96 protein-coding genes and 2 pseudogenes (1 of these 98 cut by a window edge) are annotated in these 114223 nt (G+C 61.0%); 44 read left to right on the top strand and 54 right to left on the bottom strand.

Going from position 1 to position 114223, the window contains the following annotated elements:
* From AC0Z2B_RS03955 to AC0Z2B_RS03945, 3 genes are all read left to right on the top strand, one after another.
* Positions 1 to 1237: the 3' portion of a cytosine permease gene (locus AC0Z2B_RS03955; RefSeq protein ID WP_476295230.1), read on the top strand. 239 nt of this gene lie to the left of the window's left edge; the window shows 1237 of its 1476 coding nt (coding positions 240-1476); its start codon lies off the left edge, out of view; the stop codon is at positions 1235 to 1237.
* Positions 1238 to 1362: 125 nt separating this feature from the next.
* On the top strand, positions 1363 to 1692 hold the full coding sequence (locus tag AC0Z2B_RS03950) for a hypothetical protein (protein WP_476295229.1): 330 nt from the start codon (positions 1363 to 1365) through the stop codon (positions 1690 to 1692).
* Positions 1693 to 1716: 24 nt separating this feature from the next.
* Positions 1717 to 1932 (top strand): hypothetical protein, encoded by a 216-nt coding sequence (locus AC0Z2B_RS03945; RefSeq protein WP_476295228.1) that lies wholly within the window; start codon positions 1717 to 1719, stop codon positions 1930 to 1932.
* A gap of 73 nt (positions 1933 to 2005) precedes the next feature.
* Here AC0Z2B_RS03945 and AC0Z2B_RS03940 read toward each other — a convergent pair whose 3' ends face one another.
* A complete protein-coding gene (locus AC0Z2B_RS03940; protein WP_476295227.1) occupies positions 2006 to 3034 on the bottom strand; it encodes a helix-turn-helix domain-containing protein in 1029 nt (342 codons plus the stop codon).
* Positions 3035 to 3386: 352 nt separating this feature from the next.
* Between AC0Z2B_RS03940 and AC0Z2B_RS03935 the strand changes: the two genes are divergently transcribed.
* The 6 genes from AC0Z2B_RS03935 to AC0Z2B_RS03910 all read left to right on the top strand — a co-directional run bounded on the left by AC0Z2B_RS03935 (position 3387) and on the right by AC0Z2B_RS03910 (position 8218).
* Entirely contained in the window at positions 3387 to 4028 is a 642-nt protein-coding gene (locus AC0Z2B_RS03935; protein ID WP_476295225.1) for a TetR/AcrR family transcriptional regulator, read from the top strand.
* Between the two features lie 101 nt (positions 4029 to 4129).
* Positions 4130 to 5158 (top strand): AraC family transcriptional regulator, encoded by a 1029-nt coding sequence (locus AC0Z2B_RS03930; RefSeq protein WP_475505574.1) that lies wholly within the window; start codon positions 4130 to 4132, stop codon positions 5156 to 5158.
* Positions 5159 to 5423: 265 nt separating this feature from the next.
* Positions 5424 to 6689 (top strand): alginate export family protein, encoded by a 1266-nt coding sequence (locus AC0Z2B_RS03925; protein WP_476295223.1) that lies wholly within the window; start codon positions 5424 to 5426, stop codon positions 6687 to 6689.
* A gap of 100 nt (positions 6690 to 6789) precedes the next feature.
* Positions 6790 to 7269, top strand: coding sequence for a phytanoyl-CoA dioxygenase family protein (locus tag AC0Z2B_RS03920; RefSeq protein WP_476295222.1), 480 nt, complete (start codon positions 6790 to 6792; stop codon positions 7267 to 7269).
* Positions 7188 to 7547, top strand: coding sequence for a phytanoyl-CoA dioxygenase family protein (locus AC0Z2B_RS03915; RefSeq protein WP_476295221.1), 360 nt, complete (start codon positions 7188 to 7190; stop codon positions 7545 to 7547). Before AC0Z2B_RS03920 ends, AC0Z2B_RS03915 begins: the two co-directional genes overlap by 82 nt.
* A gap of 326 nt (positions 7548 to 7873) precedes the next feature.
* Complete coding sequence (locus tag AC0Z2B_RS03910; RefSeq protein ID WP_476295361.1) at positions 7874 to 8218, top strand: SDR family oxidoreductase; 345 nt, start codon at positions 7874 to 7876, stop codon at positions 8216 to 8218.
* Here the strand turns inward: AC0Z2B_RS03910 and AC0Z2B_RS03905 are convergent.
* Positions 8167 to 9126: a LysR family transcriptional regulator gene (locus AC0Z2B_RS03905; protein WP_476295220.1), complete on the bottom strand. Its 960-nt coding sequence runs from the start codon at positions 9124 to 9126 to the stop codon at positions 8167 to 8169. The genes AC0Z2B_RS03910 and AC0Z2B_RS03905 overlap by 52 nt on opposite strands.
* A 103-nt stretch (positions 9127 to 9229) precedes the next feature.
* Between AC0Z2B_RS03905 and ilvD the strand changes: the two genes are divergently transcribed.
* From ilvD to AC0Z2B_RS03890, 3 genes are all read left to right on the top strand, one after another.
* The gene (gene ilvD / locus AC0Z2B_RS03900; RefSeq protein WP_476295219.1) at positions 9230 to 11089 is read left to right on the top strand and encodes a dihydroxy-acid dehydratase; all 1860 of its coding nucleotides are present in this window, start codon (positions 9230 to 9232) and stop codon (positions 11087 to 11089) included.
* 235 nt (positions 11090 to 11324) lie between these two features.
* A complete protein-coding gene (locus AC0Z2B_RS03895; protein WP_476295218.1) occupies positions 11325 to 11459 on the top strand; it encodes a hypothetical protein in 135 nt (44 codons plus the stop codon).
* Positions 11460 to 11906: 447 nt separating this feature from the next.
* Entirely contained in the window at positions 11907 to 12206 is a 300-nt protein-coding gene (locus tag AC0Z2B_RS03890) for a cupin domain-containing protein (RefSeq protein WP_476295217.1), read from the top strand.
* A gap of 44 nt (positions 12207 to 12250) precedes the next feature.
* On the opposite strand, the pseudogene AC0Z2B_RS03885 reads toward AC0Z2B_RS03890, so the two are convergent.
* From AC0Z2B_RS03885 to AC0Z2B_RS03875, 3 genes and pseudogenes are all read right to left on the bottom strand, one after another.
* Positions 12251 to 12371: pseudogene (locus AC0Z2B_RS03885) on the bottom strand (hypothetical protein); the annotation flags it as partial.
* A 113-nt stretch (positions 12372 to 12484) separates the two neighbouring features.
* The gene (locus AC0Z2B_RS03880) at positions 12485 to 13099 is read right to left on the bottom strand and encodes a LysE family translocator (protein ID WP_476295216.1); all 615 of its coding nucleotides are present in this window, start codon (positions 13097 to 13099) and stop codon (positions 12485 to 12487) included.
* A gap of 439 nt (positions 13100 to 13538) precedes the next feature.
* Positions 13539 to 14558 carry an AraC family transcriptional regulator gene (locus AC0Z2B_RS03875; RefSeq protein WP_476295215.1) on the bottom strand — a complete coding sequence of 340 codons (1020 nt, stop codon included), beginning with the start codon at positions 14556 to 14558 and terminating at the stop codon, positions 13539 to 13541.
* Positions 14559 to 14696: 138 nt separating this feature from the next.
* Between AC0Z2B_RS03875 and AC0Z2B_RS03870 the strand changes: the two genes are divergently transcribed.
* Positions 14697 to 15866 (top strand): acyl-CoA dehydrogenase family protein, encoded by a 1170-nt coding sequence (locus tag AC0Z2B_RS03870; RefSeq protein ID WP_475505568.1) that lies wholly within the window; start codon positions 14697 to 14699, stop codon positions 15864 to 15866.
* Positions 15867 to 15875: 9 nt separating this feature from the next.
* Positions 15876 to 16985, top strand: coding sequence for an acyl-CoA dehydrogenase family protein (locus tag AC0Z2B_RS03865; RefSeq protein WP_476295213.1), 1110 nt, complete (start codon positions 15876 to 15878; stop codon positions 16983 to 16985).
* Between the two features lie 25 nt (positions 16986 to 17010).
* Here the strand turns inward: AC0Z2B_RS03865 and AC0Z2B_RS03860 are convergent, their stop codons facing one another.
* Genes AC0Z2B_RS03860 through AC0Z2B_RS03845 form a run of 4 tightly spaced genes read right to left on the bottom strand, consistent with a single transcriptional unit; the run spans position 17011 to position 21610 of the window.
* On the bottom strand, positions 17011 to 18171 hold the full coding sequence (locus AC0Z2B_RS03860) for an alpha-hydroxy acid oxidase (RefSeq protein ID WP_476295212.1): 1161 nt from the start codon (positions 18169 to 18171) through the stop codon (positions 17011 to 17013).
* A gap of 1 nt (position 18172) precedes the next feature.
* Positions 18173 to 18961 carry an SDR family oxidoreductase gene (locus AC0Z2B_RS03855; protein ID WP_476295211.1) on the bottom strand — a complete coding sequence of 263 codons (789 nt, stop codon included), beginning with the start codon at positions 18959 to 18961 and terminating at the stop codon, positions 18173 to 18175.
* Positions 18951 to 20360 carry an FAD-binding oxidoreductase gene (locus AC0Z2B_RS03850; RefSeq protein ID WP_476295210.1) on the bottom strand — a complete coding sequence of 470 codons (1410 nt, stop codon included), beginning with the start codon at positions 20358 to 20360 and terminating at the stop codon, positions 18951 to 18953. The genes AC0Z2B_RS03855 and AC0Z2B_RS03850 overlap by 11 nt, the downstream gene beginning before the upstream one ends.
* On the bottom strand, positions 20360 to 21610 hold the full coding sequence (locus AC0Z2B_RS03845; protein ID WP_476295209.1) for an amidohydrolase family protein: 1251 nt from the start codon (positions 21608 to 21610) through the stop codon (positions 20360 to 20362). Before AC0Z2B_RS03845 ends, AC0Z2B_RS03850 begins: the two co-directional genes overlap by 1 nt.
* A gap of 189 nt (positions 21611 to 21799) precedes the next feature.
* Here AC0Z2B_RS03845 and AC0Z2B_RS03840 point away from each other — a divergent pair, with 189 nt between their 5' ends.
* From AC0Z2B_RS03840 to AC0Z2B_RS03825, 4 genes are all read left to right on the top strand, one after another.
* The gene (locus AC0Z2B_RS03840) at positions 21800 to 22552 is read left to right on the top strand and encodes a TetR/AcrR family transcriptional regulator (protein ID WP_476295208.1); all 753 of its coding nucleotides are present in this window, start codon (positions 21800 to 21802) and stop codon (positions 22550 to 22552) included.
* A 71-nt stretch (positions 22553 to 22623) separates the two neighbouring features.
* Entirely contained in the window at positions 22624 to 24291 is a 1668-nt protein-coding gene (locus tag AC0Z2B_RS03835) for a flavin-containing monooxygenase (protein ID WP_476295207.1), read from the top strand.
* Complete coding sequence (locus tag AC0Z2B_RS03830; RefSeq protein WP_475505560.1) at positions 24288 to 25103, top strand: SDR family oxidoreductase; 816 nt, start codon at positions 24288 to 24290, stop codon at positions 25101 to 25103. The genes AC0Z2B_RS03835 and AC0Z2B_RS03830 overlap by 4 nt, the downstream gene beginning before the upstream one ends.
* Before the next feature lie 59 nt (positions 25104 to 25162).
* On the top strand, positions 25163 to 26188 hold the full coding sequence (locus AC0Z2B_RS03825) for a zinc-dependent alcohol dehydrogenase (protein ID WP_475505559.1): 1026 nt from the start codon (positions 25163 to 25165) through the stop codon (positions 26186 to 26188).
* A 147-nt stretch (positions 26189 to 26335) separates the two neighbouring features.
* Here the strand turns inward: AC0Z2B_RS03825 and AC0Z2B_RS03820 are convergent, their stop codons facing one another.
* The 8 genes from AC0Z2B_RS03820 to AC0Z2B_RS03785 all read right to left on the bottom strand — a co-directional run bounded on the left by AC0Z2B_RS03820 (position 26336) and on the right by AC0Z2B_RS03785 (position 38414).
* On the bottom strand, positions 26336 to 28717 hold the full coding sequence (locus AC0Z2B_RS03820) for an enoyl-CoA hydratase-related protein (protein ID WP_475505558.1): 2382 nt from the start codon (positions 28715 to 28717) through the stop codon (positions 26336 to 26338).
* Positions 28718 to 28745: 28 nt separating this feature from the next.
* Complete coding sequence (locus AC0Z2B_RS03815) at positions 28746 to 31142, bottom strand: CaiB/BaiF CoA transferase family protein (protein WP_475505557.1); 2397 nt, start codon at positions 31140 to 31142, stop codon at positions 28746 to 28748.
* 154 nt (positions 31143 to 31296) lie between these two features.
* Complete coding sequence (locus AC0Z2B_RS03810; RefSeq protein WP_475505556.1) at positions 31297 to 32439, bottom strand: amidohydrolase family protein; 1143 nt, start codon at positions 32437 to 32439, stop codon at positions 31297 to 31299.
* Positions 32440 to 32485: 46 nt separating this feature from the next.
* Positions 32486 to 33562, bottom strand: coding sequence for an acyl-CoA dehydrogenase family protein (locus AC0Z2B_RS03805; protein WP_476295205.1), 1077 nt, complete (start codon positions 33560 to 33562; stop codon positions 32486 to 32488).
* Between the two features lie 13 nt (positions 33563 to 33575).
* Positions 33576 to 34751 (bottom strand): acyl-CoA dehydrogenase family protein, encoded by a 1176-nt coding sequence (locus AC0Z2B_RS03800; protein ID WP_475505554.1) that lies wholly within the window; start codon positions 34749 to 34751, stop codon positions 33576 to 33578.
* Positions 34748 to 36034 (bottom strand): FAS1-like dehydratase domain-containing protein, encoded by a 1287-nt coding sequence (locus AC0Z2B_RS03795; protein ID WP_476295204.1) that lies wholly within the window; start codon positions 36032 to 36034, stop codon positions 34748 to 34750. The genes AC0Z2B_RS03800 and AC0Z2B_RS03795 overlap by 4 nt, the downstream gene beginning before the upstream one ends.
* A 32-nt stretch (positions 36035 to 36066) precedes the next feature.
* Complete coding sequence (locus AC0Z2B_RS03790; protein WP_475505552.1) at positions 36067 to 36888, bottom strand: enoyl-CoA hydratase; 822 nt, start codon at positions 36886 to 36888, stop codon at positions 36067 to 36069.
* On the bottom strand, positions 36885 to 38414 hold the full coding sequence (locus tag AC0Z2B_RS03785; protein ID WP_475505551.1) for a class I adenylate-forming enzyme family protein: 1530 nt from the start codon (positions 38412 to 38414) through the stop codon (positions 36885 to 36887). Before AC0Z2B_RS03785 ends, AC0Z2B_RS03790 begins: the two co-directional genes overlap by 4 nt.
* A 402-nt stretch (positions 38415 to 38816) precedes the next feature.
* Here AC0Z2B_RS03785 and AC0Z2B_RS03780 point away from each other — a divergent pair, with 402 nt between their 5' ends.
* The 7 genes from AC0Z2B_RS03780 (at position 38817) to AC0Z2B_RS03750 (ending at position 48378) form a co-directional block, all read left to right on the top strand.
* Positions 38817 to 39902 (top strand): amidohydrolase family protein, encoded by a 1086-nt coding sequence (locus AC0Z2B_RS03780; protein WP_475505550.1) that lies wholly within the window; start codon positions 38817 to 38819, stop codon positions 39900 to 39902.
* A gap of 45 nt (positions 39903 to 39947) precedes the next feature.
* A complete protein-coding gene (locus AC0Z2B_RS03775; RefSeq protein WP_476295203.1) occupies positions 39948 to 41261 on the top strand; it encodes a phenylacetate--CoA ligase family protein in 1314 nt (437 codons plus the stop codon).
* Entirely contained in the window at positions 41258 to 41947 is a 690-nt protein-coding gene (locus AC0Z2B_RS03770) for a phenylacetate--CoA ligase family protein (protein ID WP_475505548.1), read from the top strand. The genes AC0Z2B_RS03775 and AC0Z2B_RS03770 overlap by 4 nt, the downstream gene beginning before the upstream one ends.
* Before the next feature lie 15 nt (positions 41948 to 41962).
* Complete coding sequence (locus tag AC0Z2B_RS03765) at positions 41963 to 43516, top strand: AMP-binding protein (protein ID WP_475505547.1); 1554 nt, start codon at positions 41963 to 41965, stop codon at positions 43514 to 43516.
* Between the two features lie 307 nt (positions 43517 to 43823).
* A complete protein-coding gene (locus tag AC0Z2B_RS03760; RefSeq protein WP_475505546.1) occupies positions 43824 to 45467 on the top strand; it encodes a DUF1302 domain-containing protein in 1644 nt (547 codons plus the stop codon).
* A gap of 14 nt (positions 45468 to 45481) precedes the next feature.
* On the top strand, positions 45482 to 46861 hold the full coding sequence (locus AC0Z2B_RS03755) for a DUF1329 domain-containing protein (protein WP_475505545.1): 1380 nt from the start codon (positions 45482 to 45484) through the stop codon (positions 46859 to 46861).
* Positions 46862 to 46935: 74 nt separating this feature from the next.
* Positions 46936 to 48378, top strand: coding sequence for an MFS transporter (locus AC0Z2B_RS03750; protein WP_475505544.1), 1443 nt, complete (start codon positions 46936 to 46938; stop codon positions 48376 to 48378).
* Positions 48379 to 48412: 34 nt separating this feature from the next.
* On the opposite strand, the gene AC0Z2B_RS03745 is transcribed toward AC0Z2B_RS03750, so the two are convergent.
* The 5 genes from AC0Z2B_RS03745 to AC0Z2B_RS03725 form a co-directional block, all read right to left on the bottom strand.
* Positions 48413 to 49345 carry an alpha/beta hydrolase gene (locus AC0Z2B_RS03745; RefSeq protein WP_475505543.1) on the bottom strand — a complete coding sequence of 311 codons (933 nt, stop codon included), beginning with the start codon at positions 49343 to 49345 and terminating at the stop codon, positions 48413 to 48415.
* Positions 49346 to 49409: 64 nt separating this feature from the next.
* Positions 49410 to 49730, bottom strand: coding sequence for a 2Fe-2S iron-sulfur cluster-binding protein (locus tag AC0Z2B_RS03740; protein WP_475505542.1), 321 nt, complete (start codon positions 49728 to 49730; stop codon positions 49410 to 49412).
* 13 nt (positions 49731 to 49743) lie between these two features.
* Positions 49744 to 50460: a TetR/AcrR family transcriptional regulator gene (locus AC0Z2B_RS03735; protein ID WP_476295201.1), complete on the bottom strand. Its 717-nt coding sequence runs from the start codon at positions 50458 to 50460 to the stop codon at positions 49744 to 49746.
* Positions 50461 to 50463: 3 nt separating this feature from the next.
* Positions 50464 to 50886 carry a DUF3237 domain-containing protein gene (locus tag AC0Z2B_RS03730; RefSeq protein WP_475505540.1) on the bottom strand — a complete coding sequence of 141 codons (423 nt, stop codon included), beginning with the start codon at positions 50884 to 50886 and terminating at the stop codon, positions 50464 to 50466.
* Between the two features lie 12 nt (positions 50887 to 50898).
* The gene (locus AC0Z2B_RS03725; RefSeq protein ID WP_475505539.1) at positions 50899 to 52197 is read right to left on the bottom strand and encodes a cytochrome P450; all 1299 of its coding nucleotides are present in this window, start codon (positions 52195 to 52197) and stop codon (positions 50899 to 50901) included.
* Between the two features lie 146 nt (positions 52198 to 52343).
* Between AC0Z2B_RS03725 and AC0Z2B_RS03720 the strand changes: the two genes are divergently transcribed.
* On the top strand, positions 52344 to 53573 hold the full coding sequence (locus AC0Z2B_RS03720) for an NAD(P)/FAD-dependent oxidoreductase (RefSeq protein ID WP_475505538.1): 1230 nt from the start codon (positions 52344 to 52346) through the stop codon (positions 53571 to 53573).
* Positions 53574 to 53618: 45 nt separating this feature from the next.
* Here the strand turns inward: AC0Z2B_RS03720 and AC0Z2B_RS03715 are convergent, their stop codons facing one another.
* On the bottom strand, positions 53619 to 54971 hold the full coding sequence (locus AC0Z2B_RS03715) for an aldehyde dehydrogenase family protein (RefSeq protein WP_475505537.1): 1353 nt from the start codon (positions 54969 to 54971) through the stop codon (positions 53619 to 53621).
* Between the two features lie 3 nt (positions 54972 to 54974).
* Positions 54975 to 56090, bottom strand: coding sequence for an NAD(P)-dependent alcohol dehydrogenase (locus AC0Z2B_RS03710; RefSeq protein WP_475505536.1), 1116 nt, complete (start codon positions 56088 to 56090; stop codon positions 54975 to 54977).
* 146 nt (positions 56091 to 56236) lie between these two features.
* Here AC0Z2B_RS03710 and AC0Z2B_RS03705 point away from each other — a divergent pair, with 146 nt between their 5' ends.
* From AC0Z2B_RS03705 to AC0Z2B_RS03695, 3 genes are read left to right on the top strand one after another with little or no spacing between them, the layout of a single operon-like run.
* Positions 56237 to 57433, top strand: coding sequence for a WD40/YVTN/BNR-like repeat-containing protein (locus tag AC0Z2B_RS03705; protein WP_476295199.1), 1197 nt, complete (start codon positions 56237 to 56239; stop codon positions 57431 to 57433).
* Positions 57434 to 57465: 32 nt separating this feature from the next.
* Positions 57466 to 59997 (top strand): efflux RND transporter permease subunit, encoded by a 2532-nt coding sequence (locus AC0Z2B_RS03700; RefSeq protein WP_476295198.1) that lies wholly within the window; start codon positions 57466 to 57468, stop codon positions 59995 to 59997.
* Positions 59990 to 61018, top strand: coding sequence for a flavin reductase (locus AC0Z2B_RS03695; protein WP_476295196.1), 1029 nt, complete (start codon positions 59990 to 59992; stop codon positions 61016 to 61018). Before AC0Z2B_RS03700 ends, AC0Z2B_RS03695 begins: the two co-directional genes overlap by 8 nt.
* A gap of 10 nt (positions 61019 to 61028) precedes the next feature.
* Here the strand turns inward: AC0Z2B_RS03695 and AC0Z2B_RS03690 are convergent, their stop codons facing one another.
* A complete protein-coding gene (locus AC0Z2B_RS03690) occupies positions 61029 to 61892 on the bottom strand; it encodes an acyl-CoA thioesterase (RefSeq protein WP_476295195.1) in 864 nt (287 codons plus the stop codon).
* Between the two features lie 118 nt (positions 61893 to 62010).
* On the opposite strand from AC0Z2B_RS03690, the gene AC0Z2B_RS03685 reads away from it, so the two are divergent.
* The 4 genes from AC0Z2B_RS03685 to AC0Z2B_RS03670 all read left to right on the top strand — a co-directional run bounded on the left by AC0Z2B_RS03685 (position 62011) and on the right by AC0Z2B_RS03670 (position 64458).
* Entirely contained in the window at positions 62011 to 62778 is a 768-nt protein-coding gene (locus AC0Z2B_RS03685; RefSeq protein ID WP_476295193.1) for an SDR family NAD(P)-dependent oxidoreductase, read from the top strand.
* Positions 62779 to 62789: 11 nt separating this feature from the next.
* On the top strand, positions 62790 to 63806 hold the full coding sequence (locus AC0Z2B_RS03680) for a phosphotransferase family protein (protein ID WP_476295192.1): 1017 nt from the start codon (positions 62790 to 62792) through the stop codon (positions 63804 to 63806).
* A complete protein-coding gene (locus tag AC0Z2B_RS03675; protein ID WP_476295190.1) occupies positions 63806 to 64165 on the top strand; it encodes a DUF6285 domain-containing protein in 360 nt (119 codons plus the stop codon). The genes AC0Z2B_RS03680 and AC0Z2B_RS03675 overlap by 1 nt, the downstream gene beginning before the upstream one ends.
* A gap of 110 nt (positions 64166 to 64275) precedes the next feature.
* Positions 64276 to 64458 carry a hypothetical protein gene (locus AC0Z2B_RS03670; protein ID WP_476295188.1) on the top strand — a complete coding sequence of 61 codons (183 nt, stop codon included), beginning with the start codon at positions 64276 to 64278 and terminating at the stop codon, positions 64456 to 64458.
* 227 nt (positions 64459 to 64685) lie between these two features.
* Here the strand turns inward: AC0Z2B_RS03670 and AC0Z2B_RS03665 are convergent, their stop codons facing one another.
* The 4 genes from AC0Z2B_RS03665 to AC0Z2B_RS03650 form a co-directional block, all read right to left on the bottom strand.
* Complete coding sequence (locus AC0Z2B_RS03665; RefSeq protein WP_475505527.1) at positions 64686 to 65480, bottom strand: enoyl-CoA hydratase/isomerase family protein; 795 nt, start codon at positions 65478 to 65480, stop codon at positions 64686 to 64688.
* A 58-nt stretch (positions 65481 to 65538) separates the two neighbouring features.
* A complete protein-coding gene (locus tag AC0Z2B_RS03660; RefSeq protein WP_475505526.1) occupies positions 65539 to 65970 on the bottom strand; it encodes a Zn-ribbon domain-containing OB-fold protein in 432 nt (143 codons plus the stop codon).
* Positions 65967 to 67160, bottom strand: coding sequence for a thiolase C-terminal domain-containing protein (locus AC0Z2B_RS03655; RefSeq protein ID WP_475505525.1), 1194 nt, complete (start codon positions 67158 to 67160; stop codon positions 65967 to 65969). The genes AC0Z2B_RS03660 and AC0Z2B_RS03655 overlap by 4 nt, the downstream gene beginning before the upstream one ends.
* 94 nt (positions 67161 to 67254) lie before the next feature.
* Complete coding sequence (locus AC0Z2B_RS03650; protein ID WP_476295185.1) at positions 67255 to 68103, bottom strand: alpha/beta fold hydrolase; 849 nt, start codon at positions 68101 to 68103, stop codon at positions 67255 to 67257.
* Between the two features lie 111 nt (positions 68104 to 68214).
* Here AC0Z2B_RS03650 and AC0Z2B_RS03645 point away from each other — a divergent pair, with 111 nt between their 5' ends.
* The 3 genes from AC0Z2B_RS03645 (at position 68215) to AC0Z2B_RS03635 (ending at position 71078) form a co-directional block, all read left to right on the top strand.
* Complete coding sequence (locus AC0Z2B_RS03645) at positions 68215 to 69171, top strand: NAD(P)H-dependent flavin oxidoreductase (protein ID WP_476295184.1); 957 nt, start codon at positions 68215 to 68217, stop codon at positions 69169 to 69171.
* Positions 69168 to 70163 carry an NADPH:quinone oxidoreductase family protein gene (locus tag AC0Z2B_RS03640; RefSeq protein WP_476295183.1) on the top strand — a complete coding sequence of 332 codons (996 nt, stop codon included), beginning with the start codon at positions 69168 to 69170 and terminating at the stop codon, positions 70161 to 70163. Before AC0Z2B_RS03645 ends, AC0Z2B_RS03640 begins: the two co-directional genes overlap by 4 nt.
* A gap of 108 nt (positions 70164 to 70271) precedes the next feature.
* Positions 70272 to 71078, top strand: a complete 807-nt coding sequence (locus AC0Z2B_RS03635) for a FadR/GntR family transcriptional regulator (RefSeq protein ID WP_476295182.1) — start codon at positions 70272 to 70274, stop codon at positions 71076 to 71078.
* 87 nt (positions 71079 to 71165) lie between these two features.
* Here AC0Z2B_RS03635 and AC0Z2B_RS03630 read toward each other — a convergent pair whose 3' ends face one another.
* From AC0Z2B_RS03630 to AC0Z2B_RS03620, 3 genes are read right to left on the bottom strand one after another with little or no spacing between them, the layout of a single operon-like run.
* Positions 71166 to 71927, bottom strand: coding sequence for an enoyl-CoA hydratase-related protein (locus tag AC0Z2B_RS03630; protein ID WP_476295181.1), 762 nt, complete (start codon positions 71925 to 71927; stop codon positions 71166 to 71168).
* Between the two features lie 20 nt (positions 71928 to 71947).
* Positions 71948 to 73144 (bottom strand): acyl-CoA dehydrogenase family protein, encoded by a 1197-nt coding sequence (locus tag AC0Z2B_RS03625; protein ID WP_476295180.1) that lies wholly within the window; start codon positions 73142 to 73144, stop codon positions 71948 to 71950.
* 9 nt (positions 73145 to 73153) lie between these two features.
* A complete protein-coding gene (locus AC0Z2B_RS03620) occupies positions 73154 to 74266 on the bottom strand; it encodes an acyl-CoA dehydrogenase family protein (RefSeq protein WP_475505518.1) in 1113 nt (370 codons plus the stop codon).
* A gap of 220 nt (positions 74267 to 74486) precedes the next feature.
* Here AC0Z2B_RS03620 and AC0Z2B_RS03615 point away from each other — a divergent pair, with 220 nt between their 5' ends.
* A complete protein-coding gene (locus AC0Z2B_RS03615; protein WP_476295179.1) occupies positions 74487 to 75299 on the top strand; it encodes a FadR/GntR family transcriptional regulator in 813 nt (270 codons plus the stop codon).
* 3 nt (positions 75300 to 75302) lie between these two features.
* Here the strand turns inward: AC0Z2B_RS03615 and AC0Z2B_RS03610 are convergent, their stop codons facing one another.
* Positions 75303 to 76079 carry a DUF2889 domain-containing protein gene (locus tag AC0Z2B_RS03610; RefSeq protein WP_476295178.1) on the bottom strand — a complete coding sequence of 259 codons (777 nt, stop codon included), beginning with the start codon at positions 76077 to 76079 and terminating at the stop codon, positions 75303 to 75305.
* On the bottom strand, positions 76076 to 76804 hold the full coding sequence (locus tag AC0Z2B_RS03605) for a 2-phosphosulfolactate phosphatase (protein WP_476295176.1): 729 nt from the start codon (positions 76802 to 76804) through the stop codon (positions 76076 to 76078). The genes AC0Z2B_RS03610 and AC0Z2B_RS03605 overlap by 4 nt, the downstream gene beginning before the upstream one ends.
* Before the next feature lie 229 nt (positions 76805 to 77033).
* Here AC0Z2B_RS03605 and AC0Z2B_RS03600 point away from each other — a divergent pair, with 229 nt between their 5' ends.
* The 4 genes from AC0Z2B_RS03600 to AC0Z2B_RS03585 are packed head-to-tail and all read left to right on the top strand — an operon-like array spanning position 77034 to position 82762.
* Positions 77034 to 78242 (top strand): acetyl-CoA C-acetyltransferase, encoded by a 1209-nt coding sequence (locus AC0Z2B_RS03600; RefSeq protein ID WP_476295175.1) that lies wholly within the window; start codon positions 77034 to 77036, stop codon positions 78240 to 78242.
* 39 nt (positions 78243 to 78281) lie between these two features.
* Positions 78282 to 80429, top strand: a complete 2148-nt coding sequence (locus AC0Z2B_RS03595) for a 3-hydroxyacyl-CoA dehydrogenase NAD-binding domain-containing protein (RefSeq protein WP_476295174.1) — start codon at positions 78282 to 78284, stop codon at positions 80427 to 80429.
* Positions 80430 to 80456: 27 nt separating this feature from the next.
* Complete coding sequence (locus AC0Z2B_RS03590; RefSeq protein ID WP_476295173.1) at positions 80457 to 81569, top strand: acyl-CoA dehydrogenase family protein; 1113 nt, start codon at positions 80457 to 80459, stop codon at positions 81567 to 81569.
* Between the two features lie 20 nt (positions 81570 to 81589).
* The gene (locus AC0Z2B_RS03585; protein ID WP_476295171.1) at positions 81590 to 82762 is read left to right on the top strand and encodes an acyl-CoA dehydrogenase family protein; all 1173 of its coding nucleotides are present in this window, start codon (positions 81590 to 81592) and stop codon (positions 82760 to 82762) included.
* Positions 82763 to 82812: 50 nt separating this feature from the next.
* Here AC0Z2B_RS03585 and AC0Z2B_RS03580 read toward each other — a convergent pair whose 3' ends face one another.
* From AC0Z2B_RS03580 to AC0Z2B_RS03535, 10 genes and pseudogenes are all read right to left on the bottom strand, one after another.
* Positions 82813 to 83991, bottom strand: a complete 1179-nt coding sequence (locus AC0Z2B_RS03580) for an acetyl-CoA C-acyltransferase family protein (RefSeq protein ID WP_476295169.1) — start codon at positions 83989 to 83991, stop codon at positions 82813 to 82815.
* A 43-nt stretch (positions 83992 to 84034) separates the two neighbouring features.
* Positions 84035 to 84847: an acyl-CoA thioesterase gene (locus AC0Z2B_RS03575; protein WP_476295167.1), complete on the bottom strand. Its 813-nt coding sequence runs from the start codon at positions 84845 to 84847 to the stop codon at positions 84035 to 84037.
* Positions 84848 to 84920: 73 nt separating this feature from the next.
* The gene (locus AC0Z2B_RS03570; protein WP_476295166.1) at positions 84921 to 85688 is read right to left on the bottom strand and encodes an enoyl-CoA hydratase/isomerase family protein; all 768 of its coding nucleotides are present in this window, start codon (positions 85686 to 85688) and stop codon (positions 84921 to 84923) included.
* Between the two features lie 16 nt (positions 85689 to 85704).
* The gene (locus tag AC0Z2B_RS03565; RefSeq protein WP_476295165.1) at positions 85705 to 86853 is read right to left on the bottom strand and encodes an acetyl-CoA C-acetyltransferase; all 1149 of its coding nucleotides are present in this window, start codon (positions 86851 to 86853) and stop codon (positions 85705 to 85707) included.
* A 25-nt stretch (positions 86854 to 86878) separates the two neighbouring features.
* On the bottom strand, positions 86879 to 88051 hold the full coding sequence (locus tag AC0Z2B_RS03560; protein WP_476295164.1) for an acyl-CoA dehydrogenase family protein: 1173 nt from the start codon (positions 88049 to 88051) through the stop codon (positions 86879 to 86881).
* A 15-nt stretch (positions 88052 to 88066) separates the two neighbouring features.
* Positions 88067 to 90196: a fatty acid oxidation complex subunit alpha FadB gene (fadB, locus tag AC0Z2B_RS03555; RefSeq protein WP_476295162.1), complete on the bottom strand. Its 2130-nt coding sequence runs from the start codon at positions 90194 to 90196 to the stop codon at positions 88067 to 88069.
* Between the two features lie 46 nt (positions 90197 to 90242).
* A pseudogene (locus tag AC0Z2B_RS03550) lies at positions 90243 to 91220 on the bottom strand (NAD(P)H-dependent flavin oxidoreductase); the annotation flags it as partial.
* 11 nt (positions 91221 to 91231) lie between these two features.
* Positions 91232 to 92389 (bottom strand): acyl-CoA dehydrogenase family protein, encoded by a 1158-nt coding sequence (locus tag AC0Z2B_RS03545; RefSeq protein ID WP_476295160.1) that lies wholly within the window; start codon positions 92387 to 92389, stop codon positions 91232 to 91234.
* A gap of 12 nt (positions 92390 to 92401) precedes the next feature.
* Entirely contained in the window at positions 92402 to 94558 is a 2157-nt protein-coding gene (locus AC0Z2B_RS03540) for a 3-hydroxyacyl-CoA dehydrogenase NAD-binding domain-containing protein (protein ID WP_476295159.1), read from the bottom strand.
* Between the two features lie 18 nt (positions 94559 to 94576).
* Positions 94577 to 95785, bottom strand: coding sequence for an acetyl-CoA C-acetyltransferase (locus tag AC0Z2B_RS03535; protein ID WP_476295158.1), 1209 nt, complete (start codon positions 95783 to 95785; stop codon positions 94577 to 94579).
* A 201-nt stretch (positions 95786 to 95986) separates the two neighbouring features.
* On the opposite strand from AC0Z2B_RS03535, the gene AC0Z2B_RS03530 reads away from it, so the two are divergent.
* Genes AC0Z2B_RS03530 through AC0Z2B_RS03520 form a run of 3 tightly spaced genes read left to right on the top strand, consistent with a single transcriptional unit; the run spans position 95987 to position 99074 of the window.
* On the top strand, positions 95987 to 97009 hold the full coding sequence (locus AC0Z2B_RS03530) for a phosphotransferase family protein (RefSeq protein WP_475505501.1): 1023 nt from the start codon (positions 95987 to 95989) through the stop codon (positions 97007 to 97009).
* A gap of 22 nt (positions 97010 to 97031) precedes the next feature.
* On the top strand, positions 97032 to 98318 hold the full coding sequence (locus tag AC0Z2B_RS03525) for an acyl-CoA dehydrogenase family protein (protein WP_476295157.1): 1287 nt from the start codon (positions 97032 to 97034) through the stop codon (positions 98316 to 98318).
* A gap of 6 nt (positions 98319 to 98324) precedes the next feature.
* Positions 98325 to 99074: an SDR family NAD(P)-dependent oxidoreductase gene (locus tag AC0Z2B_RS03520; protein WP_475505499.1), complete on the top strand. Its 750-nt coding sequence runs from the start codon at positions 98325 to 98327 to the stop codon at positions 99072 to 99074.
* Here the strand turns inward: AC0Z2B_RS03520 and AC0Z2B_RS03515 are convergent.
* From AC0Z2B_RS03515 to acnD, 10 genes are all read right to left on the bottom strand, one after another.
* Positions 99071 to 100381: an MFS transporter gene (locus AC0Z2B_RS03515; protein WP_476295155.1), complete on the bottom strand. Its 1311-nt coding sequence runs from the start codon at positions 100379 to 100381 to the stop codon at positions 99071 to 99073. The two genes, AC0Z2B_RS03520 and AC0Z2B_RS03515, sit on opposite strands and share 4 nt — an antisense overlap.
* Before the next feature lie 45 nt (positions 100382 to 100426).
* Positions 100427 to 101617 (bottom strand): M20 aminoacylase family protein, encoded by a 1191-nt coding sequence (locus tag AC0Z2B_RS03510; RefSeq protein WP_476295153.1) that lies wholly within the window; start codon positions 101615 to 101617, stop codon positions 100427 to 100429.
* A gap of 125 nt (positions 101618 to 101742) precedes the next feature.
* The gene (locus tag AC0Z2B_RS03505; protein WP_475505496.1) at positions 101743 to 102723 is read right to left on the bottom strand and encodes a LysR family transcriptional regulator; all 981 of its coding nucleotides are present in this window, start codon (positions 102721 to 102723) and stop codon (positions 101743 to 101745) included.
* A gap of 98 nt (positions 102724 to 102821) precedes the next feature.
* Positions 102822 to 105245, bottom strand: coding sequence for an efflux RND transporter permease subunit (locus tag AC0Z2B_RS03500; RefSeq protein ID WP_476295152.1), 2424 nt, complete (start codon positions 105243 to 105245; stop codon positions 102822 to 102824).
* 21 nt (positions 105246 to 105266) lie between these two features.
* Positions 105267 to 106295 carry a WD40/YVTN/BNR-like repeat-containing protein gene (locus AC0Z2B_RS03495; RefSeq protein ID WP_475505494.1) on the bottom strand — a complete coding sequence of 343 codons (1029 nt, stop codon included), beginning with the start codon at positions 106293 to 106295 and terminating at the stop codon, positions 105267 to 105269.
* A 47-nt stretch (positions 106296 to 106342) separates the two neighbouring features.
* Positions 106343 to 107698 carry a DUF1329 domain-containing protein gene (locus tag AC0Z2B_RS03490; RefSeq protein ID WP_476295151.1) on the bottom strand — a complete coding sequence of 452 codons (1356 nt, stop codon included), beginning with the start codon at positions 107696 to 107698 and terminating at the stop codon, positions 106343 to 106345.
* 16 nt (positions 107699 to 107714) lie between these two features.
* Positions 107715 to 109385: a DUF1302 domain-containing protein gene (locus tag AC0Z2B_RS03485; RefSeq protein ID WP_475505492.1), complete on the bottom strand. Its 1671-nt coding sequence runs from the start codon at positions 109383 to 109385 to the stop codon at positions 107715 to 107717.
* Positions 109386 to 109667: 282 nt separating this feature from the next.
* Positions 109668 to 110309, bottom strand: coding sequence for a TetR-type transcription factor C-terminal domain-containing protein (locus AC0Z2B_RS03480; protein ID WP_476295150.1), 642 nt, complete (start codon positions 110307 to 110309; stop codon positions 109668 to 109670).
* A gap of 4 nt (positions 110310 to 110313) precedes the next feature.
* Positions 110314 to 111516: a 2-methylaconitate cis-trans isomerase PrpF gene (prpF, locus tag AC0Z2B_RS03475; protein ID WP_476295148.1), complete on the bottom strand. Its 1203-nt coding sequence runs from the start codon at positions 111514 to 111516 to the stop codon at positions 110314 to 110316.
* Positions 111517 to 111527: 11 nt separating this feature from the next.
* Positions 111528 to 114122 (bottom strand): Fe/S-dependent 2-methylisocitrate dehydratase AcnD, encoded by a 2595-nt coding sequence (acnD, locus tag AC0Z2B_RS03470; RefSeq protein ID WP_476295147.1) that lies wholly within the window; start codon positions 114120 to 114122, stop codon positions 111528 to 111530.
* Between the last annotated feature and the right edge of the window lie 101 nt (positions 114123 to 114223).

Below are 114223 nucleotides of genomic sequence, written 5' to 3'. Positions count from 1 at the left end.
GTACCTGGCCTCTGGCATGATCAGTTTCCGGCATGGCGTGGATCCGGTGGATGCCGCCAAGAGTGCCTTGGGCACCCGTGGATCGGCGCTGCTGCTGTTCATGATTCTGATCACCACACTGGGTTGGGGCTTCGTGCTGGTGGCCATGACCGGCCAGGCCGCTGGCCGGCTGTACCAGGTGCTGTTCCATCCCGGTGGCAGCATCGATCCGCAGGTGGTGACCGTAGTGGCGGTGGTGATGCTGGCGCTGGTCTGGCTGCTGCTCAGGAAGGGGCCGGCCATGGTGGCGATGTTGACGCGCTACACGTCTCCAGCCGTATTGATCATAGCTGCCGTGTTGTTGTACCTGATCACCCGGGACACCAGCTTCTCGGCGCTGTGGCACACCAACGTTGACGCCAAGCTTGCGTACACCACCGACCCGCTGCTGCAATTGGCCTACGGGGTGGAATTTGGTGCCTCCAACGCCTTGACCATCGTGCCGTTCTTCGGCGGCATGGCGCGGTTGATTCACAAGCGTAAACATCTGGTCACGCCGTGCCTGCTGGGCGCAGGCCTGGTGGGCGCAGGTTTCACTACCGCCGTGGGAGCGCTTGCGGCCGTGGCCACCGGCTCTACCGAACCTGCCGAGTGGGTGGTGAAGACCGCTGGCAATGGCCTGGGCGCGGTGATCGTCTGCGTTCTGCTGTTGGCCAACCTGGGCACCCTGGTGAGCTTCTTCTACCTAGCGGGCGTGTCAGTGCAGCAGATCCGTGTATTTGCCCGCATGCGCTGGGACATGATCATCGGCATCCTGTTGCTGCCCGGGCTGGTGGTGGCGTTCCAGACCGATTGGTTGATTGCCCACGTGATGAACTGGCTGGCGTATAACGGCGCCATGTTCGTCGGCATCGCCGGCATCCTGCTGACCGACTACCTGCTGTTGCGTCGCCAGCAGGTGCTGCCGGCCCACCTGTTCGTCAAGACGCGCGACAGTGCCTACTGGTACTGGGGCGGCGTGAACTGGGTGGCGATGGGCGTGATTGTACTGGGGGTGTGTTCTTACCTGTCGTTGTTCAACCCCATGACCCTGGCGGTAGGGCCCTCGTTCCGCTACCTGGGCGCGGCGATGCCATCCTTTGCCCTGTGCATCGTGGCGTACTACGCGGCCATGCGGTTGGTGATTGCTTCGAGTGAGAAGGGTGGTTACCGCAACCTTGCGCAATGGAAAGCGAAGAAGGTTACCGTCGGCCTGTAAAGCGCCTTACTTAACCGCTTCAACATCTGCAATGGCCCGCGCAGCCTGCGGCAGCGGCCAAGGGCTTTTCGTTTGTGGGAGAGCACCGGTAATTTGGCCGCGCCGCACCTGTTGAGTACGTGGGCTTGGGTACAGTGATCGTGTCGCTGTTGCTGCTGGCCAATCTGGGCATGCTGATCAGCTTCTTCTATTTTGCCGGTGTCTCGGTGCACCAGGTGCGCCTCTTCGCCCGTATGCGCTGGGACATGAGCATCCTGGTATTGCTGTTGCCGGGGCCGGTGGTGGCTTTCAACACGCAATGGTTGATCAGCCATGTGATGAACTGGCTGGCCTACAACAGTGCGATCTTCGCCGGCATGGCCGTAGTGATGCTCACCGATTACCTGGTATTGCGCGGCCAGCGCGTGATGCTTGCACATTTGTTCGTGAAAAATGCCCAAGGCGCCGATTGGTAGTGGGGCGGTGTCAAATGGGTCGCCATGGCCACCATCGTCTTCGGTGCCGTGGTGTACCTGACGCTGTTTGACCCGCTGACCCTGGCCGTGGGGCCGTCGTTCCGCTACGTGGGAACGACGATGCCGACCATGGCGGTGTGCGTGCTGGCCTATTACCTGGCGATGCTCCTGGTCATGACGGTAAGCCAGAAGAGCGGCTACCGCGATGTGGCCCGGCTGGCCCGAAATGGGTGTCGGTAGGTTTGTGATGTAACCGTTATAGGCTCAACAAAAAAGGCGTCCCATGCGGGACGCCTTTTTTGTTGAAGGGCGGTCAGGCTGGGGCGTAGCGGGCATTGCCCATGGCCCCTGGCAAAGTATGCGGCGCGGGCATTGTCCAATCATTGTCACGGTATTGCGCCCGGAACGCCCGCGGCGCGGTGCCGGTCCAGCGTTTGAAGGCGTGGCGGAAGTTGGCTGCATCGCTGTAGCTGAGCTTCTCGGAGATGGCCTCGGTGGTCAGCGGCGTGTCGAGCAGGTAGCGGATGGCCAGTTTTTTGCGCACATCTTCCAGGATCTGGTTGTAGGAGCTCTGCGTAGTTTCCAGTTTGCGACGCAGGGTGCGGGGCGACAGGTGCAGGCGCGCGGCGACCTCGGTCAGCGAGGGAATGTGCTCCGGGGTCGCCAGCAGCAACTTCTGCACCTGGTAGCACAGGTCGTAGCGTTGGCTGAGTTCGCGCATCTGGTCCCTGCAAACCGCCTCGCAGGACTGATAGGTCATTGCTTGGGATTGCGGCAATGGCTGTTCGACAAACTGGCGCGAAAAGCTGATGCGGTTCTCGGTACTGTTGAGATAGGTGGGTGCCCCCAAGGTGCGGGAGATGGCTTGCGCGTCGCTGGTATCGCCAGCCACATTCAGGCTGACCTGCTGGGCGGTGAAACCGTGGCCGAGGATATCGCCCAGCAGGGTCAGTAGCTTGGCAGACTCCAGCAAGGTGTTGTAGTGCCTGGCGGCGCCCAGCAACGGGAAGGACTCCTGCAACAGGATGTGCGCCCAATTGCCGTCCACGCTCAGCAGCAGGCGATGCTTGAGGATCATCAGCAGGGCGAACTGGTTAGCCACCTCCAGGGCTTCACGCAGGTTGGCGCTGCTGAGCAGGGCAAAGCCCACCATGCCGTAGGCGGTCAGGTGCATGTCCTGGCCCACGCGCAAAGCCAGCAAGGGATCGGCATCGGCCTGGCAGTGGCGGGTCAACGTGGTGAGCCACTGGTCCAGCGACAGTCGGGTGTGAGGCGTGTCCGATGTGACGTCGTGCGCCGCGCAGTGATTGTTTAGCGCCTGCCATTCGGCCGTCGAAAACACTTTGTCTTGCGGGGTAATGGGAGATGCTTCTACAAATACCATCGGACTGCCCTCGTCGACTTGCCATGTGCAACTCCAGCACAGGGCTGGAGCAGGATGGTTTCACTCGGTTATGGCAGGCCGGGGAGGGCGAAAGTAGGGGTGTTGCGCAAGCGTGGCGATCGGTCGCTCTCGTGGCTCGGCGACTTGATTTGATAAAAGGTCGAACGACCTATAAGATACGGTCATTCGACCTACGTCAAGATCCGTCGTGACGATTTTGTTGCAGTCATGGCCAAGCGGCCAAGGTTGCGCCGTAGCGCCGCCCGCAGGCATGCTGTAGTCAGGAAACAAACGCTTTGGAGCATTGTCGATGTTTAGTGAAACCTCGCGGGCCGAGTCGCTGTTCGAGCGCACCGCCAGCCCCCGCGAAAAGAAACGTGTGCAACGCATCGAAGAAATCATCGAGACTGCCGCGACGCTGTTTGTCCGCGACGGCTATGCGCAGTTTTCGGCGCGCCGGGTGGCCAGCGAGATGGGCATCAGCCTGAGCAACCTGCAGCATTACTGCGGCACCACAGAGAACCTGCTGCTGGCAATGATTCGCGCGAAAATCGAGGTGTTCGTCACCCAGTTCGTGGAAATTGCCCAGAACACGGCGATGACCCCCGAGCAGCGCCTGATCCAAGTCATCGAACAGGACATGACCGCGGCGCTGGACCCCTGGATTGCATCGTTCTCGTTCCAGAGCTGGGCCCTGGCCGAACACGACAAGGCCATCGGCGATCACCTCAAGGCCATCTACGGTGAGTTCTGCCGGGTGCTGTCTACCCTGATACGGGAGGTCAACCCGAAACTCACGGTGCCGCGCTCGGAAATTTTCGCCACGCTCATTGCCTCGCAGATTGAAGGCCTGCTGTTCTACAACAAGCAGATCGGCGCGCTGGAGCAGCATTGGAAAGAAACCCTGGCCACCACCCTGCACATGTGGCTGCTGATGATTCGCGCCGGCTGACCGGCCACCGCTACCCGTTTTTTAGGTCACTGCTCACCTGTTGGGGGTTGCCCGCGCAGCTTTATGCTCAGCGCTGACCGCCCACCGAAGATGAGGGACCTATGCCGACGCTTTGTGATGACATCGATCGACTGGCGACCTTGCATTTCATTGGCCTGGTGAACGCGTATGTCACCGGGTTGGGCCACCCCACCGAGCGCCTGCTGGCGGGTACCCAGGTACGTGCCGCAGACCTGGACGATGCCGACAAGCTGATTACCCCGGCAGAGGAACTGTTGATTCTGCGCAATGCCCTGCGCCTGACCGGTGCCGCGCACCTGGGGTTGGAGCTGGGTACCCGCTGCCGCTTGGCGGCTTACGGTCTGTTCGGATTTACCCTGTTGTCCAGCAGTGACTTGCGTGCGGCATTGGCATTGTTTTTCCAATATCCCTTGCCGTTGGGGACAGGTTTCAGTCTGGGCCTGGTGCAGGAACACGGCGTGGCTTCGTTGACCGTGAGCGCCAATTTCGACGTGGACGACCAATTGCACCGACTGGCGATCGAGTTCAGCCTGACGGCGCTGCAAAGTATCATCGCCGACCTGCTGTACCAACCCTTGCCTGTGCTGGCCGTGAACCTCAATGGCACCGAACAGGCGGAAGCCGCGCCGTACCAGGCGTATTTCAGTTGCCCGGTGAACTTTGATACGTCCAAGGCCAACTGCCTGTCATTCGATGCCCGTTGGCTGGACTTCCCGTTGCCCTGCGCCCATGCCGTTTCCCACCTGGAGATGAAGGCCCGCTGCTCCACTTTGCAATCGCGCCTGGAAAGCCCGCGGGACTTTCTGGCCAATGTGCGTTCGGCCATCTGCGAGCGCTTTGATACGTCCCCCTCGCTGACGAACATTGCCGCATCCATGGCTTGCTCCAGCAAAACCCTGCAGCGCCACCTGCGCGCGGCAGGGACCAGTTTTCATGAGGTGCTGGGGGAGGCGCGGTACCAGCGTGCCCAGGAATTACTGGTGCGCCAGGTACCGATTGCGCGCGTGGCGCAGGACCTGGGCTTCAGTGAGCCGGCCGCGTTCAGGCGCGCGTTTCAGCGCTGGAGCGGCTGCACCCCCTCGCAATACCGCTCCCAGGTCCGTCACTGAGCATCCTGTAGCCTCTGCCGCCAGGCTGCCCTGTGCCTCACTGAATATCTCTAGGGTACACAAGGGCCCGCACAGCCTGGCGGCAGCGGCTACAAGTGCGCGTGCTTGTGTCGTGTTTGATCCCTTTTTTTGACCCGATTGCGCCTTTAGCGCGCCGGGCTTAACCCAGACAATCTGCCGCAACTAGCCAGTTTGTATCATCGACTAATGGGGAAGGGCAGCTATGAAAGGATTGGTTCGCAGTTTGGCGGCGGGTGCCGGAGTGATGTACGCAAGCGCAAGCTTCGCACTCGACAGCTTCCAGATCGGCGATGTGCTGGTTGAGCCGAGCATGACCGTGGGCGCGGCGTATCTCTATGACAGGAATCAGGCCTTTGGTGGCCGCATCAGCAGTTCCGGGCTGACAGTGGATCGCACCTCCAGCCGCTTCGAAGGCTTCGTGCTGCCGGGGTTCAAACTCACCGGACCACAAACCAGCATCGGCACCTTCTTTGGCGGCGTGTCGGCGGTAGGGGCGATGACCCGCGGCGGCAGCGACGCCGCCGGGCTGACCCATGACGACCCGGAACGCATCAGCCTGGAGCAGGCCTATGTAGGCTGGAAAAGTGCTGACCTGTTCCCGTCCTTGGGTAAAGACGCGATCACGCTGAGTGCCGGTCGCCAGAATTTCATGATCGACAATGGGTTCCTGATTGGCGACGGTCATCTAGACCAGGGCAAGGATGGCGCTGCCTGGATCGGCCCGCGCACCGCGTTCAGCAACACCCTGATCGCCCAGTTGAACACTGGCAAGGTGCACGCAGATCTGTTTGACCTGCGCGCCAACGAAAACATCGACTATCTGGATTACAAGGAACACCTGCGCCTGCGCGGCGCCAACTTTGAGTGGCGCGACACGTGGGGCACCCTGGGTGCCACTTACTACCATACCCTGGATGTCGACAACGCCGCGCGTAACGGCGTTGATGTGTATGACCTGCGCGCCAAAGGTACGCCATTCAGCGCGGTGCCGCAATTCACGGTGGCGGGCGAATACGTCTGGGAACGCGGTGGCGATGACCACAAGACGGCCCACGGCTGGTACGCCCAGGGTAACTACGCCTTCACTGACCTGCCGTGGACACCGATCATCAGCTATCGCCGCACCCAGTATTCCGACGACTACGACCCAATGACGTACGGGTACGGCGGCGAGTACGGCACCTGGTACCAGGGTGAGATCGTGGGTGAATACATGCTGTTCAATACCAACCTGGACATCGACATGCTCAAGTTGGCGTTGCAACCGCAAAAAGAGGTGGGGTTGGGCTTGATCGGCTATCACTACCGCCTTGAGAACGCCAACACCAATGGTGTCACCAGCCGCGACTTCGGCAATGAGGTGGACCTGTACGCCAACTGGACGGTCACCCCGACCGTCACCGTCAGCGCACTGTACGGCATGGCCTTGCCGGGCGATGCAGCGAAGCAGATGTACGGCGACAACAACCGTTCCAGCCTGTTTGAAACCAGTGTCACCTGGAGCTTCTGACATGGCCGCTGTTCCCCGGCTTTTTGGCTGACAGGCACCTGCAAGCCGCCGGGGGCAGCCCTATATCTCCCCCCAGACGTTCTTCACAAGGAACATGACCATGTCCAAGCCTTCACTCGTTACGTTGCAACGTAGCGCTTCCGTCGACCAGGTGGTGGAGATCATCGAGCGCGACGGTGGCGTCATCATCGCCGACTTCCTGGACGCCGATACGTTCAAGGAGCTCAAGCAGCAAATCGATGCGGTGCTGGACACTTCTATATTCGGCCACGAGAACCTCTTCGTCGGCACCTCCACCCGCCGTGCCAACCGCTTGTTCGCCCGTTGCCGGCAGGTGGTGGATGTGGTCATGCACCCGCTGTACCTGGGCGCTGCTCGCAAGATCCTGCAGAAAGCGATTCAGGTCTGGTTTGGCCAGGAACGCACCATGGTGACGCCGCAGATCCAGATCGGCATGATCCAGGCTATCCAGATTCACCAAGGCAGGGCGAGCGGCCATTGCACCGCGACGACACCCGCTTCCTGTGGCGCCATCCCAACTATGGCCGTGAGGCACGCCTGCAGATCATGGTGGCGATGACCGAGGTTGCCGAGGCTAACGGCGCCACCAAGGTCACCCCCGGTGGCCATAAATGGGATAACGAGTGTTGCCCGGAGGAGACCGAGGACGCCGAAATGGCCCAGGGGGCGGCGCTGTTGTGGAAGAGAACCAGTACCTGTCCGTGCCATTCGACACGCTCAGGGAACAGCCGAGGACGTACAACGCCTGCCTGGCTGGGAGGCGGGCGAGAATTTCATGGGCTGGGGAGAGCACGGCGGCAATATGGTCAGCCCGCAGGTGCACCTGCAGCCCGATGATGCGCCAAACGCTGCCCTTTTTTATGGCCCGCAATAACCTGTAGCCGCAACGTCGTTCGGTGGGGCGCCGGCGTTGTAGCCGCAGCCGAAGGCTGCGCTGGATAGTTTCGGTGGGGCACAGGGCCCGCGCAACCCGGCGGCAGCGGCTACAGGCGCACAAAAAAAGGCGCCCGGAGGCGCCTGAATATCAAGGGTATTGACCAAGGACCGGACGGGCCCGTGAAGCGGTGGTAAGGCGCAAAGCCTGCCCGGCGTCGCACTGAAGCGAACGGTCCCATTTTAGCGTGGGGCGGGGGGCGCAACAGGTGAGCGATGGCCAAGTTGGGATGACGCGGTGGCCAACCACGGCGTCGTCGGCCTGCGCCCGCAGATGGGCTGGACAACCGGGGGCAAGCATCTGCGGTGGCATGGAGGCGTTCACGCGCGCGTTGGCCTTAGAGCCGGCACCGATTCGGGGCAATCTGGTGAGCCCTGGCCTGGTTCGCACGGCGTTATGGGCGCCCATGCCCCAGGCTGAGCGCGACAACCCGTGTACCACCAACACCGCCGCGCTGCCCGTGGGGCGTGTGGGGGAAGCTGACGATATCGCCCAAGTCTATTTATTTTTTATCGTCAATTGCTATTCCACTGGGCAAACCGTGGTAGTCGATGGGGGAGGGGTGTTGGTTTGACGAGGGCTGCTTGGCGTCAGCGCGATTGCCAGGAAATTCGCCAGTGTTGCCGTGCGGTCCTCGCGCCGGTACACCAACCCGGTTTCAAGCTGCGGGGCGTTGCCGTCCAGGTCCAGGTACCGCACCCCGGAACGCGCCATGTGCCGCAGCGAAGCGGGCACCAGCGCAATGCCCATACCGGCCGACACCAGGCTGATGATGGTCTGCATCTGGATGGCGTGCTGGGCGACCTGCAGGCTGCCGCCGCAAGCTGTGTAGTAACCGGTGACTAGGTCATGGAACGCCGGTGCGGCGCGCCGGGGGAAGACCACCAGCGGGTAGGTGATCATGGCCGATGCGGGCAGTCGACCTTCGATATCGCTTAGCCGTCCATCGTCGATCCATGCCTGTGGCACGGCGGCCACCAGGCTTTCGCTCACCAGGGGGCGATAAACGAGGGGCTCGGGGACGCTGGCGCCGGGGTCGGCGATGACGATGCCAACGTGGCCTTTACCCTCCAGCAGCGCGGCTAGCTGCACGTCACTGGTAGCCTCCATCAGGCTGAGTTCCACCTGGGGGTACAGGCTGCGAAAGCGCTGCACCAGCAGCGGCAGGATGCTGTAGTCCGCCGTGCTGACAAACGACAACGCCAGCGTGCCAGCGTCGCCGTTCAGAATGGCCTGGGCCGCAGGGCCAAGGGCATCGATGCCCTCCAGCGCCGCCAGTACCTTGGGCAGCCACTGCGCGCCCAGCGGTGTCAACGCCACGCTGCGCTTGGTGCGGGTGAACAGCGGCGCGCCGATCTCGCGCTCCAGCGCCATGATCGACTGGCTCAGCGGCGGCTGGGTCATGCACAACCGTTGCGCGGCCAGGCTGAAATGCAGGGTCTGGGCCACGGCGACGAAATGCCGAAGCTGGCGAATGTCCATTGCTTATATCTCCAGCGACCTAATAGCACTTGAATAATAGATTTCATAATCATCGGGCAAGTCATCAGCCTGAGTCCAGACCGTTAGCCCAAGAGGACTCAAAATGCCCACCTACCGCTCCCGAACCACCACCCACGGCCGCAATATGGCCGGTGCGCGCAGCCTGTGGCGCGCCACGGGCATGACCGATGCCGATTTCGGCAAGCCCATTATTGCCATCGCCAACAGCTTCACGCAGTTCGTGCCTGGCCATGTACACCTCAAGGATTTGGGCCAACTGGTGGCCCAGGAGATCGTTGAGGCAGGCGGCGTGGCCAAGGAATTCAACACCATTGCCGTGGATGACGGCATCGCCATGGGGCATGACGGCATGCTCTATTCCTTGCCATCGCGGGAACTGATCGCCGACGCCGTGGAATACATGGTCAACGCGCACTGTGCCGATGCGTTGGTGTGCATCTCCAATTGCGACAAGATCACCCCCGGCATGCTGATGGCGGCCATGCGCCTGAATATCCCCACGGTGTTCGTCTCCGGTGGGGCGATGGAAGCGGGCAAGGCCGTGGTCAAGGGCAAACATCAGTCCCTGGACTTGATCGACGCAATGGTCATCGCGGCCGACGACGCCTACAGCGATGAGGAAGTGGCAGCGGTGGAGCGGGCCGCGTGCCCCACCTGTGGGTCCTGCTCGGGCATGTTCACGGCCAACTCGATGAATTGCCTGACCGAGGCCCTGGGGCTGGCGTTGCCGGGTAACGGCACGGTGCTGGCCACTCACGTTGATCGCGAAGGCCTGTTTCGGCAAAGCGGCCGCCTGATCGTCGAGTTGGCCAAGCGTTGGTATGAACAGGACGATGTCGGCGCACTGCCGCGCAACATCGCCAGCCGGGCGGCTTTTTTCAACGCCATGAGCCTGGACATCGCCATGGGCGGTTCGACCAATACCGTATTGCACTTGCTGGCGGCCGCGCGCGAGGGCGGTGTGGATTTCAGCATGGCCGACATCGACCGGCTATCTCGAAAGGTACCCTGGCTGTGCAAGGTGGCGCCGGCCAGCAATGAAGTGCACATCGAAAACGTGCACCGGGCTGGGGGCATCATGGCCATCCTGGGCGAACTGGACCGCGCCGGCTTAATCGACACCGGTGTCCCTGTGGTGTACGCCGCCACGCTGGGGGACGCGCTGGAGCGCTGGGACATCGCGCGTAACCCCGTGGCAGAGGTCAGTACCTTTTACCGCGCCGCGCCAGGCAATGTCCGCACCCAGCGGGCGTTCAGCCAGGCGCAACGTTGGCAAAGTCTCGACACCGACCGGTCAGCGGGTGCAATTCGCTGCGCCGCGCAGGCATTCAGCAAGGACGGTGGCCTGGCAGTGCTGTTTGGCAACTTGGCGCCAGAAGGTTGTATCGTGAAAACCGCCAGTGTGGACCCCTCGATGCTGGTGTTCGAGGGCCTGGCAATAGTGTTCGAAAGTCAGGAAGCCGCCGTGGCCGGGATCCTGGGTGACCAGGTTGCACCGGGCGATGTGGTGGTCGTCCGCTATGAGGGACCCAAAGGCGGGCCGGGCATGCAAGAGATGCTGTATCCCACCAGCTACCTCAAATCGAAGGCGCTGGCCAAGCACTGCGCCTTGTTGACCGATGGCAGGTTCTCCGGCGGCAGCTCCGGGCTGTCCATAGGCCACGTCTCGCCTGAAGCCGCGGAGGGTGGGCTGATCGGGTTGGTAGCATCGGGGGATTTGATCAGGATCGACATTCCTGGTCGCTGCATTGAACTTTTGGTAGATGAGCTGACGTTAAGGGCGCGTTATCAGGCAATGGTCAGAAAGGGGGAACGTGCCTGGCTGCCGGAGGCGCGCGAACGAACGGTGTCGCCAGCGCTTCAGGCATATGCGGCGCTTACGTCGAATGCAGCGCGCGGCGCGGTGCGTGACGTGGCGCAACTGCAGCGGCGTCCTCTGTAACCGCTGTCGCCAGGCTGCGCGGGCCTGAGGGTGTGCTGAGGGCTGCAGCGTGAACACGGGCCAGCACAGGTTGCGGTATCGGCTTGCGTGATGTGTGTGGCGGTGGGGCCGTCCAGCGGTGTGGAATCAGCACTGTGGGTGTGCTCTCAACACACTCAACATGGCTTTTTCCAGCACCGTGCATGTCACCCGATAGGCGACTGGAGCGGGATTCCCCTGTGGGCAAGGAGAGGACATGAGCATCAATCAACTGCCCAGACATACCACCTACCAACCCCGGCTGGAGCTGTTCAACATGCCCACGGCGCACATACCGGCGCGCAACTGGCGCAATCGCGCGAAGAGATCTGCCTCGACATGGCGACGATGACCATGAGTTGGGCATTCGCCGGCGTGCTGGACCGTCCGGGGCTTGATCTGGCAACCCGCTAGCTGACCATCATCGCCAGCTGTGTCATGACAGATCCAGGGCTTCGAGGCCCAGGCGGCGCATGCTGGCGTCGAACGCTCGCAAAGGTTTTGACCATGTCGGAGGGCATTACTCCTAAACTCGCAACTAAGGCTAGGGGCATGGGGCGCAGTGGAAGCTCAACTGCGCTTGCTTTGGCCCGCTTTCTGAATGCCTGCGGTTTGAGGCCTGCTAAGCGCGATTTTCATACAGTCCAACCAAGGGGTGGCATCAGTGACTATAGTTATGCCTTATTAGTCTTATGTCGCCCTGAGCTATCCATGTAACTTCTCTGCCTAGCGTTGTTGGGTTAAATCTGAGCTTAAAAGCTTTGTCTTAAATGTCTGCCAGGAAGGAAGTTGGGAGAGTATGGCAAGGAATCTGATTAATGAAGCTTCATCGCTTCCACATGCTTGGCGATCGCGTATTCTAGGCACTACGGGAGGGGCCAATCTTAAAATAATCCGGATGGATGTGAATGGTATTCCCTATGAAACCCATAATGGATTTGATGAGGCCCTGCTCCTCATCGACGGGCAGATGATTCTTGAAATCGAAGGCGAGACGATAGCCATGCGCGCGGGGGATTTTCAGGTGGTTCCTGCCGGTAAACGGCACAGGGTACTCAAAGGAAGCTACGGGACGCTTTTCTTGGTCGATGCACAATGATCTTTAACAATGATGCCGGGATTCTGAAGGTGCGCTCGCTGGCCGAGTTCGTCGACAAAGATGTCTACTACGCGCACCGGATTGATATCCGTGACGTAATCGTCGAGGCTTTCGGGAAGCAAGGTGCTTTTGGCCTCGATGTTCACCTTGAATAAAGCGCTTCATGGGGGATCCCTGCGATAAAATCATCGGAAATCATAGCAAGGGTTCGCGGAGGTGTTTTTATACACCCTGGGCCGATAGCTGACACTCTAGCTGTCTCAGGTGCTGTTCCGGAATTAGGCCAGCTGTCGTAGGCCCAAACCCAGAATCAGGCCGCCGCACAGGCGGTCAATCATTTTCCGCGCTTTCTGATACGCCGAAGCGATCCTTGACTGCGATAATGCTAGCGCAACCAGCCCATACCAAGTAACTGAAACGATCACTACGACGGTTAACATTGAAGTAAAGGTGATGGCCGAGACGTGAGCGGGAGCGGCTGCTGAAAAGACGGCTGCGTAAAAGGCTATGGATTTCGGATTACCGATGTTAGTGACGACCCCCTGCCAGAAGGCATTTCGCAGGCTGCGAACCGAGTTCTCGTCTGCCTGTAAGTCGCGATGCTTGCCTGCGTTCAGGATAAGGCGTACGCCAAACCACATCAGATACGCTGCACCCAGTATCTTCACGATCAGCACCGCCCAAGGGAAGGCTGCAAATATAAGCCCCAAGCCCGTAATCGCGCAGCCCGACCAGAGCAGGTTCACGACCACTATGCCTGCGACTAATGCCAGCGCCTCAGACCGTGTCGCGGCAACTGCCTTGTGAACAACGGCGATGAAGTTAGGCCCCGGAATGACCACCCCCGCCAGGTAAACCCAGAAAACGGTGAGTACCGCAGTACTGTCGAGCATTTCGATCCCTCGTCGCACCTATCGTGCCTCGATGGCTGGTTGAAGATTTGCTTACGCCGGTTGTCGTGAAAGCAATGATGCTATCGGGTAGAGGCGAGGGCAGCCAGGCACAGATTCTCTCTTTAATTCCCATACAGTGGCCACTGTGCCCAGTAGCACCCAGCCTGTTTGGGTCGTCAGGCTCGCTACAGCAGCCAGGAACGCCTCCCTGGTATCAGTCCGCGTTCGAGCCATTGCGGATGGCCAGCCGCAGCACTGTAGCCGCTGACCCAGGCTGCGCTGGCCCTCGACCACACTGCAGATGTTTTTTTGGCGTACTCAGGGGCCAGCGCAGCCTCGCGGCAGCGGCTACAGTGCGTGGCCGAGTCCTAGCCGTCGGGGGGGAACGGCAGCTTCGATTGGATCACCGCAAGGGTCCGCCAACCTGGCGAATCGTGAATTACCGTCTCGATGCAAGCTGGGAGGGGCTGAGCCCTGTCCAGTGCTTGAAGGCTCGACTGAACGAACGCGCTTCGGAAAATCCCAGGCGCTGCGCCGCTGCTTCGACACTGAGGTGCTGGCGCTCAAGCAATTCGATGGCATGGTCTTTTCGCGACTCATCGAGCAGCTGCTGGAAGCTGCTGCCTTCCTGTTGTAGATAGCGATGCAAAGTCTGCGGTGAGACGCACAGATGCGCGGCTACGTCGCCTAGCCTGGGTACCCCTGCCTGGCGCTCGAACGTCTGATTGAATAATCCACGAACTCTGTACGTCCATGAGTCGTGGCCATCAGGCCAACCCAGTATGCCCTGACCGATGATTCGCTCGACATTCGCGTGCCATTCGCCACGTGTTCTCACAATGGAGGCCGTCCAGTAATGGGCACTCAGCACCAGCGCATTATGACTGTGGCCGTAGCTCCAGCTGGGGCGGATGTAGCTGAGTAGGCGGTCACAGGTGGGGGCTTCCGAGCACGTGGAATATAACTCCTTGAGTGCGATCCTTCGGCCGATGACCCAGCTGAATAGATTATGCAAATACAACAACCAGTAGTCGCCAAGAAAACCCAGCGGATCTCGGTGGCCGTCGGTGACCTCTAACGCAATTTCCAGTGTATCGCCGTGTAGCGTGTAACTCAGGCGCAAGTCGTCAGTGACGATCCTCATGAAGTTGCAGGCCTGCTCCAGCGCGGCCCCCAGCGTGGCACACCCCAAGATCAAATCAACCATCATGGCGCAGGTGCCGTGGCGAGCAGGGCGCGAGGTGAGCCCGAAAAATTCATCGTCCAGCGTTTGGGACGTGGCTCTCAGCAGGCGTGCGAACTGATGGGCATCCATGGGGGCGCCAGCCCCTCCCACCTGCGCCAGGGTGCGCACCTTGGCATCATCCCCCAGGTCGCGACGTACCCCGGCCAGCAATTGATGGGCTGCATGGCGGTAGTCCCTGAGTGGGGCTAAGCACAGCTTCTTACCGTCAGGCATGGTCGGCGCCGAAAATTAGTGAGCTAAAAAGTGGTTTTATGTCCTTCATGCCCTGTTCCCACTTGGGGATAGTCGATATCGACGCTGGCGAAGCAAAGCATCGCCAGCAGCCGTACTTAAACAACAAGAGAATAACGCATGAACACCGAGCTCAGTAGTCAGCACCTTGAGTTTCGCGATCGGGTGCGCGCATACATGACCGAGCAGATGATGACGGCCGACTTCGAGGCCGAGCTCCAACAGCCCAGCCTCGCCCACGGCGGTGGGCCCGTGTACTGGCGCAAGCTCAGGCAGCTGGGCGACGATGGCTGGATAAAACTGTCGTGGCCCAGAGACCTGGGCGGTGAGGGGGCCGACCCTGTCGAGCAGTACTTGCTGGTCGAAGAAGCCAAGCGCGCGGGGTTTCCCTGGCCAGCACTTTCGGCCAACTCGATTGGACCCATGGTCGCCCGCCACGCCCGGGGCGCGTTCAGGGACAAGGTGGTGACCGAGATTCTGGAGGGCTCGGCCTATCTGGCCATCGGTTATTCGGAGCCTCAAGCCGGGAGTGATTTGGCAAGTCTGCGTACTCGCGCTGTACGTGATGGCGATGACTGGGTGATCAACGGCCAGAAAATCTGGACCAGTTGTGCTCAGTTCAGTCAGTACATCTGGCTGGCGGCGCGCACCGACCCGGATTTGTCCAAGCGTCACAAGGGCATAACCCTCTTCCTTGTTCCCACTGACACCCCCGGCTTTTCCTGTACCGTCATCCACACCATGGGTGTGGACACCAGCGCGACGTATTACCAGGACGTGCGGATACCTGACGCTTATCGCGTTGGCGAGATAAACGGTGGCTGGCCGTTGATGACCGCGCAGTTGAATCTGGAACGCCTCTCCCTGGTCAACTATGGCTACGTGACCTTGCTTTATGATCAGACTCTCACCCTTCTGCGCAGCCACCCCGACTTCATGCACTTGCTTGAACAACCCTGGGTGCAACGCAATCTCGCGTTGGCCAGGGCCAGGCTCGAGGGGCTGAAGATGCTTTGCCGCAAAGCCTTGTGGGTCATGAGCAATGGCGGCAGCGGAATGGTCGAAGCCTCTGTGACCAAAGTATATGGCTCGCAACTTTACGTGGAACTGGGCCGGCTCATGATCGAGATTCTCGGGCCCCAGGCCTTGTTGCGCGAAGGCGCGGATGTGCTTGCCAATGGCTTGATCGAAAAGTGGTACCGCAAAGGAAGCGTGCAGACCTTTGGCGGCGGTGCCAACGAAATTCAACGTAACATCATTGCGCATGCCGCACTGGAACTACCTCGTTAGGAGCTGGCCATGGATTTTTCCCTTACAAGTACCCAGCAGGAACTGGCTGAGCTGGCGTCGAAGATATTTACCCACGAGTCTGATCAGACTCGTCTGCGGGGCCTTGACAACAGCGGCTACCACGACTTCCCACTGTGGCAGACCCTGGCGCAGGCAGGGTTGTTGGGCATCGGCCTGGAGGAGCGGTATCAAGGTCTCGGCGAAGGGTTTGAGACAGTGTGCGTATTGCTCGAACATGCGGCGCGAGCGGCAGCTCCGGTGCCGTTGCTGGAAGCCTTGATAGGCGGGGCGATGCCAATCCAGACGCTGGGCACGGCTGACTGCCTGATGGCGCCATTGACAGCATTGGCGCGAGGGGAGGGCATAGTTACCCAGGCGCTTGCCGAACCTAGCCAACCCGACCCCCTCGCAGCAAAGGCAACTGCCACCCGGTCAGGTGAGCACTGGAGCGTGACGGGGCAAAAGTCGCGGGTGGCATTGGCCGACCAGCCCGGTATCTGTTGGACCTTGGCGCGTTACCAGGAGGGAGTGGGTGTGTTCGCCTTTGACCTCAAGGCGCCTGGCATTGATCTGCAGCGCCACACCGGCACTTCAGGTGAATACGTATTCAATCTCGCGCTTGACGGCGTGTCGGCCACTTTGCTGGTTACGGCAGCGCAGACAGCCGAGTTTGTCCGCCAGGCCCAGTTGTACCAGCGGGCGGCCGCAGTCGCCATGGCGTGTGGCGTCTGTGCAGAAATGACCCGCATGGGCGCCATGTACAGCCGGGAGCGGCAGCAGTTTGGCAAGCCAATCGGCAGTTTTCAGGCCGTGGCGCACGCTTTGGCCGATTGTCACATCGATACCGAATGCTTGCGCAGCCTCAAGGAACAGGCCGTGAGCCTGGTCGATACCGAGCCGCAAGGCAGCCAGACTGAAGAGGCCGTCCTGTGCGCGGCTATATTTGCCTGCGAGGCGCTCCATCGGGTCAGCCATGCCGTGCAGCAGGTTCACGGAGGTACAGGAGTAGATCGTGACTATCCGCTTTTCCGCTATTGCCTGCTGGCGAAAAAGTTGGAAATGTTGTTGGGAGGCCAGGCAGCGCTACTCGCCCGATTAGGTTCAACGTTGGCGGCATAGCCTGCTCGCTGCGGCGCCACCGGCGTCATGCCTTGTGAATCCAGCTGCGGTCAAGCTCGGCGATCGACGCGCAGCCGATCTGGGCCAATGTGCGACGGATGTCCCGGGTAAACAGCGCCATGACCTTTTCGCCGCCCGAAGGGCCAGCGGCCGCGCAGCCATACAAGAAACTGCGGCCGCTGAAGACGAAGTCGGCACCCAGTGCCAGAGCCTTTATTACATCTTCTCCGCTGCGTACGCCACTATCAAACAGTACTTTGGCGCATCCACCCATTTCGCTCACAATGTCTTCCAGGCAGTCCAAGGCCGCCGGCGCAGATTCAAGCTGACGTCCCCCGTGATTGGATACCCAGATGCCATCGGCACCACATTCGACACACTGCCGAGCATCTTCAGGGGTCAAAATACCCTTGACTACCAGATAGCCGGGCCACACGCGACGCAGATCCTGCAGGTCGTTCCAGCAAAGATCCTGTTTGGTTTGCCGCGCCAGGGCCTGCAGCACGGGATTGCCACTGCCGCTGCCGATCAACGGGCTCAGGTTTTCAAAGCTTGGCGCAGCATGTCTCAGCCACTGCCATAACCAGCGAGGCCGGCTAAGCGCCGATCCGGCCGCCCCCAGGCTCAGGCGAAAGGTTGCAACGCCAAAACCGTTGCGGGCATCGCGGTTGCGGTTAGGGGCACTCGACAGATCTGCCGTGACAACCAGCACCTTTACCCCGGCATCCCAGGCTCTCTTCAACAATGACTGGTTCAGCACGCTGTCATTGCGCGCGTAGAGTTGGAACCAGGTCATCGAAGGGGCGAGATCAGCCAGTTTGTCGACGCTCAGGTTCGCCAATGTACTGTTCACCACGGGGATTGCGTAGCGATCGGCCAGCTGCCCCAAGACCTGATCGGTCCCCGGCCAGATGAGATGGTTCATCCCGGTGGGTGCGATCCCGATGGGCCAAGCGTACGTTTGATCAAACAACGTGGTCTGCGTGTTGACCTTGCCTGCATCCAGGCCCCTGAGGTAGCGGGGCTTGAGCAGTACTCGATCAAAGGCGTGGATGTTGCGCTGTACGCCTGCATCTTCTCCGGCACCGCTGTCCAGGTAATCAAAGGCAAACCCGGGGATCCTGCGGTGAGCCAAGTGCGCAAGGTCAGCGATGGTGCAGGCTCGGGCCAGGGTCATTCGGCTCATTTCACACCACCGGGCTCATACCGCCATCCACATTGATAGCGCTACCGGTAATAAACGACCCTGCCTCGCTCGCCAGAAAGCACGCCAGGTCAGCAAACTCTTGAGCCGACCCTGCACGTTGCAGTGGAATACCCAGGCTGATGGCTTTTTCCCGCAGATAGTCTTCGTAGCTCTGGTGACCGCCGTTGGCCGCATAGCCCCGCCGGAACTGATCGCTTTCAATGATACCGATGGCCAGTGCGTTGACTAGTACGTTGAAGGGGGCACATTCACTTGCAAGCGCCTTGGTCAAGGCCATGACTGCCGCCCGACTGACACTGGTGGGCGCGGTGTTGGCTCGCGGCGCTTTGGCAAACACGTTGACACTGTTGAGGATGCGCCCCCAACGTCGTTGCTTCATGCCAGGGAGCGCCAGCCTGGAGAAGCGGACAACCGAAAAAAGCTTCAGGTCAAGGTCATGCTGCCATTGTGCATCGGACAAGGACTCGAACGCTCCGTGGGCGTGTTCCCCAGCGTTGTTGATCAGGATGTCGATTTTCTTGAAGTGGTCCTGGACCTGGGCGAAGGCTTGATCGATTTGCGTCGCCTGGGTGACATCGCAGGTCACGCCAAAGGCCGCACCCTGGGCGTGGCTGTTGAGTTGTTCAACTGCACTGGCCAGTTGTATCGGATCGCGAGCCACTATCGCTACCTGCGCGCCACTGCGCACCAGGCGTTCCGCTGTAGCGAAGCCCAGGCCTTTGCTGCCACCGGTGATCAGCGCAATACGGCCATTCATATCAATGTGCATGGTTAAGCTCTCCAGGGCCAGACGCGATGTTCAACACTCGACCGGGATTGAGGATGTTCAGGGGATCCAGGCTGTGCTTGAGCAGGTGCATCAGCGACAATTCCTGCGGAGTACGTGAATAATGCAGGTGCTCAACTTTGTTTTGGCCTACCCCATGTTCGGCAGCCATGGAACCGCCTACAACGCAGAGCGGTGGGTACAGCACGGCGCATAGCTGTTCGTAGGTCTGGGGTGGTATGGCCTTATCAAACCGCACGAACACATGCAGGTTGCCATCGGCGATGTGGCCAAATACCACCAACTCGGCATTCGCCCAGTGCTGATCGAGGGATTGCTGGATCGTTGCCAGGTAATCCGCCATGGCCGAAGGTGCAAGGCTGATGTCAAACACGTGCCAACTGGGTGCTTTCATGATCCACAAGACGCGTTCACGCACTTGCCACAGTGCCTCCCGCTGGGCTTGAGAGCTGGCGATGACTGCGTCATGAATCCATTCGTGGGTCAACGCCTGCTGCAGCACCGCCTCAAACAGCTCGCTATCCTGGCCCACCGAAAAGCCTTGGGTCTCCACGAGGACATACAGCGGGTAGTCCGCAGACAGCGGCGCCGTATCCAGCGCTACCGCCCCTCGGTAGAAGGATTGCCACATGACTTCAAAAGCGCTGAGGTGCTCGGCGAAGTGCTTTTGGCAGTGCATCAGCAACGCGATCACTTGGTCGAAATCTGTTAACGCCAGCAGCGCCGTGTTGTGGCTGCTGGGTAGCGGACGCAGGCGCACGACGGCCCGGGTGACGATGCCCAGGGTTCCCTCGCTGCCAATGAACAGTTGCTTGAGATCATAGCCCGCGTTGTTCTTGAGCATGCGGTTGAGGGAAGACACGACCGTGCCGTCAGCGAGCACTGCCTCCAGCCCCAGGACCTGGTCACGGGTCATGCCGTAGCGCAGCACCTGGCTTCCCCCGGCATTGGTGGCGATATTGCCCCCCAGGGTTGCCGAGCCACGACCGCCATAATCGACGCCGTATCCCAGGCCGTAGGGCGCCAGCGTTTCGTGGAGCGCTTGCAGTATGCAGCCAGCCTGCACTACCGCGAGGCTGGCGTGGGGATCAATTTGCTCCACAGCATTCATGCGTTCAGTGGAAATCGCGACTTCATTGGGATGGCTGAAGCCACCGCCGCCGCTTAGCCCGCCCAGCACCGTGACCGGTTGGCCAGCAGCGTGACAGCGCTTGAGAATGGCGCTGACCTGCTCGGTACTGGACGGGCGGAGCAGGCAGCGCACCTGTAGGGCCTGGCCTGGTCGGCTGGGCGCGACGCTGCGTTGTGCTGCCTGCTCGGCATCGAGGATGGCCGACGGTTCCAGTAGGTCCGCGAAATCACTGGCAGTGAGCACCTTCATCAGACTTCCTCCGGGAGGGTCAGCAACGGTGAGTCTGCAGCGTGCAGGTGACCCTTGCGTAGGCAGAAACGCGGGTGTAGCAGACGCTCGGTGATGACCTGGTCGTTGGCGGTGTCGGTCAGGCGCCAACGCCCCCGCCAGTCATGCAGCACGGTGACATCGGCTGTGGCGCCGATGGCCAATGTTCCAACACCGTCGGTTTCTCGCAGAAAAATCCGTGCGGGGTTGCAGGTGGCCATGGGGACGATTTGCTCCAACGGCACGCCAAAGGCCATCAGCAGGTTCATGCCGGCCACTACGCCTGGAAAACCATTGAACCGCCCACGCCCGCCGGTGTTGATGTACGGGGCGGTCACCCGGGTGTTGTAGGCATGAATATCAGCGCCCAAGGTGTGTGGCAGGAACTGCTGCTCCACTCCATGGCGGAGCAGTTGAAAGTTGGTGGCCGCGCCATAGCCCAGGTCGATGTGGATCCCGCTGGCAATTGCATCGCGTACTAGCGACCGTACCGTGCCGTCAGCCTCGAAAAAACCGCCCAAGCGGTCGGTGTAGGCGTGGGCAAAGACGTCGCCTGCGCGCATGAAGGGCAAAATGGTTTCCAATACTCGGTGCGGCGCAAACTGGGCGTGGATCTCCGGAGGCAAGCGCCAAAGCTCGCCCATGTGCACGTACAAAGGCACGTTCGCCTGGTCGGCGATACTTCGCACTTTGCAGATCGATGCGTCGCCGAACTTCAACAGGCTGGCCTGTTCGGCCCAGAATTTCATACCCTTGACAGTTTGTGGATGGCTTTCAAAGGCCACCAGGCTGGCCTCCTCGTCAATGGTGCCCGGGGTAAACTGGTCAGGGTAGGAAAAACCACCGACGCCACCTGCTGCATAGGGCGCCAGAAAGGCGTGCACCCGGTTGGCCTTGGGCTTCACTACATACTCCAGGAAACCTGGCAAGGTCGCGGCACTCACCCCCCCTTGCTCGACCAGTGTAGTCACCCCCGACTGCACGCCGACCCAATCGGCATCCATACCTAGAACGCCGGTAATGTAGCGAAAAACATGGGCATGGGGATCAATGAGACCAGGCAGCACCAACTGGTCACGCACGTCCAGCACCGTCGCTTTGCCAGGCTCTATTTCAGCAGCGATGGCGGCAATGCGCCCGTTCTTGATGGCGAGGTCGAAAGGGCCATCAAGTTGGCTGGCAGGATCAATCACTCTGCCGCCTTTGAGTACCAGGTCGTATCCGGCATGCATGGGCGTACCTCATCAGTTGTAGTTGTTGTCTGTTTCGGCTATTCATATTATTCATCTAACGGATTCTTACCTATCCGAGATTCCGTAAACGCGCAGCTTCATACAACGTTGATTTCCAATGTATTTTCCTGGGCGTTTGCGGACTGCTCCGGATTCGCTCAGGCATTGACGCAATGGAAGGGCACGGACATGCGGTACGTATTAACCCGCTTCACCCCTTCGGGCGATCCCGTCCCGGAAGGTATCCCCTTAGCCGATGCCGGGCAGGCGCTCGAACAATTTGGGCAATTGCGCAAACTGCCGCGGCAGGCGCGCTCCGAAGCACTGGTCGATGCCCTCAAACAGGCCGCACGCAACTTGCTTGAATGGGAAGGCCGCTCGGCCTTGACGTTGACGCGCTTGTCGGAATACGCGGGGGTTGGCGCCAGTTCGATCTATGAGTACTTCCCGAGCATGGACAGCCTGGTGGACGTGCTTTTCATCGATTATTGCGTTGAAGCTGGCAAGCGCATGCAGGCGGACATGCAAGCGTTACCCGTGGAAGCCGGGCTGTTCGAGGGAATTCGCTTGATCACCCGCCAGGCGCTGGCACTGCGCCGGCGCCTGCATGCCATCGACCCGGACACCAATGGCCGGCAGGTACGCTATTACGAGGCCTTGCGCCTACTGCCCGCCGACATCCCCTACCAGCCGCCGGTCGATGGCGCAGCGCGCTTGTTGTTCAAGAGGTTCTGCGGGCCTATCGAAGGCGGTGCTGCGCAGAAGCGCCTGTACCTGTTCTGTCGCACCCTGCACTTGGTGGTGCGCACAATCGCCATTGAGCGTCCGCAGTACCTGGCCGACGACGACACCTCGATGACCATCGCGTCCATGCTGCACAACCTCTTTCTCCAGGGTGACAAGCCTGATGAGGCTATTGAGGGCCCAGTAAAACCGTGGTAATAATGGTAAAGGTATAAATCATACATACAATAATTATAGCGATATGATCGCGACACCCAGGAGATTGGGCCATGACTGATGCAGGACTGCCTGGAGCCAACACGGCTCACGGCCATTTCGATGTCATCGTGGTAGGGGCCGGTTTCGCCGGGCTTTACCTGATTCACCGTTTGCGCGAGCAGGGCCTGAGCGTTCGAGCCTTTGAGGCTGGCCACGACGTGGGAGGGACGTGGTTCTGGAACCGCTACCCTGGTGCCCGGTGTGACGTGGAAAGCGTGATTTATTCCTACTCTTTCTCCAAGGAATTGCAGGAGGAATGGCGATGGTCCGAACGCTACGCTACCCAAGGCGAAATTCTGGCTTACATCCAGCACGTGGCCGACCGTTTCGATCTGCGCCGTGATATTCAGTTCAACACTCGGGTGACTGAGGCGCATTTCCAGGAGGCCCAGGAGCGTTGGAGCGTGACGACCCAGGCAGGTCAACAGTTCAGCGCACGGTTCGTGATCATGGCCACTGGTTCGCTGACGGTGCCCAAACCCGTGGACATTCTCGGCCTGGATAACTTCAAGGGCACCTGGTACCACAGCACCCAATGGCCTGTCGACGGCGTGGACTTCACCGGCAAGCGCGTAGGGCTGGTGGGCACGGCCTCCACGGGGGTGCAGATGGCGCCCTTGATTGCCCAACAAGCCGCGCACCTCACGGTTTTCCAACGCACCGCCAACTTTGTCCTGCCTGCTGGCAACCGTCCGCTGACGGATGAAGAGCACGAGCGCTACCAGGCCATCTACCCGCAGATTCGTGAACGTACTCGGTATTCAAACGGTGGATCTCATTACCAGTTCAACGACAAGTCCGCCCTGGTTGCCACGCCCGAGGAGCGGCAGGCTATCTATGAGGAGAACTACCGCATCAATGGCCTGGCCTTCCTGGGCTCGTTCAACGATCTGCTGGTCAATGAAGAGGCCAATGCGACGGCCGCGGACTTCGTGCGCAGCAAGATTCGCAGCATCGTCAAAGACCCGCAGGTGGCCGAAGCACTATGCCCCAACGACCACCCGCTGGGCGCCAAGCGCCTTTGCATTGGCAGCCAGTATCTGGAGACCTTCAACCGCGACAACGTCAGCCTGGTGAACCTCAAGCACACGCCTATCGAGCGCATCACGGAAGGCGGCGTGCAGACCTCCGATCAGGAAATTCCGCTGGACGTACTGGTGTTCGCCACTGGCTTCGATGCAATTACCGGTGCGCTCTCGCGCATTCATGTGACCGGCCGCGGCGGCCGGGCGCTTAAAGAAAAATGGCGTGATGGGCCGCGTTGCTACCTTGGCCTTGCCACCGCCGGTTACCCCAACCTGTTCGTTATGACCGGCCCCCAGAGCCCCGGCGCCCTGGCCAACGTGGTGGTGGGGATCGAACAGCATGTTGACTGGATCATGGACTGCCTGGGGTATCTGCAAGCTCAGGGCAAGACGCTGATTGAAGCGACGGTGGCTGCCGAAGACGCCTGGGTAGAAAAAGTCGCGGCGCTGGCGCAGTTGACCCTGCACCGCAAGGCCACCTCGTGGTACTCGGGTGCCAACGTGCCCGGCAAACCGCGGGTATTCATGCCGTTCGTGGGGGGCTTCGGTAATTACCGGCGCTTCTGTGACGCGGTGGCGGCCAATGGGTATGAGGGGTTCACCTTGACGGGGGCATTGATCCCAACGGCCGCTGCTCAGGAGGTGGGAGCATGAGCGGGACCATTCTAATCACTGGTGCCGCCAATGGTATCGGCAAAGCCACGGCCGCTATGGCTCAGGCTCGCGGCTGGCGGGTGTTACGTGCCGACCTGCATGAAGGCGACGTCGTGGCCGACCTGTCGACTGCGCAGGGGCGAGCATCCCTGGTCGATCAGGTAAACGCCTTGGCTTGCGAAGGCCTGGATGCAGTTATTACCTGCGCCGGCATGCTGCTTTCCAATACCACCAGCGCCGGCCTCAATTATTTTGGTTCAGTGGACATCCTTGAGGGATTGCAGCCGCTACTGCTCAAGTCAAAGGCACCAAGGGTAGTGCTGGTGTCTTCACGCATGGCGTATTCGGGTGGTGATGACCGCGCTTTGGTCGACTTCTACCTGGCAGGCAATGAAGTCGCGGCGCTGCAACGGGCGGAGGACCTGATGGCCAGGGCCGCAGCGCAGAGCGAAAGTCGCCTGGTCAACCAGCGCACGCCTGTGGGCATTTATGCCAGTAGCAAAGTTGCCCTGATCCGCTGGGCGCGCCGCGCCGTCGTCAGTCCGCGTTGGGGTGGCAGCGGCATCATCGTCAATGTGGTGGCGCCTGGCTATATCGAAACCGAGGCAGGACTAGCACTCAAGGACCACCCCGTGCGTGCCCAAGTGGTGCGTGATATGCATCCGCAGGTGCTTGGGCGCTACGGCAAGCCTGAGGAAGTGTCCGAACTGATGTTATGGCTCTCCAGCCCAGCCAATAGCCTGATGGTCGGGCAGTTTCTGAGCATTGATGGTGGCACCGAAGTATTGGAACGGGGAGAAGAGCATTGGTAGACCATCAATGTGGCGAGACCTGTAGGTCATCGCAGTGTAAAGGCACGACCGCTCGTAGCATGCACGCCGCAATCTTGCACGGGCGCCATCACATTACAGTCCAGAAGATTGATGTCCCCACGCCCGGACCGGGCGAAATACTCCTCAAGGTGGAGCGTGCAGGTATCTGCGGCAGCGATTTGCACGTCGTTCAGACGGATAAGGCCCAGGCTGCGGTTTTAGGCCATGAGTTCGCCGGAACTGTCGCCGAGCTAGGGGCCGGCGTTGAGCGCTTCAGTTTGCATGACGGTGTCTGCAGTTTGCCCCTGATGGGCTGCGGGCGCTGCCTGCAGTGCTTGGGGGGCGATCCAGCGCATTGCCCTGGCACCCGAATGATTGGCTTGAACATGCCGGCCAATGGCGCATTCGCCGAGTATGTGCTGGTTGGCGAGAAAGAAACCTTCCTCCTGCCAGCCGGAGTTGATTCAGCCCTAGGCGCTTTGGTCGAACCGTTGGCCGTGGGGCTGAAAATGGTCGAGGTCGCGGCCTGGAAACCAGGCGAAAGCTTGGTGGTACTGGGTGCAGGACCGGTTGGCTTGGCCGTGGTGGTGTGGGCGCGCGCGTTGGGCATCGGTGACATTGTGGTCAGTGATCCAGTGCAGGAGCGTCGTGACCTAGCTCTCACATTGGGCGCCACGGCCGTGTGTGACCCATTGACGGACGATCTGGCATCGTTTTGTTCGCGCGAACTGGGCGGGGCGCCCGAGTTGGTGATTGAATGCATCGGTCGCCCTGGTAGCCTAGATCTGGCCACCGCATTGACCCGGCGCGGCGGGCGGGTGGTGATTGGCGGCTTGCACATGCATGAGGAGTCCACTCGACGGATCATTCCGTTTCTCAAGGAATTGCGTATCCTCTATTGCATGATGTACGAAGCCCGGCACTTTAGTTACACCCTGAAGATGCTCGCCCAGGGGCGCATCAATCCTCGGCCCATGATTACCCATGAAATCAGTCTGGGTGAGTTGCCCGCGACTATGGCCGCGCTGGCCCAGCCCAATGCTTTCGGCAAGATTCTAGTGTCGCCAGGGCGCGTGCGAGGATAGAGAGGCCTTTACGGTAGTTCTGCCCTCCAATTGGCCGGTAGGGCTGACAGCGTGGATATAGGATAGGTTGCTGAGCATGGCTGACATCGGCCAGTCATCATGTGATGACTGGCCGGCCGCGAGATGACTGTTGGGTTCAAAACCTACTTAGCGGTTTTTCCACACGGGTTTGCGCTTTTGTGCGAATGCAATGGCGCCTTCGAACCTGTCTTCGCTGTTGACCACCCGGTCGATTGCCTTGAACGGCACACGCACCGAGTCCAGCTCACTGGCGTAGCGGGACTGCTCATTGAGCAGCTGTTTGGACAGGCGGATCGAGTTGGGGGAGCATTCCAACAGCTCCTCGGCAAGTGCTCGCGCACCCTCCAGTGCCTTGCCCGCGGCGGTCAGACGGTTCACGAAACCCAGCTGGCGAGCTTCTTCAGCCCCCACACGACGGCCCGTGAGGATCATCTCCATGGCTTGTTTGTAGGGAATCTGTCGGGTCAGCCGCTGCAAGCCTCCGGCACCTGCCAGCAACCCCACGCGCACTTCGCTCAAGGCAAACTGCGCCTGGCTGTCGGCTACCACCAGGTCACTGGCCAGGGCTATCTCGAAGCCGCCGCCCATGGCATAGCCATTGACCGCGCAAATTACCGGCTTTTCGCGGTTAAGGCGGGCGGTCAAGCCACCAAAACCATTGCGTGGCATCCACATTCGGCGCCCGGTAGAGGCGGCCTTGAGGTCATTGCCGGTGCAGAAGGCTTTGTCACCAGAACCGCTGATGATCGCTACCCAGAGCGTGCTGTCGGCCTCGAAGGCGCTGAAGATCTGGTCCAACTCGTCATTGGCTTCAGGAATCAACGCATTGTTGACCTCCGGCCGATTGATCTGAATTTCCAGGACGGCACCGCGACGTTCGACCTTCACGTAGGTGTAGTGCGGTTGTAGGGTCAAAGGCGTCTTGGGGACGTGCTCATCGAGGGCCAGTTGGCTGATCGCAAAGCGGTTGACACCCTGCCAATGGCGCAGGGTCACGGGAAGGTCGAAACCGTCCTGCTCAACAAAGGCGCGAACCGTCAATTCATCCCCTGGGGCACTGTTGGCCACGAAGCGCTCGCCGGTAGTGTCGAGGCGGCCGATCACTATCACCTCTCGGGGCCCGGACTTGTCGTGGAGCACGGTGTAGCTTTCCACGTGGCCCCAGCCGTGTGGATCGAGGGTGAAGGCGGGCGCGGGCAGTGCATTGACCCGCGCCTGGAGGGTGCTGCTGTCGCAGGCATGCCAGGCTTTAGGCTTCGTGGAGTAGACGCCCACGGCATGGGTGGACAGAAAACCGCCGTTGGCCCCCAGCAGTCCAAACGAACCCGGGTCGGCGCGTAACCGATGCACCAGCTCCACAAGCGCGTGGCTGGAGTAGTTGTTGCCGGGCCCGCCAAAGTACGGCAGGCCTCCAGTAACGGTCAGTCCACGCGGATCATCAGCTTCGATGCCCAATGCATCGAGGGCACTGAACACCGCGATAGGGAAGCAGCTATAAATATCTAAGTAGCAAATCTGTTCAATGCTGACGTTGGCTTCCTGCAGCGCCTGCTCATAGGCCAGTGCCATTGCGGTAGAGGCGCCCAGGTCCTGGCGTTCCAGTACCTGACGTTCGTCCAGCGCGCTGTAGCCATGTAGGTACACCCACTTATTCTCGCTCACGCCGAGCGCCCGAGCCTGGCCCACCGTGGTCAGCACCAAGGCGGCGCCTAGGTTGACCTGGTCGCGTGCTACCACCGCAATGGGGTGCGGGTCGGCGATCATGCGGTTATCCGGGCCCGGGGTAGCAATGCTTGTGGCGGTCCAGTCCTTCTTGCTCGAAGCATGGGGATTGGCCTTGGCCACCTTGGCAAACGGCGCCATCAGATCTCCCATCTGCTCGGCATATGCCTGGCGATCAAGCCCCAGGCGCCGGCGACGGGCCTGCTCCAGCAAGGGGTAGACGGTGGTGGGCATGATCAAGTTCTGGTCGTTCATGTGCTTGGTGCGCATGGCGCCCACGTTCCAGTGACGGTCTTCCAGCGCCTGTTCATGGTGTTCGGACCAGTTCAGTTGCTGGCCTGCGGCTTGTGCGGCCCGTTGTGTTGAAGCGGCTTCGCCGCCGCACAGCAGCGCCATGCGCAGCTCGCCTTGGGCCAGGCGTTCGCAGATTTCCCCTATCAGCTTTTGCGGTTCATCACCGCAGGCGGGCGAGTACACGTGCAGGGTCGGCTCAAGGCCAAGGCGCGCGGCAACGGCGGCCGGGACGTTATCAGGTGAGCCAAAAGGAGCGCGCTGAGGTCGTAACGGCGCCGGTGCCGAGTCGGCCACGGTACGGATGGCGTAGACAGCATCCACATGGGGCGCCAAAGCGGCTAGCGATAGGGCATCATCGCAGGCGGCCCTGGCGGCTTCGGCCGCCAGCGCCGTGGGTGACCACTGGTGGTAGCCTGGGTCTTCGAGGCGTTCACTGATCTGGCCAACGCCAATGATGATCGGGGTCTGGTCGTCAGGAAGGTTCACGCTCACGGGGCAATCCTTATGAGTTTTCATGATGTCAGGCCTTGGCTGCCAGCTGTGTTTGGTCTTCCAGGTGGCCATCGGCAATCAGGCTGTCGATTTCAGCGCGCGATAACCCCAGCAGCCGTGCAGCCAGCTCACGGGTGTGTTCGCCCTGGTAAGGTGCGGGGCGCAAGGGCGGTGATGGTATGTGCAGCGAGTGAGCAAGCTGGCTTTCGGTCGGCAGGGGGGCGGGTAGCCCGGGGTGCTCCAGAGTGGCGATAAATTGCCGGTGGGTCAGCTGCGGATCGTCGCGATATTCGCTCAGTCGGAGCATGAAACCCGCGCTGATCCCCTGCGCTTGGGCCTGTTGCATCACCTCTCGTGAACTCAAGGCTGCCGTCCACGCGCCAACGGCCTGGTCCAGGCGCTCGCGTTGCTGTACTCGGCCTTGGGCTGTGCTCAGGGTTGGATCGTCGAGCAGATCCTGGCGGCCCATCAAATTCGCCAGCGACTGCCATTGACCATTGTCCTGCACGCTGACCGCACACCATTGATCCTCGCCGGCGCAGCGGTACACGCCATGAGGCCCGCAGTGCGCAGAGCCATTGCCGTGCAGCGCGAATGCACCCGGTTGCAGAGATTCGTGCAGAAACGGCTCGGCATTGGCATTGAGGAATATCTCGGCCTGGGACACGCTAACAGTACCGCCCAGGCCAGTGCGCTCGCGGCGGATCAACAAGGCGAGCACTCCGCACACCCCGACTCGGGCCGCCAGGTGGTCGGGGTAGATCGTGACCCCATCGGCGAAATAATCAGGTATCTGCGGGTCGCGCCATAGCCAGGCCAAGCCAGTGCTGGCGCGTACGAGCGGGCCATAGCCAAGCGTACGGCTCTGCGGCCCGGTATTGCCCATGGCACTGCTGTCGAGCATCACCAGCCGTGGGTTGATGGCTTTGAGCACGTCATAACCCAGTCCCAGTGATTCCAGCGTGCCAGGCTTGAAGTTGGACAGCAGTACGTCAGACTTGGCCACCAGTTGCTTGAAAAGCCGCCTGCCGGTGTCACTGCGCAGGTTGATGCCCATGCTTTGCTTGTTGCGGTGGCCTTGGGCGATGGAGGGGGTGATAGGCTCACCGGTCAAGGATTGCCGTCCGCCGTCCGGGAAGGCGCGGTTCTCTACCTTGATGACTTCCGCGCCCTGGTCAGCCATCAATCGGCCGGCTTCGGCCCCAGCGACGATGACACCCAGGTCAAGCACACGAATGCCTTCCAGCGGGCGACGCTTGAAGGTGGGAGAAAAGCTTTGGCTGGCTGGCGCGCGCGGTGCCGCGACATGGGCAGCGAAAAGGTCTGTGGCGTGAGCGTTGAGCGCTGGCGCGGCTTGACGCGGCCCGGCCCGTTGGCCGTCGATTTCCAGATAGCCGGAAGCGATTTGGCCGACCTTGCCATCAGCCAGGTGGAAGGGCTGGAAGCTGCCTCGGGCAGTAAAATGTTCATCAGCCAGCACTTGGCTTGGCGTCGCCACCACCGCGATGGGCACGCCGCGCCGTTGTCCTTCGGCAAGCAATTCTTGCGTCGTGGCATCTCGAAACAGTGTTGCGCAAAGCGCGTTGATCTGCGGGGCCACCGCCATGCGCTTGGCGATATTGGAATATTGTGGGTCGCAGAATGGGTGGTCATCGCCGAGCCAGTCGCGCAATGCTTCCCATTGCCTTGGGTTCAGTGCGCACAGGCGCATGTGCCCGTCCTTGCAGGCAATGATGGGGTACAGTGGCACTGCTGGCGGACGGCCGTGGGGCGTGGAGTCGAGCGCCGACTTGCCAGCTGCGGCGCTGCCGGTTACGCCCAGCCCTGGGTCCAGAACCTGGGCAATGGCTTCCTGAATGGAAAAGTCCAGGTGGTCGCCAACGCCGGTCTGCAACCGTTGCCAATGACCCAACAGCGCCACCCAGGCGGCCTGAATCGCCGCCGATTCCCAGCAAAGCTTTCCGGGCGGCAATACCGGCGTCTCGCCCGGTTTCCCGGAACGGCAGAGGACGCCGGAAAGGGCCGCGTGCACGGCGTGGCTAGCCTGGTAGTCGCCATACGGACCGCTGGCGCCAAAGTCGCTGATGGACAACAGCAGCAAGTCCGGCTTGCGTGTGCGTAGCACGTCAAATCCGAGCCCCAGTTGGTCCAGGGTCTGGGGGCCGCTACCATCGACCAGCAGGTCGGCGCTATCGAGCAACTGCTGGAAGCGCGCTTTTCCCTCGGGGGTGTGCAGGTCCAGCACCAGGCTTTGCTTATTGGCGTGGTGGGTCATGAAGTCCAGACTGGCCGAGCCGACCAGTGGCGCAGCCCGGCGTTGAGGCAAGCCCTGCGGTGGTTCAATCAGAATCACCTGGGCGCCAAGGTCGGCGAGCAGACGTGCTGCCGTGTCGGTCTTGCCATTGGCCAGCTCGATGACACGCATGCCCTCCAAGGGCATGGCGGAAAGGGGCGGTGTAGCATCTTGGCGCATAGTGTGTCCCATCCTCGAATGGTGGAATGTTATTGTTTTCGCGCGACCTTAATCAGATATATCATTGTGACTGTTTTGCGGCAATGCTTTCATTGCCGCGTGGCAGTCAAGCGCTCAGGACGCGTTGGGTTTCCGTAGCTACCTCCTGGGGGTCGATGTTAAACATGCGCGCCGCATTCAGGCCCAGCACTGCGGCGCGGTCGTGCTCGGTGAGCTCGGGCACCTGGTCGAACATGCCGGCTACCAGTTCCCGGGAGTAGGGGAAGGTACCTTCGCTGTGCGGGTAGTCAGTGGCGAAGAGGAAGTTCTCGATGGTCAGGCCTTTGAGTGTCAGCAGACAGCCCAGATCGTTCTGGAACGAGCAATGCACCTGGTCGCGCACGATCTGGCTAGGTTTGCGCGACAGCTTGGGTTGAATTGAAGGGGCATGGCCTTCGTACACTTCATCCATGCGCTCGGCCAGGCCCAGCAACCAGCCTGCGCCGGCTTCCACGAAGAGGATATGGGCATCAGGATTGCGGTCCAGGATGCCGCCCCCAACCAAAGCCGAGATCACATCGATGGCATCGTTCATTTGTCGTGCGTAATTGAACAGTGCCGCGCCGGGGCCGCGAATGGCGCGCAGGTTAACGTTGCCGGTGCCGGTATGAAAAACCATGGGCACCTTGGCAGCGGCGCACAGGGCGAAGAATTCGTCCCAGGCCGGATCGTTGTAACGCGGAGCCGACTCCAGTCCCGCCGGCGGCATCATCACGGCCTTGTAGCCCATGCCTATCACGCGCTTGAGCTCGGCGATGCCGTCTTCCAGTGTCACCAGGGGAATGATGGCTGCGGGAATGAGGGTAGAGCGGATACCATCCAGATACTCCCATGCCCAATCGTTGTACAACTTGCACGCTTCCCGGGCGGCGTCGCGATCGGGGATGCGTGACACCAGCAGGCCCAGGCTTGGAAAAACCAGCTCGGCGTCGACGCCGTCGCGCTGCATGTCGGCAAAACGCAGCTTGAGGTCACGCGCGCCCAGGCGACGCACGTCCAGATCGTTGGAGTCGCCGACCTTGTGCGCATGGAAGTCCAAGGGAATCTTGAAGATCACGTTTTCCCCCAGTCGGTTCAGGCGCATGCGCTTGGCTTCGTCCAGGGCAACGTTGGGGGCCCAGTGTTGCAAGTGCTCTGGCAGGCCCTTGGTGAACAAGTCCGGGGGTTCGACGATATGAGCATCGCAGCTGAAGATGAATGGCCGCATCATGAATATCCTTGTTGTTGAAGTTGTAAGGGGGCAGGCGTCTCGACGGTCAGGACAATTGGCGCCTCAGTTGCACGGCGCTGCCGAGCCAGGCGGAACCGAACATGGCGCGCTTGAGGTAAAGGTGCAGGTCGGCCTCCCAGGTGTAGCCAAATCCGCCGTGCAGTTCGATGGTCCGGCGCGCTGTGCGCAGGTAGGCATCACTCAGGTGGGCTTTGGCCAAGGCGGCCAGGCGCGGCACCAGAGGCTCCTGTGTGTCCACGGCCTGGGCCGCGTGCCAGCACAGCGGACGGTTAGGCTCGCCTTCCAGGGCAATGTCGGCGATCTGGTGCTTCACGGCTTGAAACTGGCCGATCGGCACGCCGAACTGCTCGCGGATCCGGGCGTAGTCCACCGCCAGGCCCACGCAGCGGATTGTGCCGCCGCACGCGTCGGCAGCCAGCAGGGCATGGCCGGCAGCAATCACCGTGCGTGCGTGGGCTTCACCGGCGGGAAGTGGCTGGATCTGCGTCTGCTCCACGCTTAAGGTGGCCAAGAACGCGGTGGGATCGATGCACGCTTGCGGCTGCCACTTCAGGCCCGGGGCATCGGGCTCTATCAATCCCAGGCCACCCCCGGCGATGCCGACAATCGCCAGCACCGGTACCGCATGCCCAGGAACAGGGACGAACTCAAAAACAGCCTGGCCGGCCGCGCCAGGCTGTGCCTGCCAGCCGGCCGGCTGCCAGGCCGGGGCGGCGGCGTGCAGTGCCACTGTGCCGACCACGGTGCCGCTTGCCAACGCCGGCAGCCAGCGTGCCTGTTGTTCCGGGCTGCCCGCGCGTACAAGCGCCAAGCACGCCAATTGGTGAGGGCTGAAGGGCAGAGGCGCGACTGCGCCACCGAGGGTCTCGGCAACCAATGCGGCATCGGCCACCTGCAGGCCGATACCCCCCCATTGTTCGGGCACCAGCAGCCCCGTGAAGCCCAGGTCGGCAAATCCCTGCCACAGTTCGGCCAGCGTTTGCTGCCAACCTGCGCCCCGATCGGCGATGTGATGCAACACCGCCGAATCGGCATGGTCGGCAAGAAAGTCTTGAGCGGTTTGCTGGAACGCCAACTGGTCGTCGTTGAGCAGATAGTTCATGGCAAGTGCCTCCTCATTGAGCCGCGACGCTGTCGCGGGGCAGGCCCAAACCGCGTTCGGCGATGACGTTGCGCTGAATGTTCGAGGTACCACCGGCAATGGCAATGCCCAACGAACCTAAGTACTGGTTCAGCCATTTTTCCGGGCCTGCTTCGGCCTCGCGACCGAATGGCGAGAGCATGAAGGCATCGCCGAGGATGTCGCGGCCGATGTCAGCCACTTCTGCCGCGATGCGCGTCACGATCAACTTGTTCATCAAGGCCACGTTGCCCGGTTCCTGGCCAGCCAGGCGCAAGGCGAATTGGCGCTGCACATTGTGGTAATGGGCACTCACCATGCCCTCGAGAACGATCAGTCGGTCCTGGATCCGTGGATCGCGGATCGCCGGTTGGCCATCGAGCAGATGCCGACTGGCCAGCTCCTGCAACTTGCGGTGCAGCGTGACAGAGCTTTCGGCGGCGCCAATGAAGCCCGAGCGTTCGGCCGACAGGGTGGTCTTGGAGACCTTCCAGCCCTCGCCGCGTTCACCCACAATCCAATCGGCGGGAGTCCGGGCACCATCGAAAAATACTTCACTGAATTCGTCGCTGCCATTGATCTGTCGCAGCGGGCGAATAGTAATGCCTGGTTGGCGCAGGTCTATCAGCAGGTAGGAAATGCCGCCATGCTTGGACGCCTCGGGTTCGGTACGCACCAGCATGAACATGAAGTGCGCCTTGTCGGCGCCAGAGCTCCAGATCTTCTGCCCGTCGATGACCCAGTGATCGCCTTCCAGGCGAGCCTTGGTGCGAATGGATGCCAGGTCGGAGCCAGAGTTGGGTTCACTGTACCCTTGGGCCCAACGAATCTCCCCCTTGAGCGTAGGAGCGATGAAGCGCCCCTTCTGCCAGGGCGTGGCACAAGCCAGCAGGGTGGGCACCAGCATGCCCGTGCCCACGCCGGGAACCTCCATGGGGGCACGTACACGGGCGAACTCCTCCTGGATCACTTGTGCACGGGCCAAATCGGCAGGTTGTTCGGAGCCGCCGTAAGCTTTGGGGACGGTGCGGTACAAGTATCCCTGTTCAATGGCCAAGCCCCGGAACACGCCCTTGTCGGTGGTTTTCGGGTGCCACTCCCGGGCGAGGAAGTCAGCGACTTCCCGGCGATAGTCGGCCAGCGCCTGCAAATGATCATGGACGGTGTTCATGGCGCAGGCTTCCCGGCGCTCAGTTCCCAGTGCCTGGCCATCATGCGCGCCGCACGCACCTTGAGGTCGGTTGGCGGTTCGGGCAGTACCAGTGCGCCCTGAGCACGGGAGGGTAACGCTACCACCGCGTCACACAGCACGGTGTCCTCGCCCCGCTGGTTGGTCATTTTCAACTTGACGTCGACCAGGTTCAGGCCATCTTCCTCGCGCTTGCCTACGACCTCGCCGCTGATGAACTGGGTATCGCCCATGTAGTTGAATTTGCGAATCTCGTCATACTGCTTGTATACCCAGCCAGCGTCGCCTACCCAGTCGGTGAGGTAGCGGAACAGGTAGTTTTCCCGCATTACGCCATAGTCATAGGCCATGGGGTTACCGATCGCCTGGGCCCATTCGCTGTCCCAGTGCAGGCGCTGGGCTACATCGGGAATGCCTTGGGCGTTCTTCACATAGAAGGGGGCGATGCGTTTGCGATTCAGGTTCCACAGGCGGCCGGTACGCAGGCCATAGGGCACCCAGCCATAACCACCGCCATGGAAGTTGACCACGTCGGTCACCGTCAACGGACCACTTGCGCCGGCAGGCAGTACATCGCCGACGCTGACATCGTCGAAATACAGGACTGCCGCGCCACGGGAAGTCTCGGCACTGTAGATCTCGTCGATACGCGCCAGATCTTCATCGCTGTACTCGGCCGGGCGAATGTCCTTGTACTTGCCGGTTTCTCGGGCCTTCTTACGTTCAGTCATGATTGCCCGGTAGCGGTACACCGACACCACTTCGCCGCGCTGATTGACCTTGATCTGGCTGTTGAATCGGGTCAGTGATCGGCCGGCAAATTCCGACTGTTTGACTTCCAGGCCGTCCTCACCACCGAAGCTGTACAGCGTATCGCCAGGAAAGATAGGCTTGAAAAAGGTCCACTCGCCGCCGGAGATAAACATGTGGATACCACGGAAAAGGCTCTTGGTCTGGGCCTTGAGTTCCGGGTCCATGGGGTCGCCGCGCATGGGGCGGTTGATTACCCCGGCCATCATTGACGGTGCGATCACCGAACCCCAGCGGGTACCGGCGGCATACTCGGGGTTGGTGAACAGCGGGTTGTCACTGCCGCACGCGTACGCAAACGAACGGATGTTGTCCTGCGTCGCGGTGCCAATCTGTTCCTGGTCGCGGCTGGCCACGTCCACGCCCAACAACAAACGGGCACGCTCGATGTCGTGGTCGGTCAGCTCGTAAGCAGTGGCTTTCTTGAAATCTTCAGTCAGGGTTTGGTCAGACATAAGCGCTCCAGATCAGGCAGGTAAGGGAGGTTTCAGCTGCCGCTGAATACCGGCTCGCGACGCTCCATGAACGCGCGCACCGCTTCTTTATGGTCATTGGTCTGGGCCGACAGGACATTGAGGGTCGCTTCCAGATCCAGGGATGCCGGCAAAGGCATCTCCAGTGCCGCGTTGAGGTTCTGCTTGATATAGCGCTGGATGATCGGCGAGCCGCCGGCCAGGCGCCTGGCCAGCTCGGCAGTGTTGGACAACAGTTCGTCGTCCCGGCACACCTGGCTGGCCAGGCCAATGCGCAGGGCTTCTTCGGCCTTGATCTTGTCACCCAGGAACATCAGCTCCCGGGTCTTGGCGGTGCCCAGCAGTCGGGTCAGAAAGTAACTGACGCCGTAGTCGCCGGAGAGCCCAGCCTTGGCGAACCCGGTGATGAAGCTGGCGTTGTCGGAGACCACGCGAAAATCGCAGGCTGCAGCGATAGCCATACCCACCGATACCGTGGCGCCCCGGATCATGGCGATAGTCGGTTTGGGCATTTCAAATAGCAGGCGCGTGGCGTCCATGTTGCGGCGCAGCCAGTCAATGCGCGTTGCCAGGCTGTCGGGCGCTCGCGGGCGGGACGGCTCGCGCCCTTTGTCCTGAGGTTTGTCGCCGCTCAGGTCGCCTCCTGCACAGAACGCTCGCCCGGCACCGGTGATCACCACCACACGGGCCTCGGGATTGGCCCCCGCCTCGCGAACGGCCACCGAGAATGCGCGCATCAGAGCTGGATTGAACGCATTGAGACGCTCAGGCCGGTTGAAGGTCAGGGTCAGCACGCCCTGGTCCAGGTGCGTCAGCAGGGCTTCCTGGTCGCTCATTGCGCCACCGCCGCGTTCTGCAGGTCTTGGGTCGCGGTGAACAACAGCCGCACTTCGTGCTGGCTGATCTTCAACGAAGGTGTGCGAGGCAACTTTTCCACCACCTGCCAGCGCACCGGAACCTGGTAGGCCACCAGTTTGTTGCGTGCGTAAGCCACCAGTTCTTGTTCGTCCAGAGTTGCCCCAGGGCGCAATTCAAGGGCTGCGACCGGTACCGCGCCCAAGCGTTGATCAGCCAGCCCCACCACGCATATCTCATTGATGGCCGGGTGCTCGCGCAGCACCTGTTCAACATCGCGTGGCAGCACCTTAAACCCGCCGCGGATAATGGCCGCATCGCTGCGTCCGCGTATGAACAGGAAACCGTCGTCGTCGATCTCCGCCAAGTCTGTAGTCCGTACCCAACGCTGTGCGTCAACCTGGGGGGAGCGGACTTCGAGCAGGCCTACGGTGTTGGTACCTAGGGCGCTGCCGGTGTCAGGATCGATTACCCGCATTTCACAGCCCGGTTGCGCCCTGCCCACCGATCCGCGCTTGGTGGTTGAATAGCGTTGATGATCGCGCAGGCTCCAGCCGGCCACTGCTCCGGCAAATTCGGTAGCACCGTATGCATCAAGCAGCGGAACGCCATAGCGTTGCTCAAAGTCGATCTGCAGTTGCGGGTCCAGCGGCGCACTGCCGGTGCGGATTGCCAGCAGGCTGGCAATCTCGTGGGGGGCGACATTTGCGTCCAGGATCATGCGAATGGCGGTAGGCGGCAAAGAAACTACCTTCGGTTTGTACTGACTCACTGCTTGGGTCCATTCGTGCACCGAGAATTTTTCCAGAATGATGATCGAGCGCCCACCGATCACCGCGGCCACGGCGGCATACATGCCGCCGATATGCACCAGCGGGATTGCCAGCATGGCCGGTGATGTTTTCAGCGCCTGCTGCCCTTTGTTCTTGTTGTCTTCATAGTGCGCGGCATCGAGGAGCGAATGCTCCAGGTTGCTGTAGGGCAGGGCGATACGCTTGGCCGGCCCCGTGGTGCCACTGGACAGCATCAATATGGCAATGCCCTGCTGCAGTGGAGCTGGCAGGCGCTGAGGGTTCACGCAGTGGCCGGCCAATGGGCCGACCCGCAAGGTACCTGCGGAGCTGATACTCAACGCTTGGCAGCCTTTACTGGCGACCGCCTGACGCAGTGCTTGTGCGTGCCAGTCCTGTTCGTCGGCGATCACTGCATCCACGGCCAATGCCTCAAGGTCCTGGGCAATCTTGTCTGCAGATTGAAACGGATTGAGAGTGACCACGCAGCGGCGGCTGGCCAGTACCTGCAGCAACATGGCCACTGCGGCGGGCTGGTTGCGCAGCAAGATGCCCACCGGCGCTCCTGTCGGCAGGTCGGCCAACAACGTTTCGGCCTGTTGCATGATCAAGCCTACCTCGCCCCAGCTGTACCAGCGCTGCTGATATTCCAGGGCGGGGGCATCAGGTGCCAGCGTGAGCACGCTGCTTATGCTTGAAGCGAGGTCTAACGTCATGGTCAATGGCTCTCGTCACAGGTTCACAGGGCTCGCCGAACAACGGGCAAGGGGTGCGATGAAATTTATCGTATCAATGAGCTGTATGATTAAGCAAATAATTTGTCAGCGTCAGCGTTCCTGTCTTTGCCCCAGATGTCTTTGCAGTGCCCGAAAATAAAGGGCTACCGCATTTCAGAGGAGGGTGGGAGGCAAACAGCGGTTTCCCAAGCGGTCGATAAAAGCGTGGGGTACGCCTCGCCACTTATGGACAGCGGTAATCCGCCATGCAATGATAATCAGCACAATGATTAAGCGTTTTTTAGTGGTGGCCGGTACGTTGGGGTAACCATGCCGACTTTGCCCGCTGCCTCCCTGAGGCGATCATTCGCCCTGGTTCAACTCGACGGAGACTGTCCAACCATGGCTGGCCATTTCATCTTCAGTGCCGATTCCCATGTGCGTGAGCCCAATGACCTGTTCCGTGAAGGGTTGCCTGCTTCGCTACGCCGACATGCCATTCATGCCGTTCGCGAAGGCGAGACACTTATTACCCGTACCGACGAGGAGGTGATCTTCAAGATGCGCCTTAATGTGGTCGATATCGAAGGGGTTAAACGTGTCGGCTTGCATGACCTCAAAGGCCGCCTGCAGGACATGGACAAAGACGGCATCGACGCCGAAATCTGCTTCCCCAGCCTGGGCCTGTGGGCCTACGCCATCAAGGATGTCGAGGCCGAGTACGCCACCACGCAGATCTATAACAACTGGAACAATGGCTTTTTCTCGGCGCATCTCGACCGCTTCGTGCGCTGCGCCATTTTGCCGGTGCGCGACCTGCGCCATACCGTCGAAGAGATCAAACGAGTGGCGCGGCTGGGCTTCACGGCGGCAATGCTGCCGTCAGTTACGCCCAGCGGGGTGCCCAAGTACAACGACCCCGCCTGGGACCCGGTTTTCCATGAGGCTGGTGTGTTGGGCATCGTGCTGGTGATGCACACTGGCACTGGCCTTGAGACCGTGATCCACGAACGTGGGCCGGGTGCGGCAGTGGTCAACTACACGCGCCAGATGAATGATGGTATCGACACTGTTACGTATCTGGTGGCAGGTGGGGTACTGGACCGTAACCCACGGACCCAGGTGGCGATCATCGAGTGCGGTGCCAGCTGGCTTGGCGCCCTGGCTGAACGCATGGACGAGGTGTATCACGCCCACGCCGCCTTTGTGCAACCCAAGCTGTCGGTCAAGCCCAGCGAAATCATTCGCCGCCAGGTCAAGGCGTCATTCCAGCATGATCGGGCTTGCATCGCGGCCCGTGCGGTTACCGGCACCCAGGCCTTGATGTGGGCATCGGATTACCCCCACGCCGAGGGCACTTTCCCGCATTCCAAGGCCATCATCGCCGGGCTGTTCGATGGCATAGACATCAGTGAACAGGAAAAGGCCGATATTCTGGGTGGCAACGCGGCGCGGTTGTTCCGCTTGCCGTTGCCGCAATTCCAGTAACTCATCCAGCGATCGGTGACAGTCAAACAATAACAAGGACAAGCCATGAGCAGACTAGATGACGACAGGTTCTTCGACCCAGCGGTCGAAACCATGCCGCGCGAGGACATCGAACGGTTGCAGGAGGTCCGTATACTGCAGTTGTTGCCCTACGCCTACAACCAATCGCCATTGGTACGCGAGGTATGGGACAAAGCAGGTATCACCCCGGAGGATATTCGCTCCCTGGCCGATTTTCGCGAAAAGGTGCCTTTCATTGATAAGGACACCATCCGCGATTTTCGTGACCGCCACGGCGATCCCTATGGCGGCCTGACCTGTGTAGGGCCACCGCACTTGCGTGGCGTGGGTTTCACCTCCGGTACCACGGGTGACCCCACGCCGCTGCCACGCAGTGAATATCACGTGGCGATTGCAGGGCTCAAGCGCGAGTTGTGGCACATGGGTGTGCGGCCCACTGACTATTTCACCTATGCGCTGTTCACGTTTCGTGAAGGTTTGAACGCTGACAAGTGGCTGGACTGCGGTATGCGACCGCTGACCTTGCAACACCTTCCTGACCAGATGCCGCACTTGGTGAAGGCGTCTCGTGAGTTTCGACCCAAAGCGCTGTTCATGCTTTCAACGCCCCTGATCGTTGCCTTGCAGCGCTACCAGAAGGAAACCGGTGACGATCTGCGCGAGGCTTTTTCATCCTATGGCGGCGCGGTATTTGGCGGCGAACCCATGAGCCCGCATTTTCGGCACGTCGTCGAGTCGTGGGGGCTGGAAATCTTTGAACTCAGCTCCTTGGGCGATATCGCCACTACCATGGAGTGCCGTGCCCACGATGGCATGCATACCTGGGAAGACTTGGCGCTGATCGAGCATCTCGACCCAGCCGGCAACGAGGCCGTCGCCGACGGCGAGCGGGGCGAACTGGTGGTGACGGCGCTGCTTGACGATGTCGCTCCTTTGATTCGATACCGTACCGACGACCTGATCCAATTCACCCGCAAACCGTGTAGTTGCGGTCGCACCCACGGCCGCCTGAAGCCCATCGGCCGCAAGAGCGACGAAATGCGGGTCGCTGGCCGCTCCATTTTGCCGATGGATGTCTTCCCGTTGCTGGAGCAATTTCCTGAGGCGCGCAGCGGACTGTTCCAGATGGTGCGGCCGCAACGCGAAGTGGACCTGTTGATCCTGCGGGTGGGGTATGACGAGACCGCGTTGCAGGACAGTGTCGAAGCCCTGGAGGTGCGCATCGCCGACACGTTGGCCGGGATTCTGCAGATTCCGCTTAAGGTCCAGGCCGTGGCCAATGCCGATTTGCTCAAGAACGGCCCGCCAAACAAGATTCCAAGGGTGGTGAAATCATGAACAGTGCACAACCGACGTTTGCCATGCCTCCCATGGCCGTGGGGCGGTTCCACGATGCCAGCGGTGCTCGCCAGAGCCTGGCTTATTCAGCGCTTGAAGCCGAACGCTGGACCCGGGCGATGCTCAAGGTGCTGAGCACCTTTCATTTTCGCAGCGGCCAAAACCTGATGGTGACGGCATTGTTCGACGAAGGCGTGCAGGCCCTGGGGATGGAACGGGCGATCATGCAGTACAACATGGTGGCTGTGTCGGCCGACTCGTCGCTGTACGACGCCAAGCGTGTGGAGTCCATCGTCCGTCGCTTCAAGCTGGCGGGCGTCTATGGCATTACCCAGGCGACTCTCGATGGATTGCGCGGTATGGGCTTGCAGCCCGAGCAGTTGTTCCAGGGCATGATTCTGTGGGCGTGGCCCCAGGCATACGCGAGTTTGGTCGGCACGCCTGGTCTGAAACTGTACCGGTGCCTGGAGCTGGGACCAGCAGTGGCGGTGGAGTGCAGCGCGGGCGAAGGTGCCCACATTGATCGCTTCGAATGGCTGGTCGATGAGCAAGACGGCGAAGTGGTTATCAGCAGTCGTTTAGAGCGCTGCCAGCCGTTCCAGGCCTATAGGACCGGCGTCAAAGCGCGCGTCATTCACTCAGGGTGTCGCTGCGGCAACCCTGGCCCACGCATCCTGCCTGAATAGGGGAGAGCTCAATACATGCAGCCGACGTTGAAGACAGATGCCTATCGGCAGATCCGCCAGCATGGGCTGGCCGATGTGCTCAGTGAACACCGTCGTTCGCGACCCTTGCTCGATGCGCTGGTGGATGGGGACCGGCGCCTGACCTGGCCGCAACTCGATCGCAGGGTCAACCGCCTGGCCAATGCCCTGCAGGCTGCGGGCCTGGAGCAGGGCGACCATGTGCTGTGGCTGGGCCAGAACTCTTTTCGCGTAGTGGAATGCCTGTTGGCCGCCGCGCGCATAGGCGCGGTGTTCTGCCCTGCCAACTGGCGCCAGAGCGAACATGAAATGGCCTTCGTGATAGATGACTTCACCCCGCGGGTGGTGATCTGGCAAGAGGCGGAAATCGGTCAAACCGTACAAGCCGCCCGTGCACTGGCTCGACATCCGTGCACCTGGATACAGTCCGATCTGGACGGTGAAGGGGGTTATGAAGATTGGTTGACTGGCTTCGACGAGCAACGCCAGGAGCAGCAGGTGGATGCCGAGTGGCCACTGTTGGCGATCTATACCGCTGCCTTCGCAGGGCATCCCAATGCTGCCTTGCTGAGCCACTCGACCCTGCTTTACCAAGGCATCATGGTGGCATACGCGGAAAGCGTCAGCGAGTCCTCAGTATTTCTCAACTCTGGCCCACTGTTTCATTTGGGGACTCTGGTCACGACGCTGTCGACGTTCCTGTTTGGTGGAAAAAATGTCTTCCTGCCGCGGGTCGATGCCCAAGATATGCTCAGGTTGATTGAGGCCGAACGGGTCACGCATGCTTTTGTTGCTCATCCGACGCTGGAGCAGATCCGCCAGCTCAATGCCGATGGCAGCTACGACACCGCCAGCTTGTGGAGCTCGCCGCTGGCCCCCGAGTGGACCAATCCCCTGGTCATGCCTGCTTCGGCTCCCCTCAATCGCAAGCCTGTCCTGTATGGCCAGACCGAAATCATGGGCTTTGCGGTGATGGGGTGGTTGGGAGGCGAAGGGGCGGGGCGACCGTCGCCGCTGGTCCAGGTCCGCATTGTCGATGACCAGGGGAACGAGCTGGCTCCGGGCGAGGCGGGCGAGATCGAGGTGCGCGGGCTGCAAGTCATGAATGGTTACTTCAATCGTCTGGAGGAAAACCAGCAGCGCACTTGGGACGGCTGGTATCGCACGCGAGACTTGGGCAAGCGCTTGGCTGACGGCTCCATCGCTTTCGTGGGCCCCAAGACCACCATGATCAAGTCAGGGGTGGAAAACATCTACCCCGCGGAAGTCGAAGGCTGTCTGCGCCAGCTACCGCAGGTGCTCGACGTTTGCGTACTCGGCGTGCCCGACCCGGTGTGGTCACAGAATGTCAAGGCTGTGGTTGTCCTGCGGGCGGGGCAGTCGCTGGATGCGGCGCAGATAATCGAGCACTGCCGTGAGCGTCTGGCCTCGTACAAAAAGCCCAAGCAGATCGAATTTGCCGAAGCCTTGCCTAAATGCCGTGATGGCCAGACCGATCGCCAGGCGGTCGATGCAATGTATGGGGGAGGAGGGTACCCAGGCGTTAACTGATCTGCTCCACGCGTTCAAACGCACTTGACCTGTTGGCCCCACAGCAGGGCAGGTGCGTTTTTTTTTGCCCGCCGCCAATCCCAGCACCTCTCCCAACCGCTCCCCAATGGCTTTCTTAATCAGTACAATCGTATTGACGATTAATCAGATATAGGATTAGTATGATTGTAAGGTTAATTGCTTCTCCGGCTTTCATGTCGGTTGGTTGCAGGCAAACCAGGGCTGTTGCCAGGCCCTAGCTGGACCCAAGCTCGAAACAACAAAAACACTCCGCACAACAATTTCAATAATGGTCTGGAGGTTCAAAATGAGTGATGGCAGGCTTTTGCGTGGGCAACGGGGTTGCCGCGCAGCAGTCAAGGCGGCTGGCATTTGCGTGGCTGCAGGCGTAGTACTTCCCGCCACCGCGATGCAGTTGGACACGGGTATCGACGGGCTGACCGCTCGTTTCGACAATACTTTGCGGTACAACCTGGGATGGCGGGTCGATGGAATCGACAGCCGCATCGGCAATAGCAGTACCTCCAATCAGAGTGACTACAAATTCAAGAAGGGTAGCGTCGTCACCGACCGCCTTGACTTGTTGTCCGAACTGGAATTGGACTGGCAGGAAAAGGTCGGTATGCGTCTTTCCGGCGCTGCCTGGTACGACAACGCCTACAGCGATACCTCGGTGGAAAAGAACCCATCGATTTCCGGGCCAACCAGTTACGACAACGATCGCTACTCCAGCTACACGAAGCGCTACTACCGCGGCCCATCCGGCGAGATTCTCGATGCTTTCGTCTATACCAACTTTTCGCTGGCCGACCGGCCGGTCAACTTGAAGGTGGGGCGGCACGTGGTGTACTGGGGTAACTCGATCTTCAGCCAAGGGGGCATTTCCTACAGCCAGAGCCCCATTGATGGCCAGAAGAGCGCGGCTACTCCGGGAACCGAAACCCGCGAAACCTTCCTTCCGCTGAACCAGGTCTCCATGACGAGCCAGGTGAGCGACAATGTGTCCATCGGCGCACAGTATTACCTTGATTGGGACTCCATTCGCATTCCCGAGGGCGGTACCTACCTGGGGACTGCTGACTTCCTGCTCAATGGTCCCGATAGCTTTGGTGGTTCAACGCCGCTGGCCGGGTTCCATATCGATGACCCCTTGGGACCGAAGCATCGTTATGGCAACTGGGGCATCAGCACTAAAATCACGATTCCGGAACTGAACTCGTCGACCATCGGCGTTTATTACCGTGAGTTTGATGAGAAGAACGGTTTTTGGGTCTTCCGTGACCCGGACAATGCCACGGATATTCGCGCGGTTTTCCCGCGCAGTACGCGGTTGATCGGTCTAAGCCTGGATACCACCATTGACCCCTTTGCCATTGGTGCCGAGATTTCGACACGGCGCAATGCAGGCCTCAACTCGGTCGCCTTGTCCAGTGCAGACGAAGGTGCGCGAGGCAACACCTGGCACGCACTGGCGAACGCCATCTACACCATGCCCAAGACCGCCCTCTGGGATACCGGCACGCTGATCGGTGAGGTGACTTATGACTACCTGGAGTCGGTGACCGACAACAAGGCTCTCTACAACGGTGAAGACAGCGCCGCCTGCCCTCTGGGTCGCGATTCTGGCTGCGCTACCCGCAACGCCTGGGGGTTCAACATGAGCTTCACCCCCCAATATCTGCAAGTGTTCCCCGGCATCGACCTGTCGCTTCCTGTGACCTTCGGTGGCGGGGTGCGCGGTAATACCGCCGACTTCGGTGGCACCAACCAGGGGCTCTACACCTACTCGGCGGGCGTCTCGGCCGACATATATCACCAGGTGACTGCGTCGTTGGTGTGGGCCGACTCCACTGCGGATATTCGTCGCGAGGGCACCACTTACTATGGCAGTGGCGCGTGGCAGACCACGGACCGCGGTCGCGTGACCTTGACCCTCAAGGCATCGTTCTGAACCAGGAGCACGACATGATCACTTCAGCAAGAATCATGGTTGCGGCGTTATCCCTTGCCGTTGCCTCAGCCACAATGGCGCAGCCATCGCCCGATGAACTCAAGCTACTGGGTACAACCCTTACTCCCTGGGGCGCGGAAATCGCCGGCAATAAGGACGGCAGCATTCCTGCGTATACGGGCGGCGTCAAACCTCCGGCCGGTGCCAGTCCGTCGGACAACAAACCGATTGATCCGTACCCGGGCGAGAAACCGCTGTTCAGCATTACCAGCAAGAATATGGACCGGTACGCTGACAAGCTGACCTTGGGCACAAAGGAGTTGCTCAAGCGCTGGCCCGACTTCCGCATAGACGTATACACCACTCACCGCAGTTACCCGGCGATGTCCGAGGCCCATGCCAACAGCACAGTGGCCAATGCCCATAACCCTGAGTGCAAGACCACGCCCGACGGCGTAGGGCTGCGAGGTTGCTGGTTCGGCACACCATTCCCGATTCCGAAGACCGGCTACGAGGCCATGTGGAATGCCGCGACCCACGAACAGCCCGACTACGAAATTCGGATGGAGAGCTGGTTCGTGGACTCCGCGGGTACCAAGACCATGACCAACGAGAGTATTTTCGATGCCGATTACCCTTATTGGGATCCCAACGCAACGCCTTACCAGGGGGCCGCGGAAAACTACTTCCGATTCCTGAACCGTACGATCGCGCCGGCACGCGATGCCGGGCAGAAATCGTTGGTCTGGTACCCGGCAAAATTTGACGAAACCCCTCAGAAGATCTGGTCGTACACCACGGGGCAGCGTCGGACGCGCCTCGCCCCCGAACTGACTTATGACACGCCCAGTGCTTCGCTGTCAGGGGCGTTGAACTATGACGAGTTGAACCTTTTCGCCGGCCGTATGGATCGCTTTGACTTCAAGCTGGTAGGGCGCAAGGAAATGTACGTGCCGTATAACCAGTTCAAGTACTTGACCATGAAAACCGATGACATTCTGGGCAAGAAATTTGCCAACCCGGACGCCATGCGTTGGGAGCTGCATCGGGTCTGGGTGGTCCAGGCCACACGCAAGCCAGATAAACGTCACATTGCTGCCGAGCGCAACTTCTATATTGACGAAGACTCCTGGACGCTGATGGCCGCCGACGCGACTGATGACTCCGGCAAAGTGTTCAGGGTCGGCCTGTCAGCCAGTTGGCCCCAATACAACCGTAACGCCCAGGGCAATGCCGGCATGACCGACACCACCTCGGTGACCTACGACCTGAGCAAGGGCCAGTACATCTTCAACAGTATGATCAGCTCGCCTAACGGCTACCTGAAGGTCATGCCGCGCAAACCTGACTACACCTACCGTGCCGAGTCCATGGCGGGCACCGGCGTGCGCTGATCGAAGTTCCCTTCACCGCGGTTCGGCCGTTCCGGGCCGCGGTTTTTTTGCCTTCAGTCCGCAGGTACCCCATCATGCCTTCACTTCAGGCCAAGACGCGAAGCTGGAAAATCATTATCCTCGCCCTGATGGCAGCTGACATGGCCTCGATTTTTGAGGTCAGCATGCTGTTCGCAGCGTTCCCAACGTTTTATCGTGAATTCAAGGACCCAGTCATGATTGGCTGGGTCATGACCGCCTATATGTTGGTGGCCGCAGCCGCGGCCGGCATATGCGGGCGCCTGGGCGACCTCTATGGGCGCAGGCGGGTAATGCTCATCGTCATGGTCATCTCGGTCATCGGCTCGCTGGTGGCTGCATTGTCCCAGACCCTTGAAGGCATTATCGTCGGTCGTGCCATCCACGGCGTATCCGCAGCCGTGCTGCCTTTGTGTTTCGGCCTGGTGTCGGAGAATCTGCCCAAGCCCAAGATCGCCCTGGGCAACGGTATTGTTGCCGGCACGGCCTCTACCATGGCGGGCGTGGCCTTCGTGTGCGGGGGGCTGGTAATCGACTACCTGCAATGGCATTGGATCTTCTACCTGAGCGCCGGTATCGCCGTCGTGGGTATCCTGGCCGTCTGGCAGCTGGTTCCGGTGTCCCCGCGGATCGTAGGCAAAGGCGCAGTGGACATCGTAGGAGGCGTGCTGTTCGCTCCTGCGGTGGCGGCGCTTCTGTTTGGCTTCAGCCGTGGTTCGATGTGGGGGTGGTCTGATCTGCGGGTGGTCGGCCTGGTTGTGGGGAGCTTGCTGCTCTTTGTCTTCTGGGTGCATTACGAGCGCCGCCACCCCAACCCGTTGATTGACGTGCGACTGTTCACCAACCGGCAAGTTCTGCTCACCAACGTGTGCCATGGCCTGATTGCCATCGGTGCCATGCAATTTGGCCAGGTGATGCTGATGCTGCTGCAACAGCCCGTGTGGACAGGCGTAGGGCTGGGACTGGCGGCCACGTTGGCGGCAACGATCAAGTTGCCTTCTTCGCTGGTGGCCATCCTGGCTTCACCCTGGGGGGGGAGTATCGCCGGGCATCGAGGGGGGCGGCTGGCGTTGGTGATTGGGTTGGTGTTGCTGACGTGCGGCTGGACAGCTCTGACACTGAGCCATGACCGGGTCTGGCTGATCGTCGGTTCAGTCATTATCAATGGTACTGGCACGGCGATTGCGTTCAGCGCTATTCCTACCTTGATCGCTGAAGTGGCGCCCCCAACCCGAATCAGTGAGCTCAACGGGGTGACGCAAGTGGTCCGAATGACCTGCATGGGCATTGGTGCGCAGATGATTGCGATTGTTTTCTCCCTGAGCACTGTCAGTGATCCAAGCGGGGGCTCGGGCATGTTCCCCTCGGCCAGCGCTTACCTGTGGGTGTTCGCGCTGATCAGCCTGTCCTGCCTGCTGTGTCTGCTGAGCGCGCTCGCCCTGCCACCGCCTGGCACCGCCAGTAAAGTGGCAAGCTCGGCGTTGCCTGATGCCATCTGATTGGGAGCTGCCCCCTGGTGCCAGGGGGCTTTGGTCAGGGGTGTAGCGTCTTGTGGATCAGTTGGGCGGTCTGACGTATGACCTGGCCGGGCAACTCGATGAGGCCTGTAAAGCTAATGAATCCATGAATCGCGCCGGGCAGGGCGATGTGTGTCACTGGCACCCCCGCGTCAGCCAGACGGCTGGCATATTGCTCCCCCTCGTCGCGCAGAGGATCGTAGCCGCAGGTCACCACCGTGGCAGGCGGTAGCCCGGACAAGTCAAATGCTCGCAAGGGGCAGCTGCGAGCGCTGGCTTGCGTGGGATCGGGCAGGTACTGCTGCCAAAACCACGCCATCATCCGTGTTTCCAGTAGGTAGCCGGTGGCGTTTTCCTGGTACGAGGGGCGCTCCAGGTCATTGTCGCACACCGGATAAAGCAACAGTTGATGCGCGATGACAGGGCCGCTTTCGGCCAAGGCCTGTTGGCAGACGACAGCAGCCAGGTTGCCTCCGGCGCTGTCGCCACCGACGATCAGTTTTGCAGGGGACGCGCCCAGCGCCCTGGCTTGTTTGGACGCCCAGCCAGTGGCTGCATAGGCGTCGCCGACGCCAGCGGGGAAGGGATGCTCTGGCGCCAAGCGGTAACCCACCGACACCACCACGGCCTGCAGCGTGTTGCAGTAGGCGCTGCATACGCCGTCGTAGCCGTCCAGGTCGCCCAGCACGAAACCGCCGCCGTGGAAATACACCAGCAACGGCAGGTCGGGCCCGGCATTGGCGGGTCGGTAGACCCGTACTGGGATCGAGCCGTTGGGCCCCGGCACTTCCCGGTCGATGATTTCGCCTACCGACTCGATGATGTCCCGTGGCAGCCGACGTTGGTTCGCCTGGTCGCGAAAATCCTGGGCGGTGATGGTGTCCACGTCCGGCAGGCCCATTTCATTGAGCCTGTGCAGTAGTGCAGCAATCTGTGGATCAAGTGACATGGTGAATTCCTTTTTGTTGTAATCATATATAGGATAATGACTGGCACTGGCCGGGTAAAGTGGTTCAGAACTGGCGTTCGGGGAGTCGAACCACTAGGCCATTCAGGGCGGGTGTAACAATGACCTGGCAGCACAGACGGCTGTGCTCGTTGACTGCCAAAGCGCCTTCGAGCATGCCCTGTTCCTCGTCGGCTATGGCGGGCAGGGCGGCAGCCCAGGCTGGGTCCATGTACGCGTGGCAAGTGGCGCAACTGCAATTGCCGCCGCAGTCGCCGAGAATACCGGGGATCATGTTCGCCACGGCGGCCTCCATCAGGCTCTGCCCGTCCAGGGCGTCGACCCGATGCTCGGTGCCGTTGAATTCAATGTAGGTGATGGTCGGCATGGTTATTCACTGATCAAATTGAAAGGGCATGGATGTCCTGGTGTACCAGGCCAAGCAGTTGATGAATCTCGGTCAGTCGGTTTTCCAGGTGTGCCAGTCGCTGCTCCATGGAGCGCGCCGGCAACCCGGCACCATGGGCGATTGGCGCGAGGTGAGCGTGCAGCACTGGGATGATGAAATTCCTGATGTAGCGCTGCAGGCGGTTTCGTTCCCAGCTCTGAGTCGACTTGATCATCAGCAATTCACGTATCAGCCAGTCGATTAATGCCTCGGCGTCCAGTAGCGTGGGCAGTTCACGGCTGATTTTCGCTGCATCGATTAACGGCATCAGGATGCGGCCGATCTTGCGTTTGAACACGCCACCAAATACCTGCATGCCGCTGTCCGAGAGACCCGACCAGGCGGCGTTCTGCAGCAGCCTGTTGGCCGGCACGTCGAGTACTGCCCAGAGGACAAACCGCTCTATGCGTTCAGGTAGCGTGCCCAGGCCGTTCAGTACGTCGCTGGCCTGCCGTTCGAAAGGCCGCGAGTGTCGGTCCAGGGCCGCCGCAAAGATGGCTTCCCGGCTGCCAAACCGGCGATAAAGGGTCGCCCGCGACACGCTGCTCAGTCGGGCGATATCCTCCATGGTGGCTTTGTCCAGGCCCAGTTGTTCCAGGCACAAGATGGCGGCATCGAGCACTTTGCAGGTCGATGGCGTATCCGACGTGGTGTCAATAGGGCCTGTCATGGTTCAGCTTGCCTCGTACAGGTCATAGACTAGGGCGCCGCTGGCATCGCGGCTGCCGCGGCCAATGGCCTGGACTTTGTTCAGCCAGGCATAGCGTTCGTCGCCGGTTTCGAACGTGGGCGCGATCATGATCGGATCGGCCCCGGTGGGGCTTGCGGTGGCGCGGCCTTGGTAGGCGACGAAGATGACCGCGCCGTCGTGGGTTTCAATAGCGCAACGCACGTCTACGTGAATGGTCCCGTCTGCCGTGAATTGCGCCCAGTCGGCAGCCGCGACCTGCTTGAGGGTGGCATTGAGCCGTTCGCCCTCCCAGGTCGCGGCTTCCAGGTTGACGATGGCACGGGTACCGCGAGGCGTATTGGGGATGAACACGGGGGCGCCGAGCTTGACGGTGACCGTCGCCAGGGGAGTCAGGGTAACAGGCATGGCATATTCCTCTCAGTGCCCGAATGGGCAGGTGGTGGGGGTGGAAGCGGGTTTGGCGCTGTGGCTGGCGTACAGACGCACAGCATGGGCGCTGTTGGCAGGCGTGCCTTTGCTGAACCGCACAGGCATGTGCTTGATGCCATTGGTGAAATTGGAGCGCAGGCGTGACACGGGGCCATCCAGTGCCAGGTCCGGCAGGCGCGTAACGATTTGCTTGAAAATCGCTTGCAACTCCATGCGCGCGAGCATGGCGCCGAGGCAGCGGTGAATACCTGTCCTGGAGCCAAATGCCATGTGATCGCGTGCATTGTGGCGATGGATGTCGAAATGCTCCGGATTGCTGAAGACTTGCTCGTCGCGGCTTCCTGAGCAATACCACATCACAATTCTGTCGCCGGCCTTGATGGTCTGGCCGGCAAGCTCAATGTCTTGGGTGGCTTTGCGGGCGAAGCACAGGGCGGGGGTGGTATAGCGCAACATTTCCTCGACTGCATTGGCGATCAGCGCCGGGTTTTGCCTCAGGGCCTGCATAGCTTCGGGGTGCTCGATCAAGGTCAGGGCACCCTGCAGAATCTGGGTACGCGTGGTCTCATTGCCCGCCGTGGCCAGGATCAGGAAAAAGCAGCCCAGGTCCATGTCGCTCAGGCGCTCACCGTTTTCCTGAGCGATGGCTACCTGGCTGAACACATCTTCCAACGGCGCCTCGCGCCGGCTGATGCCTAACGCCTTGGCGTAAGCGAACATCTGTTGCTGCGCCAGATTCATGTGCTGGGGGTTGGACAATTCGGGATCACTGCCGCCAAACATGGCGTTTGCCCAGTCAAACAATTGCTGGCGATCGACGTCGGGTACCCCCAGCAAGTCCGCCACCACTTCGATGGGCATGTGCGCGGCCAGATCGTGCAGGTCACAGCAGCCTTGCGCGATAAAAGCGTCGATCGAATCGCAGGCAAGCTGCTGGATGCGCGCCTCGAGGCGGGAGATCGCCTTGGGGGTGAAGCCACTCATGATCAGCTTGCGCAAAAAACTGTGCCGGGGTGGGTCGCTGAGGATAATCATGCGATCCACAGTGGCGGCCAGCGTCTGTTCCGGAATGGGCTGCGGTGTCACGTTGGTTTTGGATGTAAACACCTCGACGTTGTTTTCCACCGCTTGAATATCGTGATAGCGCGTGACATTCCAGAAGCCACCGCCCTGGCAGTCGGCTTGCCAGCTTACCGGCGCTTCGCGTCGCAGTAGCGCGAAGTAATCGTAGGGAACGCCCTGCACAAATACGTCCGGATTGGACAGATCGATTTCACCCAGTTTCATTGTCGGCCTCTGATGGGTTGGTGTGAGACTAATCAACTATATCGTATCAATGATTGAGTCGTAAATATTGATTTGTATGATATAGATGATTAAGGTGTGACGATCCTGCTTAGGCTGAGCAGGATGGTCTGGTTTCGGAGGTTAAGATGCGCAATGAGGACAAGATAGACGTAGTGATAGTGGGGGCCGGGCAGGCTGGCGCCGAAGTCGCTTTCGCCCTTCGCCAGCACGGCGTGTCGGGACGTATCGCCTTGGTAGGGGAAGAAAGCGCATTGCCCTACCATCGCCCACCGCTGTCCAAGGCGTGCCTGGCAGGGGAGGTACCGTTCGAATCGGTGCTGCTTAAGCCTGCGCTGGCCTACGAACGGGCCGGTATTGAACTGCACCTGTCGGTGGCAGTGCTGTCGGTTGATCGACAGGCTCGACAGGTGCTGTTGAGTGATGGTCGGCGGCTGGGCTATGGGCACCTGGTGCTGGCCACGGGGGGACGGGCCAGGCGCCTGACGGTACCCGGGGCGGACTTGCCCGGTATCGGTGTGCTGCGCACCTTTGCAGATGCCCGGGTATTGCAATCGGCTTGGCGGCCCGGGCAGCGGCTCGTCATCGTCGGTGGTGGTTATGTGGGCCTGGAGGTGGCGGCAGCCGCCGTGGGCGCCGGCTTGCGGGTACAGGTACTGGAAGCCGAAGCTCGGGTGCTGGCCAGGGTGACGGCAGCCCCCCTCTCCGCATTTTATGAGCGCTTGCACCGCGAGGCGGGGGTGTTGATCGATACCCAGGTGCAAGTCAACGCCTTTATGCCTGCCAGCACGGGCGTGCAGGTGGGCGCGGTCAGCTGTCTGGGCGGTCGCGTGTTTGCCGCCGATCAGGTGCTTGTAGGCGTGGGTCAGTTCCCCAATACCGAGCTGGCCGAAGCCGCCGGGTTGGAAGTGGATGGAGGCATCGTCGTCGATGCCGACGGCCGCACCCTGGATCCGTGTATATACGCCGCAGGCGATTGCGCCAGTCATGTATGCGGGTTTTATGGTCGGCGCGTGCGCCTTGAGTCAGTGCCCAATGCGTTGGAGCATGCGCGTCGCGTTGCTGCCAGCCTGGCGGGCAAGCCGCGACCGCCAGCCTCGCTGCCTTGGTTCTGGTCGGACCAGTATGGGCTCAAGCTGCAGATGGCGGGGTTATCCCGGGGCTATGAGCAGTTGGTGATTCGAGGCGATGATCGGACCAACAGTTTCAGTGCCTTTTACTTGCAAGACGGCCGCATGATTGCCGCTGACGTTGTAGCGCGCCCGGCCGAGTTCCTGGCAGCCAAACGGCTGATTCAAGAGCGAAGGAACGTGGATGCCGAGCGTCTCAAGGATGAGACACTGGCGCTCGGCGCATGAAAAAAACGGTGTGGCAGGGCGACCGAGTCGGTGCGCGCTTGCCCCTTAAGCAGTAGGTGCGGGCCCCTGGATGAAGATAGAGCGGGCATTGGACAGTTCGCGAAAACCTGCCAGGCCATGGTAACGGCCCATGCCGCTGCCGTTGACGCCGCCGAAAGGCAGGTTTTTCTCCACCCAATGCATCATGACGTGATTGATCGTCGCGCCACCGGACGAGGTCCCCTGCAACGCCTGGTCGATGAACGCCTTGTCGTGGCTGAACACATACACGCCCAGTGGCTTGCCGTGCTGATCGATCTGCTCCACGACCTGTTCCAGGTCGTCGTAGGCGAGCAGGGGAAGTATCGGGCCGAAGATTTCTTCCTGCATGATGCGCGCGTCCCACGGCACATTCGTCAGCACGGTCGGGTGGATGGTCAGTGTCGCCCGGTCCGACGTCCCGCCGCACACTTGTTTCGCGCCGCGAGCCAGTGCGTCTTCGATATAACCCAATAACCGATCGAAATTGCGTTCGTTGACGATGCGCGGTTGCTTGTCCAGCAGCAGCTGACCGTCGGCGTAAAACATCTTGGCGACCAGGGCCTTGACGGTTTCACTGAATGCATCGATCTGTTGGCGGGGTACCCAGGCGTGATCGACCGACAGGCACAGCTGGCCAGCATTGTTAAAGCGCCCGCCTACTACTTTGGCGGCGGTGGACATCAGCTCGGCATCCGGACCAATGACGGCCGGGCATTTGCCGCCCAACTCCAGTGTCACGCTACTAAGATGTCGAGCCGCCGCCGCCATCACACGCTTGCCCACCGCCGGGCTACCGGTGAAGAACACATGGTCAAACGGCAGGCCCTGCAGGTGTTCGGCTACCGCAACCCCGCCTTCGACGACGGCTACGTCGCGTGGGTCGAAGGCTTCGGCGATCAGGCGAGCGACGACTTGGCTGGTGGCCGGTTGCAGCTCATTGGGCTTGATCATGGCGCTGTTGCCGGCGGCGATGATCGGTACCAGCGGTGCCATGACTAGCGCGAACGGAAAGTTCCACGCCCCCAACAACAGTACGGTACCGCGTGGCTCGTAATGAATGTGGGCAGTGCTGTCGGGCAGATAGGCCGAGGAGGGCACGGGCACGTCGGCCATCCATTGCTCCAGGTGCGTGATGGCAGTGTCGATGTCTGCCAGCACAGACGCTATTTCGCCGCCCTTGCCGCCATTGGGCGTCTTGCGCAGGTCATCGAACAGGGCCTGCTCGATGTCGTCGATGTGCGCAAGAATGACCTCCCTGAGCCGGCTGAGCCGCTGCGCACGCTGCTGGCTGTTCTCCAGCTTGCGGGCGTGCCGGCTCAGGCGCTGTTGTTGAAACACAGCGTCTATTTTACCAATCAGATTGTTATCAACTGACATGGCTCAAACCTCCTGGGGCATGCGGATGACGGGCTTGATGGCTGAGCCGTCACGAGCATCGATAACGGCCTGGTTGATGTCGTCGAAGGCGTAAGTGCGCAGCAGCTTCTCGATGGGGAGCAGGCCGGCTTTCCAGTATTGAATCAACTGTGGAATGAACAACTCCGGGATCCCGCCTTCACCGGCCATGATGCTGCCCTTGATGTGCGCCCGTTTGCCTTGCAGCTCGATGGGGTTGAAAGTGACCTGGGCCTGGGCTCCCGCCATTCCCACCAATACCACCGTGCCGCCATGGCCCAGCACCTGGATGGCCTGTTCCATGACAGCCGGTACCCCGGTGGCCTCAACCGCATAATCGACGCCGCCGCCACTGACTTCGCGAACTGCCTGCACAGCCTCCAGTTGGCTGGCATCGATTACCTGGGTTGCACCCAATTCGCGCGCTAGTGCGAGTCGACTGGCAATGCGGTCGACTACGATCAACTGGCTGGCACCGGCGATTTTTGCCGCCATCAGGGCTGCCAGGCCCACACCGCCGGCACCGAACAGCACGAATCGGCTCCCTGCACGCACGCGCAAGGTGTTGAGCACTGCTGCGGCGCCAGTCTGGATGCCGCAACCCAGCGGCGCGAGAATTTCAAGCGGCAAGTCGCGGTCGACTTTGATCACGCTGCGCTCGTTCACCAGCGAGTGACTTGCAAATGAAGACTGGCCCAGGAACCGGGCGAATACTGGCTTGCCGGCATGGGTATGGCTGCAGGTGCCATCGCTGCAACGCCCGCCCGACATGTTCAGCGCGCGAAAGTCCACGCAGTAGGAAGGTTCACCGCTGATGCACTGGGCACAAGTGCCACACGACACCGTGGTGAGAATGACGTGGTCGCCCACGGCCACCCTGCTCACTGCGCTCCCCACACGCTCTACTACTCCGGCGCCCTCATGGCCGAACACTGCAGGCCATGGCAACGCTGGGTTTTTCAACACGTTTAAATCGGTATGGCACAGCCCTGACGCCACGATACGCACCAGCACATCGTGGGGGGCCGGGTCGGCAAGTTCTACCTCGCTCAAGACGAAGGGGGCGTTGGTGTCAAACGCCAAGGCGGCTGTGATTCTCATGCAGGGTCCCTTTGTTGTTGGTGGATTGCTGACAATCAGATATATCATTGTCTTGATTTTATCGCCAGCGTGGCAACGTCGCGTTGACGATAAAGATATACAGGATTAATATGATTATGGTGTATCTGCAGCCTTGAACAGGCTGTGTGCAACAGGCAAGCGCTACTCCGAACAATAAATTCAATAAGAGTCTGGAGGTTGAAATGAGCCAATGCAGCTCACCGCCCTTGGGCGCAAGCGGCAATCTTTGGCCCAACATCCGTTGGTTGTTGGGCTGCGCTTTGGGGGTGACGCTGTTGATGGGCGCTCATGCCAACGACAGCGCACCGTCATACATCGATCCATTGAATCTTGCTGCGCTGCCTTCGCGACTGGCACCCACCACTCAGCTGGTGGGCTTGGCCCAGGCAGGTGCACGCCTGGTTACGGTTGGCTGGCGCGGGCACATCCTTTATTCGGATGACCAGGGGCTCAGCTGGCGCCAGGCGCAGGTGCCGGTCAGTGTCGACCTTACCGCTGTGGCTTTTCCCAGTGCACGCCAGGGTTGGGCGGTAGGGCACGGCGGGGTGATCCTGCATACCCGCGACGGTGGGGTCAGCTGGAACAAGCAGCAGGACGGCTTCAGCACCGGCAAGCTAATGGTCGACTACTACCAGCAACGCCTGGACCATGCCGCAGAGGCGGATCGGCCGGCGGCTGTGGCGATGTTGGAGCAAATCCACCTGGACTACGACACGGGCCCCGAACAACCCTGGCTGGATGTGTGGTTTGAGAATGAACAGCACGGCTACGTTGTCGGCACCTTCAACCTGATCATGGAAACCCACGATGGCGGCGAGCACTGGACGCCCTTGCTGGACAAGGTAGACAACCCAGACGGCCAGCACTTGGCAGCCTTGAGCAAGGTGGATGGTGAGCTCTACATTGCCTCCGAGCGCGGCACGGTGTTTCACCTGGACAAGGCCAGCCAGCGCTTCGTTGCGCTCAATACCGGGTACCAGGGTAGCTTCTTCGGGATCATCGGGACCTCCCGTGCCCTGATTGCCTACGGCCTGCGTGGCAACGCCTGGCGCAGTACCGACAAGGGCGTGACGTGGGCCAAGGTCGACACTGGCGTGGAAAACACCCTGACCGGCGCGACCATCCTGGCTGACCAGCGCATCGCCCTGGTCAGCCAGGGCGGAGCGCTGTTGCTTGGCGATAGCTCAGGCGACCATTTCCAGCCTGTTTCGTTGAGCCGCAATGTGCCTTTTGCCAATGTACTGGCCGCAGGCAAGGGCTCAGTGATCATCGTCGGCGCCCTTGGCGCACAGCTCGAACCCGTTCCAGCAGTCGGCAGCTGAAGACCTGGGCTTGAAAAAAATCTGGAGACATCATGGCTGTAGATACTGAATCACTTCATCTGCCCGTCATCCGCGACCCCAAGGATTTCGACAAGCATTCGGGCGACTGGCTGGAGCGTTTGATTTTCAATCACCGGATCTGGGTTGTCGGGCTGGTGGCGGCCATTACAGTGTTCCTGGGATTTCATGCCACGCGACTGGTCGTGCAAGCCAATTTCGATGCCATGATTCCCCAATCGCATCCCTATATCCGAAACTATTTTGACAATCGCAGCGAGCTCAAGGGGCTGGGCAACTCCTTGCGCATTGTGGTGGAAACGACCAAAGGCGATATCTTTAACAAGCAATATCTGGAGGTGGTACGCGACATCAACGACAAGGTGTTCCTGACCCCAGGCGTGGACCGTGCATTCATCCGCTCGCTGTGGACGCCAGTGGTGCGCTGGACAGAAGTGACGGAGGAGGGCTTTCGCGGCGGGCCGGTCATGCCGTTCAATTACGATGGCAGCGCCGCCTCGATTGATCAGGTCCGCATCAATGCCCTGCGCGCAGGGTTGCGTGGCACCCTGGTGGGCAATGACCTTAAATCCAGCATGATCGTCGTGCCGTTGCTGGACGTGATTCCCGCCACCGGCCAACCGCTGGATTACAGTGTGCTGTCGACGTTTCTGGAAAAGGACGTGCGCGACAAATTCCAGACTGCCTACAGCCTGCAGCAGCAGGCAACTGCGGCCCAGCAAGGCGATTACCGTATCCACATCATCGGCTTCGCCAAGTTGGTGGGCGACCTGATCGAAGGGTTGCTGCAAGTCATGATGTTCTTTGGTGCCTCGGCGCTGATTGCATCGCTGATCATCTTCTTCTATACCCGCGACTGGCGCAGCACGGTCTTGCTGGTGGCAACGGCCACTATCGGCGTGGTCTGGTTGCTGGGCTTGCTGGAGGTATTGGGCTATTCGCTCAATCCCTATTCGGTGCTGGTGCCATTCCTGATCTTCGCCATCGGCTTGTCCCACGGTGCCCAGAAGATGAACGGCATCATGCAGGACATTGGTCGCGGCACGCACAAATACGTGGCAGCACGTTATACCTTTCGCCGCTTGTTCATTGCTGGTTTGACCGCGCTGATCACCAATGTTGTCGGTTTCGCGGTGCTGATGATCATTGACATCCCGGTCATCCACGACCTGGCGATGACCACCAGTCTGGGGGTACTGGTGCTGATCTTCACCAAGCTGTTCTTCATCCCCGTGGCGCTTTCCTATATTGGCGTCAGCCAGAGCGCAGCACTACGCAGTCTGCGCAAGCGTCCCGCAGGGCAAGGGCTGATGGGCCTGCTACAACGCTGCACCGAGCGCAGGTTCGCGATACCCTTGACCGTGGCCGCGCTGGTGGTCGGCGCAGGGGCCATGGCCATCAGCCTCCATGGGTTGAAGATGGGTGACCTGGACCCTGGGGCACCCGAGCTGCGACCCGATTCGCGCTACAACAAAGACGTTGCCTATATCAACGAACATTACGGTTTGAGCGGCGATCAGTTCGCGGTGATCGTCAAGACCCCTACCGAAGGCATGCGAGATTACACCTCGCTGGTGGAACAGGACCGTCTTGCCTGGCAGTTGCAGCAATTGCCAGGCGTGCTGGCGGTATCTTCCCTGGCAGGGGGCATCCGCATGGTCGCAGCCGGTTCCTTCGAGGGGAATCCCAAGTGGATGACTATCCCGCGCAACCAGCAGACCTCCGGCAATGTCACCCAAGCCTTGCTGGTGGGCAATCCTGAGCTGATGAACGCCAACGCCAGCGTGGCGCCGGTCATTGCCTACCTGAAAGACCACCGTGCCGAAACCCTGACCCAGGTGGTCAAGGCTACCGAAGCCTTTGCAGCCGAACACAATACCCCTGATCGCCAGTTCCTGCTCGCGGCCGGCCCCGCCGGCATCGAGGCAGCCACCAATATCGTTGTGGAACAGGCCAACTACCGAATCCTCGGGCTGTTGTACGCGGCAGTGATCGTGTTGTGCCTGATAACCTTCCGCAGTTGGCGTGCCGTGGTGGTCGCCATGGTGCCGCTGGTGATCACCTCGTTCCTCTGTGAGGCGCTGATGGTGATGCTGGGAATTGGCGTCAAGGTGGCGACCCTGCCGGTGATCGCACTGGGCGTCGGCGTAGGCGTGGACTATGCGTTGTATTTGCTCAGCGTGCAGTTGGGCGCGCAACGGCGGGGCATCACTTTAGCCGAGTCTTACGGCCTGGCCCTGGGCTTTACTGGAAAGGTAGTAGCGTTGATCGGCATCACCATGGCTGCCGGCGTGGTTACCTGGGTGTGGTCGCCTATCAAGTTCCAGGCCGACATGGGCATCCTGCTGACCTTCATGTTCTTGTGGAACATGCTGGGCGCACTCACCCTGATTCCGGCGCTTTCCTATTTCTTGTTGCGCGACATCGGCCAAGCCAAGGGCAATGCGGTCGTGGTCGCGGTGCGCATGCCGGTGGTTGAGGCCACGGTGGATATCGCCACTCCGCCAGCCCCCGACGCACTGAAAAAGATCGCCAGTGGTGGCTGAGCCTGTTCCCTCATTTCGCATAGCCGCAGTGGATAGCATCACTGCGGTGGCTTTAATCCATAAGGAGAAGTCCGTGAGCAATTCCGATCTGGTCATCGATAGCAAGCAGTTTCGCAATGCCCTGGGCGCGTTTGCTACGGGCGTCACGATCGTCACCACCCGCGATGGTGGCGGCGCCGATGTAGGCCTCACCGCCAGCAGTTTCAATTCAGTATCACTGGAACCACCCATGATTCTCTGGAGCCTGGCCAAGACCTCCGGTAGCCTGGATGCCTTCATGACTGGCGAGTATTTTGCCGTGCATGTGCTGGCTGCCGACCAACAACCGCTGTCAGATCGGTTTTCCCGGCGAGGCATCGATAAATTCGAGGGCATGCAGTTGCAGCGCGGCCCGGGCCAGGTGCCGCTGCTGGAGGGCTGTGCGGCACGCTTCAAATGCCGCACCAGCTACCGTTACGAAGGCGGCGACCATATCATCTTCGTTGGCGAAGTCATCGAATTCGATCACTCGGCGCACCCACCACTGGCCTTTCACGGCGGCAAATACGCCAAGGTGCATCCCCGTGCGCTTGAGTCGTTGATAGACACCGAGGACGTTGGCAGCAGCTTCAACAAGGATTATCTGGGCTTCCTCTTGGGGGTGGCGTCCATGCAGTTGTACCGCCCCGTTCGCCTGGCCTGGCAAGCAACGGGTTTGAGCGAGTGCGGCTATTTCGTCCTCAGCGTGCTGTCGGCAGGCAAGCACAAGACCCAGGGCCAGATCGAGGCGCTGCTTCAGCCTAGCGGCCACAGGCTGGACGAACATGAGTTGGGGCGGTTGCTGGAGGCGGAGTTGCTCACGGTGCATGGCAACGGTCCGGACCGTGAATTTGACCTCACCGCCAAGGGGCGCGATTGCGCCGTCAAGTTGTTCGTTCAGGCCAAGTCAGAAGAGCAGAAGGCCATCGGCGGCCTGGACTGGGACGACCTGGCGCTGCTCAAGAACCTGCTCAAAAAAATTATACGCAATACCCGGCCTTGACTGCTCCGGCTCAGCCCAGTCGGCGAAACAGTGCGTGCTGGGCTGCGTTGGCCACCAGTTGACCGCGGCCGTCGTAAATGGCTGCCAGCACCAGCCCGGCCGCGCCGGCCAGCGACGGGCTGGTGAGGTCGAACAACAGCCATTCGTCGGCCCTGAATGAACGGTGCAGCCACAAATCGTGGGTCAGAGTAGGGGCGAAGAAATCGCGGCCCATCCGCGTTGCTACGTGGGGCATTAGCATGGGGCTGTTGACCCACGCGTCGGACATGTAGACCAACGCAGCTTCGTGACTGAGCGGCTTATCGTCCATGGCCTGGCTGCTGCGCATCCAGTAGCGCATGGACGGTTGTCGATCGCCGCAAAACAGGAAGGCTTCCGCATCCACTGGGCGCAGCTCATGCAAATGGCTGGCCGTCAGCAGGCGTCGGTTGCCCTCGCTCAGGCGTGAGTGGAAGCGGTCGGCTAACTCGGCCAGGTTCAGCAAGGTTGTCGGCAGCGGGACCTGGGGGGCGCTTGCTTGGTGATGCGGGCCCACTTCGGGTGCCTGGAAACACAGTTGAGCGCTAAAGGCCAGTTGCCCCGGTGTTCCGACCCGCACCTCTAGGTTGCTAAAGGTTCTGCCATGGAGCAGGACTGCCTTGTCATAGACGGGTGGCGGTGATAGCGGGACGGGCTTGAAGAAGCCTGCGTGCAACGAGCGCAGACGGCGTCGCGGGTCAAGTCCATGGGCTGCGGCCACTGCCGCTTGCGCCATCAGTTGCCCGCCAAAAGCGTTACCGGTCAGGTTGGCTTCGCCGCAACGGCTGACAAATCGTGAGTCGTCCTCGTCCAGGTGAAAAAGCGCAGCGAAATCAGAAGGTCGAGGCGTCGTCATGCGAGGTGTGTCCTGAGTCAAGGAACAATGGCTGATTGATTAAACATATAACTCATTGATATGATTTTTCCAAGCCTTTGGCCTGTGTGGCCAAGGCAGCGAACATTGGAGAGCGTGCATGGCGGGGTTGAATGACCTTTTTGGTCTGCAGGGCAAGGTGGCATTCGTGACCGGGGCCAGCAGTGGCCTTGGCCTACATTTCTGTCGTGTGTTGGCAGATGCTGGGGCGCACGTGGTGATGGCGGCACGACGTACCGACGTGTTGACTGAGCTGGCCGAGTCCATCAGTGGCCAGGTTTCGACCGTGCGCCTGGACGTCACGGCAGCAGGGTCCGTGACGGAGGCGTTTACTGAAGTCTGCCGCTTGCATGGGGTGCCCGACATTGTCGTCAACAATGCCGGTGTCACTGTCACCAAGCCGGCGTTGGAGCAAACCGAGAGCGACTGGGAGGCGGTAATGGACACCAACCTCAAGGGGGGCTGGCTGGTCGCCACCGAGGCCGCCCGGCGCATGGTTGCCGCCAGCAAGACCGGGGTGATCATCAATACCGCCTCTATTCTCGGAGAAAGGGTATCTGGTGCCGTCGCCCCATATGCCATCTCCAAGGCGGGGGTCATTCAGGCCACCAAGGCACTGGCCCTGGAGCTGGCGCGCCATGGCATCCGGGTCAACGCTTTGCTGCCCGGCTACGTGGCCACTGAACTCAACCACGAGTTTCTCTCCAGCGAGGCGGGCGAGCGCCTGCGCTTGCGCATTCCCAGCCGCCGGTTCGGCGTGCTGTCGGATCTGGATGCTCCGCTGCTGCTGCTGGCGGGCGAGGGCGGTCGCCACATCACCGGCGCGGCCCTGGCGGTCGATGGCGGGCACCTGGTCAGCGCACTTTAGGAGAATGCTTCATGGATGCACTTGCTTGCCAACAACTGGAACGCTACTTGGCCCAACGGGGGGGGAGCAGTCGCGTCCAAGTCACCCTTGCCGAATTGCTGTCCGGCGGCGCGATTCAGGAAAACTGGCGCATCGACGCGGTGTTCAAGGATGGCCCTCACGAAGGCCCGCAAAGTCTGGTGCTGCGGACTGACGCGCCGTCCGGCGTGGCGGTCAGCCATGGTCGAGCGCAGGAGTTCGCCCTGCTGACGGCGGCCTTTGAAGCGGGCGTCAGCGTGCCGCAACCGCTGTGGCTGTGTGAAGAACGCTCGGTGCTGGGGCGGCCGTTTTTCCTCATGCGTCGGGTGGCGGGCACTGCCAGCCCGCACCTGATCGTCAAGCCCGGCTCTGCGTGGGGGGGTAACCGCGTGGCGTTGGCCGAGCAGTTGGGCCGCGAGATGGCGCGAATCCATTCGATCACCCCGCCACGCCAGGATCTGGCATTTCTGCCGGCCTACGATGCGCCTCCTGCTATGCATCTGATCGCAGAGTTGCGCGGTTTCCTGGACCGCCATCACACGCCTTACCCGGTGCTGGAGTGGGGGCTACGCTGGCTCGAGCGGCACGCGCCGGCGGATCGATCGAAAGTGCTGTGCCATCGTGATTTTCGTACCGGCAATTATATGGTGGACGAGCAGGGTCTGACGGCGATCATCGATTGGGAATTCGCCGGCTGGAGTGACCCGCTGGAAGACATTGGTTGGTTCTGTGCCCGCTGCTGGCGGTTTTCCCTGCCGGAACAGGAGGCAGGGGGTATCGGTGACCGTGACGATTTCTATCGTGGGTACGAGGCGCAGAGTGGTCGAGCCATCGCGCGGGACCAGGTGCGTTATTGGGAAATAATGGCCCATGTGCATTGGGCAGTGATTGCCATCCAACAGGCTGAGCGGCATGTGTCGGGCGAACAGGATTCGCTGCTGCTGGCGCTGACCGGTCACATGACCGCGCAACTGGAATGGGAAATTCTCGACATGACGGAGCAAGACTGATGCGTACACGTCCTGATGGCGCCGATCTGCTGGAAACGGCCCAGCGTCTGTTACGCACGCGGCTGTTGGCGCAAATGCCGGCCAGTTGCAAGCATGAAGCGTTGATGATCTGCAATGCGATGAATATCGCTGCCCGCCAGTTGCGCGCTGGCGAGCAACCTGAGCGTGATGAGATGGCGTCATTGAACCGTCTGCTGGGTACCGACGAGTGGCGGCTGGCTCACGCCAACCGGCTATTGGCGCAGGCATTGCGCAGTGGCCTGGGCGACCCGGACAGTCCCCAGGCAAGCGCTGTCCTGGAGCATTTGCGGCGGGTGACGGCGCAATCGCTGGCGCAAAGCAACCCTGATTATCGGTAAGGCGCAAGCGGGTGCTGACTACGCCTGCTAAAGCTGAGAAAAAATTTACTATGGGTGATGGCTATTTGAAATTACTCTTCCCTGCTGTTGACACATCAGGGAAGGACGCAATGAACAAGACCATCAGGTGGGGATTCACAGTAGCGGGCGTCTGGAATTTGTTGCTCGCAGGTTTGGATATCTGGGCGTACTCGAACAACCAGGCGCCGGCCTTTCCGTTGGCCGAGCATTTGGCGATAGGGGTAGTGTTTTTGGGATTTGCCCAGCTAAACAAGCTTAAGGCAGGAGCCTAGCATCAAGGCAGCCGACCTGCAGCAGCGCACGACGCAGCCTTCGGCATCTGCTACGCCGTCCTGTGGGGGCAAAGCTTGCTCGGGATGGTATCGACGCCGTAATCCAGAAAAACCGCGTCGCCTGCATCGTTAGCAAGCCTTGCTCCTATAGTGTGTATCTCCACAAGACAGTTGCTGCAGGGACATGCGCCTGTAATAGCGGCGTAAGCCGCGTCACACACGCTCCGTCAGCGGACATCGAACGTGCGTGCCTGTTTGCGTACGGAATCCACGTCCATTTGCGCCTGGGCCACGGGGTTGCCCAGCAGGGGGTATTTCAACGACTGGGCTAGCGCAACCGAGCGGGGCACGTCCAGGGATTCCCAGATGGCCCGCACCGTGCCCTGGACTGCCGCCGGTGGTTTGGCCGCGATGCGTGCTGCCAGTTCATGGGCTCGAGCCCACAGCGTTTCGTTGGCTGTCACTTCGGTTACCAGGCCGATGCGCAGCGCCGTCTGGGCGCTGATGCGCTCGTCGTTGCCCAGTAATGACATGCGCAGCACTTCGCCCAGCGGCAGCCGGTACGACATGCCGATCGGCTCCACCGCGCACACCAGGCCGTAAGACACATGGGGGTCGAAGAACTGCGCGTCCTCGGAGCAGATGATTACGTCGCTTTCATTCAACCAATAGAACGCACCGGCGCAGCACAGCCCATGTACCGCGGTGACCACCGGCTTCCAGACCTTGTTGGCGCGTGCGCCCAGGCTCTCGCCCGGATCGCGGGCGTTCCACAGGTTATCGGTGCCCAGTACGTTTTCCGTGGCGTGTGCCTTCACGTCCGCTCCCGTGGAAAAGGCCCGGCCAGCCGAGCCGCGTAGCACCACGGCACGGATCTCGTCGTCTTCGCGAATGCGCGCCCACAGGTGGTCGAATTCGCGCAGCATGGCCAGGGTGAAGGAGTTCATCGCCTCGGGCCGGTTGAGCGTGATGGTCGCCACGCCATCAGGGGTGACATCGAACAATACGGTGCGGTAGTCCATGATCGTGTTCCAGGTTGATCGTCGGGCGGTGTGGCGCCGAGGCGACGCCACCTGCGGGTCAAAGGGCTTTGAATACGGGCTGGCGCCAGTCTTCGGTAATGGGGTTCCAGTCCACCGTCACTGCCATGCCAATGCGGACGTCGGCGGGGTCGATGCCCACCAAATTCGACACCAGGCGGATGCCCGGGGCACCGTCCAGTTCAACCACCACCGGGATATAGATGAAATCGTCCACGCCGGGAAACGGAGAGCGGTTGCACACCGCATAACTGTAGACGGTACCGGTGCCCTCCAAGGTGGGCCAGCGGGTGTCCTGGCTTTGGCAATGGGGGCAGTACGGGGTGGGTGGCATGCGGAAAGTGCGGCATTGGCCACATTGGGCCGACACCAGCCGGCCTTCACGGGCCGCCAGCCAGAACGGCTCGGTCCATGGGTCGGTGGTGATGTGAACGTGCTCGCCGGGCAGGGCGCGGGACAGGATGGGGCTCATGCGGACCTCCGAAGGATCAGGCCGGAAACGGGAATGGAGGCTGGGCCACCGGTGACCAGCGCCAACTCGGCGTCGGGCACCTGGTTGATGGCAGTGCCGCGCAATTGCTCGACCCCCTCCAGGATATGGGTCATGCCGATGATGTAGGCCTCCGATAGTTGCCCGCCATGGGGATTGACCGGCAGGCTGCCGTTCATGCGAATGGCGCCACTTTCCACGAATGGGCCGCCTTCACCTTTGGCACAGAAACCGTAATCCTCCAATTGCATGACCACCATGGGGGTGAAATGGTCGTAAAGCAGCGCCACGTCGATATCGGCGGGCGTGACCCCGGCGCGTTCGTACAGGCGCCGGGCAACATCCTTGTGCCCTGAGGAGGCAAAATATTCGTCGCTCATGCCCATCCAGGCGAATGCCCGTCCCCATTCGGCACGGCCACCGTGGGTGGCGGCGGTAACCAGCACCGGTTTCTGCCGCAGGTCCCGCGCCCGCTCGGTGGACGTGGTGATTACAGCCACTGCGCCGTCGGTTTCCAGACAGAAGTCCAAGCGGCACAGCGGGTCGGCGAGCATCGGCGAGGCAAAATACTCCTCAAGGGTCAGTGGCGTGCGGCGGATGGCCTTGGGGCGATTCAACGCGTTGAGTCGGCTGTTGATTGCCACCTCGGCGAAGGCCTCGCGACGAGTGCCATAAAGATGCATGTGTCGACGGGCCAGCACCGACATCAGGTGACCGGGACCGACCAGGCCGGAAGGCTGCAGGAACGAGTTCTCCGGGTCTGGCTTGAGGGCGCCGAACACCGTGCCCAGGCGCTGGGCCCGCTGCTGCAGGGACATGACCGTGACCACGTACTTGGCGTCGCCGGCGATGATGGCGGCTGAGGCCAGGCCGATGGCGCCGGCTGATCCGCCTCCACCGCCAGTCAGGGTGGCGGTGAACGTCACCTCTGGAATACCGAGCATCTCCATGATACTGGCCGTGTCCATGGTGTCGATGTAGCCTGCCTTGGCTCCTCCATAGTAAGCAAAACCGTCGATGTCACGCACCGACAGGCCGGCGTCCGCGCACGCCCCCAGTATGGCTTCACCAATCATCTCATTGATGGTGCGGGGCCAGGACTGTCCGCGCACGTAGTAGGGTGTCGCGCCGACGCCGACAATGGCGGTCTTGTCGCTGTGTTCCCAGGTCATGCCTTCTCTCCCTCGGCGACGCCCGTGGACGTCATGGATAAATGATCATCGGAATTGTTGTTGTGATGTCCGACTGGTCAAAGCGAATGCGCACTCATCGCGGCTGGCGGGCGAGAAAGTCAGCGATGGCTTGGTTGAACACGTCATTGCGATCACCGGCAACCATGTGCCCGGCACCGTCCACGTCGACGTATTCGGCATGGGGCATCAGCGCCAGTAATGATTGAGCACCGTGTTCGCTGACCACATCGCTTTGCCGGCCCCGTATCAACAGCGTCGGCACCTTGACCTTGCTGGCGGCGGTTTCCATGCGCGAATGCAGGTCCGCCAGGCGTTCACGGGCGCCGTTGGCCTGAAAGGCGGGGTCCCAGTGCCAGTAGTAGCGGCCGTTTTCCTTCAACCGCAGATTTTTGAGCAGCCCCTCGTGGGTGGGGGGGCGAGGTCGGTTGGGCAGGTAGCGTGACACTGCGTCGGCCGCCTCTTGCAGCGTGGCGAATCCATTGGGGCTGCCCACCATGAAGTCGCGGATATGTTTGACGCCAGCAGGGGACATGCGCGGCACCACGTCAACCAGTACGAGGGCGCTGGCAAGGGGCGTGGCGCTTTCGCCTAACGCCAGCAGCGAGCAGGCGCCACCCAACGAGGCGCCCACCAGCACGGGTGGGCGTGGCAGGGTGGCGATGACCGCCTTGAGGTCAGCCACGAAGGCGTCGGTGGAATAGTCCTGATCGGCCGGCCAGTCACTTTCACCGTGGCCGCGCAGGTCGAGGGCCAGGGTGCGGTAGCCGGCAGCCGCCAGTTGCGTGGCAGCACGGCTCCAGGAGTGACGGGTCTGGCCGCCGCCATGGAGCAATATGACCGGCAGCCCGCGGGCGGGGCCACCGCAATCAGCACACAAGGTCAGGCCTCGATATCCCTCCAATGTCTGGCGGTGCATGCTCATGGTGACTTCCTTTTTTGTTGTGTTCTACCATTAATAGCTTAATAGTACACATGATTAAACGCCTCTGTGCAACTTATCCATGCGCTCATACCATAACAAAAGGGTTTGCTCATGCCTCTGCCCGATTCACTGAAAGGCCGCCTGCGTTTGCCGTTGGTGGCAGCGCCCATGTTCCTGGCGTCATCGCCCAGCCTGGTCATCGCCCAGTGCCGGGCAGGGGTCTTGGGCTCCATGCCGGCGCTTAATCTACGCTCCACGGCTGAACTGGACGATGCGTTGTCGGGGATGATTCAGGCCCTGGCCGGATACCGCAGTGCCCCGTTTGCCATCAACCAGATCTTGGCTCCAGCCAATACTCGCCTGGACGCGGACCTGGACTTGATGGTCAGGCACCGCGTGCCAGTGATCATCACCAGCGTGGGCGCGCCTGGTGACGTGGTGCAAGCGGTTCACGGGTACGGCGGCTTGGTGTTTCATGACGTGGTCACGGTGCGCCATGCCGAAAAGGCCGTGGCGGCGGGTGTCGACGGGCTGGTGCTGGTGTGCGCCGGTGCCGGGGGGCATGGCGGGCAACTTAACCCCTTTGCGTTCATCAGTGAGGTTCGTCAATTCTTTCAGGGCACGGTGCTGCTGGCTGGCGCCATGAGCCGCGGGGTGGACCTGCTGGCCGCGCAACTGCTGGGGGCTGACCTGGGTTACATGGGTACGCGCTTCCTGGCCACCCGCGAGTGCCAGGTAGACCCGGTCTACCAGCGGATGCTGGTGCAGGCCAAGGCAGAAGGCATCGTCAATAGCAATCTGTTCAGCGGCCTGCCCGCCAATTATCTGGCCGCCAGTGTCGAGCGCGCCGGCCTTGATCCGGCGCGCCTGCCGTCGGCACAGACGCTGGGGGTGGGTACCGGTGGACACGGTGAATATCGAGTGTGGCGCGATATCTGGGGCGCCGGGCAAGGGGTGGGCAACATCCATGATGTGCCTGACGTGGAAGCGCTCGTCACTCGCATGGAGCAGGAGTACTGCCAGGCCCTGAAAATCAGCAGTCAACGCACACTGGAGGCATGGGCATGAGCGAGATTTGGATGAGGGCAGTCCAAGGGCAGCGTCTGGAACTGTCGGCCTATCAGCTGCAGAATCTGCCGGTTCCGCAGCCGCAGGCCGGCGAAATAAGGGTGAGGGTGCACAGCGCCGGGGTGGGGTTCGTCGATGGATTGCTGTGCAGTGGCGGGTACCAGGTCAAGCCGCCTGTCCCGTTCGTGCCCGGATGCGAGTTTGCCGGAATCATCGACGAGGTTGGTGCCCAAGTGACCGCGTTCAACCCTGGCGATCGGGTGGCTGCACTTGGCCTGGGGGGCGGGTTTGCCGATTACGCAGTGGTACCGGCAACGGCACTGACACGGTTGCCAGATGCTCTGGATTTCAGTCGCGCTGCGGTGTGTTGGGTGGATTACACCACGGCGCTGCACGCCTTGCGTGACAGGGCCAAGTTGCAGGCCGGCGAATCCGTGTTGGTGCTGGGGGCGGCGGGCGGCCTCGGCCAGGCCATGATCCAGGTGGCCAATTGGCTGGGAGGCAGGGTGATTGCGGCCGCTTCGACCCCCGCCAAGCGTGAGGCGGCGCTGGCTGCAGGGGCTTGGCAGAGTGTGGATTACACCCAGGCCGATTGGGTTGACCAGTTGAAGGTGCTGACAGACGGCGAAGGCTTGCAGGTAATTGTCGACCCCATCGGCGGGCCCGGCCTGGAAAAAAACTTCAGGCGGTTGGCTTGGGGTGGTCGCTACCTTGTGCTGGGATTTGCCGCAGGCAGTATCCCCGCGCTGCCGGTCAACCTGACTCTGCTCAAGGGCGCCACGCTGATGGGGGTGGACGTGCGTCAGTATGGCCTGTTCGAACCCCGCCACGCCGCCCAATCACGCCAGTTGCTTGCTGACCTCATCGCTGCGGGAGAGTTGAACCCTCTGGTGGGGCGGCGCTACCCGCTGGAGGACTTTGCCCAAGCGCTCAGCACGTCGCTGGACCGCGACAGAATCGGCAAAACGGTCGTGGAACTACAGCCCTCCTAACGGCTTTATGCTGCATAGGATACAGATTATTGATCCTTTACTTTCTTTCAAGGCCGTAACCGTTAGAATGATCGGGAAGCCATGCGGCCATCAGGAATGAAAGGAACAATGAACACGCCCGTCGGAAAATCCTCAGCTTTCGGTTTGTCCCGTACCAAGCGGCAACCGCTGCAAATCCCCAAGGCGCCCCAGATCGTCGCCTCGCGGTTGAAGAAAATGATCGTGACGGGGGAGCTCAAGGCGGGTGATCTGTTGCCGGCCGAAGCCAAGTTGATGGAGGAGTTCGGCGTTTCGCGCCCTACCATCCGCGAGGCATATCGGATCCTGGAGGCGGAGCGATTGGTGAGCGTCGCCCGTGGTGCGCGTGGCGGTGCCGTGGTCCACGGTCCTGATCCGGATCTGATTTCCAGCTATGCACTGATGGTCCTGCAAAGTGAGGGAACCAAGGTTGCCGAGGTATACCAGGCGCGCATGGCTTTCGAACCATCGGCCGTGCGGCTGGTCGTCAAACAGGCCAGAAAGGAGGCCCCCCAGATTCTGCGCGGGGCCATCGCTCGTCAGCGCGAGGCGTTGGGTGATCCATCGGCGTTCGCCGAAGCCATCGCCGAGTTCCACCGCCTGCTGGTGGAGTTGTCCGGCAACCGTCCATTGATGCATCTGTGGGCCGTGATCCATATGGTCGTCGAGCGCCATCAGGCGCTCGTGGTGTCGCTGTACCGACGCAATCAGGCCACTGAAGACATCATCGCCAACGCCTCTGTGGGGCTGCGCTCCCAGGAAAAACTGGTCAAGCTGATCGAGGCGGGTGACGAGGACGCTGCCGAGATTCACTGGCGCAAGCACATGCAGGCCGCCTACAAAACCTGGCTCACCGGTTATGAAGAGATGACCATCTCCCAATTGATTCAAGACTGACCCTAGGCAAGCGTAGCCGCTGCCGGCAGGCTGCGCTGCCCTGAGATGTCCAGCGCGGCACAGGGCCCGCGAAGCCTGCGGCAGCGGCTATTGGCTTGAGCTGCGCTTTTGCACGAAACGTTCCAGCGCCTGCCTGCACTCCGGGGTGTTGAGCCGTTCGATGAACTGCAGATTTTCCTCGCGAATGATCGCCAACACCTGTTCGCGCTGCGCCTGGCGCATCAGCCGCTTGCTCACCTGTAGCGCCTTGGCCGGGGCATCGGCCAGGCGCTGGGCGTAGTCCAGGGCCGAGGCCAGGCACTCTTCAGCGCTACCGTACAGGTGGCTGCACAGGCCCAGCGTATGGGCCTGTTCACCGTCCAGGCTTTCACCCCCCAGCAGCATCCGCACTGCCTGACCATGGCCAATGCGCTGGGGCAGCAGCAGGCTGGCGGCGAATTCCTGACATAAGCCCAGTTTTACGAACGGCGTGGCGAACCGGCTGTCACGGGTCGCCATCACCAGGTCGCAGTGGGGAAGCAGGGTGGTGCCTATGCCAATGGCGGCGCCACACACCGCCGCAATCAACGGTTTATCCAGGTCAACCACCGCCGCCATGAATCGAAAGGCCGGCGCGTCGAGATGGGTGGGGGGCTGCTTGAGAAAGTCCACCAGATCGTTACCGCTGGTAAATACCTTCGGCCCACCGCTGATGACCAGCGCATTAATGTCATCGTCATCCGCTGCCTGGCGCAGTGCAGCCGCCAGGCTGTCGTACATGGCATTGGTCAGCGCGTTGTGCTTGTCGGCACGTTCGAGGGTGATTGACAGGCAATGCTGCTGGCGTTCCAGCCTTATGGAATCACTCATGCTCAAGGACCTCCCTGCGTTCAGCGACATTGGGAGAAGGGTATGTTCTTGTCCACGCGAATCTCGCCCGGCATCCCCAAAACCCGCTCGGCAATCTGGTTGCGCAGGATCTCGTCGGTGCCACCGGCGATGCGCAACGCCGCCGCCCATTCGTAACCGTGGCTGAACCGCGCTGCGCCGGCTGCCTGGTCAATCTGGACGAAGCCATCAAGCCCCAAGTTGTCAAGGGCCAGGGCCGACAGCGCCTGCAGGCCATTGGCGTACACCAGTTTACTCATGGCTGCGATGGGACCAGGTGTTTCGCCTTTGGACAGTGAGGTCAGCAAGCGGAACCGGAAATTGCGCAGGCCCAGCTCCTGGGTCAGCAGGTGGGCAATGCGGAAGCGATCCTGGCTGTTGGTCGAGCCACTGCGGTTGATCTGCTCGATCAGTTCGACCACATTGGGCAGCGCCTGGCTTTCGCCACCGACGTTGACCCGCTCGTTCATCAGGGTGGTCATGGCGCACTTCCAGCCGTCGCCAACCTCGCCGACGCGGTAGCGATCAGGGATGCGCAGGTCGGTAAAGAACACCTCGTTGAACTCGGACTCGCCGGAGACCTGCTCGATGGGGCGAACTTCGATACCCGGGCTGCGCATGTCCACCAGGAAAAACGTCAGGCCCTTGTGCTTGGTGGCTTCGGAATCGGTGCGCGCTAGCAGGATGCCCCAGTCGGCGACATGGGCCCAGGAGGTCCAGACTTTCTGGCCATTGATCACCCAATCGTCGCCGTCGCGCACCGCGCGAGTGCGCAGGTTGGCAAGGTCGGAGCCGGCACTGGGCTCGGAAAACAGTTGACACCACAGCAGATCGCCATTGAGCGTTGGCTGGGTAAAGCGCTCCACCTGTTCTGGGGTACCGTGGGTGCGAAGGGTAGGGATGGCCAACTGAGTGCCGATGGTGACCAAGGGGCCCACCGGCACTGCATGGCGCGACTCTTCCTCGTGGAAAATCACTTCCTGCATGGGCGTGCCATCCAGCCCGCCTTCTTCCCGCGTCCAGCGAATAGCGGCATAACCGGCGCTGGCTTTCAGCCGCTGCCACCGGCGCGCTGCGGTCGTAAAGGCCTGCACATCCTGCTGGCTGTCATGGCCGATCACGCTGGGGGCGTGATCCTGGAGCCACTGGCGCGCCTGCTGCCGGAATTGAGCCTCGTCGATACTGTCATTGAAGTCCATAAAGCCTCCTTAATGGGCACGCAGCAGCTGCAGGGATTGGGCGCTCAGCAGGCGATCGACCCAGGCCCCGGGTTCCCCCAGGGTCATGGCCAGTAGGCGTGAGCGTTTATAGAAAAAGTGACAGTCCGCTTCCCAGGTGTAGCCGATACCGCCGTGAATATGCAGGCATTCACGGGCGGCCTGTTCGTAGGCATGGGTGGCGCTCAGGCGGCAGGTGGCGGCTGCCAGAATAGCCTCGGCGGCGGTACCAGCTTCCAGCGCCCAAGCGCCATACCAGGCATTGGAGCGTGCCAATTCGATGTTCACGGCCATGTCGGCCAGCTTGTGCTTGATGGCCTGGTAGCTGCCAATGGGGCGGCCGAACGTGTGGCGCTCCAGGGCATAGTTGCGTGCCAGGTCCAGGGCGGCGTCGGCACCACCAATTTGCTCGAAGGCGGTGAAGATAGCCATCTGGTCCACCACCCGCTCCATGGTCTTGATCGCCTGGGCACCGGCCAGTACGCCCACCGCGGGAATGCGGCTCAGTTCCAGCGCGGCGAAGGGTACGGTGCCGTCAGGGCCCTTGAGGGGGACGGTATTGATGTTCGCTTGTTTGAGGTCCACCAGCACTACCACGGGCTGGCTGGCCTGTAGGGCGGGCAGCACAGCATGGTGGGCGTGAGCCCCGTAAGCCAGGGCATGGCTGCGACCACTCACGGCCTTGCCATCAAAGCGCAGGGGCTGGGCGTCCCAGGACTGGCCGGGGGCAATCAGGCCGGTCGTCAGAGTGGCTTCGCCGCCAGCGATGGCCTGCAAAACCTCCAGGGCCTGGGGGGCGGCACTGCGTTTGAGCAGTTCGGCGCCGGTAAGCACGGTGCTCTGGAACGGAATGGGGGCCAGGGCACGTCCCAGCTCCTCGGCCAGTACGCACAACTCGAGCATGCCCAACCCCAGGCCGCCTTGCGCCTCGCCTATGGCCACTGCGGGCCAGCCCAGTTCGCTGACCTGTTGCCACAAGTCGGGATTGCAAGGCTGGTGTGCCGACAGCATCTGGCGCAAGGCCTGCAGGCTGCTGGCCTCGCCGAGAAAGCGGCGGGCCTGGTCCCTGAGCATGCGCTGTTCATCAGAAAAATCGAAGTTCATGGTGGCCCCTGCCAGTATCACTGTTGTATAAACGTATAAATCATATACACATTAAAATTATTGTGTCCAGTGGTCGACATCCTGTCGATGGCAGCCAGTATGGCGGCTCGCAGACAAACCACGAAATACTTTTCGAATCGTGTGTTATAGTTAAATCATCAATATCATATGGTTGATTAGGTCGCCCACTTCGGGGTGGTCATTCTGAAGGTTGGTAGTCATGAGCGATATGAAAGACCTGGGCTTTCTCAATGGGCGAGGGGTACAGGACAAGCGCCAGGCCTTGCACATTCCCAAGGCCCCGCAAATCGTTGCGGGGCGCATCAAAAAGCAGATCGTCAACGGTGAGCTGAAGGAAGGTGATCTGCTGCAGGCAGAAGGCAAGCTCATGGAAGAATTCGGTGTGTCTCGGCCTACCATCCGCGAAGCCTTTCGTATCCTGGAGGCAGAGCACCTGATCACCGTGGCGCGGGGCGCCAAAGGCGGTGCGATCATTCACGCCCCAGACCCTAATCTGATTGCCAATTATGCCTTGATGGTGCTGCAGTGCGAGGGCACCACCGTGGCGGAGGTGTACCAGGCGCGCATGGCCTTCGAGCCATCGGCTGTGCGCTTCGTGGTTGAGCACTCCGCCGCGCGTGCGGTGCCGGTGCTGCGCGACGTTGTGGAGCAGGAACGGTTGTGCATCGAGGATCCGGCGGCCTTCGCTGCCGAAGTCGCACGCTTTCACAAACTGCTGGTGGAGCTGTCGGGCAACAAGCCGTTGATTCATCTGTGGGGCGCGATGCACGAGGTCGTGGCCCGCCATCAGGCGGCAGTAGTCGCCTTGCAGCGGCGCAATATCTCCCTGGAAAATTCGATCCTGGCTGCCGTCACCGGGCTAAAATCCCAGGAAAAGCTGATCAACCTGATCGAAGCAAAGGACATCGATGGCGCCGAGGCCCATTGGCGCAAGCACATGGTGCGATCGAACAAGGTCTGGGTGACGGGCTTCGAGCACATGCGCATTGCCGACCTGTTCAACGCCAGCTAGGCGTCAAGGGATCTGCCGGGTGTCGAGCAGCATGCCCTCGCTGCCCTCGGCATAGTCGCGGGTCGAGCCTTGGCAGCGCAGGGCCTGGGCACTGCGTTCGGGCTGGAAGCTGTAGCACAACGGTGGCTGGCCATACTCGGCGGCATCGTGGAAGCGGTCGTGGTCCAGGGTGCGCCCACCGGCCACCAAAATCGCCCGGCGCAAAATATTCGCCTGTTCCGCTGTCTCTTCATCCAGGCTTTCGGTCCATTGGCGAAAGCCTCGGCCCAGTGTCTGGCCCTGCCAGGGCGGGTTGGTGATGGTGTCCTGGTCTACCGCCCAGCCCATGACTATCTGATTGTCGCGCAACAATCGCACTTGGGTCGGCCCCAGCCTGGGATGCAGGCCATCCCAACCCATTACCTGCCTGTCATCTACTTGGGCTTCGTAGCGTCTTTCGACCTGCACTCGCTTGACGTGGGCCAGTGTCAGTCCGGCCAGGTCGTGCACATGGGTGCACTGCTGGCGCATGTCGATCAGGGCGCCGATGTCCGAGGCACGGGCGATCAAGGGGTTGCCGACCAGTTGTTGCAACGGTTGCACGGCGCCAGGGCAGGTACTCCAGGGGGTACGGGGTGCCGCCATGCGAACGGCGGTAATCACTCGGCCGTCGTGCTCGATAGTCACACCAAAGTGATGGAAGTCGTCCTCCAGCCAGCCCGTGACCTGGCCGGGGGCGGTGTGACGCAGCACGATCAGGCGCCGCAACCGCCCACCCGTGCGTGGGTAGCCCTGGCTCACGCGGCACACATCAGACGGTCGCCGCACAGGCGTGGCACGATGTCCAGCAGCCCCACCTGGGCGCAATAATCCACTTCGTGCTGCATGTCCGCAGCCCGCAACAATACACCCAGCTGGCTTTGCTGCAGGCAGCGGGCGGGGGAGTCGGCGAACTGGCGGTACACCGCCTGGGCAATGGTGCAGGTGTCCGAGGCCTGCCAATGGTCAGGTTCCAAAGCCAGCAACTGGTCGATCAGGTGCCCGGCCAGGTAGAGGTCCTCCAGATTGACACGCCCGGCGGAGCCGGCGCAGACCAGGACAATGGAGGTGCCGCGATGCTGCCTGAGCTGGCGAACCACGGCCGGGGCATTGAGCAGCGCTGCGGCGTACACGTAGCGTGCGGTGTCGGCCTTGCGCAGTGCCACAGTGCCGTTGGTGGTGGCATAGAACAGGTCGCGCCCGGCCAGGGGTTCCAGGCACAGGGCCAGCGGCGAGTAGCCGGCGAAACCCTGCAGAGGCTTGAGATGATTTTCGCCGGCCAGCACGTAGCTGTCGTCGGCCAGCAGGCGCACCGCGTCGCAAGCCATCTGCCGGTTGCAGGCGGGGTACACTGCGCAAGCGCCTTGGTGCAAGGCGCTGACGATACTGGAAGTGGCAAACAGTACATCGATGACAACGGCTACCTTGTCATAGAGGAAATCGGGGTTCAGGTCCTCCTTTCTCAGGATTACATTGATTTTCGGCATGCAAGGCTCCTTGTCAACGAAATGGGGAAGGTGCAGAAACAGATTAATCATATAGATTATTGCACGCAAGACAACCTACCCGCATCCTTGGCCGAAATAGCAGGCTTCAGGGAAGAAACTACCCATCGGACTGGTTGTTTATCATCATAAGCATATATATGATTAAAGTCCGTGTCGTCGGGCGTTGCTGATCGTCTCGGCGTTGAATGGATTGAATGGGAGACTGACAGTGGCTCAAGCCTATATTTTCGACCACGTACGCACCCCCAGGGGGCGCGGGCGGGCTAACGGAGGGCTGCACGCGGTGACATCCACGGAGTTGGCGGCCCAGGTGCTGCGGGCCTTGCGCGAGCGCAACCGGTTTGACAGCGCCGAGGTAGCCGAAGTGGCCCTGGGGATTGTCACGCCCTTTGGCGAGCAGGGTTCCAACCTGACCCGCCCGGCCATCCTGATGGCCGATTACGACGTGCGAGTGCCCGGTTTTCAACTGGACCGGGCCTGCTCCTCGGGGCTGGATGCGGTGAACCTGATGGCTGCGCAGGTGATGTCGGGCCAGGTGGGCCTGGCCATCGGCGGCGGAGTGGAGTCCATGTCCCGGGTACCGATGGGCTCCCAGGGCAGTGCCTGGGCGCGAGACCCGGCAATCGCCTACGCGACGGCTTTCGCCCCCCAAGGCATTGGCGCTGACCTGCTGGCCACCCGCGGCGGGTTCAGCCGTGCCGACGTCGACGCCTACGCCATCGCCAGCCAGCAACGGGCCGGGCGGGCCTGGGACGAAGGGCGTTTCGACCGTTCGGTCATTTCTGTCGTTGACCGGCTGGGCTACCCGCTTCTAGCCCGTGACGAACACTTGCGGCCACACACTACGGCTCAGGACTTGGCCAACCTGCAACCGGCCTTCGCCCAGATGGGCACCCTGGGAGGTTACGATGACATTGCCTTGCAGAAATATCCCGATGTCTTCGAGATCGACCACGTGCACACCGCCGGCAACTCGTCCGGCATTGTCGACGGAGCGGCGGGCGTGCTGGTCGGCTCTCTGGAGGCCGGCCAGCGCCTGGGCCTGACGCCGCGGGCGCGCATTCGCGGCTTCGCCTCCATCGGCTCCGACCCCACCATCATGCTCGACGGCCCGGCCCCAGCTTCGCTGCGGGCGCTTGAGCGCGCCGGGATGAACGTCAGCGACATCGATCTGTTTGAACTCAATGAGGCGTTTGCCTCGGTGGTGCTGGAATACATGCGCGTGCTGGACATTGGCCACGAACGCATCAACGTCAATGGAGGCGCCATTGCCTTGGGTCACCCGCTGGGTGCCACCGGAGCCATGCTGCTGGGCACGGCCCTGGACGAATTGGAGCGCAGCGGCGCCAGCACCGCACTGGTCAGCCTGTGCGTGGGCATCGGCATGGGCACTGCCACTATCATCGAGCGAGTCTGATCGTGGCGATTATCGAATTCTGCAAGGATGGGTCATCGCATGTTTGAAACCATTGCTTATTCCCTGGGCGACGACGGCGTGGCCGTGGTCGCAATCGATATTCCGGAACAACCGGCCAACACCATTACCGAAGGCTTTCGCGATGAACTGATCAAGCTTATCGATCGGGTGACCGGCGATGACAATGTGAAGGGCGTGATTCTTACCTCGGCGAAAAAGGATTTCGTCGCGGGCGGGGACCTGAAGGACATCGTCCGTACGCTGTCACGGCCCTTGAGCGTGGAACAGGCACGCGTCATGGCGACGCAGATGAGTCCGGTACTGCGCCGCCTGGAGACCTGTGGCACACCCTTTGCCGCAGCCATCAATGGCTCGGCCCTGGGTGGCGGGCTGGAAATCGCACTCGCGTGTCACCACCGAGTGGTTGCCGACGACCCCAAAATCTTGCTAGGGCTGCCGGAAGCGACCTTGGGATTGATGCCGGGAGCAGGGGGAACACAGCGTTTGCCTCGTTTGATCGGAATTGCCAAGGCGCTGCCGCTGATGCTCAAGGGGACGTTGATGCCCCCCCAGGCCGCGCTTGCCGCAGGCATGGTCGATGAGGTGGTGCCCAATGCCGATCTGCTGAATGCTGCTCGGCGTTGGCTCATCGAGCATGGCAACGCCGAGCAGCCGTGGGATCAGAAAGGGTTCCAGGTGCCGGGTGGGGCCGGTTTTGCCGACGTGGAACTGGGTAACCTGTACAATCTCACCACCACGCAGATCGCCCGTGACACGGGGCGCAACCTCCCGGCACCCATTGCGTTATTGCGTGCGGTGGCCCACGGTACGTGCGTGCCTATCGAAGCCGGCTTGCATATCGAGTCCTGCGAGTTCGCCGGGCTGGTGCTTGACGCCACGGCTTGCAACATGGTGCGCACGTTGTTTGTCAACAAAGGAGATTTGGAGAAAAGCGCGCGGCGTCCCGACGGCATCGCGCCCGCTGCGTATCGGAAAGTCGGCATACTCGGCGCCGGCTTGATGGGCAGCGGGATCGCCAGCGCCTCTGCAACCGCCGGCCTGGAGGTCATACTGCTCGACGCTTCGCAAGCGCAGGCAGAGGCCGGGCGCCAGCGCCTGGTGGATGAATTCGCCAAGCGAGTGGGCAAGCAGCGCATGACGCAGGCAGCAGCAGACGCCATCCTGAGCCGTATTCATGCCACCAGCGATTATGCCCAACTGATCGACTGTGACCTGGTAGTCGAAGCGGTATTTGAAGACCTCCAGGTCAAATCGGCGGTATTCATGAAGGCGCAGCCGTATCTCAAGGCCGAGGCGCTGTTGGCTTCCAATACCTCAACCCTGCCCATCAGCGACATGGCCCGAGACCTGACAGCGCCTGAGCGGTTCATCGGGCTGCACTTCTTCTCACCTGTCGAGCGTATGCCACTGGTGGAGGTCGTCGTCGGCGAACGAACCAGTGACGCTACCTTGGCCCATGCCCTGGATTTCATCCGGGCCTTGCGCAAGACGCCCATTGTGGTCAAGGACTCACGTGGCTTCTTTACCTCGCGGGTGATCGCCGCTTACCTTCAGGACGCGCTGGCCATGCTGGGCACCGGCGTCAAGCCGGCGTTGATCGACAATGCCGCTCGCCTGGCCGGGTTTGCCATGGGGCCGCTGGCGCTCCTGGACGATGTCGGTCTGGAAAACGGCTATAAGTCGGCCCTGGCGGAGCGCGAGGCGCTGGGCGCTGCGTGGCGAGAACCTGCTGGCTTCCATGTGCAAAAAATGTTCTGCGAGAACCTGGGGCGCATAGGTCGTCGCGGTGGGCAGGGGTTCTACGACTATCCCCAAGGCAGGCGCAGCCTCTGGACAGGGCTGAGCGAAGTGTTCCCTGAGTTGACTGAGCAGCCGGACGTCGAGCAGATCAAGCAACGCATGCTCTACATCCAGGCATTGGAAGCTGTGCGCTGCATGGAAGAAGGGGTCATTACTCAGGCTGCCGAAGGTGATGTGGGGGCAGTGCTGGGTATCGGCTTCCCGGCCTGGACCGGAGGCGTCTTCAGTCTGATTGACACGTTGGGTGCGGTTTTCATCGACCGCTGCGACCGGTTGGCCGATGAGATCGACGAACGTTTTCGCCCCTCGGCGTGGTTGCGCGAGCGTGTTGCCCGGGGAGCGCGTTTTCATGCCCTTGACTGTTGAGCACCCTTGCCAGAGAGCGCATCGATCATGAATTTCGACTTTTCTGCGGAACAGGAACAGCTGCGCGATCAGGCACAGCGGGTATTTGCCGGCGGGCTGCAAAGAGCCCGTGTGGTGTTGGACAGCACAGGGTTGTGCGATCGGGCGCTATGGGCCCAGGTTCAGGCCCTCGGCTGGCCGGCTGCGGCAGTCGCCGAGCAAGACGGTGGCCTGGGACTGACGGCGCTGGAGCAGTGCGTGTTGGCGGAGGAGGTCGGGCGCTCGCTGGCGCCCATCCCCTACAGCAGTTCAGTGCTGCATGCCACGACCGCCTTGCAGCAGGCGCAGGGGTGTAGTGAAGCCTCGAATCTGTTGGCCGAGCTGGCGGCAGGAACCACAACCGCCAGTGTGGCGTTTGTTGAAGCAGGGCAGGAGGTCTGGACCGCCAGGCCCCAGGCGCGGGTCAGTGACGGTAGGATCAGCGGCCACAAAGTGATGGTGGCAGACGCCGCGGTTGCTGGCTGTTTTGTGGTCGCGGCGACCTCCGAGCAAGACGCTGGCGGTTGGGGGTGGTGGCGAGTGGACTCCGGCGTCGAGGGCGTCAGCCTTGAAGCCGTCGAAGCCATAGACCGTGTGCGGTCGTTTGCCGACTTACATTTGGAGAACGCGCCGTGTGTACGGCTGGGCGCTCCGGGGCAGGGCGCGGAACTGGCCGTACGAGCCTTGGATGCTGCCGCGGTGCTGTCGGCATTTGAACAGTTGGGCAGTGCCGAGGCAGCGCTGGCGATGACCGTGGAGTATGTCAGGACACGCCAGGCCTTCAACCGGGTCGTGGGCAGTTACCAGGCGGTCAAGCATGCGCTGGCCGACGTCTACGTGGCCAATCAACTGGCCCGTAGTCATTGTTATTACGGTGCCTGGGCACTGACCCAGGCGCCAGACCAGTTGCCTCGAGCCGCGGCAGGCGCGCGCCTGGCCGCCACGGAAGCCTTGATCAAAGCCGCTGAAGCCTGTGTAGAGTTGCACGGTGGTATCGGTTTCACCTGGGAAAGTGATGCCCAGTTGTTCTATCGCCGCGCCAGGTTGCTGGCGACTCAATTGGGTGGCCGTGCCTGGTGGGCGCAGCGCCTCAAGGATGTTTTGGGCCGTACTGCGGCTTGACAGCTATTTGGAGAACCGCAATGGATTTTGAAGATACCTCGCAACAAGCGGCCTATCGCGCGAAGGTTCGCACCTGGCTGGCCAGCCACGCCCCGAAGTTCGCCGTTGCCCCTGGAACCGCAATGGCGCCCGAGGCGTTCATGGGCCTGGCTCGCCGTTGGCAGGCACTGAAGGCAGAGGCCGGGTATGTCGGCATCATGTGGCCAACGCCGGTAGGCGGCCAAGGGGGCAGCGCGATAGAGCATGTGATCTACCACCAGGAGGAAGAGCGCTACCCGTTGCCGCTGATCCCGTTCGCTGTCGGCATCGGCATGTGCCTGCCGACCCTGTTTACCCATGGCTCTGCCCAGGTAATTGATCGTTTCATGGCTCCGGGCATGCGGGGGGAAGAGATCTGGTGCCAGCTGTTTTCCGAGCCAGCCGCAGGATCTGATCTTGCCGGGTTGCGTACGCGGGGCGTTCGCGAGGGCGACGACTGGATCATCAATGGACAGAAGGTCTGGACCTCGTACGCCCATGAGGCTGATTACGGGTTGTTGCTGGTGCGTACCGATCCCGCAGCCCCCAAGCACAAGGGCTTGACCATGTTCTATATCGACATGCGAGCCCCGGGGGTGGAAGTGCGCCCCATTCGTACGCTGCTGGGCGATGCTGAGTTCAATGAGGTGTTTTTCACTGATGTGCGCATCTGCGACAGCCAGCGGCTGGGCGCGGTAGGCGATGGTTGGAAGGTCTCACTCAGCACTTTGATGTTCGAGCGCCTGGCGGTAGGAGGAAAGCCCTGCGGCGCGCCTACTGCCAGCGAACTGGCTGGGCTACTGGACGCGACATCCCTGGCACGCTACTACGTGGCGGACGAGGGCATCGAGTTGACGCGCTTACGCTCGATGACCGCAGTATCACGTGGGGGAGTGCCGGGTCCGGAAGCGTCCATCAACAAGTTGGTCATGGCCAAGAACCTGCAAGACATGACCAGTAGCGCGCTTGAGAACCTGGGTGTCGATGCGTTGCGCGAGCTGGACGAACCACAGTCGCGAAGGCTCAATTACTGGTATCTCTGGTCGGCCGGCCTGCGTATTGCCGGAGGCACAGACGAGATACTGCGCAATATTATTGGCGAGCGGGTACTGGGTTTACCGCCAGAGCCGCGCAATGATCGTGATACGCCATTCAACCAATTGGGCAAGGCCTGATCGACTAACGATCAGGCCCTCGCCTTTGAGTGATGGCTGCAGCAGGTTGTTTAAATGCGCTCGAAGAGTACGGCGATGCCTTGGCCGCCACCGATGCACATGGTCGCCAGGCCATAGCGGCCCTGAATGCGGTGCAGTTCGTAGATGGCCTTGGTGGCGATGATCGCGCCGGTGGCGCCCACCGGGTGGCCCAGGGAGATGCCCGAGCCGTTGGGGTTGACCTTGGCCGGGTCGAAATCCAGCTCGCGGGCCACGGCGCAGGCCTGGGCGGCGAAGGCTTCGTTGGACTCGATCACGTCCAGATCCTGCACCCGCAGGCCGGCCTTGAGCAGCACCTGGCGGGTGGCGGGAATCGGCCCCAGGCCCATCAGCGCCGGCTCCACGCCGGCGTGGCCGTAGCCCACGAGCCGCGCCAGCGGCACAAGGTTGTGGGCGCGCACGGTCTCGGCGGTAGCCAGCACCAGGGCGGCGGCGCCGTCGTTGAGGCTGGAGGCGTTGCCCGGGGTCACCGTGCCGTCCTTCTTGAACGCCGGTTTCATCTTCGCCAACTGCTCGGCGTCCACGGCGCGCACGTTCTCATCCTCGGCGAAGGTTACCGGGCCTTTGCGCGTGGCAATCTCGATAGGCACGATCTGCGAGGCAAACCGCCCCTCGGCAATGGCGCGGGCGGCGCGCTGCTGGCTGACCAGCGCCAGTTCATCCTGCATCTGCCGGGTAATGCCGTACTTTTCGGCAATGTTCTCGGCGGTGATACCCATATGGATGCCAGCGAACGGGTCGTGGAGCACGCCCAGCATGTAGTCCAGCGCCTGGATATCGCCCATGCGCGCGCCCCAGCGGGTCTGCTGCAGGAAGTACGGGCCACGGCTCATGGACTCGACGCCGCCGGCCAACACCGCGCCGGCGTCGCCCAGCAGCAGGCTCTGCGCCGCTGAAACGATGGCCTGCAGGCCGGAACCGCACAGGCGGTTGACGTTGAATGCAGGAGTTTCTTGAGGAATGCCGGCGTTGACCGCCGCCACCCGCGACACGTAGGCGTCGCGTGGCTCGGTGGGGATCACCGTGCCGAACACCACGTGGCCGATGTGCTCGGGGGCTAGTTTGGCCCGCTCAAGGGCGGCACGGGCCAGGTCGGTGGCCAGTTGGGTGGGCGGTACATCCTTGAGCGAACCGCCAAAACTGCCAATGGCCGAGCGCGCGGCGCTGACCACGAAGATTTCCGTGTTCATACACAATTCCTCTCAGGTGAAGGTGGCAAACGAAAGCCAGGGGTCAGCGCTGGCGGTACAGCCCTTCTTGCGCCATGCTGGCCAACAGGTGGCCTTCCCGGTCATATATATGCCCCAGGCTCAAACCACGCCCGGAGCCTGCGGCCGGTGTGTTGGCCAAGACCAGCAACCACTCCTGGCAGTCGACCGGCTGATGAAACCAAATGGTATGGTTGAGGCTGGCGACAAACAGGTCGGCAGCCAGCTTGTGTTCGTGGTGCGGGGTGAGGGCGGTGATGCCGAACCAGAAGTCACTGAGGTACGCAAGCGCTGCTGGTTGCATGCGCGCGCTGATGGTCAGCTCTGACCCGCTACGCATCCAGTAGCTCATGTCACCAAGGGCGTCCCGTTCGAGCAGCATGTGCTCGGCCTGCACCGGGCGGATCTCCACCGACTGGGTCTTGCCGATGAATGCCTGTTCCTGTGCGTTGAGGCGATCATGATAATGGCTGCGCAGTTGCGTCAGGTTCATCAGGCCTTCAGGGCCATGGTGCATTGGCGGGCTGATCTCATGCGCCATGCCCAACTCCCCGGCATGAAACGATACGGTCGCCAGGGCAATGGTGCGTTGATGTTGCTCCAGCCTGACTAGCCGTGCAGCAAAGCGACGGCTCTGCTGCACCCGTTCGACGGTAACGATCAGCGGCGCGCCCACGTCTCCCGCGGCCAGAAAGCTGTGTTGCAACACGTGGGGACGCAACGGCTCGTCTACCGTGGCCAGGGCTGCGGCGACTGCCAGCCCCAGTGTCTGCCCACCGTAGATCGCGCCATTCTGGTTGGTATGGAAAGTGTCGCAGGTGAACCGGTCATTTCCCAAGGGACGGAGCTGCAGTAGGGGGGCAATGCTGGTGCCATCCCATGCCTTGGCAGGCGCAGAGCAGGAGAGTGCCTCAGACCCCACGAAACACCCCCTTGCGCTTCTGGAAGAAAGCCTCCCGGCCTTCGGCAAAATCCGCCGAGGCGATGAGTACGGCTTGAGCGTCGGCCTCCCAATCCAATGCAGTGTCCAGGCTCAAGGGCGCCCGGCCAAGCATCGCCTTAGTCGCCGCCAACGGTCCTGGCGCGCTTGCCGCCAACTGATGCGCATGGCGCAGCGCGATTTCCAGCACCTGGCCGGACGGGGCAAGGAAGTCCGCCAGGCCAATCTGTACGGCTTCTTCACCTCCGATGATTTGCTGGAACATCACCAGTTGGCGAGTGCGGGGTAACCCAATGCGTTGGGGCAAGGTCCACAGCGCCCCCCAATCGGGCATGACGGCAACCTTGCCAAAGACCGCGCCGAAGCGGCTGTCTGCATCGGCCACGACGAAGTCGCAGGCGACGGCCAGTGACAATCCTGCGCCAAACGCTGCGCCTTGTACCGCGGCCAACACCGGCACCCGACCATTGACGATCGCGCGGATGACCCGTTGGCCTCGACGCATGTCCCGGCGCATCGCCTGGGTTTGAGTATCCAGGCCATCCAGTGGGCCTCCTGCGCAAAAATGCGCACCGCCGCTGAGGACAATCGCTCTCGTGGTTTCGTTGTCCTGCAGTTGCTCAAGGGTCTGCGCCAGTTGCCGGTAAAGTTCAGGCACCAGGCTGTTGCGCTTCTCTGGCAGGTTGAGCTGGACCAGGGCTACGCCCTCATCATGGCTGACAGTGACGACAGTCGTCATGCTGAAACTCCTCGGCTTACAGCCGTTCGATGATGGTTACGTTAGCCAGGCCACCGCCTTCGCACATGGTCTGTAGCCCATAGCGGCCGCCACAGCGCTCCAGCTCGTGCAGCAAGGTCGTCAACAACTTGGTGCCAGTGGCGCCGATTGGATGCCCCAAGGCAATGGCGCCGCCATTGACGTTGGTTAATTCGACTGAATAGTCCAATTCGTTCAGCCAAGCCATGGCGACACTGGCGAACGCTTCGTTGATTTCCACTCGATCAATGTCGGCCATGCGCAGGCCTGCCTTGCCTAAAGCATGGCGAGTGGCTGCGATGGGAGCTGTCAGCATCCACACAGGATCGTCGCCGCGCACGCTCATGTGCACGATGCGCGCCCTGGGTGTAAGGCCATAGCGCTTGAGCGCCGCTTCGGAACAGATCAGCACGGCGCTTGCCGCGTCCGATACCTGGCTGCTGGTGCCAGCGGTCAACAGCCCATCCGGCAGTAACGGCTGCAAGGTCGCCATCTTTTCCAGGCTGCTGATCCGAGCTGTTTCATCCATGGCAAAGTCGCCCAACGGAACGACCTGAGTGTCGAATGCTCCAGCCTGGATAGCCGCCAATGCCCGGTTGTTGGACTGCAACGCATAGGCTTCCATGTCCTGTCGGCTGAAGCCCCAATGCCGCGCGATGCGCTCAGCAGCGGCGAACTGTGACAGTTGCTGCTCGCCATAGCGAGCGCGGTAACTCGTGGCGCTCGTCCAGGGATCATCGAAGCCCAGGTCTTTGGCGGCATACAGGGCCGTATTGATGGGAATACGACTCATGTTCTGTACGCCGCCGGCAATGACGACGTCCTGAGTGCCGCTCAATACCGCCTGGGCGGCAAAATGCACCGCTTGCTGCGACGATCCACATTGCCGATCGATGGTCACGCCGGGAACGCTATCGGCGAGCCCCGCGCCCAACCAGCAAAAGCGTGCAAGATTGCCTGCCTGGGGGCCGATGGCGTCGATGGCGCCGAAGATGACATCATCGTATTCATCGGCCGGTATGCGATTGCGCGCCACCAGGGCCTTGATGACATGGGCGCCCAGGTCCATTGGATGCCAAGTGGAAAGACTGCCATTGCGCTTTCCTGTGGGTGTGCGCAGAGCGTCGACGATGTAGGCGCTAGCCATGGTTCACTCCTTGGAGGGGGAAAAATCAGTGGTGCTTGTTGTGGGCACGGATAACGCTCTTGGCAATGCTCCAGCGGTGTACCTCTGAGGGGCCGTCGTAAATCCGGAAGGCTCGCACGTCGGCAAATATGCGCGCGACAATGGTTTCATCCGTCACGCCCTGGCCGCCGAGAATCTGCACGCTACGATCCACTATCCGCCAGATCGCTTCAGACGAGATGACCTTGGTCATGCTGGAGGCATGGCGTCCCAGTTCTCCCTGGTCCAGAACCCACGCGCAGTGCCACACCGCCAGGCGCGTGGTGTGCAAATCCAGTTCATTGTCTGCCAGCTTGAAGCCCACCCCCTCATGCTCGGCCAATACCTTTCCAAAAGCTTCGCGCTTGCAGGCGTAGGCGGTGGCCGTTTCGTGGGCGCGCCGGGCGGCGCCCAGCCAGCGCATGCAGTGGGTCAGGCGGGCGGGTGAAAGACGCACCTGGGCGTATTTGAAGCCCTCTCCCGGCTCGCCCAGCACGTCACAGGCCGGTACCCGCAGGTCAGTGAAGCGAACCACGCCGTGGCCGCCCGGGAAGCAGGAATCGAGTGCGTTCATGGCACGCTCGACGCGAATGCCCGGGCGGTCCATGTCCGCCAGGAACATCGTGGCCCGGCCGTCCTCCAGCTTGGCCATAATAATGGCGAAGCTGGCACCTTCGGCCCCGGTGATGAACCATTTCACCCCATTGATAATGTAGTGATCGCGATCGCGCACGGCAGTGGTCGCCAGCATCGCCGGGTCTGAACCCGAACCAGGCGAGGGTTCGGTCATGCAGAAACAGGAGCGTATCTCACCCAAGGCTAACGGCTTGAGCCAGCGCTCCTTCTGCTCAGGCGTGGCGATCTGCTCCATCATGTGCATGTTGCCTTCATCGGGAGCGGCAATGTTCAGTGCCACCGGTCCAAGCGGCGAATAGCCTGCTTCCTCGAACACGATGGCTTTGGCCAGGTGGTTCAGGCCCAGTCCACCGTAGGCGGTTGGCATGTGCGGGGTTAGCAGCCCAGCCTGGCGAGCCAGGCTCTGCATCTTGCGGCGCAGCGGTTCTGTAGGCCCGTGGGGCGTGCAGCGAGGGTCCTTTTCCAGCGCAATGATGTGTTGCGCGATAAAGGCGCGGGTGCGCGCTTGCAATTCGAGCAGCTCAGGGGGAAGTGTGAAGTCCATGGCAGCGTCCGGTAGTCAATAGAAACGTTGTTGACGGGCAGCCATCTGCACCATCTGCTCGGTAGGGCGATACAGGCCGCCCAGGGCCTGATGACGTTGGCAGGCTGCCAACAGGTTGGAGGCGCCAAGCCAGTCCGCATACTTCAGGGCGCCGCCAACATGGCGGGGAAAGCCCAGGCCCAGTATCAGCGCCATATCGACTTCGATGGCACTGTCGGCCACCCCCTCCTCAAGTGCACGGGCTGCCTCGATGATGGTCGGCAGCATGATCCGCTCGACGATTTCGGCGGCGTCGAATTCTTGGGGGCCGTCGGGCTGCAGGTGCGCCAGCAAATCACGGGTAGCGGGATCCACGGACTTCACCGGGCGGCCCTTGGGGTCCTTGTCGTATCGATAGAAACCGACGCCGTTTTTCTGTCCCAGCCGCCCCTCGTTGACCATGTGCTGCACGGCATGCTTGAAACCGGGTAGCAGGCGCTCACCGTAGCCTTGAGCAATGCCATCGATGACGTGCAGGGAGGTATCCATGCCAATCACGTCTTGGAGGTAGGCGGGCCCCATGGGCCAGCCAAACGCTTCCATGGCGGCGTCGATGGCTTGGTAATCCGCGCCGTCATGTATCAATCGCAGAAAGGCCAGCACATTGGCAGTGAGAATGCGGTTGACCAGAAACCCGGGACAGTCCTTCACCACGATCGGTGTCTTGCCCAGGGTGTTGGCGTAGCTGGCGATGGTCGCCGCCGCTTTAGGGCTGGTTTTGGGGCCGCAGATGACTTCCACCAACGGCATGATGGGCACGGGATTGAAAAAATGCATGCCCACGAACTGCTCAGGTCTCTGCAAGCCGCTCGCCAACTCGGTGATGGACAGCGATGAGGTATTGGAGGCCAGCACGGCGGCCGGTGGCAGCGTGGATTCCACTTCTGCCAGTACGCTGTGCTTGATTTTGAGATTTTCGACAACCGCCTCGACTACAACGTTGACTTGCTCAAAGCCTTGATAATCCAAAACAGGCTTGATCGACTGCAGGATGCGCTCAGCCTTACCCGGCTCCATACGGCCAGTGGTGACTTGCTTGTCCAACAACTTAGCCGCTTCATTCATGCCCAAGTCCAAGGCGGGTTGAGCGATATCCTTCATAAGCGTGGGCACGCCGCTTGCCGCGCTGGTATAGGCTATGCCCCCTCCCATGATGCCGGCACCCAGCACTGCGGCCCGAGAAATGTCAGCCGATGCCTTGGCATACCCCCTGGCTTTCTTGCGTAGATACTGATCGTTGACGAACAGTTGCATGAATGCATGAGCGGATTGGGTTTGCGACACGCTGGCGAACACACGGTTTTCTTCCAGCCGTGCATCGTGGGTCGTCATCCCGGCGCAACGCTCGATCAACTCGATGGCCAATTGTGCAGCAGGCACGTGGGGCCAGCGCACACGGGCGGCCTCCTTGGCCTGTGCCAACGCCGCTGCGTCAATGACATAGCCAGTGTTGCGCTGTTCACGGCGGGCGTGCCAATCACGGCTGCCATCGGCGGCTTGCTGCAATACGGTCAACGCGCACTGTCGTACTGCGGGGTCATACACGGCCTCATCGACCGCCTGCAGCCGTGACACCACACTCGCTTTTTGCGCCGTGCCCGTGATGATCCAATCAATGGCTGCCGTGGCGCCAATCAGACGGGGTAAGCGTGTGCTGCCACCCAAGCCGGGAATGATGCCAAGCGTCACTTCGGGCAGGCCGACTTTGGCACTGGCGCCCATTACGCGGTAGTCGCACGCCAGCGCCACCTCGAAGCCACCACCCAGGGCCATGCCGTTGATTGCGGCCACGGTAGGGAAGGGGAGTGTGGCGAGATCATCGAAAACGGCGTTTTGCGCTCGGTTATAGGCGGCCAGATCCTCTTCGCTGCGATCAAAGAGCGCGCTGAATTCAAAAATGTCGGCGCCGACTATGAACGTATCCTTGGCACTGGTCAGCACCAGCCCGCGTACGTCGGTGCGCTGTCGCAGGGCCTGGCAGGCCAGCCCCAGCTCGTCGACTGTGAGGGCGTCGAATTTGTTGACGGCTTCGCCGGTACGGTCAAACCGAAGTTCGACCAATTGGTTGTCCAGGGGGACCAGTTGCAGTGTTTGACCTTGGTACATGCGTTGACCTGCTTTGTGTAATTGTTCAGGTGAGGCATTGGCGTGATCAGTGGGCGGCCAGGTGGGTGGCGAACGCCAGGCGTTCGCGACATTCGCCGACCATGCGCTCCAACAACTCCGCGCAGCTTGGAATATCGTCGATCAGACCCAGGACCATGCCGGCGGTAATGATGCCGTCGTCGACGTTGCCTGACTCCAGCGCGGCGCGGCCTCGGCCCCCGGCAACCAGCGGACGAATATCTTCGAAGGCACAGCCTCCTGGCCGTCGCTCGGTGCCGACGACCTCGTCAGAGATGGCGTTCTTGAACACTCTTGCGGTGTTGTTAAGGGTGCGGAATATCAGGTTGGTATCGCGCTCGGTGCCTTTGAGCAATGCGGCTTTGACCTCCGGGTGGATGGGCGCCTCCTGAGTCAGGCAGAAACGTGTACCCATGTTTATGCCTTCAGCGCCCAGCGCCAGCGCCGCGGCCAACCCACGGCCATCGCCGATGCCACCGGAGGCAATGATGGGAATCTTCAGCGCACGGGCTGCGGCCGGGATCAGCACCAGGCCTGGAATGTCCTCCTCGCCCGGGTGGCCAGCACACTCGAAACCGTCGATGCTAATGGCGTCGACGCCCAGCTTTTCAGCGCTCAAGGCGTGGCGCACGGCCACACATTTATGGATGATGCGCACGCCGGCGGCTTTCATCTTGGGCAGGTAATTGATTGCTTTATTGCCTGCCGTTTCAACGATGGTTACCCCGTTAGCGATGATGGCGTCGATGTACTCGTCGTAGGGGGGAGGGCTGATGGTGGGAAAAATCGTCATGTTGACGCCGAAGGGCTTGTCGGTCATTTCCCGGCAGCGACGGATTTCCTTGGCCAAGTCTTCAGGAGTGGGCTGCGTCAAGCCTGTGAGGATGCCCAGTCCTCCGGCATTGGAGACGGCGCTGGCCAACTCCGCGCGGCCCACCCACTGCATGCCGCCTTGGATGATCGGGTAGCGAATGCCAAGCAGTTCGGTAATACGAGTTTTCATGGTGACAGCCTCTTTTACTTGACTTTGCGCTCATCCAGGCCAAGGGCCCGGCCAATGATTTCTTTCATGATTTCGCTGGTACCGGCGAAAATTCGCGAGACACGCGCATCGCGGTACATGCGGCTGATCCGGTATTCGTCCATGTAGCCGGCACTGCCATGCAGTTGCACGCACTGGTCCATGACCCGGCCTTCCAGCTCGGAGGTCAGCAGCTTGGCAGCCGCGGCGGCTTCAGCGCTCAGCAGCCCTTGGTTGTGTTGCAGTACAAGCTGGTCGATCCAGATCTGCTGGCAATCCAACTGGGCACGCAGCTCGGCGAGCACGAAGCGGCTGTTCTGGAAGGTACCGACCGGGCGACCGAAGGCACGACGGTCCTTGACATAGTCCAGCGTCAAGTCGAATGCGACCTGGGCATGCGCGATCGACTGGCAGGCAGACAGCAAACGCTCTTCTGTCAGCCCTTCGGCCAGATAGGCAAACCCCTTGTCTGGCTCGCCCAACAAGTTGTCCTTGGGAATGCGGACGTTGTCGAAAAAGATGATGGCGGTGTCCTGTGCATCCAGTCCCATCTTGTCCAATGGGGTACGGGTCACGCCCGGCCAGGTGGTTTCCACCAGCACCAGGCTGATCGCATAGCGCTCAGACGAGGTTCGAGCAGCCACCACCAGCAAATCTGCGTTGAGTCCGTTGGAAATGTAGAGTTTGGAGCCGTTGAGTATCCAGTGGTCTCCCTTATCCTCCAGCCGGGCCCGCATGCCCGCCAGATCGGAACCTGCATCGGGCTCGGTCATGGCCACGGCTAGGATGGTGGTGCCTGCGACGCAACCCGGCAGGTACCGCTGGCGTTGGGCGTCCGTGCCGAAGCGTTGCAGGTAAGGTGCAACGATGCGTGAGTGCAGGGTGAAGAACACACCGATATCGCCATGGCGAATGACTTCTTCGTAAACGATCTGCTCGTAGCGCAAATCGGCCAACCCCGAACCTCCGTAGACTTCGTCTGCCCACATCAGCAGAAGGCCCTGGTCACCGGCCTTGCGAAAAATCTCGCGGTCACAGCAGCCTGCGGTACGCCAGCGTTCGACATTAGGCGCGATTTCGCGCTGGACGAACCGGCGTACCTGGTCACGGAACAGTTCGTGATCACTGTCGAAGATCAATCGATTCTGTAGCATCCTGGTTTCCTTTCAGCTGGCGCTGGGCAGCGGGTGGAATGTATCGCCACGCACGGCGCGTTCGCGCAGCCATGCCGAAGGGCGGAAACGCTCGCCGAATTGATTGGCCAAGGTATCGCAGCGGCTCACGAAGGCACCGATGCCCAGAGTGTCGATCAGCGATAAGGTCCCCCCGGTCCATTGGGCAAAACCGATTCCCAGCACCGCGCCCAGATCGGCATCCGCCGGGTCACTGAGCACGCGTTCTTCAAGGCAGCGCGCAGTTTCCAGTGCCTGGATATACAGCAGTCGGTCTTTGACCATCTCGACCGGTGGCTGCACGGCCGCCAGGGGGAAGCTGTCCAGCAGGCCAGGCCATAGACGCTTTTTGGCGCCTGGGGGGAATTCATAGAAACCGCCGCCGTTCTTGCGGCCCAGGCGATTCAAGGCGACCAGGCGCTCCACGACCGGCTTGGCGTGCAAGCGCAGGTGCTTGCTCGGCAGTTGGTCTTCATGGGCCTGGTCGATCACTTTTTTCTGCAGGTCCAGCGATACTTCATCGGTGACCGCTAGCGGTCCGGTGGCCATGCCTGCCAGGCGGGCGGCATTCTCCACCAGTGCAGGGTTGACCCCTTCGGCCAGCATGGCCATGCCCTCATCGATGTAGGTACAGAACACGCGGCTGGTGTAGAAACCTGGGCTGTCGTTAACCAGAATCGGCGTTTTTCGCAACTGACCGACCAGGTCCAGTGCCCTGGCAATGGTATCGGTGCTGGTGCTCCGGCCAACGATCACTTCCACCAGCGGCATGCGCTCGACCGGCGAGAAAAAATGCAGGCCGATAAACTGCTCGGGGCGAGCGAAGTATTCGCCCAGGCCGGTGATGGGCAAGGTTGAGGTGTTACTAGCGAAAATGGCGTGCGCCGGCATCCAGGCTTGCGCGTTGGCGATGACCTGGGCTTTGACTTCACGGTTCTCGAAGACCGCCTCAATGACCATGTCACAGCCTGACAGCGTGGAAAAATCCGTACTGGGGGTAATCCGCCCCAGCAATGCATCGGCGTATTCCCGGGTTTGCACCTGCCGGCCAACGGCTTTTTCCAACAGGCTGGCCGAATAAGCCTTGCCGCGCTCAGCTGCTGCGGCATCGGTGTCCAGCAGGGTGACCTGAATGCCTGCGACGGCTGCGGCGTAAGCGATACCCGCGCCCATCATGCCAGCCCCCAGTACGCCGAGTTTGCTCACCTGGCTTTTGGCAGGGCCGTGTGGCCGGCGGGCCAGCTTGTCCGCGGCGCCTTTGTTAATGAACAGCGTACGCATCAGGTTGCGCGCGACAGGGTTCGCCAGCAACGTGCCAAAGTACTTGGCTTCAACCTCCAGCGCTTTGTCAAAGGGCAATTGGCTGCCCTCGAAAACGGCCGAGAGAATGGCCAAGCGGGCAGGGTAGTTGTCAGCCCCCAAGGCCTTGGCCTGAGTAGTGCCAAACTGGAAAGAGCGTATTGCATGGGGCGCCAGGCAGCCGACCCCGCCGGGCACGTGAAAGCCTTTTGCATCCCATGGCTTCACGGCGCAAGGTGCCCCGGCGAGCCAGCGCCGGGCTGTAGCAAGCAATTGGCCGGCAGGCACCACTTCATCGACAATGCCTAGCTCTAATGCCTGAGCCGGCTTGAGCGATACACCTTCGAGCAACAACGGCAGCGCCTTTTCGATGCCCAGCATGCGGGGCAGTCGTTGTGTGCCCCCTCCTGCGGGGAGTAGGCCAACCGTCACCTCAGGCAGGCCGACTTGGGCACTTGGGGTGTCTACCAGTACTCGGTAATGACAGGCCAGCGCCAGTTCCAGGCCTCCACCCAGCGCCAGGCCGTTAAGGGCTGCGACGAAGGGCTTGCCGCCGGTTTCGATACGGCGCATCACGGCTGTTTCACGGGTAAAGCGGCGAGCGGCGGTAGCGGCATCGACGCCCAGGTCATAGGCATCTACCAGTGCCTTGAGGTCTGCACCGGCGATGAACGCTGCTTTGCTTGAAGTCAGGATCGCGCCTGATACCGTGGCGTCGTCAAGCACGTGATTCACCGCAGCGCTCAGGTCGGTGACAAACTCTTCGGTGAAAATATTTACGCTACGTTCGGGGAGGTCAATGGTGATGACCACGATGCCATCGCCGTCCCGTTCGATTCTCAGGGTGTTCATCGTTATGGACTCCATGGTTCAGACCCGTTCGATCAGGGTTGCGGTGGCCATGCCGGCCGCCGCGCACAAGGTGACGATGGCCGTATTCAGGTCGCGGCGCTCAAGCTCATCGAGCACCGTGCCCACAAGCATTGCGCCGGTTCCACCCAACGGGTGACCCAGGGCTATCGCGCCGCCGTTGACGTTCACCTTTGCCGGGTCAAGGTCGAAGTGGCGCATGTAGCGCATGACTACCGAGGCAAAGGCTTCGTTGACTTCGAACAGATCGATGTCCTTGATGGTCAACCCAGCCTGCCTGAGCAGTTTTTCGGTGCACGCCGCAGGGCCAGTCAACATGATCGCCGGCTCGGAACCGATGGCGGTGTAATGACGAATTTTTGCCCGGGGAGCCAGTCCCTGGTCACGACCGAACTGTGCGGTGCCCAGTAAAACCGTGGCCGCACCGTCGACGATACTGCTGGAGTTGCCTGCGGTATGGACGTGGCGAACCGCCTCGTATTGGGGGTAGCGTTGCAGGATCACGGCGTCGAAGCCGTTCTGACTGCCAGTGGCTTCGAAGGCGGGCTTGAGTTTGCCCAGATCCTCGAGGGTGGCGTTTGGGCGGATGGCCTCATCGCGATCCAGCAGCGGTTGGCCGAGGATGTCAGTGACGGTGAACTGTGACGCCTTGAACAGCCCCTCCTGTTGCGCCATAGCGGCGCGCTGCTGGCTGCGCAGGGCGTAACTATCAACGTCTTCGCGGCTGTAGTTGTCTTGTTCGGCGATCAGGTCTGCGCCGATGCCTTGCGGGACGTACCAGGTATTCCACACAACCTGTGGGTCTGTGTACACCGAACCACCGTCCGAGCCGATGGGGGTGCGCGACATGCATTCCACGCCCCCGGCAACGATGGCCTGGGCCTGGCCGCAACGTAAGGTCGAGGCCGCCAGGTTCACCGCATCCAGGCCCGATGCGCAATAGCGATTGAGCTGCAGGCCGGGCACCGTCTGCGCATAACCGGCTTGGAGCGCCGCGACGCGGGCGATGTTCGCCCCTTGTTCGCCGGCAGCCATGACACACCCCAGGAAAACGTCCTCGACCAAGGCCGTATCCAGATCGCTTCGTGCACGCAGCGCCTGGAGTGTTTGCGCTGCCAGCGCGGTAGCGCTGACCTCATGCAGGGCGCCGTCAGGACGGCCTTTGCCCCGCGGGCTGCGTACATGGTCGTAGATATAAGCATCGTTCACTTCAAGACCCTCGAAATGCCTTGGCGACAGCTGGGCTCGGATCGCCTATGAGGCTTAAAGATTATAATCATCTATATCATAAAACAAGCATCTTCCAGCGCTCTGCCAGTCATTGACATGAAGTGAAATCGTGTAGATCATAATGATGAATGATGTTGTTTGATCTTCGAAATAAAAGCGACCAATAAGAGGAGACGGCACATGACGGATGCAACGCAATTTCTGCCAGACCTGCCAAGGCTGGGGGCCTGGCTGAGGGCAACTCTGGGCGCAGCAGAGGGGCTGAGCGTCAAAGTGGTTCAGGGCGGCGCCAGCAACCTCATCTACAAAGTCGAGGCCAACGGACGCTCATACGCGCTGCGGCGACCGCCGCAGGTGGCCAACGATGCCAGTGCTAACAACATCCTGCGGGAGATGAAGTTGTTACGCGCCATTGGCCGCAGCAGCATCCCCCATACCCGGCTGATCGCCGGCTGTGAAGACCCTCAGGTCATTGGCTCGCCTTTCGCGTTGCTCGAGTGGCATGACGGCTTCGCCGGCAAGAACCCATTGCCAGCGACGATTGCCCAAAGTCCCGAGGCCCATCGCACATTGGCCTTTGAGTTGGTGGATGCGTTGGCCGAATTGGCCAATGCTGATTGGCAAGGCCTCGGGCTTGAAGGCTTCGGCAAGCCTGAGCATTTCCTGGAGCGCCAGGTGGCTCGGTGGTCAGCCCAGTTGGAGCGCTACAAAACCCGCGATATCGAGGGGCTGGCTAGGCTCGGCGATTGGCTGGCGCAGCATACCCCGGCCATGCAACGTGCCTCCCTGATTCACGGCGACTACCAATTCATCAATGTCATGTATGAACACAGCAACCCTGTCCGCCTGGGGGCGATCGTGGACTGGGAGATGGCCACCATCGGCGATCCGTTGCTGGACCTTGGCTGGATGCTGGCGGGATGGCAGCAAGCAGGCGAGCCCGAGAGCTATGCCAATTATATTGACTGGCAGTGGATGCCTGCGCGGCGCGAATTGGCCGAACGCTACGCCGCCAAGACGGGGCTGGACATCAGCGCATTGCCTTATTACATGGCGCTGTCGATGTTCAAGCTGGCGATCATCATGGAAGGTGCCTATGCACGGTACCAGGCAGGTAAATCAGACCTTGCCGCTCACGCAAGCATGGAACAGCAGGTACCCGACATGATCCAGCGCGGCCTGCATTTTTCCACCCTCCTTTGACCTGACAGCGAGAGAGCAGCCCATGTGGGACTTCAGCACCGAACCTGATTTTCAGAAAAAACTCGATTGGATGGAGCGCTTCGTCAAGGAGGAGATTGAACCCCTGGATACGCTCTGGCCCGATATGAGTGCACCGTACGATCTCGGAAACAAGGCGGCGCGCGCCATCATCAAGCCCCTCAGCGATGAAGTGCGCAAGCAGGAACTGTGGGCTTGCCACCTGGGGCCTGAGTTGGGCGGGCAGGGTTATGGCCAGATCAAACTGGCGCTGATGAACGAGATCCTCGGTCGTTCGAGTTGGGCCCCGACTGTATTTGGCACTGCCGCGCCCGACACCGGCAACGCCGAGATTTTGGCCATGTTCGGCACCGCCGAGCAGAAGGCCAGGTACTTGCAGCCATTGCTCAATGGCGACATCGTCTCCTGCTATTCCATGACCGAGCCACAGGGCGGTGCCGACCCGGCAGTATTTACTACCCGCGCGGTGCGCGATGGCAGCGACTGGATCATCAGCGGTGAGAAGTGGTTCTCTTCCAATGCTCGGTACGCCAGCTTCCTGATCGTCATGTGCGTGACCAATCCGGACGTGCCTGTCCATGCCGGTACTTCGATGTTTCTGGTGGCTGCTGACACGCCCGGAATCAATATTCTGCGTAATCCTGGGGTTTATGGGGAGAATCCCGGGGAGGGGGCACATGCCTATATCCGGTATGACAATGTGCGCGTCAGCGCCGATGCGCTGCTAGGCGAAGAGGGCAAGGGCTTCGCGGTCGCCCAGGCCAGGCTCGGAGGCGGGCGGGTACACCATGCCATGCGAACGGTTGGCCAATGCCAGAAAGCTATCGACATGATGGCCGAGCGTGCCTTGTCCCGCCATACCAAGGGTGAAGCACTGGCCAGCAAACAGGTGGTCCAGCAATACCTGGCCGACTCGTTTATAGAGCTGCGCCAATACCGGTTGCTGGTCCTGGAAACGGCCTGGCGTATTGATAACGGTCATGACTACAAGGCCAACCAGATGTACATCGCCGCCATCAAGGCCGCAGCACCCAAGGTCTACCACGATATTGTCCAGCGATGCATGCAGGTTCACGGGGCGCTGGGGGTAAGTGATGAAATGGTTCTGGGACAGATGTGGATCTACGCCGCGTCGATGGCGTTGGTCGATGGACCGACCGAGGTACACAAGGTGGGGGTCGCCAAGAGCCTGCTCAAGCGTTATCGACCTGCCCCCGGTCTGTTCCCCTCGGAGCACTTGGTGGCACGACGCGAGGCGGCCAGGGTCAAGTTCAAGGCTTACCTGGAGTAGCTGCCCATGACGCGAATCGACTACTTCGACTTGACCGGAAAGGTGGCGCTGATCACGGGAGGAAGCCGTGGGTTGGGTCGCGAAATAGCGTTGGCATACGCCCGCCAAGGCGCCGATGTCATCATCGCCAGTCGCAAACTGGAGGCCTGTGAAACCGTCGCGCGCTTGATTCGCGACATGGGGCGCGAAGCCATTGCCGTTCGCTGCCACATGGGAGAGTGGGCAGACATCGACTTGATGCTCGAGCGCGTGTTTGCCCATTTTGGTCGTGTTGATATTCTGGTCAATAATGCCGGTATGTCTCCTGTGGCTCCTGCTTCCCATGATACGGAGGAGGCGCTGTTCGACAAAGTGTTGCAGGTTAACTTCAAAGGGCCGTTTCGACTGGCAGCGCGGGTGGCGGCGCAGATGGCGACCGGGCAGGGCGGGGTCATCATCAATGTGAGCAGTACTGGAGCGCTGCGTCCATTGCCGGCTGTGGTCCCCTACTGTGGTGCCAAGGCGGCGCTTAATGCCATGACTGAGTCGCTGGCCAAGGAATATGGGCCCAAGGTGCGAGTCAACACGTTGTCGGCCGGCCCGTTTTTGACCGATGTTGCCAAGGCCTGGCCCGCGGTTGCTCGCGAACGTTTCGACAATGCGCTGGGCCGGCCAGGCCAGCCGGAAGAAATCATCACGGCGGCGTTGTATCTGGCCAGCCCTTGCAGTTCGTTCAGCTCAGGCAGTCTGGTGCGCGTCGATGGTGGGATCGGCTAGGTGCCACTGGCCAAGCCCGTCACTTGCGGCCTAGGTGACGGGCCCTGCGCCATCTTCAGTATCTTTAGCCTCGTTTGTTCGGGCTTGACGATCGCCAGGCCAGCCAGCGAACAGATCAAGGTGACTGAGCCGAAACTCGCCACCGCCAGCTCGTACCCGGCCTTGATGTCGCCCGCCTTGCACTCGATCAGGTACCCCACCAGCGTCGGAACTAGCATCCCGGCAGAGGTCACACAGCCATTGTAAATGGCCAACATGCTGCCGCGCTGGCCGGCAGGTACCATATGGGCGGTGATGGTCAGCCCAAACGTTGGCAAAATATTCATCAAGAGATTGCCAGCCACAAAAAGCGAGATGGCCGTTGTACGATCCCAGGGCCAGACCCAAAGGGCGGTAAACGCTATCCCTCCCAGAGCGCAGGACAAGAAGGCGGGCGCCACCAACGCGGCGCGGTCGCTGCGGCCATTGGCCATCGCTTTCTGCGCCAAGGCCGAAGCCAGCAGGGTCAGAACCATGATGGCCAACGTCATGGCCAAGGTCAGATACCCCGCCTCAATTGCGGTGAAACCATGGCCTTTTTGCAGATACACCATCGACCAGCTAAGCCCTAGGGACGTGGGGACAAAGCTCAGGAACCCCATGAGTGTCGTCCAGAGAAAACTTGGCGTGCGCAGCAACTGCCGATATGGGACACGACTGCCTCCATCCTGTCGTATTTCGCCAACCCTACCAGTTTCCTCGCCCTCTCGGCCAAGCAAAGTCCACAGGACCAACCAGCAAAGGCCAAGTGCTGCAAGTGCGAGGTAGGCGTTTCTCCAACCGCAGTGGTCGATGAAGGCCGGCATCAGCGTGGCCGCGAGCACTCCACCGATCATCATAGAGCTGGTGATCAGCGACGCGGGAAGCACTCGCTGCCGGGGCGTAAACCATTTGAAACAGGCATGCTGTGTCACTGCCGTCGCAGGGCCGGTCCCGGCCCCTAGCAGCAGTCTGCTGGTGAGCAGTGCCATATAAGTGCTGCTTATCACCACCAATAATTGCGAGAGCATCCAGACGACTGCCATGCCCATCAATATCCAGCGAGTGGCCAGTCGATCCGCCAAAAATCCCACGCTTATGCCCGACACGGAGTAAAGAAAGAAAAACGCGCTGGCCACTAAGCCGAACTGGGCGGCGGTTAACCCCAGATCATTGATGATTTGAACGCCCGCGAAAGCAAAAACAGCTTTATCTAGAGTGCTGATGATGACCACGGTCATCAGCAATGCGATGACGATGTTGCGCTGCCGGTTGTTCGAGTTGATCATGATGGTATCCTTTGGCACGTGCCGTCTGCAGCGACGGCATCGTTGTCAGGCAGCGGCCAGAAACCGGTAGACAAGGTGAGCCCAATAGCTGGCGCCATAAGGGATGGCATCATCGTTGAAGTCATAACCTGGATTGTGCACGGAGCAGCCGCAGGGTCCGCTGTTGCCATTGCCTAGTGCAATGTAGCAACCTGGCCTCCTCTCCAGCATCCAAGCGAAATCTTCACTGCCCAATCCGCCTTTGGATGGTTGGGTCAGCAGCTTCTCGGCCCCGAACAATTCGCGGATCACCGCTTGAGCCAACAGCGTTTCGTTGTCGGAGTTTTGCACCGTCCCCACCAATTCGCGGTAGTCGTACTGCACATCCATGCCATGAGCACTGGCAACACCTTGGGTGATTTCGCCAATCCTCTTTTTGAGCAGTTGTCTGGTTTCAAGCGTTGTGGCACGCACGCTCAGTTTGAGATCGGCGTAAGCTGGAATGACATTCGCTGCTTCGCCGGCTTTCACGGCCCCTACGGTAACCACGGCGGTTTCGCTGGCGGGTACGCTGCGCGAAACGATACTTTGCAGTGCCAGGACAAGTTCGGCCGCAGCGACTACCGGATCGCGGGTAAGGTGGGGCATGGCACCGTGACCACCCACGCCAATCAAGCGAATATCGACCTGGTCAGAGGATGCCGCAAGTGAGCCGGATTTGGCCATGAACATGCCGATCGGCAAGCCGGGAGCGTTATGAAGAGCAAAGACCGCGTCGCATGGAAAACGCTCGAACAAGCCATCGTTCATCATGGCCACGGCGCCGCCCAGTGTTTCCTCGGCTGGTTGAAAGATGAGTGTCAACGTCCCGTCAAAACCTTGGGTTTGCGCCAGGTAACGGGCGGCACACAGCAAGATGGCCGTGTGGCCGTCGTGGCCACAGCCGTGCATTTTGCCAGGCGACATGCTCTGATGCGCCAAGCCGTTGGCTTCCATGATGGGCAAGGCATCCATGTCCGCACGCAAGCCAATGCTGCGTGTGGAACTTCCCAGCTTCAGGATTCCGACAACACCGGTTCCTCCAATGCCCTCCTGAACTTCATATCCCCATTGACGTAGAGAGTCTGCGACAAGTTGGCTGGTTTGATACTCCTCGAAGCCCAGTTCAGGGTGTTGGTGAATATGCCGCCGAATGCGCGTGAATTCTTCCTTGCTGCGGTGGATGGCAGCGATCAATTGATCGGTTGGGACACTCATCGTTGATAACTCCAAGGTTGTCGGTCGAGAGCCGGAGCATGGCCGAATGCGGCCCTGTTGGATAATCATGTCTCCGTATGGCTATTTGTATTTGGTATCGCAACACACCACCCGTGGAGAGGGAACTAATGCCGCAACATGTGCTGGCCTGAAACGACGGATGAAGGAAAGAACGCCTTGCCCTGATTTGCCGACGGCGACGGCGGGCCTTGCGTCGCTCTGTGATCGCGGAATGCGTAGAGCATATCGGCCGCCAGTGTTTTGGCTTCGCGGGACATCAACTCCGGGTCGCGGCTGACCATGGAGATGGTCATGCACGGTAATTCCTCTTCGAGTTGCAAGAAATCCAGGCGCTCTCTAAACAAACTCGAAACAACCAGCGGCTGGCACATAAAACTGATGGCATCGGTTCGTGTGCTCAATCCGAGACTAAGGCCCAAGGACGAGCACTCGATCACTCGCGCGGGTGGATCAATGTGCAAGCGTGCGAAGAAACCGGCCAGCAACGAATCTTCGAAAGCGTCAAACAACAACCAATCCATATCCCGCAACGCTTGCAAGTGCCTGACGTGTCTGAGGGGATGTCCCTTGCGTACCGCTAGAACGCTGGGTTGAGTGTAGAGCGCCGACCACTGGAATCCGTCGGAACTGGGTTGTGTCGACTGTGTCGTGAGGATCAGGTCCAGACGTCCCTCGCGCAACCCTTCCATTAGTCGGGGAGGGCGCATTTCCTGGATTGTCAAATTGACATCAGGATAAAGTTTGTGGAATTTGGCGATGCAGTCCATGAACTGGTCGCCGGGGGAAACGGGGGTGACGCCCAAGGTCACGCTACCCTTCATCGTGCCCTTGAGCGTTTCTATTTCATTGCGAGCTTTGCGTAACTCTTCAACCACCAACCGGGCACGCCCTATCAGGCGTTGCCCATACTCGGTCAGGGTTATGCCTCGATTGGAGCGTACCAACAAGTAAACACCCAGTTCCGCTTCCAGTTCTTTGATGCTTCGTGACAGTGCTGGTTGCGAAATATGCAGCAGTCGAGAAGCCTCTTGAATACTGCCGCATTCGCTAATTGTGATCAATGCGCGTAGCTGGTGAATTTTCATGGGCGTCCGATAGTTTTCTGGTTATTGGTCTATCTGGACTTTAGCAAGAAATATGCCCCACCATGGGTTCAGAGTCAGCAGGGAATTCAACTGTGTAGCTAGTGGGTTTGCACGTGGCTGGGTTGCCCCGTGCGTTGCGCGACCGCACCGGGTTGGCGCAACAGGAACTGTGAAAGGGCAGGTACTAGCAGCAAAGCCCCCAACATATTCATCATGAACATCAGCGTCAGTAATATGCCCATGTCTGCCTGAAATTTTATGGGTGACCATGCCCATGTAACGACACCAGCAGCGAGCGTCACGCCGACCATGGCCACGACTCTGCCCGTACACTGCAGCGCGTGATTGAATGCATCTGCAAGGCTACTCCCCGCTCGTAGTGCCTGAAGTTGGGTGCTCAGCAGGTACAGCGCATAGTCGACGCCAATTCCGACGCCCAAGGCGATGACGGGCAGGGTTGCTACTTTCAGCCCCATCCCCAGCATTACCATCAATGCTTCGACAAGTACCGAGGTCAACGCCAGGGGAATGAGGGCAACCACAACCGCGCGCCAGCTACCAAATACCACTAGGCAGAGCAGGGCAACCGCCGTATATACGTAGAACAGTATCAAGTGATCGGCGCGTTGAACGACAATGTTGGTAGACGCCTCGATGCCGGAATTTCCAGCTGCCAATACGAATTCACGTTCCGAGGTGTTGTGGTCGCGGGCAAACGCTTCGGAGACCTGTAGCACTCGTGTCAAAGTGACGGCCTTGTGATCTGTTAGCGAAGCTATTACGGGCAGAACTGAGCAGTCCCGGTTGAACAGTTCAGGCGCGAGGCTGCCGGCGGTATAAATGGCATTGCCCAGTACCCCGTCGTTGTGTAACAAGCTTTCCCATTTAGGGCTGCCCTCAAAATTGCCGGCAATTATTCTGCGCAGGCTGTCCGGCAGTGAGCGCGTCGACTGTACGCCCTCCACGCTGGCCAATTCATCGGCCAGACGACTGGTCTCCACTAGGGTAGGGTAGGTCTGGCAGCCATCCTTCGGGGTTTTGACCATGACCACGAATTGGTCACTGGAAAGGGCGTAGTGGCTCAGAATATAGGCATTGTCGAAGTTGTAGCGAGAGTCGGCGCGCAACTCGGGTGCCCCGTTTGCCAGGTCGCCCACTTGCAAGCGGCGGCCCAGCTGGTAGCCACCAGCACCTATGATCATCGCGATCAACAAGACAAGGCTCGCGCGCTTTGGCGTAGTCAACGAAACCAGAAAGCAGGCTATGGCGCTGCTACCCTGGCGCGCGCGCGTTTGTCCACGCAGCGCATGACGTACACCACGATGACTGACCCCGCAGTAGGATAGCGTGACAGGGAGCAGGATGAGGTTAGTCACAATCAGCAGGGCTACACCCATGCTGGCCGCCAAGGCCAGGGTGTGGATGACCGGGATATCGATCAGCAATAGAACGGCAAACCCAACCGCATCAGCCAGCAGTGCCGCGAAGCCAGTGAGGAAAAGTCTGCGAAACGTCAGTCGAGCCGCGACGTACGCCGACAGGCCACGCCCGATGTCCTGCATGATGCCATTCATTTTTTGCGCACCATGGCTGATGCCGATCGCGAAGATCAAGAACGGCATCAGCATTGAGTAAGGATCTACCCCTAAGCCGGCCACCTTGAGCAGGCCCAACTGCCAAATGACTGCGGTCAGTGAGCAGGTCATCAGCAGTGCTGTGCTTTGCAGACAGCGCAGGTAGAGGAATATCACAATGGCGACGATCAGGGCGGCGACTGCAAAATAGGCAACTACCTTGTGTACCCCATCGATTAAATCCCCCATCACCTTCGCGAAACCGATGATATGGAGTTTCACTGATCCGGTTGCCTGGAAGCTTTGGCGCAGATCTTCCAACTGCTGGTTGAAGGCTGCGTAGTCCAGCATCTCACCGCCAGCGGCGTTATCCATCAGGGGCAAGATGATCATGGCCGAGGTCTGATCGTTGGAGACCAGCCCCCCCACTTGCCCGGCCCTTTGTACATTGCTTGCCAGTTGCGCGAGGCTGGCGGCCGAGCCGTTGAAATCAGCCGGCATGACGGGGCCGCCTCTGAAGCCATCTTCGGTGACCTCGGTCCAACGGACTGACGCGCTCCAGATTGACTTTACCCAAGGCCGATCAACGCCTTTGAGCAGGTAAAAAGCGTCATTGATGCGGCGCATCGTGTCCAGAAAATCGGCATCGTAGATGCTGCCGTTCGGGTTCTGCACCACAATGCGCAAGGTATTGCTCAGCCCCCTTAGCTGGTCTTTATTCTCCAGGTAGTTACGCACGTAGGGATGCGAGTGCGGCAGCGTGCTTTCGTAGCTGGCCGTCATTTTGAGCTGCAGGGCGGGCCCGATAAGTAGCCCAGTGATCAGTACACATAGCGCGATAATGAATGCGCGGTGGTTGAAAATGAGCCGTTCAATCCGGCTGCCTGAATGCCTGTCAAGGTCGGCGGCGCAGCGCTCGCTTCCTGTTGATCGCTTGGTTGTATTCACCCTACCTCCAGCCTTTGCCAATCAGGGCGCGCTTCGCACCAGCACGCTTAGTGCGCCGGCGAACACCCAGTGGTCATTGTTGTCTTGAATCAGGGAGGCGAGTGGCATCCCTGCTTGTGAGGGCCTGACATTCAGTACGTCGCTGCCAGTGGCCGCATATAGTAGGTTGCCAGCCTGGCTGACAAATACCACTTGGCCGCTGGACAGCGTGGTGGCGGCGGTGACACTGCTACTGTCGCTGTTGCCAAGGGATTCCCAGGGGCCGCCCGCCACGCTGCGCAGCACATGCCCGCGCATACCAAATACGTAAAGCGCGTTGTCGTGTGCCTGCAATCCGAAGAGGGTGCCCTGATAGGGCAGGCTACGTTGCTCGAAGCGCTGTTTCAGCCGGTCAAATTGCAATAGCAAACCCTGTTCGCCTGCAATGAACAGCCCATTGGAATTGCCTTGGATAGCGAATAGATGCAGCCCTTGAGGATTGTCGACATGGTCCAACCAAGGTATCCAGTGCTGCCCCCCATCAGTGGTGCGCAGGATCAAACCATAAGCACCCACGACGAAACCATGTTGGTTGTCCTCAAACCACACATCGAGAAAAGGTTTGTCAGGCCCATCTGCCCTTAACTGGGCGCCTGTTGCCTGCAGTTGTTCGGCTTGCGGGTGCTCGTTTGGCTGCCAATTGATGTAGTAATCAGTGATCAGTACTGCAGCCTGGATGCCATCCAATTGCTTTTGCCATGAACGGCCGCCGTCACTGGTGTGCAGCACCACACCTGCGTGACCCACGGCCCATCCTTGGGCAGGGTCGGGAAAGCTCAGCGCGACCAAATCCGATTGCACGGGCACTTGTGCTTGATACCAGTGGTCGCCATGGTCATCCGAGTAGACGATACGCCCCCTGGCGCCGGCTGCTACAAGGCGCGAGCCTGCGTGGGCGAGGGCGACAAAACTACCGTGCTCCGGGTTTGATCGAGTAACGGCAGGGCTGAGCAACGGGTCAATGAAGGCGTTGACGTCGGCATGCGCCTGGGCAGCAATGGCCAGGACCATTGCCGTAACCAGGAGCACACGCCAGCCCCCGATCAATCCGGCCACCATCAGCGAATACCCGCCCCGGCCATCGCCTGTGAGGTCAGGGCTTTGGCTGGCCAGGGCTGGGTGAATTTATAACCTCCAGATTGCCCAGCATAGTTGTAGAGCACGTAGGCTTTGGCCGTTAAATCGTAGAAAACTGTGGTGTCAGCCATGGGGGCTGGCACCTCGTAGGCAGGGGCCATCAACGAATAACCGACCTTGTACAATTTGCCGCTGCTGTCGTAGTTCTCGGTGGCCCCGGCCAGGTAGCTATCTTCGTCCCAGTAGAACCGGCGTTTACTGTAAATATGGCGCAGGCCAGGCTTGAGGTCGGCCTCGACTACCCAAACACGGTGTTTCTCCCAGCGGATGCACTGGGGTGCCAACACGTCTGGTTTAAGCAACTGCTCGGTAGGGCAGCCATAGAGCGCATTGTAGGAATTGTACGGAATGAATACCTCTTTTTTGCCGATCTTCTTGAAATCGAAGCGATCCAGGGCGCCGCTGAACAGTCCAGCGTCATCGATGACCATGTAGCCACCTGCGCTGCCGATGGGCGAGTCGTACACATAATCAGGCAGTTGCCGCACGCGGCGTTGGCTGGGTACGTAGGACCAGGAGAGGTCTCCACCCTTAATGGGGTTTAGTGCCTTGTAGAACAGGATTTTCTGACCTGCGTTACGGGCAGGCTCAGTGGTTTCCGATACGGCCTTGCTGTAATACTTTTCAGTATCCTCACCGCCGTCGGCTTGATAGAAGGGCGACTCGACGTGCATTTTTTGCACCAGGCTCAGAAGGGGTGCACTATTGCCCGCCACGATCCAGGTTTGCGAGGAGTAGTCCTTCACCGCGCCAGAATAGGCGAGCAGGTGGTTCCACATGACTTGCTGACCGTCTGCGGGGAGGGGAAAAGGAAAGCCAGCCAGGGCGCCTTCCACGGCCAAGCCGCCTTCGGTACTGTGTGCACGTTGGATGTTCTTGCGCGTGTTTTCCAGTACTTGCGCGGGATAAGCCACCGAGCGTCGGGTGGGGTAGATGTCCATGTACATGCTGGGGTATGTGTTCAGGAGGGCCTTGGTCCCCTCAGTCAACTGATCCGCGTATTGCGCCATATTTTGTGCATCGATTCGTAGAATGGGGGCATCATTGGCGAACGGATCCGGGCGCACGCCACTGCCGGAGATGTAGCTGGCGGGGGGAGTGGTCAGTCCTCCTGTGTAGGAAGGAATACTGCCATCGGCGTTGGCGCCTTGGACGGCGCCGAAGGCAGTCAGTGGGTTACCGGGCGCGTCATTGTCTTGGGCGGCAAACGTTGTGCCTGTACTCATCGTCAACAATGTGCACAGCAGGGTGTGGGGAATGCGGGCAATCAATGTCATGGTCATGCTCCAGGGGTCAGAATGCGGCTTTCACCGTCAGCGCAACCCAGCCACGATCCTGCAGCTGGGCGCCATTGGAAGCGGTAATGCGGGTGCCGTTGTCTTTGTAGCGGGCCAGGTAATCGATGTACTTGAGGTCAATCTGATAGCGCTGGCGGATCAGGACGCTCGGCCCCAGGCTGTAGCTGCCAGAACCTTGGTTTCCACCCCCCAGCACGGCCGAATTGCCCTTGATGCCCTCGCTGAAACTGATGGGAAACGACAGGTCTACGCCGTCAATGATCGAGTTCCAGCTTGGGCTGACGCTGATCTGGCCGCCCACGAAGTTGCGCGTGACACAGCCGCTCCATGTGCCACCGCTGCATGCGTAGCCGCCGGCGTTGAAGTACTGTTCGTTACTGCGCACCCGTAGCCACCGGTTATAGGTGATCTCTGCAGACCAGTTCAGGGCATCGAAGAAAGCAGTGGAGTTGATACTGCCCATGACGTTGATCAGCGCGTGTAACGTATCTCCACGCGCGCCTTCGTCCCCCGCCACCAAGGACGTGCTGTTGAGCGCAGTGTTACGGCGATAGACCAGCTCACTTCCAACAGCTAGGCCGTTTAGATTGGTTGCCAGGCTCAGGCCCAGCAGGCGGGTGTTCCGTGCGTATGAGGCTCGGTAGGTCATGTTGGCGGGATCTTGAGTATTCACAAGCAACCACGGCAACTTTTCATCGAACTGCCGAAGGTAGACACCGATGGTCGAGCTGTTGAGTGCCTCTGGCGACCAGCGCAGGTTTATGCCCCAATCGCCGACCTTGCTGCCCTCACGGGCATCAAGGCGGCGCGCGAACAGCGGCCCATTGGCGGTGTTCGCGACGAACATGCGATCTGGACCGTTTAACACGACATCGCTGGCGGCAAGGTAAGTCCCACCTTCCGCATACCTCGATGCTTCCCAGTCGAAGAAGTATTGGGTCTGCAGGGACAGAGTATCGGTAAGGTCGAATTGAGAAGAGACCTGCGTGAGGGGCAAGTACAGCTCCTTTGCCTCGGTGCCCGGGTTCGCCTGGGCCTTGGCGAGGTCAACCGGCCCTTGAGAGTAAGATACCCCGTGTACCAGGCTGAACAGGGATTCACCCCAGTACACGTTGTGCCTCCCCGCCTTAACGCTGACGGGTATGTCGCCGATGTCGAACTTCGAGAACACGAAGGCATCGAGCAACTGCCCCGAGGGACCTTCGTAATAGCGTCGGGTATAGTTTGAGTATTTGTTGCCCTCGTAGCTGCCGATGTCCGAGTAGCTTACGCCTGGAGCGTACTGCCCTGGGTTGGTGTGAACATCGCTGTCGTACGCATTGTCGTACCAAGCCGAGCCGCTGATGCGCAAGCCCATGCGTTCCTGGTATATCAGGTCGAGCTCCGACAGCAGGTCAAACCTGTCGGTAACGACATGCCCACGGTTGAAACTGTAGTCGGACGATTGCATTGAGGTCGAGTTACCTATCATTGAGTCCCGCCCCTCAGCGCGCACTCCCAGGTTGTACCTCAGCGTGTTGTCCCATCGTCCATGCCAGTCGGTATCGGTAAGATCGAAGTCAAACGCCTCGGCGGTCGACATGCCCACGCCGGTAAGCACTGCCAGAGTTAATGCGGATGCACATCGCTGTCCCTTGGATTTGCCACCTCGAATCACTTGCCTCATCAAATTGCCCCCACAGTCCAGAACCAGGTACAAAAGCACATCTCGGCGGATGTCTGGCATCAGGTGTATGGATTACCTGTCTGCTGTTGGATGCTAAAGGGGGGGGGGCATCGCGACTATTCGAGAATCGGCATGATGATGCCGAGATTGGATAGCCACCGGCGGCAGTGAGTCTTGATCAGCGCAGGGCAGACAGTGCAGGCTTGAGACAGAGACGCCACAACGTCGATCGGTAAACCGACATTGTGGCGCAGGGGAGCAAATGGAAACGCAAGGGGGCGGCTATCGGTACGCGCCTAGCGCGCCCATGATCATGGTGTTCATGTGCGTAATCAGGCGGTCTCGAGAGTGTTCGGTACCGCCATTGAACCAGAACGCGGCGCTTGTCAGCATGCCTAGAATGCTACTGGTACTGGTGCCAAGATCCTGAGGTGCAAACACGCCACGCTCGATACCTGTGCGCACAATGGTGTCCAGGCATTGATGGTAGCGCTGAAGCAGCGTGTCAATCTCACTCCGGTGGGTGGGCGACAGGCTGCGAAGCTCCAAGCCCATGAGCTGCGCACATTGCCGTTCATGGGTTTGGAATGCGAGGTGCACTGAAACGAAAGCCTTGAGCTTGTCCTCGGTCCTGCTGAATTTGCGCACCTTTTGTTCTACCGTCTCCACCAGGCCTTCAAGGTGCTCGTGAATAAGCTCGAAAAGCAGGCCCTGTTTATTGTCCAAATGGTTGTAAAGGGAGCCGGCTTGTACGCCAAGGTGCTTGCCGAGCGTCCTCAAGCTGATATTGGCAAAGCCTTCCTGGACGAATAAGGAAAGCGCCACGTCTCGAAGCCTGCGCCCGGCCCCCCCAGGCCGAAGCTGATCGTCATCTTGAGCGGATTGGGCTTGTCTCTTGGTTGGGAAGCCATCGCGGGCATGCATTGTTTTAGACCCTCTGGTGGTTACCACTGCGCGGAATTCTGACCCAGCCTTCCATCATTACCCGCGCGCTGCGGCTCATGATGGCCTTGAGCACCTTCCATTCGCCATTGACCCGCTCGGCCTGGGCGCCCACGCGCAAGGTGCCGGAGGGGTGGCCGAAGCGCACGCTCTGGCGCGCGCCACCGCCGGCGGCCAGGTTCACCAGGGTGCCGGGGATGGCCGCAGCGGTGCCGATGGCCACGGCCGCGGTGCCCATCATGGCATGGTGCAGCTTGCCCATGGACAGCGCGCGCACCAGCAGGTCGACGTCACCTGCACCTACCGCCTTGCCGCTGGAGGCGGTGTAGGCGGCGGGCCCGGCGACGAAGGCCACCTTGGGCGTGTGCTGGCGTGTAGCGGCCTCGTCCAGATGCGAAATCAGGCCCATGCGCAGGGCGCCGTGGGCGCGGATGGTCTCGAAGCGTGCCAGCGCCTTGGGGTCGCCGTTGATGGCGTCCTGCAGTTCGGTGCCGGTGTAGCCGATGTCGGCGGCGTTGAGGAAGATGGTGGGGATGCCGGCGTTGATCAGCGTTGCCTTGAAGGTGCCGATGCCGGGCACCTCCAGGTCGTCCACCAGGTGGCCGGTGGGGAACATGGCGCCACCGCCGCCTTCTTCCTCGGCGGCCGGGTCCATGAACTCCAGCTGCACCTCGGCGGCAGGGAAGGTCACGCCGTCCAGTTCGAAATTGCCTGTTTCCTGCACCGCGCCGTCGGTGATGGGCACGTGGGCGATGATGGTCTTGGCGATGTTGGCCTGCCAGATGCGCACGGTGGCCACGCCGTTGTGGGGGATGCGCTCGGCGGCCACCAGGCCGTTGCTGATGGCGAACGAGCCCACGGCCGCCGAGAGGTTGCCGCAGTTGCCGCTCCAGTCAATGAAGGGGCTGTCGATGGACACCTGGCCGAACAGGTAGTCCACGTCATGCCCCGGCCGCGTGCTCTGGCTGAGAATCACGGTCTTGCTGGTGCTGGAGGTGGCGCCGCCCATGCCATCGATCTGCTTGCCGTAGGGGTCGGGGCTGCCGATCACGCGCAGCAGCAGCGCGTCCCGGGCCGGGCCCGGCTGGCGGGCATCTGCGGGCAGGTCATCAAGCTTGAAGAACACGCCCTTGCTGGTGCCGCCACGCATGTAGGTGGCGGCGATGCGGATTTGTGCGGGGTAGCTCATGGCATCGCTCCTCAGGCCGCGGGGGCTTGTTCGAGGAAGTCCTGGGCGAAGCGTTGCAGCACGCCCCCGGCTTCGTAGATGGACACTTCTTCAGCGGTGTCCAGGCGGCAGGTCACCGGCACCTCCAGGCGCTCGCCGTTGGCGCGGTGGATCACCAGGGTCAAGGTGGCGCGCGGGGTGCGTGCGCCGACCACGTCGTAGGTCTCGCTGCCGTCGATGGCCAGGGTGTGGCGGTTGGTGCCGGGCAGGAACTCCAGCGGCAGCACGCCCATGCCCACCAAGTTGGTGCGGTGGATGCGCTCGAAGCCTTCGGCGGCAATCGCTTCCACGCCGGCCAGGCGCACGCCTTTGGCGGCCCAGTCGCGCGAGGAGCCCTGGCCGTAGTCGGCGCCGGCGATGATGATCAGCGGCTGCTTGCGGTTCATGTAGGTCTCGATGGCTTCCCACATGCGCATCACCTGGCCCTCGGGTTCCACGCGGGCCAGGGAGCCCTGCTTGACCTGGCCGTTTTCCTTGACCATTTCGTTGAATAGCTTGGGGTTGGCGAAGGTGGCGCGCTGGGCGGTCAGGTGGTCACCGCGGTGGGTGGCGTAGCTGTTGAAGTCCTCCTCGGGCAGGCCCATTTTCGCCAGGTATTCGCCGGCGGCGCTGTCGAGCATGATGGCATTCGACGGCGACAGGTGGTCGGTGGTGATGTTGTCCGGCAGCACCGCCAGCGGACGCATGCCCTTGAGCGACCGGGTGCCGGCCAGGGCGCCTTCCCAGTAGGGCGGGCGGCGAATGTAGGTGCTCATGGGGCGCCAGTCGTACAGCGGGCTGACCTTGGGGCCGGTGTCCTCGTGGATGGCGAACATGGGGATGTACACCTGGCGGAACTGTTCGGGCTTCACCGAGGATTTGACCAGGGCGTCTATTTCCGCGTCGCTGGGCCAGATGTCCTTGAGGCGAATTTCCGCGCCGTCAGGGCCGTGGCCCAGCACGTCCTTCTCGATGTCGAAGCGGATGGTGCCGGCGATGGCGTAGGCCACCACCAGCGGCGGCGAGGCCAGGAACGCCTGCTTGGCGTAAGGGTGGATGCGCCCGTCGAAGTTGCGGTTGCCCGAGAGCACGGCGGTGGCGTACAGGTCGCGGTCGATGATCTCCTGCTGGATGGCCGGGTCCAGGGCGCCGGACATGCCGTTGCAGGTGGTGCAGGCAAACGCCACCACGCCGAAGCCCAATTGCTCCAGTTCCGGCAGCAGGCCGCCTTCTTCCAGGTACAGCTTGACGGTTTTCGAGCCGGGCGCCAGCGAGGTCTTCACCCAGGGCTTGCGGGTCAGGCCCAGGCGGTTGGCGTTGCGCGCCAGCAGGCCTGCGGCGATCACGTTGCGCGGGTTGCTGGTGTTGGTGCAGCTGGTGATGGCGGCGATGATCACCGCGCCGTCGGGCATCTGCCCCGGCGTCTCGGTCCAGGGTGCGGCGATGCCCTTGGCGGCCAGGTCGCTGGTGGCCAGGCGCGCGTGGGGGTTGCTGGGGCCGGCCATGTTGCGCACCACGGTGCTCAAGTCGAAGCTCAGGCTGCGCTCGTATTCGGCAGTGGCCAGGCTGTCGGCCCACAGGCCGGTCAGCTTGGCGTAATCCTCAACCAGCTGTACCTGCTGGTCTTCGCGGCCGGTGAGCTTGAGGTAGTCGATGGTCTGCTGGTCGATGTAGAACATCGCTGCGGTGGCGCCGTATTCGGGGGCCATGTTGGAAATGGTCGCGCGGTCGCCCAAGGTCAGCTTCGCCGCGCCCGCACCGTAAAATTCCAGCCAGGCGCCCACCACTTTCTGCTGGCGCAGGAACTGGGTCAGGGCCAGCACCATGTCGGTGGCGGTGATGCCCGGTTGCAGCTGGCCGGTGAGTTCGACGCCGATGATGTCCGGCAGGCGCATCCACGAGGCGCGGCCGAGCATCACGCTCTCGGCTTCCAGGCCGCCGACGCCGATGGCGATCACGCCCAGGGCGTCGACGTGGGGGGTGTGGCTGTCGGTGCCCACGCAGGTGTCGGGGAAGGCTACGCCGCCCTGCACCTGGATCACCGGAGACATTTTCTCCAGGTTGATCTGATGCATGATGCCGTTGCCGGGCGGGATCACGTCGACGTTCTTGAAGGCTTTCTTGGTCCAGTCGATGAAGTGGAAGCGGTCTTCGTTGCGGCGGTCCTCGATGGCGCGGTTCTGCTCGAACGCCTGCGGGTCGAAGCCTGCACGCTCCACGGCCAGGGAGTGATCGACGATCAGCTGGGTGGGCACCATCGGGTTGACCTGCGCCGGGTCGCCGCCCTGGCTGGCGATGGCGTCGCGCAGGCCGGCCAGGTCCACCAGCGCGGTCTGGCCGAGGATGTCGTGGCACACCACGCGGGCCGGGAACCAGGGGAAGTCGAGGTCGCGCGCACGGTTGATCAGTTGGCTCAAGGAGGCGCTGAGGGTGGCCGGGTCGCAGCGGCGCACCAGGTTTTCCGCCAGCACGCGGGATACGTAGGGCAGGGCGGCGTAGGCGCCGGGCTTGATCGCATCGATGGCGGCGCGGGTGTCGAAATAGTCCAGGGCGGTGCCTGGCAGGTTCTTGCGGTATTGAGTGTTCATGGTAGTGGGCTCATTCACGGTGTCGGTCACACAATCGCGAGGGCGAGCACTCATCCGTAGGAGCCGGCCTTGGCCGCGATGGCGATATTGCGGCCCCATCG

The sequence above is a fragment of the Pseudomonas sp. GYB4201 genome, from assembly GCF_056312595.1.
This window is presented reverse-complemented; position numbering and strand designations above follow the sequence as displayed.

Bases quoted from the DNA above. Each gene is read 5' to 3' on its own strand.
- AC0Z2B_RS03945 (WP_476295228.1), top strand. From the start codon at position 1,717: ATGGCCACCATCGTCTTCGGTGCCGTGGTGTACCTGACGCTGTTTGAC.
- AC0Z2B_RS03935 (WP_476295225.1), top strand. From the start codon at position 3,387: ATGTTTAGTGAAACCTCGCGGGCCGAGTCGCTGTTCGAGCGCACCGCC.
- AC0Z2B_RS03930 (WP_475505574.1), top strand. From the start codon at position 4,130: ATGCCGACGCTTTGTGATGACATCGATCGACTGGCGACCTTGCATTTC.
- AC0Z2B_RS03925 (WP_476295223.1), top strand. From the start codon at position 5,424: ATGTACGCAAGCGCAAGCTTCGCACTCGACAGCTTCCAGATCGGCGAT.
- AC0Z2B_RS03920 (WP_476295222.1), top strand. From the start codon at position 6,790: ATGTCCAAGCCTTCACTCGTTACGTTGCAACGTAGCGCTTCCGTCGAC.
- AC0Z2B_RS03910 (WP_476295361.1), top strand. From the start codon at position 7,874: ATGACGCGGTGGCCAACCACGGCGTCGTCGGCCTGCGCCCGCAGATGG.
- AC0Z2B_RS03905 (WP_476295220.1), bottom strand. From the start codon at position 9,126: ATGGACATTCGCCAGCTTCGGCATTTCGTCGCCGTGGCCCAGACCCTG.
- ilvD (WP_476295219.1), top strand. From the start codon at position 9,230: ATGCCCACCTACCGCTCCCGAACCACCACCCACGGCCGCAATATGGCC.
- AC0Z2B_RS03895 (WP_476295218.1), top strand. From the start codon at position 11,325: ATGAGCATCAATCAACTGCCCAGACATACCACCTACCAACCCCGGCTG.
- AC0Z2B_RS03890 (WP_476295217.1), top strand. From the start codon at position 11,907: ATGGCAAGGAATCTGATTAATGAAGCTTCATCGCTTCCACATGCTTGG.
- AC0Z2B_RS03880 (WP_476295216.1), bottom strand. From the start codon at position 13,099: ATGCTCGACAGTACTGCGGTACTCACCGTTTTCTGGGTTTACCTGGCG.
- AC0Z2B_RS03875 (WP_476295215.1), bottom strand. From the start codon at position 14,558: ATGCCTGACGGTAAGAAGCTGTGCTTAGCCCCACTCAGGGACTACCGC.
- AC0Z2B_RS03870 (WP_475505568.1), top strand. From the start codon at position 14,697: ATGAACACCGAGCTCAGTAGTCAGCACCTTGAGTTTCGCGATCGGGTG.
- AC0Z2B_RS03865 (WP_476295213.1), top strand. From the start codon at position 15,876: ATGGATTTTTCCCTTACAAGTACCCAGCAGGAACTGGCTGAGCTGGCG.
- AC0Z2B_RS03860 (WP_476295212.1), bottom strand. From the start codon at position 18,171: ATGAGCCGAATGACCCTGGCCCGAGCCTGCACCATCGCTGACCTTGCG.
- AC0Z2B_RS03855 (WP_476295211.1), bottom strand. From the start codon at position 18,961: ATGCACATTGATATGAATGGCCGTATTGCGCTGATCACCGGTGGCAGC.
- AC0Z2B_RS03850 (WP_476295210.1), bottom strand. From the start codon at position 20,360: ATGAAGGTGCTCACTGCCAGTGATTTCGCGGACCTACTGGAACCGTCG.
- AC0Z2B_RS03845 (WP_476295209.1), bottom strand. From the start codon at position 21,610: ATGCATGCCGGATACGACCTGGTACTCAAAGGCGGCAGAGTGATTGAT.
- AC0Z2B_RS03840 (WP_476295208.1), top strand. From the start codon at position 21,800: ATGCGGTACGTATTAACCCGCTTCACCCCTTCGGGCGATCCCGTCCCG.
- AC0Z2B_RS03835 (WP_476295207.1), top strand. From the start codon at position 22,624: ATGACTGATGCAGGACTGCCTGGAGCCAACACGGCTCACGGCCATTTC.
- AC0Z2B_RS03830 (WP_475505560.1), top strand. From the start codon at position 24,288: ATGAGCGGGACCATTCTAATCACTGGTGCCGCCAATGGTATCGGCAAA.
- AC0Z2B_RS03825 (WP_475505559.1), top strand. From the start codon at position 25,163: ATGCACGCCGCAATCTTGCACGGGCGCCATCACATTACAGTCCAGAAG.
- AC0Z2B_RS03815 (WP_475505557.1), bottom strand. From the start codon at position 31,142: ATGCGTGTCATCGAGCTGGCCAATGGCAAGACCGACACGGCAGCACGT.
- AC0Z2B_RS03810 (WP_475505556.1), bottom strand. From the start codon at position 32,439: ATGATGCGGCCATTCATCTTCAGCTGCGATGCTCATATCGTCGAACCC.
- AC0Z2B_RS03805 (WP_476295205.1), bottom strand. From the start codon at position 33,562: ATGAACTATCTGCTCAACGACGACCAGTTGGCGTTCCAGCAAACCGCT.
- AC0Z2B_RS03800 (WP_475505554.1), bottom strand. From the start codon at position 34,751: ATGAACACCGTCCATGATCATTTGCAGGCGCTGGCCGACTATCGCCGG.
- AC0Z2B_RS03795 (WP_476295204.1), bottom strand. From the start codon at position 36,034: ATGTCTGACCAAACCCTGACTGAAGATTTCAAGAAAGCCACTGCTTAC.
- AC0Z2B_RS03790 (WP_475505552.1), bottom strand. From the start codon at position 36,888: ATGAGCGACCAGGAAGCCCTGCTGACGCACCTGGACCAGGGCGTGCTG.
- AC0Z2B_RS03785 (WP_475505551.1), bottom strand. From the start codon at position 38,414: ATGACGTTAGACCTCGCTTCAAGCATAAGCAGCGTGCTCACGCTGGCA.
- AC0Z2B_RS03780 (WP_475505550.1), top strand. From the start codon at position 38,817: ATGGCTGGCCATTTCATCTTCAGTGCCGATTCCCATGTGCGTGAGCCC.
- AC0Z2B_RS03775 (WP_476295203.1), top strand. From the start codon at position 39,948: ATGAGCAGACTAGATGACGACAGGTTCTTCGACCCAGCGGTCGAAACC.
- AC0Z2B_RS03770 (WP_475505548.1), top strand. From the start codon at position 41,258: ATGAACAGTGCACAACCGACGTTTGCCATGCCTCCCATGGCCGTGGGG.
- AC0Z2B_RS03765 (WP_475505547.1), top strand. From the start codon at position 41,963: ATGCAGCCGACGTTGAAGACAGATGCCTATCGGCAGATCCGCCAGCAT.
- AC0Z2B_RS03760 (WP_475505546.1), top strand. From the start codon at position 43,824: ATGAGTGATGGCAGGCTTTTGCGTGGGCAACGGGGTTGCCGCGCAGCA.
- AC0Z2B_RS03755 (WP_475505545.1), top strand. From the start codon at position 45,482: ATGATCACTTCAGCAAGAATCATGGTTGCGGCGTTATCCCTTGCCGTT.
- AC0Z2B_RS03750 (WP_475505544.1), top strand. From the start codon at position 46,936: ATGCCTTCACTTCAGGCCAAGACGCGAAGCTGGAAAATCATTATCCTC.
- AC0Z2B_RS03745 (WP_475505543.1), bottom strand. From the start codon at position 49,345: ATGTCACTTGATCCACAGATTGCTGCACTACTGCACAGGCTCAATGAA.
- AC0Z2B_RS03740 (WP_475505542.1), bottom strand. From the start codon at position 49,730: ATGCCGACCATCACCTACATTGAATTCAACGGCACCGAGCATCGGGTC.
- AC0Z2B_RS03735 (WP_476295201.1), bottom strand. From the start codon at position 50,460: ATGACAGGCCCTATTGACACCACGTCGGATACGCCATCGACCTGCAAA.
- AC0Z2B_RS03730 (WP_475505540.1), bottom strand. From the start codon at position 50,886: ATGCCTGTTACCCTGACTCCCCTGGCGACGGTCACCGTCAAGCTCGGC.
- AC0Z2B_RS03725 (WP_475505539.1), bottom strand. From the start codon at position 52,197: ATGAAACTGGGTGAAATCGATCTGTCCAATCCGGACGTATTTGTGCAG.
- AC0Z2B_RS03720 (WP_475505538.1), top strand. From the start codon at position 52,344: ATGCGCAATGAGGACAAGATAGACGTAGTGATAGTGGGGGCCGGGCAG.
- AC0Z2B_RS03715 (WP_475505537.1), bottom strand. From the start codon at position 54,971: ATGTCAGTTGATAACAATCTGATTGGTAAAATAGACGCTGTGTTTCAA.
- AC0Z2B_RS03710 (WP_475505536.1), bottom strand. From the start codon at position 56,090: ATGAGAATCACAGCCGCCTTGGCGTTTGACACCAACGCCCCCTTCGTC.
- AC0Z2B_RS03700 (WP_476295198.1), top strand. From the start codon at position 57,466: ATGGCTGTAGATACTGAATCACTTCATCTGCCCGTCATCCGCGACCCC.
- AC0Z2B_RS03690 (WP_476295195.1), bottom strand. From the start codon at position 61,892: ATGACGACGCCTCGACCTTCTGATTTCGCTGCGCTTTTTCACCTGGAC.
- AC0Z2B_RS03685 (WP_476295193.1), top strand. From the start codon at position 62,011: ATGGCGGGGTTGAATGACCTTTTTGGTCTGCAGGGCAAGGTGGCATTC.
- AC0Z2B_RS03680 (WP_476295192.1), top strand. From the start codon at position 62,790: ATGGATGCACTTGCTTGCCAACAACTGGAACGCTACTTGGCCCAACGG.
- AC0Z2B_RS03675 (WP_476295190.1), top strand. From the start codon at position 63,806: ATGCGTACACGTCCTGATGGCGCCGATCTGCTGGAAACGGCCCAGCGT.
- AC0Z2B_RS03670 (WP_476295188.1), top strand. From the start codon at position 64,276: ATGAACAAGACCATCAGGTGGGGATTCACAGTAGCGGGCGTCTGGAAT.
- AC0Z2B_RS03665 (WP_475505527.1), bottom strand. From the start codon at position 65,480: ATGGACTACCGCACCGTATTGTTCGATGTCACCCCTGATGGCGTGGCG.
- AC0Z2B_RS03660 (WP_475505526.1), bottom strand. From the start codon at position 65,970: ATGAGCCCCATCCTGTCCCGCGCCCTGCCCGGCGAGCACGTTCACATC.
- AC0Z2B_RS03655 (WP_475505525.1), bottom strand. From the start codon at position 67,160: ATGACCTGGGAACACAGCGACAAGACCGCCATTGTCGGCGTCGGCGCG.
- AC0Z2B_RS03650 (WP_476295185.1), bottom strand. From the start codon at position 68,103: ATGAGCATGCACCGCCAGACATTGGAGGGATATCGAGGCCTGACCTTG.
- AC0Z2B_RS03645 (WP_476295184.1), top strand. From the start codon at position 68,215: ATGCCTCTGCCCGATTCACTGAAAGGCCGCCTGCGTTTGCCGTTGGTG.
- AC0Z2B_RS03640 (WP_476295183.1), top strand. From the start codon at position 69,168: ATGAGCGAGATTTGGATGAGGGCAGTCCAAGGGCAGCGTCTGGAACTG.
- AC0Z2B_RS03635 (WP_476295182.1), top strand. From the start codon at position 70,272: ATGAACACGCCCGTCGGAAAATCCTCAGCTTTCGGTTTGTCCCGTACC.
- AC0Z2B_RS03630 (WP_476295181.1), bottom strand. From the start codon at position 71,927: ATGAGTGATTCCATAAGGCTGGAACGCCAGCAGCATTGCCTGTCAATC.
- AC0Z2B_RS03625 (WP_476295180.1), bottom strand. From the start codon at position 73,144: ATGGACTTCAATGACAGTATCGACGAGGCTCAATTCCGGCAGCAGGCG.
- AC0Z2B_RS03620 (WP_475505518.1), bottom strand. From the start codon at position 74,266: ATGAACTTCGATTTTTCTGATGAACAGCGCATGCTCAGGGACCAGGCC.
- AC0Z2B_RS03615 (WP_476295179.1), top strand. From the start codon at position 74,487: ATGAGCGATATGAAAGACCTGGGCTTTCTCAATGGGCGAGGGGTACAG.
- AC0Z2B_RS03605 (WP_476295176.1), bottom strand. From the start codon at position 76,804: ATGCCGAAAATCAATGTAATCCTGAGAAAGGAGGACCTGAACCCCGAT.
- AC0Z2B_RS03595 (WP_476295174.1), top strand. From the start codon at position 78,282: ATGTTTGAAACCATTGCTTATTCCCTGGGCGACGACGGCGTGGCCGTG.
- AC0Z2B_RS03590 (WP_476295173.1), top strand. From the start codon at position 80,457: ATGAATTTCGACTTTTCTGCGGAACAGGAACAGCTGCGCGATCAGGCA.
- AC0Z2B_RS03585 (WP_476295171.1), top strand. From the start codon at position 81,590: ATGGATTTTGAAGATACCTCGCAACAAGCGGCCTATCGCGCGAAGGTT.
- AC0Z2B_RS03580 (WP_476295169.1), bottom strand. From the start codon at position 83,991: ATGAACACGGAAATCTTCGTGGTCAGCGCCGCGCGCTCGGCCATTGGC.
- AC0Z2B_RS03570 (WP_476295166.1), bottom strand. From the start codon at position 85,688: ATGACGACTGTCGTCACTGTCAGCCATGATGAGGGCGTAGCCCTGGTC.
- AC0Z2B_RS03565 (WP_476295165.1), bottom strand. From the start codon at position 86,853: ATGGCTAGCGCCTACATCGTCGACGCTCTGCGCACACCCACAGGAAAG.
- AC0Z2B_RS03560 (WP_476295164.1), bottom strand. From the start codon at position 88,051: ATGGACTTCACACTTCCCCCTGAGCTGCTCGAATTGCAAGCGCGCACC.
- fadB (WP_476295162.1), bottom strand. From the start codon at position 90,196: ATGTACCAAGGTCAAACACTGCAACTGGTCCCCCTGGACAACCAATTG.
- AC0Z2B_RS03545 (WP_476295160.1), bottom strand. From the start codon at position 92,389: ATGCTACAGAATCGATTGATCTTCGACAGTGATCACGAACTGTTCCGT.
- AC0Z2B_RS03540 (WP_476295159.1), bottom strand. From the start codon at position 94,558: ATGAACACCCTGAGAATCGAACGGGACGGCGATGGCATCGTGGTCATC.
- AC0Z2B_RS03530 (WP_475505501.1), top strand. From the start codon at position 95,987: ATGACGGATGCAACGCAATTTCTGCCAGACCTGCCAAGGCTGGGGGCC.
- AC0Z2B_RS03525 (WP_476295157.1), top strand. From the start codon at position 97,032: ATGTGGGACTTCAGCACCGAACCTGATTTTCAGAAAAAACTCGATTGG.
- AC0Z2B_RS03520 (WP_475505499.1), top strand. From the start codon at position 98,325: ATGACGCGAATCGACTACTTCGACTTGACCGGAAAGGTGGCGCTGATC.
- AC0Z2B_RS03515 (WP_476295155.1), bottom strand. From the start codon at position 100,381: ATGATCAACTCGAACAACCGGCAGCGCAACATCGTCATCGCATTGCTG.
- AC0Z2B_RS03510 (WP_476295153.1), bottom strand. From the start codon at position 101,617: ATGAGTGTCCCAACCGATCAATTGATCGCTGCCATCCACCGCAGCAAG.
- AC0Z2B_RS03505 (WP_475505496.1), bottom strand. From the start codon at position 102,723: ATGAAAATTCACCAGCTACGCGCATTGATCACAATTAGCGAATGCGGC.
- AC0Z2B_RS03495 (WP_475505494.1), bottom strand. From the start codon at position 106,295: ATGGTCCTGGCCATTGCTGCCCAGGCGCATGCCGACGTCAACGCCTTC.
- AC0Z2B_RS03490 (WP_476295151.1), bottom strand. From the start codon at position 107,698: ATGACATTGATTGCCCGCATTCCCCACACCCTGCTGTGCACATTGTTG.
- AC0Z2B_RS03485 (WP_475505492.1), bottom strand. From the start codon at position 109,385: ATGAGGCAAGTGATTCGAGGTGGCAAATCCAAGGGACAGCGATGTGCA.
- AC0Z2B_RS03480 (WP_476295150.1), bottom strand. From the start codon at position 110,309: ATGCATGCCCGCGATGGCTTCCCAACCAAGAGACAAGCCCAATCCGCT.
- prpF (WP_476295148.1), bottom strand. From the start codon at position 111,516: ATGAGCTACCCCGCACAAATCCGCATCGCCGCCACCTACATGCGTGGC.
- acnD (WP_476295147.1), bottom strand. From the start codon at position 114,122: ATGAACACTCAATACCGCAAGAACCTGCCAGGCACCGCCCTGGACTAT.